Source organism: Nonomuraea marmarensis (assembly GCF_043197025.1).
GTDB classification, from domain to species: domain Bacteria; phylum Actinomycetota; class Actinomycetes; order Streptosporangiales; family Streptosporangiaceae; genus Nonomuraea; species Nonomuraea marmarensis.
The window spans coordinates 56,366-167,147 of sequence record NZ_JBICRM010000011.1; the positions used below are offsets into that span (position 1 = coordinate 56,366).

Annotated in this window: 114 protein-coding genes and 2 pseudogenes (2 of these 116 cut by a window edge); 72 read left to right on the plus strand and 44 right to left on the minus strand. The window is 69.2% G+C overall.

From position 1 onward, the window contains the following. Nucleotides 1-296, plus strand: the 3' portion of a protein-coding gene (locus ACFLIM_RS19820; protein ID WP_393167458.1) for a GatB/YqeY domain-containing protein. The gene continues 166 nt to the left of window position 1, outside the view; only the last 296 of its 462 coding nucleotides appear in the window; its start codon lies off the left edge, out of view; it ends in the stop codon at nucleotides 294-296. Between the two features lie 35 nt (nucleotides 297-331). Here ACFLIM_RS19820 and ACFLIM_RS19825 read toward each other — a convergent pair whose 3' ends face one another. After that, complete coding sequence (locus ACFLIM_RS19825) at nucleotides 332-2,590, minus strand: transglycosylase domain-containing protein (protein ID WP_393167460.1); 2,259 nt, start codon at nucleotides 2,588-2,590, stop codon at nucleotides 332-334. Nucleotides 2,591-2,833: 243 nt separating this feature from the next. Between ACFLIM_RS19825 and ACFLIM_RS19830 the strand changes: the two genes are divergently transcribed. Beyond that, the gene (locus tag ACFLIM_RS19830) at nucleotides 2,834-3,130 is read left to right on the plus strand and encodes a WhiB family transcriptional regulator (RefSeq protein ID WP_020542548.1); all 297 of its coding nucleotides are present in this window, start codon (nucleotides 2,834-2,836) and stop codon (nucleotides 3,128-3,130) included. Nucleotides 3,131-3,179: 49 nt separating this feature from the next. Here the strand turns inward: ACFLIM_RS19830 and ACFLIM_RS19835 are convergent, their stop codons facing one another. Together ACFLIM_RS19835 and ACFLIM_RS19840 are read right to left on the minus strand one after the other, a co-directional pair. Next, nucleotides 3,180-4,307, minus strand: a complete 1,128-nt coding sequence (locus ACFLIM_RS19835; RefSeq protein WP_393167462.1) for an ArsA family ATPase — start codon at nucleotides 4,305-4,307, stop codon at nucleotides 3,180-3,182. Further along, nucleotides 4,304-5,305, minus strand: a complete 1,002-nt coding sequence (locus ACFLIM_RS19840) for an ArsA-related P-loop ATPase (RefSeq protein ID WP_393167464.1) — start codon at nucleotides 5,303-5,305, stop codon at nucleotides 4,304-4,306. The genes ACFLIM_RS19835 and ACFLIM_RS19840 overlap by 4 nt, the downstream gene beginning before the upstream one ends. A 127-nt stretch (nucleotides 5,306-5,432) precedes the next feature. Between ACFLIM_RS19840 and ACFLIM_RS19845 the strand changes: the two genes are divergently transcribed. Genes ACFLIM_RS19845 through ACFLIM_RS19860 form a run of 4 tightly spaced genes read left to right on the plus strand, consistent with a single transcriptional unit; the run spans nucleotide 5,433 to nucleotide 7,676 of the window. Next, nucleotides 5,433-5,588: a hypothetical protein gene (locus ACFLIM_RS19845; protein WP_165959776.1), complete on the plus strand. Its 156-nt coding sequence runs from the start codon at nucleotides 5,433-5,435 to the stop codon at nucleotides 5,586-5,588. Next, a complete protein-coding gene (locus ACFLIM_RS19850; RefSeq protein WP_393167466.1) occupies nucleotides 5,585-6,043 on the plus strand; it encodes a RidA family protein in 459 nt (152 codons plus the stop codon). The genes ACFLIM_RS19845 and ACFLIM_RS19850 overlap by 4 nt, the downstream gene beginning before the upstream one ends. A gap of 26 nt (nucleotides 6,044-6,069) precedes the next feature. Beyond that, entirely contained in the window at nucleotides 6,070-6,891 is an 822-nt protein-coding gene (locus ACFLIM_RS19855) for an NUDIX hydrolase (protein WP_393167468.1), read from the plus strand. Then, nucleotides 6,888-7,676: an MBL fold metallo-hydrolase gene (locus ACFLIM_RS19860; protein WP_393167470.1), complete on the plus strand. Its 789-nt coding sequence runs from the start codon at nucleotides 6,888-6,890 to the stop codon at nucleotides 7,674-7,676. Before ACFLIM_RS19855 ends, ACFLIM_RS19860 begins: the two co-directional genes overlap by 4 nt. Here ACFLIM_RS19860 and ACFLIM_RS19865 read toward each other — a convergent pair. Together ACFLIM_RS19865 and ACFLIM_RS19870 are read right to left on the minus strand one after the other, a co-directional pair. Next, nucleotides 7,658-8,338, minus strand: a complete 681-nt coding sequence (locus ACFLIM_RS19865; protein ID WP_138690488.1) for a Crp/Fnr family transcriptional regulator — start codon at nucleotides 8,336-8,338, stop codon at nucleotides 7,658-7,660. The genes ACFLIM_RS19860 and ACFLIM_RS19865 overlap by 19 nt on opposite strands. 112 nt (nucleotides 8,339-8,450) lie before the next feature. Next, nucleotides 8,451-8,915: a hypothetical protein gene (locus tag ACFLIM_RS19870; protein ID WP_393167472.1), complete on the minus strand. Its 465-nt coding sequence runs from the start codon at nucleotides 8,913-8,915 to the stop codon at nucleotides 8,451-8,453. 85 nt (nucleotides 8,916-9,000) lie between these two features. Here ACFLIM_RS19870 and nth point away from each other — a divergent pair, with 85 nt between their 5' ends. Beyond that, the gene (gene nth, locus ACFLIM_RS19875; protein WP_393167474.1) at nucleotides 9,001-9,723 is read left to right on the plus strand and encodes an endonuclease III; all 723 of its coding nucleotides are present in this window, start codon (nucleotides 9,001-9,003) and stop codon (nucleotides 9,721-9,723) included. A 40-nt stretch (nucleotides 9,724-9,763) separates the two neighbouring features. After that, the gene (locus ACFLIM_RS19880) at nucleotides 9,764-10,411 is read left to right on the plus strand and encodes an NUDIX hydrolase (RefSeq protein ID WP_393167475.1); all 648 of its coding nucleotides are present in this window, start codon (nucleotides 9,764-9,766) and stop codon (nucleotides 10,409-10,411) included. Here the strand turns inward: ACFLIM_RS19880 and ACFLIM_RS19885 are convergent. Next, nucleotides 10,408-10,899 (minus strand): HEAT repeat domain-containing protein, encoded by a 492-nt coding sequence (locus tag ACFLIM_RS19885; RefSeq protein ID WP_393167477.1) that lies wholly within the window; start codon nucleotides 10,897-10,899, stop codon nucleotides 10,408-10,410. The two genes, ACFLIM_RS19880 and ACFLIM_RS19885, sit on opposite strands and share 4 nt — an antisense overlap. 102 nt (nucleotides 10,900-11,001) lie before the next feature. Here ACFLIM_RS19885 and ACFLIM_RS19890 point away from each other — a divergent pair, with 102 nt between their 5' ends. Next, nucleotides 11,002-12,192: a MarP family serine protease gene (locus tag ACFLIM_RS19890; RefSeq protein WP_393167479.1), complete on the plus strand. Its 1,191-nt coding sequence runs from the start codon at nucleotides 11,002-11,004 to the stop codon at nucleotides 12,190-12,192. A gap of 22 nt (nucleotides 12,193-12,214) precedes the next feature. On the opposite strand, the gene ACFLIM_RS19895 is transcribed toward ACFLIM_RS19890, so the two are convergent. The 4 genes from ACFLIM_RS19895 to acs form a co-directional block, all read right to left on the minus strand. Next, nucleotides 12,215-12,658 (minus strand): DUF309 domain-containing protein, encoded by a 444-nt coding sequence (locus ACFLIM_RS19895; RefSeq protein ID WP_393167481.1) that lies wholly within the window; start codon nucleotides 12,656-12,658, stop codon nucleotides 12,215-12,217. Continuing rightward, the gene (locus ACFLIM_RS19900; protein ID WP_393167483.1) at nucleotides 12,655-13,575 is read right to left on the minus strand and encodes an alpha/beta fold hydrolase; all 921 of its coding nucleotides are present in this window, start codon (nucleotides 13,573-13,575) and stop codon (nucleotides 12,655-12,657) included. Before ACFLIM_RS19900 ends, ACFLIM_RS19895 begins: the two co-directional genes overlap by 4 nt. Next, nucleotides 13,565-14,005, minus strand: coding sequence for a phage holin family protein (locus tag ACFLIM_RS19905; RefSeq protein WP_393167484.1), 441 nt, complete (start codon nucleotides 14,003-14,005; stop codon nucleotides 13,565-13,567). Before ACFLIM_RS19905 ends, ACFLIM_RS19900 begins: the two co-directional genes overlap by 11 nt. Nucleotides 14,006-14,244: 239 nt before the next feature. Further along, a complete protein-coding gene (acs, locus tag ACFLIM_RS19910) occupies nucleotides 14,245-16,221 on the minus strand; it encodes an acetate--CoA ligase (protein WP_393167486.1) in 1,977 nt (658 codons plus the stop codon). A gap of 331 nt (nucleotides 16,222-16,552) precedes the next feature. Between acs and ACFLIM_RS19915 the strand changes: the two genes are divergently transcribed. The 5 genes from ACFLIM_RS19915 (at nucleotide 16,553) to ACFLIM_RS19935 (ending at nucleotide 21,999) form a co-directional block, all read left to right on the plus strand. Then, nucleotides 16,553-17,335: an oxidoreductase gene (locus ACFLIM_RS19915; protein ID WP_393167488.1), complete on the plus strand. Its 783-nt coding sequence runs from the start codon at nucleotides 16,553-16,555 to the stop codon at nucleotides 17,333-17,335. Nucleotides 17,336-18,183: 848 nt separating this feature from the next. Further along, nucleotides 18,184-19,224, plus strand: coding sequence for a septum site-determining protein Ssd (gene ssd / locus ACFLIM_RS19920; protein WP_393167490.1), 1,041 nt, complete (start codon nucleotides 18,184-18,186; stop codon nucleotides 19,222-19,224). Beyond that, nucleotides 19,221-20,447, plus strand: a complete 1,227-nt coding sequence (locus tag ACFLIM_RS19925) for a TadA family conjugal transfer-associated ATPase (RefSeq protein WP_393167491.1) — start codon at nucleotides 19,221-19,223, stop codon at nucleotides 20,445-20,447. Before ssd ends, ACFLIM_RS19925 begins: the two co-directional genes overlap by 4 nt. Continuing rightward, nucleotides 20,444-21,151: a type II secretion system F family protein gene (locus ACFLIM_RS19930; RefSeq protein WP_393167493.1), complete on the plus strand. Its 708-nt coding sequence runs from the start codon at nucleotides 20,444-20,446 to the stop codon at nucleotides 21,149-21,151. Before ACFLIM_RS19925 ends, ACFLIM_RS19930 begins: the two co-directional genes overlap by 4 nt. Before the next feature lie 443 nt (nucleotides 21,152-21,594). Next, on the plus strand, nucleotides 21,595-21,999 hold the full coding sequence (locus tag ACFLIM_RS19935) for a type II secretion system F family protein (RefSeq protein ID WP_393167495.1): 405 nt from the start codon (nucleotides 21,595-21,597) through the stop codon (nucleotides 21,997-21,999). 130 nt (nucleotides 22,000-22,129) lie between these two features. On the opposite strand, the gene ACFLIM_RS19940 is transcribed toward ACFLIM_RS19935, so the two are convergent. Then, entirely contained in the window at nucleotides 22,130-22,915 is a 786-nt protein-coding gene (locus tag ACFLIM_RS19940) for a tyrosine-protein phosphatase (protein ID WP_393167497.1), read from the minus strand. 380 nt (nucleotides 22,916-23,295) lie between these two features. Between ACFLIM_RS19940 and ACFLIM_RS19945 the strand changes: the two genes are divergently transcribed. The 3 genes from ACFLIM_RS19945 to ACFLIM_RS19955 are packed head-to-tail and all read left to right on the plus strand — an operon-like array spanning nucleotide 23,296 to nucleotide 24,344. After that, complete coding sequence (locus ACFLIM_RS19945; protein ID WP_393167498.1) at nucleotides 23,296-23,529, plus strand: DUF4244 domain-containing protein; 234 nt, start codon at nucleotides 23,296-23,298, stop codon at nucleotides 23,527-23,529. Further along, nucleotides 23,526-23,939 (plus strand): TadE family type IV pilus minor pilin, encoded by a 414-nt coding sequence (locus tag ACFLIM_RS19950; RefSeq protein ID WP_393167500.1) that lies wholly within the window; start codon nucleotides 23,526-23,528, stop codon nucleotides 23,937-23,939. The genes ACFLIM_RS19945 and ACFLIM_RS19950 overlap by 4 nt, the downstream gene beginning before the upstream one ends. 33 nt (nucleotides 23,940-23,972) lie before the next feature. Then, complete coding sequence (locus ACFLIM_RS19955; RefSeq protein ID WP_393167829.1) at nucleotides 23,973-24,344, plus strand: Rv3654c family TadE-like protein; 372 nt, start codon at nucleotides 23,973-23,975, stop codon at nucleotides 24,342-24,344. An 81-nt stretch (nucleotides 24,345-24,425) separates the two neighbouring features. Here the strand turns inward: ACFLIM_RS19955 and ACFLIM_RS19960 are convergent. Next, nucleotides 24,426-24,530 (minus strand): annotated as a pseudogene (locus ACFLIM_RS19960) (hypothetical protein); the annotation flags it as partial. Nucleotides 24,531-25,026: 496 nt separating this feature from the next. Between ACFLIM_RS19960 and ACFLIM_RS19965 the strand changes: the two are divergent. After that, nucleotides 25,027-27,042 (plus strand): hypothetical protein, encoded by a 2,016-nt coding sequence (locus ACFLIM_RS19965; protein ID WP_393167501.1) that lies wholly within the window; start codon nucleotides 25,027-25,029, stop codon nucleotides 27,040-27,042. A 288-nt stretch (nucleotides 27,043-27,330) separates the two neighbouring features. On the opposite strand, the gene ACFLIM_RS19970 is transcribed toward ACFLIM_RS19965, so the two are convergent. Beyond that, the gene (locus ACFLIM_RS19970) at nucleotides 27,331-29,802 is read right to left on the minus strand and encodes a DEAD/DEAH box helicase (protein ID WP_393167503.1); all 2,472 of its coding nucleotides are present in this window, start codon (nucleotides 29,800-29,802) and stop codon (nucleotides 27,331-27,333) included. A gap of 409 nt (nucleotides 29,803-30,211) precedes the next feature. Between ACFLIM_RS19970 and ACFLIM_RS19975 the strand changes: the two genes are divergently transcribed. The 4 genes from ACFLIM_RS19975 (at nucleotide 30,212) to ACFLIM_RS19990 (ending at nucleotide 34,723) form a co-directional block, all read left to right on the plus strand. Beyond that, nucleotides 30,212-30,562: an STAS domain-containing protein gene (locus tag ACFLIM_RS19975; protein ID WP_020542579.1), complete on the plus strand. Its 351-nt coding sequence runs from the start codon at nucleotides 30,212-30,214 to the stop codon at nucleotides 30,560-30,562. Nucleotide 30,563: 1 nt separating this feature from the next. After that, nucleotides 30,564-30,983: an ATP-binding protein gene (locus tag ACFLIM_RS19980; RefSeq protein ID WP_393167504.1), complete on the plus strand. Its 420-nt coding sequence runs from the start codon at nucleotides 30,564-30,566 to the stop codon at nucleotides 30,981-30,983. Between the two features lie 706 nt (nucleotides 30,984-31,689). Then, on the plus strand, nucleotides 31,690-34,005 hold the full coding sequence (locus ACFLIM_RS19985) for a sodium-translocating pyrophosphatase (protein WP_393167505.1): 2,316 nt from the start codon (nucleotides 31,690-31,692) through the stop codon (nucleotides 34,003-34,005). Between the two features lie 250 nt (nucleotides 34,006-34,255). After that, on the plus strand, nucleotides 34,256-34,723 hold the full coding sequence (locus ACFLIM_RS19990) for a SixA phosphatase family protein (protein ID WP_393167507.1): 468 nt from the start codon (nucleotides 34,256-34,258) through the stop codon (nucleotides 34,721-34,723). 5 nt (nucleotides 34,724-34,728) lie between these two features. On the opposite strand, the gene serB is transcribed toward ACFLIM_RS19990, so the two are convergent. The 3 genes from serB to ACFLIM_RS20005 form a co-directional block, all read right to left on the minus strand. Continuing rightward, the gene (serB, locus tag ACFLIM_RS19995) at nucleotides 34,729-35,949 is read right to left on the minus strand and encodes a phosphoserine phosphatase SerB (protein ID WP_393167508.1); all 1,221 of its coding nucleotides are present in this window, start codon (nucleotides 35,947-35,949) and stop codon (nucleotides 34,729-34,731) included. A gap of 117 nt (nucleotides 35,950-36,066) precedes the next feature. Continuing rightward, nucleotides 36,067-37,077 (minus strand): S-adenosylmethionine:tRNA ribosyltransferase-isomerase, encoded by a 1,011-nt coding sequence (locus ACFLIM_RS20000; RefSeq protein ID WP_393167509.1) that lies wholly within the window; start codon nucleotides 37,075-37,077, stop codon nucleotides 36,067-36,069. Further along, entirely contained in the window at nucleotides 37,074-37,730 is a 657-nt protein-coding gene (locus ACFLIM_RS20005; protein ID WP_393167510.1) for an SDR family oxidoreductase, read from the minus strand. Before ACFLIM_RS20005 ends, ACFLIM_RS20000 begins: the two co-directional genes overlap by 4 nt. Nucleotides 37,731-37,855: 125 nt before the next feature. Here ACFLIM_RS20005 and ACFLIM_RS20010 point away from each other — a divergent pair, with 125 nt between their 5' ends. Continuing rightward, nucleotides 37,856-38,971 (plus strand): GAF domain-containing sensor histidine kinase, encoded by a 1,116-nt coding sequence (locus ACFLIM_RS20010; RefSeq protein ID WP_393167511.1) that lies wholly within the window; start codon nucleotides 37,856-37,858, stop codon nucleotides 38,969-38,971. Continuing rightward, nucleotides 38,968-39,582 (plus strand): response regulator, encoded by a 615-nt coding sequence (locus tag ACFLIM_RS20015; protein WP_393167512.1) that lies wholly within the window; start codon nucleotides 38,968-38,970, stop codon nucleotides 39,580-39,582. Before ACFLIM_RS20010 ends, ACFLIM_RS20015 begins: the two co-directional genes overlap by 4 nt. 4 nt (nucleotides 39,583-39,586) lie before the next feature. Here ACFLIM_RS20015 and ACFLIM_RS20020 read toward each other — a convergent pair whose 3' ends face one another. Continuing rightward, a complete protein-coding gene (locus tag ACFLIM_RS20020) occupies nucleotides 39,587-40,306 on the minus strand; it encodes a hypothetical protein (protein ID WP_393167513.1) in 720 nt (239 codons plus the stop codon). 68 nt (nucleotides 40,307-40,374) lie between these two features. On the opposite strand from ACFLIM_RS20020, the gene ACFLIM_RS20025 reads away from it, so the two are divergent. The 3 genes from ACFLIM_RS20025 to ACFLIM_RS20035 all read left to right on the plus strand — a co-directional run bounded on the left by ACFLIM_RS20025 (nucleotide 40,375) and on the right by ACFLIM_RS20035 (nucleotide 42,448). Further along, on the plus strand, nucleotides 40,375-41,163 hold the full coding sequence (locus tag ACFLIM_RS20025; RefSeq protein ID WP_393167514.1) for an ABC transporter ATP-binding protein: 789 nt from the start codon (nucleotides 40,375-40,377) through the stop codon (nucleotides 41,161-41,163). Nucleotides 41,164-41,249: 86 nt separating this feature from the next. Continuing rightward, complete coding sequence (locus ACFLIM_RS20030; RefSeq protein ID WP_393167516.1) at nucleotides 41,250-42,170, plus strand: SPFH domain-containing protein; 921 nt, start codon at nucleotides 41,250-41,252, stop codon at nucleotides 42,168-42,170. 56 nt (nucleotides 42,171-42,226) lie between these two features. Beyond that, the gene (locus ACFLIM_RS20035; RefSeq protein ID WP_393167517.1) at nucleotides 42,227-42,448 is read left to right on the plus strand and encodes a hypothetical protein; all 222 of its coding nucleotides are present in this window, start codon (nucleotides 42,227-42,229) and stop codon (nucleotides 42,446-42,448) included. On the opposite strand, the gene ACFLIM_RS20040 is transcribed toward ACFLIM_RS20035, so the two are convergent. The 6 genes from ACFLIM_RS20040 to ACFLIM_RS20065 all read right to left on the minus strand — a co-directional run bounded on the left by ACFLIM_RS20040 (nucleotide 42,441) and on the right by ACFLIM_RS20065 (nucleotide 47,993). Next, a complete protein-coding gene (locus tag ACFLIM_RS20040) occupies nucleotides 42,441-43,247 on the minus strand; it encodes an NAD(P)H-binding protein (protein ID WP_393167519.1) in 807 nt (268 codons plus the stop codon). The two genes, ACFLIM_RS20035 and ACFLIM_RS20040, sit on opposite strands and share 8 nt — an antisense overlap. 28 nt (nucleotides 43,248-43,275) lie before the next feature. Then, nucleotides 43,276-44,154, minus strand: a complete 879-nt coding sequence (locus ACFLIM_RS20045) for a Rieske 2Fe-2S domain-containing protein (RefSeq protein WP_393167521.1) — start codon at nucleotides 44,152-44,154, stop codon at nucleotides 43,276-43,278. A gap of 63 nt (nucleotides 44,155-44,217) precedes the next feature. Further along, nucleotides 44,218-44,829, minus strand: coding sequence for an HD domain-containing protein (locus ACFLIM_RS20050; protein WP_393167523.1), 612 nt, complete (start codon nucleotides 44,827-44,829; stop codon nucleotides 44,218-44,220). 1 nt (nucleotide 44,830) lies between these two features. Continuing rightward, nucleotides 44,831-47,089 (minus strand): molybdopterin-dependent oxidoreductase, encoded by a 2,259-nt coding sequence (locus ACFLIM_RS20055; RefSeq protein ID WP_393167525.1) that lies wholly within the window; start codon nucleotides 47,087-47,089, stop codon nucleotides 44,831-44,833. A gap of 123 nt (nucleotides 47,090-47,212) precedes the next feature. Continuing rightward, on the minus strand, nucleotides 47,213-47,860 hold the full coding sequence (locus ACFLIM_RS20060; RefSeq protein WP_393167527.1) for a hypothetical protein: 648 nt from the start codon (nucleotides 47,858-47,860) through the stop codon (nucleotides 47,213-47,215). 1 nt (nucleotide 47,861) lies between these two features. Next, a complete protein-coding gene (locus ACFLIM_RS20065) occupies nucleotides 47,862-47,993 on the minus strand; it encodes a hypothetical protein (protein ID WP_393167528.1) in 132 nt (43 codons plus the stop codon). Between the two features lie 755 nt (nucleotides 47,994-48,748). Here ACFLIM_RS20065 and ACFLIM_RS20070 point away from each other — a divergent pair. After that, nucleotides 48,749-49,612, plus strand: a complete 864-nt coding sequence (locus tag ACFLIM_RS20070; protein ID WP_393167529.1) for a helix-turn-helix domain-containing protein — start codon at nucleotides 48,749-48,751, stop codon at nucleotides 49,610-49,612. Between the two features lie 55 nt (nucleotides 49,613-49,667). After that, nucleotides 49,668-49,892, plus strand: coding sequence for a DUF397 domain-containing protein (locus ACFLIM_RS20075; RefSeq protein WP_393167530.1), 225 nt, complete (start codon nucleotides 49,668-49,670; stop codon nucleotides 49,890-49,892). A 317-nt stretch (nucleotides 49,893-50,209) separates the two neighbouring features. Here the strand turns inward: ACFLIM_RS20075 and ACFLIM_RS20080 are convergent, their stop codons facing one another. Genes ACFLIM_RS20080 through ACFLIM_RS20090 form a run of 3 tightly spaced genes read right to left on the minus strand, consistent with a single transcriptional unit; the run spans nucleotide 50,210 to nucleotide 53,551 of the window. Next, entirely contained in the window at nucleotides 50,210-51,658 is a 1,449-nt protein-coding gene (locus tag ACFLIM_RS20080; RefSeq protein ID WP_393167532.1) for a catalase, read from the minus strand. A gap of 17 nt (nucleotides 51,659-51,675) precedes the next feature. After that, on the minus strand, nucleotides 51,676-52,083 hold the full coding sequence (locus ACFLIM_RS20085) for a Fur family transcriptional regulator (RefSeq protein ID WP_393167534.1): 408 nt from the start codon (nucleotides 52,081-52,083) through the stop codon (nucleotides 51,676-51,678). Between the two features lie 55 nt (nucleotides 52,084-52,138). Beyond that, nucleotides 52,139-53,551, minus strand: a complete 1,413-nt coding sequence (locus ACFLIM_RS20090) for an MFS transporter (RefSeq protein WP_393167536.1) — start codon at nucleotides 53,549-53,551, stop codon at nucleotides 52,139-52,141. A gap of 105 nt (nucleotides 53,552-53,656) precedes the next feature. Between ACFLIM_RS20090 and ACFLIM_RS20095 the strand changes: the two genes are divergently transcribed. Genes ACFLIM_RS20095 through ACFLIM_RS20110 form a run of 4 tightly spaced genes read left to right on the plus strand, consistent with a single transcriptional unit; the run spans nucleotide 53,657 to nucleotide 58,058 of the window. Then, nucleotides 53,657-54,478, plus strand: coding sequence for a helix-turn-helix transcriptional regulator (locus ACFLIM_RS20095; protein ID WP_393167537.1), 822 nt, complete (start codon nucleotides 53,657-53,659; stop codon nucleotides 54,476-54,478). A gap of 59 nt (nucleotides 54,479-54,537) precedes the next feature. Next, on the plus strand, nucleotides 54,538-55,620 hold the full coding sequence (locus tag ACFLIM_RS20100) for a CapA family protein (RefSeq protein ID WP_393167539.1): 1,083 nt from the start codon (nucleotides 54,538-54,540) through the stop codon (nucleotides 55,618-55,620). Between the two features lie 42 nt (nucleotides 55,621-55,662). After that, nucleotides 55,663-57,366, plus strand: coding sequence for an SDR family oxidoreductase (locus ACFLIM_RS20105; protein ID WP_393167540.1), 1,704 nt, complete (start codon nucleotides 55,663-55,665; stop codon nucleotides 57,364-57,366). Between the two features lie 44 nt (nucleotides 57,367-57,410). Further along, nucleotides 57,411-58,058: a TetR family transcriptional regulator gene (locus ACFLIM_RS20110; RefSeq protein WP_393167831.1), complete on the plus strand. Its 648-nt coding sequence runs from the start codon at nucleotides 57,411-57,413 to the stop codon at nucleotides 58,056-58,058. On the opposite strand, the gene ACFLIM_RS20115 is transcribed toward ACFLIM_RS20110, so the two are convergent. Then, nucleotides 58,055-58,384 carry a hypothetical protein gene (locus ACFLIM_RS20115; protein WP_393167542.1) on the minus strand — a complete coding sequence of 110 codons (330 nt, stop codon included), beginning with the start codon at nucleotides 58,382-58,384 and terminating at the stop codon, nucleotides 58,055-58,057. The genes ACFLIM_RS20110 and ACFLIM_RS20115 overlap by 4 nt on opposite strands. A gap of 173 nt (nucleotides 58,385-58,557) precedes the next feature. Here ACFLIM_RS20115 and ACFLIM_RS20120 point away from each other — a divergent pair, with 173 nt between their 5' ends. After that, complete coding sequence (locus ACFLIM_RS20120; protein WP_393167543.1) at nucleotides 58,558-59,088, plus strand: tetratricopeptide repeat protein; 531 nt, start codon at nucleotides 58,558-58,560, stop codon at nucleotides 59,086-59,088. Nucleotides 59,089-59,202: 114 nt separating this feature from the next. On the opposite strand, the gene ACFLIM_RS20125 is transcribed toward ACFLIM_RS20120, so the two are convergent. From ACFLIM_RS20125 to ACFLIM_RS20160, 8 genes and pseudogenes are all read right to left on the minus strand, one after another. Continuing rightward, entirely contained in the window at nucleotides 59,203-59,874 is a 672-nt protein-coding gene (locus ACFLIM_RS20125) for a hypothetical protein (RefSeq protein ID WP_393167544.1), read from the minus strand. A gap of 180 nt (nucleotides 59,875-60,054) precedes the next feature. After that, on the minus strand, nucleotides 60,055-62,625 hold the full coding sequence (clpB, locus tag ACFLIM_RS20130; RefSeq protein ID WP_393167545.1) for an ATP-dependent chaperone ClpB: 2,571 nt from the start codon (nucleotides 62,623-62,625) through the stop codon (nucleotides 60,055-60,057). Nucleotides 62,626-62,658: 33 nt separating this feature from the next. Then, nucleotides 62,659-62,982: pseudogene (locus ACFLIM_RS20135) on the minus strand (heat shock protein transcriptional repressor HspR); the annotation flags it as partial. 4 nt (nucleotides 62,983-62,986) lie between these two features. Continuing rightward, nucleotides 62,987-64,165, minus strand: a complete 1,179-nt coding sequence (gene dnaJ / locus ACFLIM_RS20140) for a molecular chaperone DnaJ (RefSeq protein ID WP_393167546.1) — start codon at nucleotides 64,163-64,165, stop codon at nucleotides 62,987-62,989. A 21-nt stretch (nucleotides 64,166-64,186) separates the two neighbouring features. Continuing rightward, entirely contained in the window at nucleotides 64,187-64,798 is a 612-nt protein-coding gene (gene grpE, locus ACFLIM_RS20145; protein WP_393167547.1) for a nucleotide exchange factor GrpE, read from the minus strand. After that, a complete protein-coding gene (gene dnaK / locus ACFLIM_RS20150) occupies nucleotides 64,798-66,672 on the minus strand; it encodes a molecular chaperone DnaK (protein WP_393167548.1) in 1,875 nt (624 codons plus the stop codon). The genes grpE and dnaK overlap by 1 nt, the downstream gene beginning before the upstream one ends. 220 nt (nucleotides 66,673-66,892) lie before the next feature. Continuing rightward, nucleotides 66,893-70,663 carry a LamG-like jellyroll fold domain-containing protein gene (locus tag ACFLIM_RS20155; protein ID WP_393167550.1) on the minus strand — a complete coding sequence of 1,257 codons (3,771 nt, stop codon included), beginning with the start codon at nucleotides 70,661-70,663 and terminating at the stop codon, nucleotides 66,893-66,895. Between the two features lie 154 nt (nucleotides 70,664-70,817). Beyond that, nucleotides 70,818-71,291 (minus strand): hypothetical protein, encoded by a 474-nt coding sequence (locus ACFLIM_RS20160; RefSeq protein WP_393167551.1) that lies wholly within the window; start codon nucleotides 71,289-71,291, stop codon nucleotides 70,818-70,820. 70 nt (nucleotides 71,292-71,361) lie between these two features. Here ACFLIM_RS20160 and ACFLIM_RS20165 point away from each other — a divergent pair, with 70 nt between their 5' ends. The 5 genes from ACFLIM_RS20165 to ACFLIM_RS20185 are packed head-to-tail and all read left to right on the plus strand — an operon-like array spanning nucleotide 71,362 to nucleotide 76,316. Then, nucleotides 71,362-72,243 (plus strand): proline dehydrogenase family protein, encoded by an 882-nt coding sequence (locus ACFLIM_RS20165; protein WP_393167553.1) that lies wholly within the window; start codon nucleotides 71,362-71,364, stop codon nucleotides 72,241-72,243. Nucleotides 72,244-72,259: 16 nt separating this feature from the next. After that, nucleotides 72,260-73,054 carry a pyrroline-5-carboxylate reductase gene (proC, locus tag ACFLIM_RS20170; protein WP_393167555.1) on the plus strand — a complete coding sequence of 265 codons (795 nt, stop codon included), beginning with the start codon at nucleotides 72,260-72,262 and terminating at the stop codon, nucleotides 73,052-73,054. A gap of 54 nt (nucleotides 73,055-73,108) precedes the next feature. Next, nucleotides 73,109-74,455, plus strand: a complete 1,347-nt coding sequence (locus ACFLIM_RS20175; protein WP_393167557.1) for an efflux RND transporter periplasmic adaptor subunit — start codon at nucleotides 73,109-73,111, stop codon at nucleotides 74,453-74,455. Beyond that, complete coding sequence (locus ACFLIM_RS20180; protein ID WP_393167559.1) at nucleotides 74,452-75,135, plus strand: ABC transporter ATP-binding protein; 684 nt, start codon at nucleotides 74,452-74,454, stop codon at nucleotides 75,133-75,135. Before ACFLIM_RS20175 ends, ACFLIM_RS20180 begins: the two co-directional genes overlap by 4 nt. Continuing rightward, nucleotides 75,132-76,316 carry an ABC transporter permease gene (locus tag ACFLIM_RS20185; protein WP_393167561.1) on the plus strand — a complete coding sequence of 395 codons (1,185 nt, stop codon included), beginning with the start codon at nucleotides 75,132-75,134 and terminating at the stop codon, nucleotides 76,314-76,316. Before ACFLIM_RS20180 ends, ACFLIM_RS20185 begins: the two co-directional genes overlap by 4 nt. A gap of 1 nt (nucleotide 76,317) precedes the next feature. Here the strand turns inward: ACFLIM_RS20185 and ACFLIM_RS20190 are convergent, their stop codons facing one another. Continuing rightward, nucleotides 76,318-76,485 (minus strand): hypothetical protein, encoded by a 168-nt coding sequence (locus ACFLIM_RS20190; protein ID WP_393167563.1) that lies wholly within the window; start codon nucleotides 76,483-76,485, stop codon nucleotides 76,318-76,320. A 189-nt stretch (nucleotides 76,486-76,674) separates the two neighbouring features. Here ACFLIM_RS20190 and ACFLIM_RS20195 point away from each other — a divergent pair, with 189 nt between their 5' ends. From ACFLIM_RS20195 to ACFLIM_RS20235, 9 genes are all read left to right on the plus strand, one after another. After that, nucleotides 76,675-76,842, plus strand: coding sequence for a hypothetical protein (locus tag ACFLIM_RS20195; RefSeq protein WP_393167564.1), 168 nt, complete (start codon nucleotides 76,675-76,677; stop codon nucleotides 76,840-76,842). 139 nt (nucleotides 76,843-76,981) lie between these two features. Then, the gene (locus ACFLIM_RS20200; protein ID WP_393167566.1) at nucleotides 76,982-78,145 is read left to right on the plus strand and encodes an acetoin utilization protein AcuC; all 1,164 of its coding nucleotides are present in this window, start codon (nucleotides 76,982-76,984) and stop codon (nucleotides 78,143-78,145) included. Nucleotides 78,146-78,160: 15 nt separating this feature from the next. Further along, nucleotides 78,161-78,943, plus strand: coding sequence for a phosphatase (locus ACFLIM_RS20205; protein ID WP_393167568.1), 783 nt, complete (start codon nucleotides 78,161-78,163; stop codon nucleotides 78,941-78,943). Between the two features lie 312 nt (nucleotides 78,944-79,255). Beyond that, nucleotides 79,256-79,459, plus strand: coding sequence for a helix-turn-helix domain-containing protein (locus ACFLIM_RS20210; RefSeq protein ID WP_026214222.1), 204 nt, complete (start codon nucleotides 79,256-79,258; stop codon nucleotides 79,457-79,459). A 175-nt stretch (nucleotides 79,460-79,634) separates the two neighbouring features. Beyond that, on the plus strand, nucleotides 79,635-79,733 hold the full coding sequence (locus ACFLIM_RS20215) for a 30S ribosomal protein bS22 (RefSeq protein WP_018654693.1): 99 nt from the start codon (nucleotides 79,635-79,637) through the stop codon (nucleotides 79,731-79,733). A gap of 22 nt (nucleotides 79,734-79,755) precedes the next feature. Continuing rightward, on the plus strand, nucleotides 79,756-80,751 hold the full coding sequence (locus ACFLIM_RS20220; RefSeq protein ID WP_393167569.1) for an NAD-dependent epimerase/dehydratase family protein: 996 nt from the start codon (nucleotides 79,756-79,758) through the stop codon (nucleotides 80,749-80,751). Continuing rightward, nucleotides 80,748-81,644, plus strand: coding sequence for a lysophospholipid acyltransferase family protein (locus ACFLIM_RS20225; protein WP_393167571.1), 897 nt, complete (start codon nucleotides 80,748-80,750; stop codon nucleotides 81,642-81,644). The genes ACFLIM_RS20220 and ACFLIM_RS20225 overlap by 4 nt, the downstream gene beginning before the upstream one ends. A 64-nt stretch (nucleotides 81,645-81,708) precedes the next feature. Then, nucleotides 81,709-82,494, plus strand: coding sequence for an SDR family NAD(P)-dependent oxidoreductase (locus ACFLIM_RS20230; protein WP_393167573.1), 786 nt, complete (start codon nucleotides 81,709-81,711; stop codon nucleotides 82,492-82,494). Between the two features lie 5 nt (nucleotides 82,495-82,499). Continuing rightward, nucleotides 82,500-82,712 (plus strand): hypothetical protein, encoded by a 213-nt coding sequence (locus ACFLIM_RS20235; protein WP_393167575.1) that lies wholly within the window; start codon nucleotides 82,500-82,502, stop codon nucleotides 82,710-82,712. A gap of 11 nt (nucleotides 82,713-82,723) precedes the next feature. Here ACFLIM_RS20235 and ACFLIM_RS20240 read toward each other — a convergent pair whose 3' ends face one another. From ACFLIM_RS20240 to ACFLIM_RS20250, 3 genes are read right to left on the minus strand one after another with little or no spacing between them, the layout of a single operon-like run. Continuing rightward, nucleotides 82,724-83,587 (minus strand): HAD family hydrolase, encoded by an 864-nt coding sequence (locus ACFLIM_RS20240; RefSeq protein ID WP_393167577.1) that lies wholly within the window; start codon nucleotides 83,585-83,587, stop codon nucleotides 82,724-82,726. A gap of 30 nt (nucleotides 83,588-83,617) precedes the next feature. Next, nucleotides 83,618-84,253 (minus strand): DUF5667 domain-containing protein, encoded by a 636-nt coding sequence (locus ACFLIM_RS20245; protein ID WP_393167579.1) that lies wholly within the window; start codon nucleotides 84,251-84,253, stop codon nucleotides 83,618-83,620. Nucleotides 84,254-84,312: 59 nt separating this feature from the next. After that, nucleotides 84,313-84,951 (minus strand): sigma-70 family RNA polymerase sigma factor, encoded by a 639-nt coding sequence (locus ACFLIM_RS20250; RefSeq protein ID WP_393167581.1) that lies wholly within the window; start codon nucleotides 84,949-84,951, stop codon nucleotides 84,313-84,315. 179 nt (nucleotides 84,952-85,130) lie between these two features. Between ACFLIM_RS20250 and ACFLIM_RS20255 the strand changes: the two genes are divergently transcribed. Further along, nucleotides 85,131-86,585, plus strand: a complete 1,455-nt coding sequence (locus ACFLIM_RS20255) for a putative quinol monooxygenase (protein ID WP_393167583.1) — start codon at nucleotides 85,131-85,133, stop codon at nucleotides 86,583-86,585. Between the two features lie 12 nt (nucleotides 86,586-86,597). On the opposite strand, the gene ACFLIM_RS20260 is transcribed toward ACFLIM_RS20255, so the two are convergent. Continuing rightward, nucleotides 86,598-86,834, minus strand: coding sequence for a glutaredoxin family protein (locus tag ACFLIM_RS20260; protein ID WP_393167585.1), 237 nt, complete (start codon nucleotides 86,832-86,834; stop codon nucleotides 86,598-86,600). Nucleotides 86,835-86,949: 115 nt separating this feature from the next. Here ACFLIM_RS20260 and ACFLIM_RS20265 point away from each other — a divergent pair, with 115 nt between their 5' ends. From ACFLIM_RS20265 to ACFLIM_RS20300, 8 genes are all read left to right on the plus strand, one after another. Next, nucleotides 86,950-87,627 (plus strand): redox-sensing transcriptional repressor Rex, encoded by a 678-nt coding sequence (locus ACFLIM_RS20265; RefSeq protein WP_393167587.1) that lies wholly within the window; start codon nucleotides 86,950-86,952, stop codon nucleotides 87,625-87,627. Further along, nucleotides 87,624-88,880 carry a glutamyl-tRNA reductase gene (locus tag ACFLIM_RS20270; protein ID WP_393167589.1) on the plus strand — a complete coding sequence of 419 codons (1,257 nt, stop codon included), beginning with the start codon at nucleotides 87,624-87,626 and terminating at the stop codon, nucleotides 88,878-88,880. Before ACFLIM_RS20265 ends, ACFLIM_RS20270 begins: the two co-directional genes overlap by 4 nt. A 23-nt stretch (nucleotides 88,881-88,903) precedes the next feature. Then, nucleotides 88,904-89,776 (plus strand): hydroxymethylbilane synthase, encoded by an 873-nt coding sequence (hemC, locus tag ACFLIM_RS20275; protein WP_393167833.1) that lies wholly within the window; start codon nucleotides 88,904-88,906, stop codon nucleotides 89,774-89,776. Then, complete coding sequence (locus tag ACFLIM_RS20280; protein WP_393167591.1) at nucleotides 89,773-91,317, plus strand: bifunctional uroporphyrinogen-III C-methyltransferase/uroporphyrinogen-III synthase; 1,545 nt, start codon at nucleotides 89,773-89,775, stop codon at nucleotides 91,315-91,317. The genes hemC and ACFLIM_RS20280 overlap by 4 nt, the downstream gene beginning before the upstream one ends. Next, entirely contained in the window at nucleotides 91,314-92,297 is a 984-nt protein-coding gene (gene hemB / locus ACFLIM_RS20285; RefSeq protein ID WP_393167593.1) for a porphobilinogen synthase, read from the plus strand. The genes ACFLIM_RS20280 and hemB overlap by 4 nt, the downstream gene beginning before the upstream one ends. Nucleotides 92,298-92,419: 122 nt before the next feature. Continuing rightward, nucleotides 92,420-93,049, plus strand: a complete 630-nt coding sequence (locus ACFLIM_RS20290; RefSeq protein ID WP_393167595.1) for a bifunctional DNA primase/polymerase — start codon at nucleotides 92,420-92,422, stop codon at nucleotides 93,047-93,049. Nucleotides 93,050-93,098: 49 nt separating this feature from the next. Continuing rightward, nucleotides 93,099-94,388 (plus strand): glutamate-1-semialdehyde 2,1-aminomutase, encoded by a 1,290-nt coding sequence (hemL, locus tag ACFLIM_RS20295; RefSeq protein ID WP_393167597.1) that lies wholly within the window; start codon nucleotides 93,099-93,101, stop codon nucleotides 94,386-94,388. 218 nt (nucleotides 94,389-94,606) lie between these two features. Then, nucleotides 94,607-95,527, plus strand: a complete 921-nt coding sequence (locus ACFLIM_RS20300; RefSeq protein WP_393167599.1) for a LysR family transcriptional regulator — start codon at nucleotides 94,607-94,609, stop codon at nucleotides 95,525-95,527. Here ACFLIM_RS20300 and ACFLIM_RS20305 read toward each other — a convergent pair. After that, entirely contained in the window at nucleotides 95,520-96,368 is an 849-nt protein-coding gene (locus ACFLIM_RS20305) for an EamA family transporter (RefSeq protein WP_393167601.1), read from the minus strand. The genes ACFLIM_RS20300 and ACFLIM_RS20305 overlap by 8 nt on opposite strands. Before the next feature lie 104 nt (nucleotides 96,369-96,472). Between ACFLIM_RS20305 and ACFLIM_RS20310 the strand changes: the two genes are divergently transcribed. From ACFLIM_RS20310 to ccsB, 5 genes are all read left to right on the plus strand, one after another. Next, entirely contained in the window at nucleotides 96,473-97,111 is a 639-nt protein-coding gene (locus tag ACFLIM_RS20310; RefSeq protein WP_393167603.1) for a histidine phosphatase family protein, read from the plus strand. 83 nt (nucleotides 97,112-97,194) lie between these two features. Then, complete coding sequence (locus ACFLIM_RS20315; RefSeq protein ID WP_393167605.1) at nucleotides 97,195-97,761, plus strand: TlpA family protein disulfide reductase; 567 nt, start codon at nucleotides 97,195-97,197, stop codon at nucleotides 97,759-97,761. Then, on the plus strand, nucleotides 97,754-98,476 hold the full coding sequence (locus ACFLIM_RS20320) for a cytochrome c biogenesis CcdA family protein (RefSeq protein WP_393167607.1): 723 nt from the start codon (nucleotides 97,754-97,756) through the stop codon (nucleotides 98,474-98,476). The genes ACFLIM_RS20315 and ACFLIM_RS20320 overlap by 8 nt, the downstream gene beginning before the upstream one ends. Continuing rightward, nucleotides 98,476-100,038, plus strand: a complete 1,563-nt coding sequence (gene resB / locus ACFLIM_RS20325) for a cytochrome c biogenesis protein ResB (RefSeq protein WP_393167609.1) — start codon at nucleotides 98,476-98,478, stop codon at nucleotides 100,036-100,038. The genes ACFLIM_RS20320 and resB overlap by 1 nt, the downstream gene beginning before the upstream one ends. Further along, complete coding sequence (ccsB, locus tag ACFLIM_RS20330; RefSeq protein ID WP_393167611.1) at nucleotides 100,028-101,035, plus strand: c-type cytochrome biogenesis protein CcsB; 1,008 nt, start codon at nucleotides 100,028-100,030, stop codon at nucleotides 101,033-101,035. The genes resB and ccsB overlap by 11 nt, the downstream gene beginning before the upstream one ends. Here the strand turns inward: ccsB and ACFLIM_RS20335 are convergent. Next, entirely contained in the window at nucleotides 101,032-101,325 is a 294-nt protein-coding gene (locus tag ACFLIM_RS20335) for a PLD nuclease N-terminal domain-containing protein (protein ID WP_393167613.1), read from the minus strand. The two genes, ccsB and ACFLIM_RS20335, sit on opposite strands and share 4 nt — an antisense overlap. A gap of 409 nt (nucleotides 101,326-101,734) precedes the next feature. Here ACFLIM_RS20335 and ACFLIM_RS20340 point away from each other — a divergent pair, with 409 nt between their 5' ends. After that, nucleotides 101,735-102,553 carry a hypothetical protein gene (locus tag ACFLIM_RS20340; protein ID WP_393167615.1) on the plus strand — a complete coding sequence of 273 codons (819 nt, stop codon included), beginning with the start codon at nucleotides 101,735-101,737 and terminating at the stop codon, nucleotides 102,551-102,553. A 10-nt stretch (nucleotides 102,554-102,563) separates the two neighbouring features. After that, entirely contained in the window at nucleotides 102,564-102,806 is a 243-nt protein-coding gene (locus tag ACFLIM_RS20345; protein ID WP_393167617.1) for a hypothetical protein, read from the plus strand. A gap of 162 nt (nucleotides 102,807-102,968) precedes the next feature. Here the strand turns inward: ACFLIM_RS20345 and ACFLIM_RS20350 are convergent, their stop codons facing one another. Continuing rightward, nucleotides 102,969-103,190 carry a BldC family transcriptional regulator gene (locus ACFLIM_RS20350; RefSeq protein WP_026214226.1) on the minus strand — a complete coding sequence of 74 codons (222 nt, stop codon included), beginning with the start codon at nucleotides 103,188-103,190 and terminating at the stop codon, nucleotides 102,969-102,971. Between the two features lie 256 nt (nucleotides 103,191-103,446). Here ACFLIM_RS20350 and ACFLIM_RS20355 point away from each other — a divergent pair, with 256 nt between their 5' ends. Further along, the gene (locus ACFLIM_RS20355; RefSeq protein WP_393167619.1) at nucleotides 103,447-103,665 is read left to right on the plus strand and encodes a DUF4229 domain-containing protein; all 219 of its coding nucleotides are present in this window, start codon (nucleotides 103,447-103,449) and stop codon (nucleotides 103,663-103,665) included. On the opposite strand, the gene ACFLIM_RS20360 is transcribed toward ACFLIM_RS20355, so the two are convergent. Continuing rightward, on the minus strand, nucleotides 103,662-104,867 hold the full coding sequence (locus tag ACFLIM_RS20360; RefSeq protein ID WP_393167621.1) for a hypothetical protein: 1,206 nt from the start codon (nucleotides 104,865-104,867) through the stop codon (nucleotides 103,662-103,664). The two genes, ACFLIM_RS20355 and ACFLIM_RS20360, sit on opposite strands and share 4 nt — an antisense overlap. A gap of 109 nt (nucleotides 104,868-104,976) precedes the next feature. Here ACFLIM_RS20360 and ACFLIM_RS20365 point away from each other — a divergent pair, with 109 nt between their 5' ends. The 7 genes from ACFLIM_RS20365 to nuoE all read left to right on the plus strand — a co-directional run. Then, the gene (locus tag ACFLIM_RS20365) at nucleotides 104,977-105,693 is read left to right on the plus strand and encodes a demethylmenaquinone methyltransferase (RefSeq protein ID WP_393167623.1); all 717 of its coding nucleotides are present in this window, start codon (nucleotides 104,977-104,979) and stop codon (nucleotides 105,691-105,693) included. A 323-nt stretch (nucleotides 105,694-106,016) separates the two neighbouring features. Beyond that, a complete protein-coding gene (locus ACFLIM_RS20370) occupies nucleotides 106,017-107,270 on the plus strand; it encodes a geranylgeranyl reductase family protein (protein WP_393167625.1) in 1,254 nt (417 codons plus the stop codon). A gap of 64 nt (nucleotides 107,271-107,334) precedes the next feature. Next, complete coding sequence (locus ACFLIM_RS20375) at nucleotides 107,335-107,730, plus strand: NADH-quinone oxidoreductase subunit A (RefSeq protein ID WP_393167627.1); 396 nt, start codon at nucleotides 107,335-107,337, stop codon at nucleotides 107,728-107,730. 2 nt (nucleotides 107,731-107,732) lie between these two features. Continuing rightward, a complete protein-coding gene (locus ACFLIM_RS20380; protein WP_393167629.1) occupies nucleotides 107,733-108,284 on the plus strand; it encodes a NuoB/complex I 20 kDa subunit family protein in 552 nt (183 codons plus the stop codon). After that, on the plus strand, nucleotides 108,281-108,985 hold the full coding sequence (locus ACFLIM_RS20385; RefSeq protein ID WP_393167631.1) for an NADH-quinone oxidoreductase subunit C: 705 nt from the start codon (nucleotides 108,281-108,283) through the stop codon (nucleotides 108,983-108,985). Before ACFLIM_RS20380 ends, ACFLIM_RS20385 begins: the two co-directional genes overlap by 4 nt. Then, nucleotides 108,982-110,307: an NADH-quinone oxidoreductase subunit D gene (locus ACFLIM_RS20390; RefSeq protein WP_393167633.1), complete on the plus strand. Its 1,326-nt coding sequence runs from the start codon at nucleotides 108,982-108,984 to the stop codon at nucleotides 110,305-110,307. The genes ACFLIM_RS20385 and ACFLIM_RS20390 overlap by 4 nt, the downstream gene beginning before the upstream one ends. Beyond that, a protein-coding gene (nuoE, locus tag ACFLIM_RS20395) for an NADH-quinone oxidoreductase subunit NuoE (RefSeq protein ID WP_393167635.1) crosses the window boundary here: on the plus strand, nucleotides 110,304-110,782 show its 5' portion. The gene runs 178 nt beyond the window's last position; the window shows 479 of its 657 coding nt (coding positions 1-479); its start codon is at nucleotides 110,304-110,306; the stop codon falls past the right edge of the window. Before ACFLIM_RS20390 ends, nuoE begins: the two co-directional genes overlap by 4 nt.

A 110,782-nucleotide genomic window follows, 5' to 3' on the forward strand; every position in this document is an offset into this window, starting at 1 on the left:
TGACCAAGGAGGCCAAGAAGCGGCGCGAGGCGGCCGAGGCGTTCGGGAACGCGGGCCGGGCCGAGCAGGCGCAGGCTGAGCTGGACGAGCAGGCGGTGCTGGAGGAGTATCTGCCGGCGCAGCTCTCCGATGAGGAGCTGGCAAAGCTCGTCGACGCCGCCATCGCCGAGACCGGCGCCGCGGGCCCGCAGGCCATGGGCCAGGTCATGAAGGTCGTCAACCCGAAGGTGGCCGGTCGGGCCGAGGGCGGCCGGGTCGCCGCCGCCGTTCGCGCAAGGCTGACGAACCAGGCGTAGGCGACCCGCGGGGCCTCCTCCCGAACGAGGAGGCCTCAGCGGCCGGGAGTGATGGGTCCCACGGCGCCGTTGCCGCCGCGCCCGTTCCCAGGCCCGTCCCCGCCGGGCCCGCGCCCGTCAGGCCCGCCGCCCGGGTCGAAGATGCCGAACGGGTCCCCGTCCCCATGCGGCCTCTCCTCGTCCTTCTTCTTGGGCGGCTTGGGCGCGCAGTTTTCGGTGCACCCGCCGAACCGCGACCGGTCCACCGGCGTGAACTCGGTGGGCTCGATCCCCTTCAAGGCGTCGATCATGGAGTCTTTCCAGATCCGCCCGGAAATGGATGCCCCGTACACGTACGGGTAGTACTGCCCCCCGATCGTGATGCCGATCAGCTCGTGGTCCTTGGTGCCGCGCGGGTCGCCCAGGCTCACGGCGGAGGCCAGATTGGGCGTGTAACCGGCGAACCAGGCCGACATGTAGTTGTCCGTCGTGCCCGTCTTGCCGGCCGCGTCCCGGCCGATGCCGCCCACCTCGCGCATCGTGCCCTTGGTGAACACGCCGGACAGGATGCCGCTGACCGCGTCGGCGACCTCCTCCTCCAGCACCTGCGAGCACTTGGGTTTGTACTGCTTGGCCTTGCCGTTCCGGTCCGTGATCTCGGTGATCGCCAGCGGCCTGCACCATTGCCCGCGCGCGGCGAACGTGGCGTACGCGCTGGCGATCGTCACCGGATCGACCTCGTTGACCCCCAGCGTGAAGGTCTCGACCTCCGACAGCTTCTGCCCGTCGGCCCGCTTGACCCCGAGCTTCTTGGCCATCTTGACCACGCTGCAGAGCCCGACCTTCTCCTCCAGCCTGACGAAGAACGTGTTCACCGACCCCCACGTGCCGGTCTCCAGGGTCTTGAAACCGGCTCCACTCTCGCTGGAGTTACGCACGGTGTGCGACGGATCCCCGACGTTCTCGCCCTTGCAGTTCTTGAACGAGCTGTAGCCACTGGCGGTGTAGCCCGCCGGAGCGGGGAGGCCGTCGCCGTATTTGAGGCCCTCCTCCAGCGCCGTGGCCAGCGTGTAGACCTTGGCCGTCGAGCCCTGCTGGAACCCGCGCCCGCCACCGTGCGCCGCGTCGGCCACGATGTTGTAGCTCATCTCGTTCTTCTTCTTGCTCCCGCCGAACTTCCGGGAGGCGGCCATCGCCTTGATCTCGCCGGTGCCGGGAACGACGATGGCCTGCGAGGCCACGGGCTTGTCCTTGGTGCTGACGTAGTCCTTGATCGCCTTCTCGGCGGCCGCCTGCATCTTGCGGTCGATCGTGGTCTTGATCTTCAGACCGCCCCGCTGGAGCAACTTCCTGCGCTCGTCCGGGTTCTTGCCGAACTCCTCGTTGTTGAGGATCTCGTACTGGACATAGAGGCAGAAGTACGGATATTTGCTGGCCTCGCAGCCGCCGGGCACCTTCGTGTCCTTGTATCCGAGCTTCTTCGCCTTGGCCTCGGCCGCCTCCTGCACTGTGATCTTGCGGAGCTCGGCCATCCTGTCGAGCACGATGTTGCGCCGCTCCATCAGCCGCGCGCGGGACTCGGGGCCGACGTTGGGGTCGGTCCTGGCGGGGTTTTGCACGGCGCCGGCCAGCGTGGCCGCCTCGACGAGGGTGAGCTCGGAGGCGGACTTGCCGAAGAAGCGCTTGGCCGCGGCCTGGACGCCGTGGGCGCCCGCGCCGAAGTAGGCGATGTTCAGATATTTCTCGAGGATCTGCGCCTTGGAGTATTTCTTCTCGATCGCCATCGCATAGCGCAGCTCGGCCAGCTTGCGCGAGACCGTGGGGGCGATGGCCGCCTGCTGGTCCTCAGCCGTCTCGGCCTTGTTGACCAGAACCTGCTTCACGTACTGCTGCGTGATGGACGAGCCACCCTGCATCACGCCGCCGCTGGAGAAATTCTTCAGCAGAGCTCTGGCCGTTCCCTCCACGTCGATCGGCCCGTGCTGGTAGAAACGGAAGTCCTCGATCGAGATCAGCGCGGTCTGCATGATCGGGGCGACCTGGTCGAGGCGCACGGACTGGCGGTTCTCGAAGTAGAACTGCGCGATCTGCTTGCCGTCGGCGTCGACCAGTTCGGTCCGCTCTGGCAGAGGGGGTTCGTCGAGGTCCTCGGGCTTGAGGTTGAGGCCCTCCATAGCGCCCTTCGCCGACACTCCGGCCCCGCCGACCGCGGGCAAGGCCACAGCGGCCGCGAGCACCCCAGCCGCCGCTCCGGCGATGACCAGACGGAGGACGTTGAGGATGGGGTTGGAGCGATCTTTGCGCTGCGCTTGCACGAGACCAAGAGTACGTCGAAAGACTGACCGAATCGGTAGCACGACACCATTTCGCCTTGACTGGCGGGGGTGACTAGTCATTCCCGGTCAAGACCGCCGCGAGAATTTGGTCCTCTGGGGTCTGTCGGCCCGAACGTCTAGTTGCGTACGTTCTCCTCTGCGGCAACTGAATACGGAGGCTCGGCGCCCGCGCCCGTCGGCCCCAAATGACGACTGACCACCTAAGGGGAGTGGGGTCGAACAATGTGGATCACGGATTGGACCTCCCGTGCCGCCTGTAAGGGTGCGGATCCGGATGCCCTGTTCGTGCAGGGCGCCGCGCAGAACAGAGCGAAGCTCATCTGCCGGGGTTGCCCGGTCCGCACCGAATGCCTCGCCGATGCGCTGGACAATCGCATCGAGTTCGGGGTGTGGGGCGGCATGACCGAACGCGAACGACGTGCGCTGCTTCGACGGCGGCCTGACGTGGACTCGTGGCGCGAGCTGCTCGAGTCGGCCAAGGAAGAGTACGAACGAACGAACGAGCTGATCGCGGGCTGACCCTAGGCCCGCGAGTGAGTACGGCCGGCGCCGTCTGCCGGCCGTACTTTCATGCGCTCGCCAGCAAGTCCCCGATCTGCCGCAGACCCGTGAGATCGTGGACGTCCTCGGACATGGCGCGGACCCGCACCACGGGCACCGTGGGGTGGGCCGAGGAGAAGTGCTCCTGCTCGCGGCTCTCGCGGGCCTTGAGCTGCATTCGCCCGGCGTGCAGCCGCAGCACGGCGGCGGTCAGCTCGTGCTCGCCCCTGGACTCCAGGTCCTCCGCGGCGGCGGCGCTGCGGGCCGCTGAGAGCACCGAGGCGGGCGACATGTGCACCCGGTTGACCACGAGCCCGGCCAGCGGCATGCGCTCCTCTGCGAGCCGCTCGACGAAGTAGGACGCCTCGCGCATCGCGTCGCGCTCCGGCGCGGCCACCACGAGGAAGGCCGTGCCGGGGGCCTGCAACAGCTGGTACGTCATCTCCGCCCGCTGCCTGAACCCACCGAAGACGGCGTCGAGCGCGGACACGAACGTCTGCAGGTCCTTGATCACCTGCGCGCCGAGCAGCTTGGTCAGCGCCCCGGCCATCAGCCCGAACCCGGCGTTGAGCAGCCGGAACGCGCTGCGCCCCCCGGCCTTGGCCGGGGCGGTCAGCAGCCTGATGACCCGGCCGTCGAGGAAACGCCCGAGCCGCTCGGGGGCGTCGAGGAAGTCGAGCGCGGACCGCGAGGGCGGCGTGTCCACGATGATCAGGTCCCACTCGTCCGAGCGGCGGAGCTGGCCCAGCTTCTCCATGGCCATGTATTCCTGCGTGCCGGAGAAGCTGGACGAAAGCGACTGGTAGAAGGGGTTCGACAGGATCTGGCGGGCCCGCACGGGATCGGCGTGCGCCTCGATGATCTCGTCGAACGTGCGCTTCATGTCGAGCATCATCGCGAACAGCTGGCCGCCGCCCTCGGGCGAGCTGACCAGGCGCGGCGTGTTGTCCAGCTCGGTGAGGCCCATCGACTGGGCCAGGCGCTTGGCGGGGTCCACGGTGAGCACGACCGCGTGCCTGCCGCGCTCGGCGGCCCGCAGCCCGAGCGCCGCCGCGGTCGTGGTCTTGCCCACCCCGCCCGCGCCGCAGCAGACGATGATCCTGGTGCCGGCGTCGTCGAGGATGGCGTCGATGTCGAGTGCGGAGGGCTTTTTCACGCTGCTCCCTGGGTGCGGATGCTCTCTGCCAGCTCGTACAGGCCGGCCAGGTCCACGCCGTCGGCCAGCAGCGGCAGATCGTAGCTCTTGAGCCCCGCTCCGCTCAGCGACTCGCGCTCGTCGCGCTCCAGCTCGGTGCGGTGGGCGTGCTCGATGATCTCCTCCGCGAGCGCCTCGGCCATCGTCGTGGCCTCGGCGCCGTCGGCCACTCCCGCCGCCTTGAGCCCCAGCACGAGCTCCCCGACGTCGAACCGGCCCTTGACAGCCGTGTCAAGGGCGGCCGGTGGGAGCAGTGACTCGCGCACCATGTTGATGAAGATCCCGCCGGTAGGCAGCCCGGCGGAACGCAGTTCGGCGATTCCGTCGAGCGTCTCCTGGACCGGCATCTCCTCCAGCAGCGTGACCAGATGCACCGCCGTTTCAGGAGATTTCACGACTCCGTTGACCAGCTCGGAGTGGTTCTTGATCGGCCCGACCTTGGCCAGGCCCGCCACCTCCTGGGTGACGTTCAGGAAGCGCGCGATGCGGCCCGTGGGCGGCGCGTCGAGCACGACCGCGTCGTAGACCCTGCGGCCGTTCCTGGCCCGCCTGCGTACGGCCTCGGTGGTCTTGCCCGTGACCAGCACGTCGCGGAAGCCGGGGGCGACGGTGGTGGCGAAGTCGACGATGCCCATCTTGGTCAGCGCCCGGCCGGCCCGGCGCATCCCGTAGAACATCTCCATGTACTCGAGCATGGCCTCCTCGGGATCGATGGCCAGCGCGTAGACGTCGCCGCCGGACGGCGCCACGGCGATCCTGCGCTCTTCGTACGGCAGCGGCGGGAGATCGAAGATCTGCGCGATGCCCTGCCTGCCCTCCACCTCGACCAGCAGCACCTTGCGGCCGCCGGCGGCCAGGGCGAGAGCGAGAGCGGCGGCCACGGTCGTCTTGCCCGTGCCGCCCTTGCCGGTGATGACGTGCAGCCGTACGCCGGCCCAATCCGTGTCCGGAGAGTCCACGTTTCGAGGCTACCGAACCGTCACTTGCCGGAAACCGGCGAGCACCGTTTGAGATTGCTCACACTATGGTGAGCCGCGTTCAGCGGTGCATCACAGGCTGCGGGTCACAGCGCCTACGCTGATCCCCATGAAGAAATGGGAGTACCTCACGGCCCCGGTGCTGATCCACAACACCAAGATGATCCTCGACAACTTCGGCGCCGACGGCTGGGAGCTGGTCCAGATCCTGCAGGGCGCCACGCCCGAGCAGCTCGTCGCCTACTTCAAGAGGGAGAAGCAGTGACCCCCGAGCAGAAGATCGCGGACCTAGGCCTGACGCTGCCCGAGGTGCCGGCGCCCGCGGGGGCCTACGTGCCCGCCGTGCGCACGGGCGACCTCGTCTACACCTCGGGCCAGCTGCCGTTCGTCGACGGCAAGCTGCCGAAGACCGGCAAGCTGGGCGCCGACCTGACCACCGAGGAGGGCGCGGAGCTGGCCCGCATATGCGCGCTCAACGCGCTGGCAGCGGTCAAGTCGGAGGTCGGCGACCTGGGGAAGGTGGTGCGCATCGTCAAGGTCGTGGTGTTCGTGGCCAGCGACCCCGCGTTCACCGAGCAGCCGAAGGTCGGCAACGGCGCGAGCGAGTTGCTCGCCGAGGTGCTGGGCGAGCCGGGCAGGCACGCGCGCAGCGCCGTGGGCGTCGCCACGCTCCCGCTGGACGCCCCCGTGGAGGTGGAGCTGATTGCCGAAGTTTCCTGATTGCCGGGATATGTCACGATAACCGAGTGGTGTTCTATGTGACCGGGACCGGATTTCCGCTTCCAGCCGAACTCGCCGCGCGGGCGCGGGACATTCTCGCCGGACGGGTCGAGCCGGTGCCCCCGCGGGACGCCGCCACGGTGGTGATCGTGCGAGAGGGGCCCGAGGTTTACCTGCTCCGGCGAAAGTCCACGATGGCCTTCGCGGCGGGCGCGTACGTCTTCCCCGGCGGTTCCGTGGACGCCCGCGACACCGACCAGGCGGTGGCCTGGGCCGGGCCGTCCCCCGCGGAGTGGGGCGCGGTCTTCCACGCGAGCGAGGAGGTCGCCCGGGGCCTGGTGTGCGCGGCCGTACGCGAGACGTTCGAGGAGTCCGGCGTGCTGCTGGCGGGGCCCGACCCCGAGTCCGTGGTCGCCGACACGACGGGGGACGACTGGGAGTCCGACCGGCTGGCCCTGATCGACCGGAGCCTGTCCTTCGCCGACTTCCTCGCCGGGCGCGGCCTGGTGCTCCGCTCCGACCTGCTCAAACCCTGGGCGCACTGGATCACGCCGGAGATCGAGCACAGACGCTTCGACACGCGGTTCTTCGCCGCGGTGCTCCCGGACGGTCAGCGCACCCGCGACGTGGGCGGCGAGGCCGACCAGGTCGCGTGGAAACGCCCCGCCGAGGCGCTCGACCTGGCACACCAGGGGGAGATCTTCCTGATGCCGCCCACGTACCACACGCTGAGCGAGCTGGCGGCCCACGACGACGTCCAATCCATCCTGAGCGAGCGGCGGGAGATCGTGGCCATCATGCCCAGGGCCGTGGAGATCGAGGGCGAGATGCGGCTGGTGGCCCCATGAGCGGGCTGTACATCCCGATCGGCACGCCCGACGGATCCCGTACCGAACACGCCGAGAACCTGCTCGCCCCCAACCCCTCGGCCATGACGCTCGACGGCACCAACACCTGGGTCATCGGCGAGAGCGACGTCGTGGTGGTCGATCCGGGGCCCGACGACGAGTCGCATCTGCGCCGCGTACAGGAACACCTGGGAGAGCGCCGCGTCACCGAGATCCTGCTCACCCACGGCCATTTCGACCACAGCGGCGGTGCCAGGCGCTTCGCCGGGATGGTGAACGCGCCCGTGCGGGCGCTCGACCCGCGCCACCGGCTCGGCGACGAGGGACTCGCCGACGGCGACGTGGTGACCGTGAACGGCCTGGAGATCCACGTGTACGGCACGCCAGGGCACTCCTTCGACTCCCTGTGCTTCTGGCTGCCGCAGGACAGGGCGATGCTGACCGGCGACACGGTGCTCGGCAGGGGCACCACGATCATCGCCCGCGACGGCGGCCTGGCCGACTATCTCCGCAGCCTCGACCGGCTCAGGGCGGCGGCGGAGAGCCTGGAGGCGCGGGCGCTGCTGCCGGGCCACGGCCCGGTGCTGCCCGACCCGATCGGCGCGCTCGACGGCTACATCGCGCACAGACGCGAGCGGCTCGACCAGATCAGGGCGGCCCGCGAGCAGGGCGCGCGCACGCCGCGCGAGATCGTCAAGATCGTGTACGCCGACGTCGACCGATCCCTCTGGCCGGCCGCCGAGATGTCGGTCCTGGCGCAGCTCGACTATCTGGACCGGTTGTAGAGCCGGTCCATGTCGAGGATGACCACGGCCTTGGCCTCGATCCGCAACCAGCCGCGCTGGGCGAAGTCGGCCAGCGCCTTGTTGACCGTCTCGCGCGAGGCGCCGACCAGCTGGGCCAGCTCCTCCTGCGTCAGGTCGTGGTGCACCCGCAGCCCGTCGTCGGTCTTGGTGCCGAACCGCTCGGCCAGGTCGAGCAGCTGCTTGGCCACCCGCCCGGGCACGTCGGTGAAGACCAGGTCGGCCAGCACGTCGTTGGTGCGGCGCAGCCGCTGCGCGAGCGCGCGCAGCAGGTGCAGGGCCACCTCGGGCCGGCCGGTCAGCCAGGGCCGCAGGTCGTCGTGGCCGAGCCCGGCCAGCCGCACGTCGGTCAGCGCGGTCGCCGTGGCCGTGCGCGGCCGCGGATCGAACAGCGACAACTCCCCGAACATCTCGCTCGGCCCCAGCACGCTCAACAGGTTTTCCCGCCCGTCGGGCGAGGTGCGAGAGAGTTTGATCTTGCCTTCGAGCACGACGTAGAGCCGGTCGCCGGTCTCGTTCTCGTGGAAGAGCGTCTGCCCCTTGGACAGCTGGACCTCCGTGATGCTCGTACGCAGCGCCGCGGCGCTCTCGCGGTCCAGCGCGGCGAACAGGGGGGCCTTGCCCAGCACATCTTCGGTGTTCACTCTGCCTCCTCTGCTGCCAATTGTGACTCACCCCACTCCGGGCGGCACACACAGGTTATGGGAATGCCAGAGTGTTCTGGTCTCGCCTGATGAGTCGCATCTTGCTGGAAAGTTACCCGACGCGCCTATTGACCCCTGACAGCAGGCCGTCTACAGAGGCCATCGCCGCCGCCACGGACTGTCCGAGCAGGACGCGGAGCACGTCCACGGCTCGCGGGCGCGCGGCGGGGTCGGGACGCCGGCACTGCTCGACCGCCAACCTCAGCGCGGGCGGCAGGGCCGTCGCATCGCCGTCCTTCGCGCCGGTCGCCGCGAAGACCACCAGGTCGGCCCAGGCCCGTACGTCGTCCGCCGCCGCGCCCTCGTCCCGGATCTCGGAGGTCTGCCAGCCGATGAGCACCTGGCCCTGGGAGCCCAGCGCCACGCTCTCCTGGCTGAGCCCCACCCCGGCGGTGCCGCGCGCGTGCAGCTTGACCATGGCCGCCATGCAGCTCACGGCGAGGTGGTGCAGCGCCTGGCCGCGCAGCGGCCCTCCGTGACGGACGAAGTACGCCAGAGACGCTCCCTGATCACCCATGTCCGGCCCCCTTCCACGCGCCAGGTTGTACGCGATCCGGGCCGTCCAGGGTTCAACAGTTCCCGGGAGCTTCTACGCTTGCGGCATGGCCACGAACGCGGCGGGGCGCAAGCCGGAGACCCAGCTCGCACTGGTACGGCGGGCGCGCAAGATGAACCGCATCCTCGCGGAGACCTACCCTGACGCCCATTGCGAGCTCGACTTCGGCAACCCGTTGGAGCTGCTGGTCGCGACCATCCTCTCCGCGCAGTGCACGGACAAGAGGGTCAACATGGTGACCCCCACGCTGTTCGCGAAATATCCGACGGTGGCTGACTACGCCGCCGCGGACCGGTCCGAGATGGAGGAGATCATCCGCTCGACCGGCTTCTTCCGTGCGAAGACCAACAGCATCATCGGCATGGCGCAGGCGGTGTGCGATCGCTACCGCGGCGAGATTCCCGGCAAGCTGAAAGACCTGGTCACGCTGCCCGGCGTGGGCCGCAAGACGGCCAACGTGGTGCTCGGCAACGCGTTCGGCGTGCCGGGGCTCACCGTCGACACCCACTTCCAGCGGCTGGTGCGCCGCTTCGGCTGGACCGAGGAGACCGATCCCGTCAAGATCGAGCACCTCGTGGGTGAGCTGTTGCCCAGGCGCGAGTGGACGATCTTCTCGCACCGGGTGATCTGGCACGGCCGCCGGATGTGCCATGCCCGCCGTCCCGCGTGCGGCGTGTGCCCGCTGGCCGCGCTCTGCCCCTCGTACGGCACCGGCCCCACCGGCACGGCCGAGGCCGCCAAGCTCGTCAGGCCCGGCCCGTTCTCGTGACCTTGGGAAGTCATCGGCGCCCCGGCGTGTTGGAGGATGCGTGACCCAAGTGCCCGACTGGCTCGACACGTTGGCAGCGCAGGCCCAGCGCACGCAGGTGCCCCACTACCTGCGGCCACCCGCGCAGGGTGGGCGGGCCGCGGCGGTGCTGATGTTGTTCGGCGAGGGGCCGTACGGGCCTGACGTGCTGCTCATCCAGCGCAGCACCCGCGGGCGCAGGCACCCGGGACAACCCGCCTTCCCGGGCGGCGGCGTGGACCCCGACGACGGGGGGCCGGTCGAGGCGGCGCTGCGGGAGGCCGAAGAGGAGACCGGGGTCGATCCCGCCGGGGTGCACGTGTTGTGCACGATGGAGGAGCTCTATCTCGGCCACAGCGACAACCGCGTCACGCCCGTGGTCGCCTGGTGGCGCGAGCCGTCGGCGGTGCACGCGGCCTCGCCCGACGAGGTCGAGTCCGTGGAGCGGGTGCCGATCGCCGAGCTGGTCGATCCGGGCAACCGGGTGATGTTACGGCATCCCAGCGGGATGGCGGGGCCGGCGTTCAAGGTGCGGGGGATGCTGGTGTGGGGTTTCACCGCGATGGTGCTGGACTCCGTGCTGCGCGAGGCCGGGCTCGAACGGCCGTGGGATCCCGCGCGGGTGGAGGACCTGCCGCCCGAAGCGGTGAACCTGGCGGCCAGGGATTAGCCGGACGACCTCAGGGCGACGCCCAGCGAGGCCCAGCCGGCCACGTCCGCGTCGCTGTCGGCCGCCAGTTGCCGCAGCACGTCCAGGCCCGCCCGGTCCGGGGGGTCGCCGAGCACGTGCTGCAACGCGTACGCGGCTCCATACCTGACCCTGGCGTCGTCGTGGCCGGCCAGGTCGATCACCGACGGGAGCGAGCGCGGGTCCGCCAGATGCCCGAACGCGATCAGCACCGAGTAGAGCACCATGGCGTCGTCCTCGCTGGCGGCCAGGTAGCGCAGCACCGGCAGCGTACGGTCCACGAACGGCTGCAACATGCCCATGATGTCCACGCCCAGCAGGCGTTCGGTGACGCTGTCCGCGGCGCACAACCGCCGCGCCTCGATGAACGACTCCAGGTCGCCCCGCTGGCGCAGCAGGCAGATCACGTGCCAGCGCAGCGGGCCGTCAGGATCGGTGTCGCGCAGAGCTGCCTCGATGAGATCGCGCACTGTTCCCTCGGCCGGCGGCATACCGCTCAAGATGCCAGGGGGGTGACGCCGTCCTGGCGGAAGACGTGCACACTTGACCGTATCGCTGGTTACCTTTGAAGCGTGCGCGGTGATCTGCTTGACCTCATATTGATCGGCCTCGTGATCGCCTTCGGCATCTCGGGTTACCGGCAGGGCTTCATCATCGGGGCGATGAGCTTCGTGGGGTTCGTCGGCGGGGCCGTGCTCGGCGTCTTCATCGCGCCGCCCATCTCCAAGACCGTCGTCGACGGCGACACGCCGCAGGCGCTGCTCGCCATCGTGATCGTCTTCCTGGCCGCCACCATCGGCCAGTTCGCCTCCTCCACCATCGGCGCCGTCGTGCGCAGCCACGTCACGTGGGAGCCCGCGAAGGTGGCCGACGCGGTGGGCGGCACGTTCGCCAGCGCGCTGTCCGTGCTGGTCATCGCCTGGCTGATCGGGTCGCTGATCGTCTCCACGGCCTTCACCCCGCTCGTCGACCAGGTGAAGAACTCCGCGCTGCTGACCACGGTCGACGACGCGATCCCGCAGACGGCGCGCAACTGGCAACAGCCGTTCAAGAAGTTCATCGACCGCTCGGAGTTCCCGCCCGTCTTCGACGCCATCGGCGCGGGCCGGCTGGTCGACGTGCCACCGCCCGACCAGAGCGTGCTGCAGGGCGCCAAGCTGAGCCGGGCCCGGCGGGCCATCGTCAAGGTGCAGGGCAACGCGGACAGCTGCAACAAGCACATCGAGGGCACCGGCTTCGTCTACGCGCCGGACCGGATCATGACCAACGCCCACGTGGTCGCGGGCGTCACCCGTGACCTGCAGATCATCGACTCCACCAACACCCCCCGCGCGGCCACGGTCGTGCGCTACAACCCGCGGCGCGACATCGCCATCCTGTACGTGCCCGGGCTGGGCCTGCCGCAGCTCTCCTTCGACGGCGACGGCGAGCGGGGCGACAACGCGATCATCGCCGGGTTCCCCAAGGGCAAGGGGTTCACCGCCGAGCCGGCCAGGATCGGCGACGAGCTCGGCGCCGAGGGCCCCGACATCTACCGCGAGAACACCGTCACCCGCCAGGTCTACGCGATCCGCGGCCTGGTGCTGCCGGGCAACTCCGGCGGCCCCCTGCTCACGGTGGACGGCAGCGTCTACGGCGTGATCTTCGCCGCCGCGATCAACGAGGAGGAGACCGGCTACGTCCTGACGGCCGAGGAGGTCGCTCCCGACGCCGCCCAGGGCCGAAACGACACCACGCCGGCCAGCACGCAGGAGTGCGACTGAGCAAGTGCCCCAGGAAGCCGCGCTAGCTCGGGAGCTTCTCCATGATCAGGGCGATGGCCTGGTCGGGGTCGCTGTCCTGGCTCAGCCCGGAGGCCGCCTTGCCGACCGCGTCGTACGCACCGCCGTACCCCTGAGCCTTGGCGGCACCCCGGCCGAAGAGGGTCAGCGCGCCGCGCCCGTTGCCGCGCTGGAGGTGCGTCAGCCCGACGCAGATCTGCGCGAGCCCCTGCCACAACTCGCGCTCGTCCTCCGGCGCGCATTTCCAGCGGCCCTCGAACACCTCGTGCGCGTTGAACGGCATGCCCTCCGCCAGGAAACGGCGGCCGTCGGCCAGGGCCTGTTCCGTGGTGGGCGCGTAGTCGTCGGGGACCCTCGCCACGCCGGGCGAGCCGTAGGGGAGCGGCCTGCCGTACGCGTCACGCGGCCTGGCGTTGCGCGGCCGGCCCTCGGGATCGCGATCTCTCATCGGTCGGGCTCCGGATCGGCCAGCCAGCCGAGCAACTCGGTGTCGAACACGTCGGGAACCTCCTCGTGGGGGAAGTGGCCCGCTCCTTCGAGCAGCCGCCACCGGTAGGGGGCCGCCACGTATCGGCTCGAACCCTGCGCCGTGCGCGGCAGGACACCCGGGTCGAGCGCGCCGTGCAGGTGCAGCGTAGGGGCCTCGACCTCGGTACGCATGGCCCTGGCGTACCGCCGGCCGTCTGGGCGCAACTGCGAGCGGCCGAACCAGCGGTGGTATTCCAGCGCGGAATGCGCCACCGCCGGGATCCCGAACGCCTCCCGGTACGTCCGCGCTTCCTCGGCCTCCGGCCAGCCGGGCCGCGACCACTCGTCCAGCAGCCGCCCCACCAGCGACGCGTCGTGCCGCGTGAGCCTGCGCTCCGGCAGCAGCGGGAGCTGGAACCCCAGCGCCTGCCTACTGGCCTTGAGCTGCCCGAACGGGTCGGTCAGCAGCGCGTTGCGCAGCCGGAGCGGATGCGGCGCCGACACGGCCACCAGCCGGCGCACGCACTTGGGGTCGAGCACGGCCATCGTCCAGGCCAGCAGCCCGCCCCAGTCGTGCCCGACCACGATCGCCCCGGTCTCGCCCAGCGCCCGGATCAGCCCGGTCGCGTCGGCGGCCAGGGTGGGCAGGTCGTAGCCGCGCGGCGGCTTGTCGCTGCCGCCGTAGCCGCGCAGATCCGCCGCGACCGCCCGGTATCCGGCCTTCGACAGCGAGGTGAGCTGGTTGCGCCAGGTCCACCAGAACTGCGGGAACCCGTGCAGCAGCAGCACCAGCGGACCCTCACCCGCCTCGACGACGTGGAAGCGGGTGCCGCCCGCGTGCACCGCGCGGTGCGTCCAGGGCCCCGGGATCTGTACGACGGACTCGTCAGGTGCCATCGCGGGTCACCGGCTCGCGATCAGGCCGGACCGCTGGAAGCGCGGGCTCCTCGGGCGTGGCGATCTCCTTGAGCCCCTTGATCGACCTGGCCGTACGCTTCATCCCGGCCAGGCCCTTCAGCCGCCGGATCCCGATGAACACCAGCAGACCCGCGACCAGCAGGTAGAACACGGTCACGATGAGGAAGGCCAGCCACTGAGGCAGCCACTGGGCGAGCACGTACGCGATCGTGAACGAGGCGAGGATCAGACACAGGTGCGCCATGAAGGCGGCCGCGGCGAACAGCCCGCCGGCCATGCCGACCCGCTTGGCGTCGAACCTGAGCTCGGCCTTGGCCAGCTCGATCTCCGAGCGGACCAGGGACGAGATGTGACTGCTCGCCTGGGCGACCAACGAGCCCAGGGATTCTTCCTCGGGAGTCTGCGGCATGAACGTCTCCTATCGAGGCCTGGCGGCCGTGTCAAACATCATCCAGCGCAATGCGCCGAGCCGTACTGACAACCAGGCGCCGCCGAACACGCCGGGGAACTTACCGAGTCCCGCCGTCACTCCCAGAACTACCCGATCGGACAAGATAGCGCCCGCGCTCGACGCGTCCGACTACAGGCCCCCGTAGCCATATAGGCACATGCCCCAATTTATGGGGACATGTGCCTATATGGGTGGATTTATTCCTCGGACTTGGCCGACGGGAGCTTCTCCGAGATGAGGTTCATCACCGTGCTGTCGGCCAGCGTGGTGACGTCGCCGACGCTGCGGTTCTCCGCCACGTCGCGCAGGAGGCGGCGCATGATCTTGCCGGAGCGGGTCTTCGGCAGCTCGGGCACCACCAGGATCTGGCGCGGCTTGGCGATCGGGCCGAGCGTCTTGGCCACGTGGTTGCGCAGGTCGGCGGCGATGTCGTCGCTCTCCTCTGCCGTGCCGCGCAGGATCACGAACGACACGATGGCCTGGCCCGTCACCGGGTCGGTCGCGCCGACCACGGCCGCCTCGGCCACCTTGGGGTGGCTGACCAGCGCGCTCTCCACCTCTGTGGTGGAGATGTTGTGCCCGGAGATCAGCATGACGTCGTCCACGCGGCCGAGCAGCCACAGGTCGCCGTCGTCGTCCTTCTTGGCGCCGTCGCCGGGGAAGTAGAGCCCCTCGAACCTGCTCCAGTACGTGTCGATGTAGCGCTGGTCGTCCCCCCAGATCGTGCGCAACATCGACGGCCACGGCTCGCGCACCACCAGGAAGCCGCCGCCCCCGTCGGGGACGCTGTTGCCCTGATCGTCCACCACGTCGGCGACGATGCCGGGGAGCGGGCGCATCGCGGCGCCCGGCTTGCCCGCGGTCACGCCGGGCAGCGGGCTGATCAGGATGGCGCCGGTCTCCGTCTGCCACCAGGTGTCGACGACGGGGCAGCGGTCGTGGCCGATGTGCTCGCGGTACCAGACGTACGCCTCGGGGTTGATCGGCTCGCCGACGGAGCCCAGGATGCGCAGACTGGACATGTCGTACTTGGCGGGGATGTCGTCGCCCCACTTCATGAACGTCCTGATCGCCGTGGGCGCGGTGTAGAGGATCGTGATCTTGTACTTCTGCACGATCTCCCAGAACCGCCCGCGGTGCGGGGTGTCCGGGGTGCCCTCGTAGATGACGCTGGTGGCGCCGTTGGCGAGAGGGCCGTACACGATGTAGGAGTGTCCGGTCACCCAGCCGATGTCGGCCGTGCACCAGTAGATGTCGGTGTCCGGCTTGAGGTCGAAGACCGCGTGGTGCGTCCAGGCGGTCTGGGTCAGGTAGCCGCCGGTGGTGTGCAGGATGCCCTTGGGCCTACCGGTGGTGCCGCTGGTGTAGAGGATGTACAGCGGGTCCTCGGCGTCGTGGGGCTCGGGGGTGTGCTGGTCGCTCTGGCGGTCGACCACGTCGTGCCACCACAGGTCCTTGTCGCCGGTGGCGACGTCCTGGCCGGTACGGCGTACCACGAGGACGTGCTCGACCTGCGGGCACTGGGCGACGGCCTCGTCCACGGTCGGCTTGAGCGCTGACGGGTTGCCCCTGCGGTAGCCGCCGTCGGCGGTGATCACGAGCTTGGCGTCGGCGTCGTCGATCCGGCTCTTCAGCGCGCTCGCGGAGAACCCGCCGAACACCACCGAGTGGACCGCCCCGATGCGGGCGCAGGCCAGCATCGCGATCGGCAGCTCGGGGATCATCGGCATGTAGATCGCCACCCGGTCGCCCTTGCTGACGCCGAGCTCCTGGAGGGCGTTCGCGGCCTTGCTGACCTCGGTCTTCAGGTCGTTGTAGGTGAGGGTGCGGTTGTCGCCGTCGGGCTCGCCCTCCCAGTGGTAGGCCACCTTGTCGCCGCGTCCCTCTTCGACGTGGCGGTCGACGCAGTTGTAGGCGACGTTGAGCTCGCCGCCCACGAACCACTTGGCGAAGGGCGCGTTCCACTCGAGCGTCTCGTCCCACCGCTTGGCCCAGGTCAGTCGCTCAGCGGCCCGCTCCCAGAAGGCGAGACGGTCGGCGGCGGCCTCGTCATATGCGGCAGCGGTCACGTTAGCGGCCGCCGCCAGGTCAGCCGGAGGTGCGAACCGGCGGTTCTCCTGCAGCAGGTTGGACAGCGCCTGGGTCTCGTGGTTGCCAGGGGTCTCGGGGGCCACCTCGTGCTCCTTCTATGGCCAGATTGGATAGGTCGTGTCCCACTTCACCAGCTCACGGCCTCCACACACAAGAGGTCTAGACAGGTCTGTACCGTAGGGCCGCTCCCTGTCCTCAGGGGGACCTCAGGGGGGACCCATAAAGCCTCGACCACCTGCTGATCAGCCGGTCACACGTTTTCCTGATTTCAGGATGACAACATTTTAATAGCGTTTGTCATGCGGTCAGATAAGGCCGGTGGTGCCTCGCGGGACTTTCCGGGCGCGGCGGCACACCCCCGGCCACCAGTATCTTCGTCTGGTTGGGGGGTACCGGCGGGTAAGGTCATGTCGCGTGAGTGACCCATTGGCCGTCATCGCGCGGTTGCCCGGCGTCCCAGAGGCCGTGGACGAGGCCCGGCAGGCCGTCGACAAGCTGTACCGCCACCGTGTCCTGCGCCGGGCCAGTCCGGCGGTGTCCGCGGAGTCGTCCTTGCGCGGCGCCCGGGCGTCGGCCGCCATGGAGGGCGTGGACGTGCCCCTGGAGGCCCTGCGCCGGGACGAGATCCACGACCCGCTGGTCCAGGGGGCGCTGCGCGCGTCGGCGGAGATGGGCCGCCTGGGCTCGACCTGGCGAAAGGCCCCTCGGCAGGTGCTCGCCCGCCTGCACACCGTGGCGGCGGCGGGCCTCACGGATCAGACCGCCGCCCTGGGCCGCCCTCGCACGTCCGATGAGGCCCCGGACGCACTGGCCCTGGGCCCCGCGCCGGGTGCCGGCGAAACGGCGACCCGCATGGAGAGCCTGCTCGACCTGCTGGAACGGCCCACGAAGGCGCCGGCGCTCGTGCTGGCGGCCGTGGTGCATGCGGAGCTGGCCGTGCTGCGCCCGTTCGGTACGGCCGACGGGATCGTCGCCCGCGCGGCCGAGCGCCTGACCTTGGTCGAATACGGCCTGGACCCGAAGTCTCTGGTGGCCCTGGAGGTAGGGCACCTGGACCTGCCGTACGCCGACGGCCTGCGGGCGTACCTGAGCGGGACGCCGGAGGGCGTGGCCCGCTGGGTACAACAATGTGCCTCCGCGGTAACCCTCGGTGCACGCGAGACGACCGCCATCTGCGAGGCCATGCAAAGGGGCTGACATAGGTGCTGCTGACATAGCTGACGGCGTCTCGGTCAAGAGACGCCGTCCGCCGGTGCATCACACCGGGTTACCAAGCGTGCACCTCTATTCGTCGGAGCGGGTCAAGCCCGTCACGACGCGCCTCCCGCGGCTGGTCGCGCGTGGGTGCCCGGCTGATGCACCCGGACAAGTGGTCCGTAGCCCCTTTCTACGACGGATCCGCCCTGATGGGAACCCCTCGGACCAAGACCTTTACCCACCCGTGGACCAGGACCCCGGACCTTGGCGGCTCGACCCCCGCCAACCTGGTTACCAACCCGCGACGATCACTCTCTGTGATCGTCTTTATGTGATCGTTATGGTGTGGCGAAAAAACTTGGCGAAAATGCGAGATTGCTCCTCGACGAAACTCGAGTCGATCGGGCAGCATACGGTGGTATCGCCTGAAACTGGAGCGACTGCGCGGGGGATAGGTTTGCAAGTCCCTTGCCAGGCTCTGGTCAAGTGATGAAAGCTTTCTTCTGAAACGGGACCGGCTCTACCCCCCCGGAGCCGGACCGGTCAGGCGACCCCCGCTCTCCCCCCCGGCGGGGGTCGCCCCTTTTCCACAGCCTTGAAGCCCCGGCCCCCTGGGACTCCGGCCCTGGCGCCCAGCACCACTCCGGCCGCTTCGGCACCCCTGTCCCTGAGCATCGCCGCTCGCTCACACCCCACCGCGCCGCCGCACCCCGTGCGCTGCACTTCCGCGGTTATCCACAGCCCAGCCACACCCACCACCGCACAATCCCCAGAACCCCGTTCGCCTGCCCGGCATCCCCGCCACCTCGACCAGGGTGGACCTCCCAACCCCCGCAGGGAGGCCCGACATGCACCGTCCCCTGGTCATCACCGAGGACCACGCCCTACTGGACGACCTGGTCCGCATAGCAGCCGCAGCCGGCGCGCAACTCGACGTGGCCCACATGCCCACCCACGCCCGCCCGTTCTGGAACCTGGCGCCCCTGATAGCGGTGGGCGCCGACCAGGCGGACGCGGTGGCCGCGACATCACCCCCCGCCCGCGACCAGGTCCTCCTCGTGACCAGAGACCCGGAAGACCCGGACACCTGGCGAAAATGCGTGGCAGTGGGCGCCCAGGCCGTCGTGACCCTCCCCAATGACGAACGCCACCTGGTGGAGCGGTTGGCGGACGCGATGGAGCCCGACCCCCGCTCGGGTTCCGTGATCTGCGTGATCGGTGGCCGCGGAGGAGCAGGCGCGAGCGTGCTGTCAGCCTGCCTGGCCCTGTGCGCCTCAGGCGACCACCTCCGCACGCTGCTGGTGGACGCCGACCCGCTGGGCGGCGGCATAGACGCCCTGCTGGGCCATGAGGAGGCAGCCGGCGCCCGCTGGGGAGACCTGGTGGCCAGGGAGGGCAGGATCAGTTCCAGCGCGCTTCAAGCGGCACTGCCGTCGTTCGGGGACCTGGCGGTCCTCTCGTTCCACAGAGGTGAGGTGGCGCCGATCCCGTCCCAAGCCATGCGCTCGGTCCTGGAGGCGGGCCGGCGAGGCTTCGACCTGGTGGTCGTGGACCTCCCCCGCCACCTGGACCCAGCCGCGACAGAAGCCCTCACCAGAGCGAAGACCACGTTGGTGGTGGCCCCGGCGGACGTACGCGGCATTCTCTCCACCGTCCAGGTGCTGGGCGAGGCCCGCAAACACACCGCCGACATCCGCGCGGTCCTCCGCCCAGGGGTCGTGGACGACGAGATGGCCGCGTCCTCGCTGGGCATACCGTCCGCCGGCGCCCTCCCGGACCAGCCAAGGCTCACCGCCACCCTCAACCGCGGCGAGCTCCCCAAACTCGGCCCCCGCACCGTGCTCGGTTCCCTGTGCACATCCCTCCTAAGAGACCTCCTGCCAGCATGAGCGCAACCCACTCGGCCGTGTCCCCGGAGCTGGTGGAGGCCGTCCGCGTACGCCTGGCCAGAACCGGCGTCGAACCCAGCGCCGCCCAGGTAGCAGTCGCCCTAAGAGCCGAAAAATCCGTGTACGGCGACGCGGAGATCCTGGCCGTGGCCCGGGCCCTCTGTGCCGACCTGATAGGCGCGGGCCCACTGGAGCCGCTCCTGACCCGGCCGGACGTAACAGACGTCCTGGTCAACGGCCCACGCGAGGTGTGGATAGACGACGGCAGCGGCCTACGCCGAACCTCGGTCACCTTCGCGGACGACGGGGCCGTCCGCAGGCTGGCCCAGCGCCTCGCCGCCGCCGCGGGCAGACGACTGGACGACGCCTCCCCGTACGTGGACGCCAGGCTCGCAGGGGGAGTCCGCCTCCACGCCGTGCTCCCGCCGATCGCCTCCGGCGGCACCTGCGTCTCGCTACGCCTGCCGCCACGCCGTACGTTCACCCTGAAAGACCTGGTGACAGCAGGCACGATCACCCCAACCGCGATCCCGATACTGACCGCCATGGTGACCGCCAGGCTGGCCTTCCTGGTGACAGGCGGCACAGGCACCGGCAAGACCACCCTCCTGTCGGCCCTGCTGTCCCTGGCGGACCCAGGCGACCGCCTCCTCCTGGTAGAAGACTCAGCCGAGCTCCGCCCTCTCCATCCACACGTGATACGCCTGGAAACCCGCCCCGCAAACCTGGAGGGAGCGGGTGGCGTGGGCCTACGCGATCTCGTCCGCCAGGCATTGCGCATGCGTCCGGATCGCCTGGTGGTGGGAGAGGTGCGAGGTTCCGAGGTGGTCGACTTGCTGGCCGCCTTGAACACCGGCCATGAGGGCGGTTGCGGCACGCTGCACGCGAACACCGCGGCCGACGTACCACCTCGCCTGGAGGCGCTCGGCTGCGCGGCCGGTTTGAGCAGAGAGGCCGTACACAGCCAGCTCGCCGCGGCCCTGGACGCGGTCATTCACCTCACCCGCGGCCGCCCGGACGGCCGGCGGCGCATAGCCGAGATCTGCCTGCTCTCCAGGACATCGGCCGGCTTCGTCGAGTCGATCCCCGCCCTGACCTTCGACGCGAAGGGCCACACCCAAACCGGCCCCGGCTACGCCGCCCTGACACGAAGAACGGGAGACGAACCCGCAAGCGAAATCCGGCAACACATCGCCATGAACCCAACGGAGACAATGCGATGACCGGTGCCCTGATAGCCGCGTTGTCCACAGCATTCGCCGTGTGGTTGTGGACGGGCCCGGACACCGCCACAACCCGTCTGACCAAGCTGACCTCAGACCGGCGACGACCCCAGTGGAGATCCCTGAGCAGGCTACTCACCCGCCCCAGCCCCGCACGCCGCGCCGACGCCTGGCGGCGAGCGTCAATCGAGTTATGCCAGGCCCTGTCAGCAGAGCTATCCGCCGGCCGTACCCCCGGAGAGGCCTTGGTCAGGGCCATTTCAGCCGTGGACTTCCCCGACCCGGAAACCCTGCGCCCGCTAGTCGCGGCGGCAAGAGACGGTGGCGACGTCTCTGCGGCCCTGACCTCCTCGGCCCCACTCCAGGGAGGCGAGGGCCTGCGTCAGCTCGCCACGTGCTGGGAGGTCGGCGTCACCGTGGGCGCAGGCCTGGCAGCCCTGGTCGAACGAGTGGCGAGCACGTTACGCCTGGCCCAGGCCCACCGCCAGGACGTCGCGGCACAACTGGCAGGCCCTCGCACCACCGCCAGAATGCTCGCCGTACTCCCAGCCCTGGGCCTTCTCATGGCCGGAGCCCTGAACATGCACCCGCTGAACTTCCTGTTCGGCAGCCTCCCAGGCCTGATGTGCCTGACAGCGGGAATCGCCCTCGACGCCTGCGGCCTGTGGTGGACCAACCACATGGCAGCCCGCGCCCAAACCTGAGAACCCAGACCGATCGGATCCCATCGATGCTCGAACTGTTGTCCACCTTGTGCGCCGGCCTGGCCGCCTGGTTGTGGTTCTCACCCAGGACACCAAGGGAACGCCTGGCCCGACTACGCCCGACGGACAAGCCTCCGCCACTAGCCGGGACGGCACCCCAAGACCACCCAAAGCACGCCAAGCAAGTCCTGGACGGAGACCCACGCCAGCCACCTTGGCCAAACCCCACCCATGAGCAGCCACGACCACCGATCACCCGCAAAACCCTGATCACTGCCACATGCGCGGCCCTGACCGCTTTCCTGATCGGAGGGAGCCCGGGAATCGTCGCCGGCCTCCTGACCGCCCCGGCGGTAGTCATATTCCTGCACAGAAGGGAACCTCAGCAAACGCGACACGACCGCCTTCGAATCGCCGCCGACCTGCCGTTCGCCGCAGACCTGATGACCGCCTGCCTACTCGCCGGACGCCCGGTGAGCGCCGCCACCGAGATCGCCGCCACCGCCATCGGCGGCCCACTGGGGCAACGGCTGACCTGGGTGAGCAGCCAACTCCGCCTGGGCGCGGACCCGGAGCCCACTTGGGCCACCCTCGCCAAGGACCCCGCCATGGGCCAACTCTCCCGAGCCATGAGCCGAGCGGCTCAAAGCGGCGCCCCTGTGGCGGACGTCCTGACCCGCCTGGCCGACGACGCCCGCGAAACCGCCAGAGCCGCATCCGTCGCCTCAGCCAGGAGCGTCGGCGTAAAGGCGGTAGCGCCTTTGGGCCTGTGCTTCCTGCCGGCATTCGTCCTACTCGGCATCATCCCGGTGATAGCCGGCCTCGCCTCCACCATCGTCCTCCCATAGAGCCGCCCGCACCCCAGCCCGCCGAATCCACAACCCAGCACCGACTCCGCCCCCGAGCCTGGCAGCCATCGTCAGGTCGGCCTTGCACTTCACGGGCTCCTTCGGCGATGGCCTGTGGGGGCGCGCTGACTCAGCAGCCTTCAGTGCGGACCAACCGAGCGCGAAGAACCGACAAATCATCATCGCCCAGCCCCGCCGCTCGAAGATGAGCCTCGACATCGAACCCGTTCAACGCGCTGATCAGAGCACCGCGGACAGTGGTGTTCTTACGAGCCAGGATCTTCCGGATCACGTCGGTCTGATCATCCATCCCCAGCGCGGTGAACAACGGAGGCAGCCGATCCGTGCTCAGTTCGTAGTCCGAGGCGATGTCGTCGGACCTGACCCCGGCAAGGGCCAGGAGCAGCATGGCGATGAGACCGGTGCGGTCACGCCCGAGGCCGCAGTGAACCAGAACCCCTCCCTGCCGCGCACGGGCGATGGCGGCAAGGACAGCAGCGCAGCGCGACGCCTTGCGCTCAAGGAACACCCGGTAATAGAGCGGCGAACCATCCAGCTCGTTCTCCCACAGGTAGCTCCAGAACGCGGTGTCTCCCGAGTCGTCCAACGGCACGTGCACGGTGGTCAAGCTCACCGGCCTGGCCAGAAGATCACCTTGGCGCTCTTCGTCGTTACGCAGATCGACAATGGTCCGTACCCCGTACCGGACCAGCGCCGACCACCCCACCTCGGTGAGTCGCTCCGGACAGTCCGAACGCACAACGGCGCCAGGCCGGATCACACCTCCAGCCGCCACCGGGATGCCGCCGAGATCACGGACGTTGAAGCACCCCTCCCAGTCGAGGTGCCGCCCGACGGGCGCAAGACGGCCTGAACCGTCAGACGCGGACCGCCCAGGTTTGGAATCGCTGCTCATATCGCATGAGACGCATGCAGCACCGATCTTGTTCTCACCGGGTGTACAAGGACCATCCGCAGTCCAGCAGCGCCCAGACACCCTTATCCACAGGCGCCCCTCAAGGGCCTCCCCAAATCCACAGAACGCCACTCGGTCCGCCGACCCGCATCGCTTCTCAGCGAACCTTGGACTCCCGCCGGACAAGACCCCGGCTCCAACCACCTGGAGGCACGATGCATAGTCCCGCCACCAAGCCAGACGACAGCAAAGCCGCCCCAGAAACCACCCACACCAAGTCGAGCACCCGCGCAGCCCACAAGATCACCCAGTCCGGCCCCACCACGTCAAGCAACCACGAACCCCGCGCAGTCACAGAGTTCGCCCCCCGAACCGCGGAGATGTCCGCGTCACCGACCTCAACCTCCACGGGACCCGCCTGGTGTAGCGCCAGCAGATGGCTCCACTACGCGGCCGTCAACCGCGAGCGCGGCATGTCCACAGCCGAATACGCAGTGGGGACCATCGCGGCCTGCGCCTTCGCCGCGCTCCTGTTCAAGGTGGTGAGCAGCCCAGAGGTCCAGGAAATGCTGACATCCCTCATCGACCGAGCACTCAAGACGACCACCGAATGACCCTCCGCCACAAGCGGACTTCCAAGAGCAGCAAGGGGCCGGCATCGCGGGGCTCGGTGACGGCCGAGACCGCCGCGATGCTGCCCGCGCTCATGGTCGTCCTGGCAGCCGCGCTGTGGGCCATCCAAGCGGTCGGCGCCCAACTGGAGTGCGTGGACACGGCCCGAACGGCAGCACGCGCAGCAGCCAGAGGCGAGCCACTGGACCAGGTTCGCGACTTCGCGCGCGCAGCCACCCGGCCAGACGCACAAGTAGAGGTGACCCGTGACCCAGAAACCACAAAAGTACAGATCACCGTTGAAGTACGCCCAGCCTGGGGCCAGTCGTTACCCGCGGTCCACGTCTCCGCCGCAGCCACCGCGGCCACCGAACCAGCCACGCACTTCAGCTCCGAGGCCGTCCAGCCATGACGCCCGCCGGCGTCCACCAACGAGGAGGCAGCGATCAACCCCGGACAACGAGGCTCAGCCACGCTATGGGGCGTGGCCCTCATGGGGCTTCTGATGGCACTCGCCACGACGTTCGCCACCGTGGGTTCGGTGCGGGTGGCCCGCCACCGCGTCAACAACGCCGCCGACTTGAGCGCCCTGGCAGCAGCCAGGCTCGCGGTCGTCGACCCCGAAGGCGCCTGCGACAGAGCCGCGGCACTCGCCACCCAGAACGGCGTCCAGCTGACCCAATGCACCATCACCAACGAGATCGCCGACGTCTGGACCTCGTTACCGATCTCGCTCCCGATATCGGGCACCCGCACCCTGACGGGCAGGTCCCGCGCAGGCCCGGCAGACGCGGACCCAACCGAAAGCCACCACTAGAAGCCGAATTCATCAGCTCGCCCATCAGGCACAGTCCAGCACCGGGAGTCGGCGGCGGCGCTCAGGCCGGAAGCCGCATCGTCAGTCGTCAAGCGCGGGTGCCGCCAAGCAGCAGGCCGCCAACACCGGCTCGATGTCTTCGACATAGTGGAACGCGAGACGCGAAACGATCAGATCAAACGATGCCGGTGGAGCGGGCCGGCTCCATCACGTAGTTCGGGCTCGACACGCCACTGTGTCGATGACCGAGGTACTGCTCGACGACATGAGGCGCGTCGTAGAAAGAGCCACCACGATGGTTTCCAGTCACGGCCTGGAGTGTAGATCGACAAGCCTGAGGATCACCCGCTCTGTGCCGCTTACCAGGGTGATGAGGCTGGCCGGCGACACCCTCTGAGGCCCGGAGAGTCAGGTGGTCCTTGGGGCTTGTGGGGCAAGGTCGCAATCCCGTCACGACTTCTTAGACATGGGGTCCAAGAGTTGGATATCTCCCGTAAGGTTCCGGTTACCCTCAGTCCATACCGTCTGCGACAGGGAGTCTGGGAGAGCCGGGACGGAGTCGCTAAGGTGCGGGTCGGGGGGCGGTCGGTGACCGTATCGGCCGGGCGGACTGCACTTCCGGTCGTCGCGTGAACGCCCCAGGGCGGTCAGGCGGCGCGAGGCTCTCGATGGAGGAAGCGTCGTGACGGTAGTCGGCAGAGTGATGGCCGCAGGGGTGATCGTGGCGGGATCCATCCTGCTCGGCGGGTCCGCTCAGGCGGCCGCGCTGATGCGGCAGGCCGACTCCGCCGGGCAGATCACGTCGCCCTCCGACGGCCAGGTGGTTTCGGGGGCGTCTGTCACCATTTCCGCGCGTACGGAGCTGATGCAGCTGAACATGGGCCTCTACGTCGAAGGCCCCTCCACGCCCAGCCGGAAAGTCGCCGGCGGGGGAGCGAACCAGACGATCTCCGGAACGTTCGACGCCGGAAACGCCCCGAACGGCACCTTCACCGTGACTCTCAAGGGAGAGCTCACCGGGTCCAAGTACGCGAGCAGCACGTTCAAGCTGCGGCGACCGGCAGAGCCGCCGGGTGATGTGAACGTGAGCCTGCAGGGCACGAAGAAAGTGCTCGTGACCTGGAGCAAGGGCTCCGAGCCTGACCTGCAGTCGTATGAGGTCTCCAACAGTCAGTCCGGCATCGTGGGGAGGCTGGCCGCCGACAGCGCGTGCGCGGGTTCGTCGTGCAAGGCGGCGCTCGCCGTGCCTGCCAAGGCGGCGGGGCAGAAGGTGGGGTTCACGGTCCAGGCGTTCAGGGGTGACGGCGACGGCGGGTCGATCGGGTCGGGCAATTCGGCCGCCGCGTACCTCACCTTCCCCGCCAACCCCGCGGCCCAGCCGAAGAAAACCACCAACAGCCAGCAGACGCCGAAGACCAAGGACACCAAGAACGTCGATTCGCTGCCCACCCTGCCCGCCAAGAAGCAGACCCTGCCCACGAGCAAACCGACGACCCGGAAGCAGACGACCTCCAACCTGCCGGACATGCCCGACACCGATAAGAACGGCAACCTTCCGATCCCCACCGCCGACGACCAGGGCGGAACGGGCGGCCTGGCACCGGCCGGCACGAAGGACAGCACGGATTCCGCTCCTGTCCAAACCAGTGGTGTGAGGAGCGAGTCGCCGATCGGGGACATCGGTCAGTACGGCCTCTACGTCGCGGGCGGGCTCCTGTTGTTGCTGCTCGGGGCCCATGCGGGGGCCTGGGCCCGGCGGCGCGCGCTCGCCGCCGCCGGCGGCGGCGGCGCCCCCACGTCCGCGACCCCGGTCTCCACTGCAGCCACACCGCTGGCGGGTGGGGTGCAGGTCAAGCAGACGAACGACAGCGTTGCGCCCACTACGACAGCGCCTCGGCGGCCTGCGGTGATCCTGGCTGTGGCCAAGACACGTGTTCCTGAGAAGGATCGTGCGCAGCAGCAGCTGTCGTCATCCGACGAGCACCAGCCAGGTGCGGCATCCGGACGATCGCGGTCAGTTGTGCCCGACCAGACGCGCAAGGAAGTGCCCGCCGCGCTTCCGCGCTCCCTCGGCACGGGCGACGTTCCGGCCGTGGATGGCGCTCGGGGTGTGGACGGCGCGCAGGGGGTGAACGGCGTTCTCGGGGTGGATGGCGTTCGCGGCGTGGCTGCGAGTTCTGGTGTGGATGACGTTTGGGGCGTGGACGAGATCGGGGACGTCCAGGAGGCCGAAGTGGGGTCGACGCCGGAAACTCAGGTGCGCCGTCTTCGGGAGGTCGAGGTGCGCAGCGTTCGAGAGTCCCAGGTACGCAGCGTTCGGGAGGCCGAAGTGCGCACAGTCCGGGAGGTCGAGGTGTTTGGCGGTCCTGAGGGCAGGGAGGGTGGCTCTTCGGAGGGGCAGGCTGGTGATGATCGGGAGGGTGAGGGTGCCCGTCAAGGGCCGGTTCGTATCACCTTGCCCAGTTCTGCGGTGACCGATGTTCCTGCGTCCTCGACTTCCGTCAACCCACCCGCTGCCGTGGGGATCGAGGATCGCTGGGACGACTACCTCCCGCCGTCGCCTAGATCCATGGAAGACAGTGGCTTCTGGGAACGCCCACAGCCTGGGTCCGCTGATTTCTGGGCCGCCGACGATGATGATGACGCCGACAATGAACGCGCCTACGCCGGCCACCCCCACAGAAATGGCGACAGTTAGTCGAGAAAGTCGATATTGCTGCCGGATTGCCCTGGGTGAGTTGTGTCCGAAGGTTTCGGCCGTTTACGCCGACGGGTCTGGGTTCTGATTCAATGCTGTGACAACAGGGGCATGCGCTGATAGGTGAGGGTCAGGCGGGCGGGGTCGGCGTCTCCGGAAATCTTGCGATAGATGCACGTAGCAGGGGTTTGGTGGCCCGAGGCTGTGGTGCCTCATGTGTTGTGGCGTGCCCGTATGAAGTAGTTGGTGGGTTATCGGTTTGTCTGGGCGTACTGGCAGCGGCTTGTTTTATTGAGTGGTCAGTAGCGTGTTCAGGAGACGGATGGCGCCGCGTTTGTCCAAGGGTTCGTTGCCGTTGCCGCATTTCGGGGATTGGATGCAGGAGGGGCAGCCGCGTTCGCATTCGCAGGAGGCTATGGCTTCGCGTGTCGCCGTCAGCCAGTCCGTCGCGCGGGCGTAGCCGCGTTCGGCGAAGCCGGCGCCGCCCTCGTGGCCGTCGTACACGAAGACGGTGAGCAGGCCCGTGTCGGCGTGGAGTTCGGTGGAGACGCCGCCGATGTCCCAACGGTCGCAGGTGGCGAACAGGGGGAGGAGGCCGATGGAGGCGTGTTCGGCGGCGTGGGCGGCTCCGCCGAGGTCGATGCCTGCCTCGGCCAGGGGGGCCACGGCTGAGGCGGGCAGGGTCCACCAGACCGCGCGGGTGCGGAGGGTGCGGGGTGGGAGGTCCAGGGGTTCGTCGCCGAGCATTTCGCCTGATTGAAGGCGTCTCTTGAGGTACGAGACCACTTGCCGGGTCACCTCTACCTCGCCGAAGTGGAGTGTGCCGGGGCCGAGGGGGTGGGAGCGCTGGGTGGCGAGGATGGAAATGTCGGTTATGTCGCGGGCGAACGTGGTGTAGTCCGGATTGGCGCTGGATACCAGGGCCACTCCGGCCTCCAGGTCCAGGAGCTCCACGAGGAAGGTTTCGCCCTGGTGGAGGTAGACCGCGCCGGTGTGCACCGCGGTGTGGGCGGAGGGCTCGTCCACGCTGCCCAGGAGGCGGCCGGTGGACGACTCCACGACCTGGATGGGGGCGCCTCCGCCGCCTCTGATGTCGGCGAGGTCGGTGGCGCGCTCGCGTTTGGTCCAGAACCAGCCCGCCGGGCGCCTTCTGAGCAAGCCCTGCGTGACCAGGTCTTCCAGGACGGTTGAGGTGGTGGTGCCGAAAATGGGCAGGTCGTCCTCGGTCAGCGGGATCTCGGCGGCCGCGGCGCAGAGGTGGGGGCCCAGGACGTACGGGTTGTCGGGGTCGAGGACGATCGCCTCCACAGGCTGGCCGAACAGGGTCTGCGGGTGGTGTACGAGGTAGGTGTCCAAGGGGTCGTCCCTGGCGATCAGTACGGCGAGCGCGTCCCGGCCGTCGCGGCCCGCCCTGCCCGCCTGCTGCCAGAGGGAGGCCCGGGTACCGGGCCAGCCCGCGATCAGCACGGCGTCCAGGCCGGAGACGTCTACGCCGAGTTCGAGGGCGTTCGTGGTGGCCAGGCCCATGATGGTGCCTGCGCGGAGGGCTTTCTCCAGGAGTCTGCGGTCTTCCGCGAGGTAGCCGGCTCGGTAGGCGGCGATCTTGTTGGGGAGGTCGGTCCAGTCCGCGGGGGTGGGCCAGTCTGGAGGGTCCGGGATCGCCCAGGTGAGGGAGCTCTCCGGGGCAGGGCTCCCCGGGGGATGGGTGCTCGCCGTCCGGGTTGCGTCGGGTGCGTTCGTCGGGGTGCTCGCCGCCTGCGTTGTGCCGGGCTCGTCCGTCGGGGTGCTCGCCGTGTAGGGGTTCGGCTTTGGTGAGCGGGGAGGGACGACGGTGGTGTCATGCGTTGCCGGGATGGCTTCGGTGGTGTCGGGCGTTGCCGGCCGGGCGTCGGGGGTGCTTGGCGTGGCGCCGTCCGTGGCATCGGGGTTCGGCGTTGCGGAGGTGGTGTCGGTGGCGGTCGGCCATGGGGCGGTGGGGTGGTGGGTCGGTGCGGTGGGCGTACCGGTGAAAGGGGTTGAGAGGGAGAAGGCGACGTCGGCGAGTTTGGCGCGGGCGGACAGCGCGACCGTTTCGGCTCCGCGGCGGGAGCGGACGAAGGCGAGCGTACGGACGTCGGCCAGGACAAGGTCCGCCAGCAGATCCGCCGCCTCCGCCGTAGCCGTGCGCCGCACAGGAGCCCCTCCCTCGCCCCGTAGCTCCGTCAGAGGCGGCTCCCACAGCGCGATGGTGGTCGAACCCTTGGGCGACGCGTCCATGGTCACCTCGTCCATCTCAAGCCCCGTCAGCCTCATGGCGAACGCCCCCGGCTCGCTGGCCGTCGCCGACGCGAGCAGGAACGTGGGGCGCGAGCCGTACCGGGAGCAGACGCGGCGCAGCCGGCGCAGGATCTGGGCGACGTGGGAGCCGAAGACGCCGCGGTAGCCGTGGCACTCGTCCACGACGACCATGCGCAACCGGCGGAAGAACGACGACCACTGGGCGTGGCGGGGGAGGACGCCGCGGTGCAGCATGTCCGGATTTGTCAGGACGTAGTTGGCGTGTTGGCGTACCCAGGTGCGTTCCTCGAACGGCGTGTCGCCGTCGAAGGTGGCGGCGCGTACCTGTGTGATGCGCAGCTCCCGCAGGCCGCGCAGCTGGTCGGCGGCCAGGGCCTTGGTCGGCGTGAGGTACAGGATCGTGCCGCCGTCGAGGCAGGAGGCGACCGCGGGAGTGAGGTACGCCAGCGACTTCCCCGACGCCGTCCCTGTGGAAATGATCACGTTTCGGCCACGGAATGCCAGGTCGGCGGCCTCGTACTGGTGAGGCCAGAGTCCTGTCACCCCACGGTTCGCCAAGCGCGTAACAAGGAGTTCGGGGGTCCATTTGGGCCATCTGACTTGACCGGCCTGACGTGCTGGAACATGCTCCACATGGGTGACGCGCTCATGACGTGCAGGAACTCCAAGCAGGTGGTGGAGGAGTGGACCTGCCTGTTGTGGGGAGGATGCGGAGGAAGTCACTGTTTCCAGTCTGGCATCGGTGGGCAAAGTCGCCGGGAATCGTGATTTCGTATAGACACAAGCCAGACGCGTGGTTGAATGCCGCGCGTCAGGGTCGGACAGTCTGGGGCCAAGCTCCAGATTGCCAGGCCCAAAAGAGTACTTTCGCAGGCGAGGCGCTGGAGGATCTGTGGATCTGAAGTTGGATCACCACAACGAGGACCGACTCACCATCGTCGAGGTCGAGGGTGAGATCGATGTCTACACTGCGCCGAGATTGCGTGAGCTCCTCATCGACCTGGTGAACAAGGGTAATTTCCACCTTCTCGTCAACATGGAGAAGGTCGACTTCCTCGACTCCACGGGCCTGGGGGTCCTGGTCGGGGGGCTCAAGCGGGTTCGCGCGCATGACGGCTCGCTCGAGCTGGTCTGCACGCAGGAGCGCATCCTCAAGATCTTCCGGATCACCGGCCTGACCAAGGTCTTCGGGATCTACGCTTCGGTCGACGAGGCCAAGGAAGCTCACGGCAAAGACAAGTAGCATGGCTACCGTCGAGCTGACGTTCAGCGCCCTCCCCGCGCATGTGCGGACCGCCCGGCTGGTGGCGACCGCGATCGCGCGTCGCACTGGCGTGGAGGAGTCACTGCTGGACGAGGTCAGGCTCGCCGTGGGTGAGGCGTGTTCCCGGGCAGTGGAGGCGCACCGCGCACACTGTCCGGGCGAGCCCATCCGCATCGAGCTCCGTGACGACTCGGGGCGTTTCGAAGTCACGGTCAGCGACCAGGCCCCCAGCGATGAGATCAAACAAGAGCAGCCCCTCGATCTGGGCATGCTCTCTGACTCGTTCATGTCAGGCTTCGGTATCGCGGTCATCGAGGGCCTGGCCGACGACGTCGAGGTCTTCCCCAGCCCCAAGGGCACCAACATCCGCATGAGCTGGCCCGCCGCCAACGGCCGTTGAATCATCATCGTGCGGCCGGTTGTGGCTCAGGGCCCGCTCGCCGCTCCGCTGGGCGCCCTTCCGGCGCCCAGCCCCAAACCCCCATCCTGTACGGCAAGCCAACGAGGCACCACCCGCCGACCATGCCTGAGGACCTCCAGGAAGACGCCCTCTGACCCGCACAGGGCCGGCCGCCGTCACGGCGCACGGGCACCGTGGCTTCCGTTTCTCGTAGGCCCACGACGATTCCCGCCGGCCCAAGACGAGTCGTGAAGCATGTCCACAGGCTGGACGAGGCCACCTGCTCTGACATCGGCCGCCGCGGTCCATGGCGGTGTGACCCGTGCCGGCCCCCGGCGGAAGATGCTTCGGCCGCAGGCGCCCCCCGCGCCACGCCTTCCCTGTCGTCGCCCCCTGCCCAGGAAAACCAAGTTTCGGTCTGCCTGTTATGGGTCCTTGCCATGACCGTAAACGACGGGATATTTTGCTTGTCAGAACTCAAACCGGGTCGCTGTCAGGGGATTACTGGACGGCCGCACAAATAACCGCCTCGAGAGCCTTCATATCCGTTGAGTGCCTGCGTAGACTCCCGGCACCGGCCAAGGTGATCCGGCGGAACGCGGATTCAACCGGAAGCGGCACCCACAACCCGGATGGTGCCGCAACACCCGCCGCGGAAGAGTGCAGCACCGCCCGGGCGAGACGACCGGTCTTGCCGAGGAGAACGATGAGCAGGCACATGCTGGCAGCTGAGCCAGCGTCCAATCTGGCCCTGAGCGGAAACAATCTCACGATCGTGGTCGTGGTCGCCGCGGTCGCACTGATCGCGCTAGCCGTCGCCGGCGGCCTGGTGCGCGAAGTGCTGTCCGCCGGCCAGGGCACGGAGCGCATGCAGAACATCGCCCGTGCCGTACAAGAAGGCGCAGCAGCCTATCTCACCCGACAGTTTCGCACGTTGGCGATCTTCGTCATCGTGATCCCCTTTCTGTTGCTCCTGCTACCAGGGGAAACAGACGTACGCATAGGACGTTCGATCTTCTTCGTGGTCGGTGCGGTGTTCTCCGCGCTGACCGGGTTCATGGGCATGTGGCTGGCCGTGCGCGGGAACGTGCGCGTCGCCGCCGCGGCCAACGACTCGGGCGAGAAGCGCGCCATGCGCATCGCGTTCCGGACCGGCGGCGTGGCCGGGATGTTCACCGTGGGCCTCGGCCTGTTCGGGGCGGCCGTGGTCGTGTTCGCCTACCAGGGGAACGCGCCGGGCGTGCTCGAAGGGTTCGGGTTCGGGGCGGCGCTGCTGGCGATGTTCATGCGAGTCGGCGGCGGCATCTTCACCAAGGCCGCCGACGTCGGGGCCGACCTGGTCGGAAAGGTCGAGCAGGGCATCCCCGAGGACGACCCGCGCAACGCCGCCACCATCGCCGACAACGTGGGCGACAACGTCGGCGACTGCGCGGGCATGGCGGCCGACCTGTTCGAGTCGTACGCGGTCATGCTGGTCGCCAGCCTCATCCTGGGCAAGGTGGCCTTCGGCGAGCAGGGGCTGATCTTCCCCCTCATCGTCCCCATGATCGGCGTGCTCACCGCGATCATCGGCATCTTCGTCACCGGGATGCGCGACGGAGACCGCAGCGGCATGGCCGCCATCAACCGCAGCTTCTTCCTCTCCGCCGCGATCTCCGCGGTGCTGGTGGCGGCGGCCGCGTTCTGGTACCTGCCCGACAGCTTCGGCGGCCTGACCGGCTCCAGCGTGCAGTCCACCGCCGACCCGCGGCTCATCGCGATCGGCGCGGTGCTCATCGGCCTGGTGCTGGCCAGCGCCATCCAGCTGCTGACCGGCTACTTCACCGAGACCAACAGGCGTCCCGTACGCGAGATCGGCGAGAGCTCTGCCACCGGGCCCGCGACCGTCATCCTGGCCGGCATCAGCGTCGGCCTGGAGTCGGCCGTCTACTCCGCCCTGATCATCGGTGGCGCGGTCTACGGCGCGTTCCTGCTCGGGTTCGGGAACGTGACGATCGCGCTGTTCGCGGTGGCCCTGGCGGGCACCGGCCTGCTGACCACGGTCGGCGTCATCGTGTCCATGGACACCTTCGGCCCGGTCTCGGACAACGCCCAGGGCATCGCCGAGATGTCGGGCGACGTCGAGGGCGAGGGCGCCCGGGTGCTCACCAGCCTCGACGCCGTCGGCAACACCACGAAGGCCATCACCAAGGGCATCGCCATCGCCACGGCGGTGCTGGCGGCCACCGCGTTGTTCGGCGCCTTCCGTACCGCCGTGGAGACCGAGCTCGCCGCCGCGACGGCGTCGGTCAAGGACGCGCTCGGCGCGTTCTCCACCTTCAACCTCGGCATCGACCAGCCGAACGTCCTGGTCGGCCTGATCATCGGCGCCGCGGTCGTGTTCCTCTTCGCGGGGCTGGCGATCATGGCGGTCGGGCGGGCCGCGATGCGGGTGGTCTTCGAGGTACGCGACCAGTTCCGCCGCAGGCCCGGCATCATGGACGGCACGGAGATGCCCGAGTACGGGCGGGTCGTGGACATCTGCACCCGCGACTCGCTCCGCGAGCTGGCCACGCCCGGCCTGCTGGCGGTCATGACGCCGATCGCGGTCGGCTTCGCGCTGGGCTATGCGCCGCTGGGCGCGTTCCTGGCCGGGGCCATCGCCTGCGGCACCCTGATGGCCGTCTTCCTGGCCAACTCCGGCGGCGCGTGGGACAACGCCAAGAAGCTGGTCGAGGACGGCCACCACGGTGGCAAGGGTTCGCCGGCGCACGAGGCCACGATCATCGGCGACACGGTCGGCGACCCGTTCAAGGACACGGCCGGTCCGGCCATCAACCCGCTGATCAAGGTGATGAACCTGGTGGCGCTGCTGGTCGCGCCGGCCGTGGTGCTGTACGCGGGCAACCCGGCCGTTCGCATCGGCGTCACGGTGGTGGCGGTGGGCGTGGTGGTCGGGGCCATCGTCGTGTCCAAGCGCCGGTCGGTGGCGAACGAGCCGGCCAACAACGACAACCGCGAGCACGAGCCCGTGGCGTCGTAACCACCGCTTCACCCTCTGAGACGCCCGCTCCCCTGCGTAGGGGCGGGCGTCTCGCATTCCCGCCGGTCCTGCGGTGGCCACCCGGAAGGCGGGCGTGGGACCGCTGGCCCGCGATGGGAAACTGGGTGCGTGAACGAAAGCAAGCAGCCCGGCGGAGGCAAGACCCTGGGCCTGATCCTGCTGGCGATGGTCGTCATCCTGGCCGTGATCGTCGGGCTGGCCGTCTGGGCCTCGAGGACGGGATGATCCAGTGCGGACCTTGATCGTGCTGCGGCACGCGAAAGCCGCTCAGGTCCCGGGCCTGGCCGATCGGGAGCGACCGCTGACCGGTCGCGGCGAACGCGACGCCAAGCGGGCGGGCGACGAGATCAGGGCGGCCGGGCTCAGCCCCGACGTGGTGCTCTGCTCACCCGCGCTCAGGACCAAGCGCACCGCCGAGATCGCCTTCCCGGAGGTGGAGATCAGCTACGAGCGCGACATCTACCAGGCATATCCGGAGGAACTGCTGGAGCTGGTACGCCGGGCCGACCCCGAGCAGAGCACCGTGGTGTTGTGCGGGCACAATCCCGGCGTGCACGAGCTGGCCCTGGGGCTGGCCGGCGGCGACTACGTGTTCCGGCCCGGGGCCTTCGCGGTGATCGAGGTGGAGTCCGGCTGGGGAGACCTCTGGCCGGGCGAGGGCCGTCTGGTTACGCGCTGGGATCCGAAAGAGCACTGACCGGGTCAGCCCACACTCAGTACGCCGTCCTCCGCGTCCGCCGCCTCGACCTCGTCCCGGGAGATCCCCAGCAGGTAGAGGATCGAGTCCAGGTAAGGCGTGTTGATGCCGGTGTCCGCCGCCTGCCGTACCACCGGCTTGGCGTTGAACGCGATCCCCAGCCCGGCCGCCGCGATCATGTCCAGATCGTTGGCCCCGTCCCCGATGGCCACCGTCTGCGAGATCGGCAGGTGAGCCTCCTCGGCGAACCTTTTCAGCGCCCGAGCCTTCCCGGGCCGGTCGACGATCTCGCCCACGACCTTCCCGGTCAGCCGTCCGTCGATGACCTCCAGGACGTTCGCGGCCGAGTAGTCGATCCCCAGCTCCTCCACCAGCCCGTCGGTGATCTGCGTGAACCCCCCGCTGACGATGGCGAAGCGGTAGTCGAGCCGCTTGAGCGTGCGCACCAGCGTACGGGCGCCGGGGGTGAGCACGACCTGCTTGCGCACCTTCTCGAACACCTCGGCGGGCAGCCCCTCCAGCAGCGCCACCCGGCGCCGGAGCGACTCGGCGAAGTCCAGGTCGCCGCGCATGGCCTCCTCGGTGACCCTGGCCACCTCCTCCTCGCAGCCCGCGTGCGCCGCCAGCAGCTCGATGACCTCGCCCTGGATGAGCGTCGAGTCGACGTCCATGACGATCAGCCGCTTGGCCCGCCGCGACAGGCCCGTGCGCTGCACGGCCACGTCGACCTCCTGGGCCACGGCCTCGGCCGCCAGCTCCACGCGGAGGAAGGTCGGGTCGGCGCCGGAGACGGACATCTCGATGCAGGTCACCGGCGACTGGGCGAGGCGTTCGATGCGGTCGATGTTCGCGCCGGCGGCGGCGATGCGACCGGCGATGCCCGCGATGGCGGCGGGCTGCAACGTGGCGCCGAGCACGCTGACCGACAGGCGGCCGCGGCGGCGCTGCTCCTTGGTCTGGGATCCGGTGGAGAGCTCCACCTCCAGGCCGAGGTCCTCGGCCACACGCTCCACGGCGGTCCACATGGCGCCGAGGGTGGTGCCGGTGCCCGTCGGGGAGCCGCCCGCGTAGGCGACGAGCACGCCGAGCGTGAGCCTGCCTCGGATGACGACCTGCTCGACGTCCGCGACCGTCACCGGAAAGCCGGACAAAACGGAAAAGAGCCGCGAAGTTACGCCTGGACGGTCAGGGCCGGTCAGGGTGATCAGGAGGGTGCGCTGGTCCACATCCAGCCACGGTACTGCGCCCGGTCCGGTGCTCGCGAAGCAGGCTCGGCATTCGGACGGGGGTGCGGCCCTTGTTCTCGGCAGTAGCCGGGAACGGCGGTAAAGACCAGGAAAAGGTTATTTCATCAGAATCAGGTGCGTGTCGCCGAACTCGTGCCACAGATATCCCTCCCGTAGCGCCTCCTCGTACGCGCTGGCCAGCGCCTTTTTCCCCGCTATCGCGGTCAGCATCAGCAGGTGGCTGGATCGCGGCTCGTGCAGCCCGGTGATCAGCCCCGTGACCGCCCGCACACCATGCGAAGGGGTGACCACGTGCCCGGTCCAGCCCGCCGAGGCGACGACCCGCCCGTCCGCGCCCGCGGCCGTCTCCAGCGCCCGTACGACGGTCGTCCCCGCCGCCACCACCCGGTTCCCGCTCTCCTTGGCCGAATTGACCAGCCGGGCGGTGGAGGCGGGCACCTCGTACCGTTCCGCATAGGGCGGCTCGTTCTTCTCCGGCGAGGCCACGCCCGTGTGCAGGGTGATCGGCGCGATCCCGATCCCGCGCGCCACCAGCGCCGTCACCAGATCGGCGGTGAACGGCCTGGCCGCGCTCGGCATCTCGGCACTCCCCGGCACGGTCGCGAACACGGTCTGGTAGGCGTCGATCGGCCAGTCCCGGTCCACGTACGAGTAGCGGATCGGCATCCCGTACGCCTCCAGGTACGGCTCCACCTCCCGGTCGAGCACCGCCCGCCACAGCCGCGGCGTCTCCCGCTCGAGCAGCCGCAACGTGGCCCGGCCCGGCAGCGGCAGCCACTCGCCCGGCTCGCCCCCGCCGTAGGGCTCGGACGCCTTCGAGGTACGCCGGCGCAGCTCCACCAGCCACGTCCCGTCCTCCCTGGCGGTGGAGAAGTGCACGGCCAGCCGGTCCAGCCGGACGGCCGCGGGCAGGGTCGCCGAGTTGTTCACCACGATCAGGTCCCCGGGGTAGAGCAGCCCGGGGAGGTCGCTGAAGCGGTGGTGGGAGGGGGCGAGGTCGCCGCGCGAGACCATCAGGCGCACCGCGTCCCTGGACAGCCCCCTGGCCTCGGGCGGTTCGTGGGCCGACAGGTCCGGGGGCAGGGCGAAGTCCAGTGCCAGCGTCATTGCAGGCTCACTTTTCCGCTGGCCGGACGCGCGCTGACCAGGTCGTACAGCGCCGCGGCCACCTTGGCGGGGTCGGCGGCGGCCGCGGCCTCCTCGGCGCCGACGGCGTCGGCGAGCATGCGGGTGTTCATCTCGCCCGGATCGACCCACCAGACGCGCAGCTCGGGCTCCTCGGCCGACAACACGTTGGAGAGCTGCTCCAGGGCCGCCTTGGTGGCGCCGTAGCCGCCCCAGCCCTCGTACGGGCCGGTGGCGGCGTCCGAGGTGATGTTCACGACAGCGCCGCGGGCCGCACGCAGCGCGGGCAGCGTGGCCTGGATGAGGGCGAGGGGCGCGGTCACGTTCGTCTCCAGCAGCACCCGGAACGCCTCCAGCGGGTAGCCCGCCAGCGGCGGCAACGGGGTCACGCCCAGGTCGCTGGCGTTGTTGACCAGCAGGTCCAGTTCGGGCGCCGCGCGGGCCAGCCGCTCGACGTGGGCCGGGTCCGTCACGTCCCCCGGGATCGCGGTGGCGCCCAGTTCGGCCGCGACCCGCTCCAGGTCGGCCGCGCCGCGGGCGGTGAGTACGAGGTCCCAGCCCGCCCCGGCCAGCGACCGCGCCAGGGCGAGGCCGAGTCCGCGGGAGGCACCGGTGATAAGTGCGGTGTTCGTCATGCTCCGACGGTAAAAAACGCGACCCAGACCGCACATCGGGCGCAGGGCCCGCCCGGGCCTGGGCACATCGTCCTAGGACCATAGACGCCGACTCGCTGGACGCGGCCCCCCATAGAGTGGGTGCCGTGACCCCCGACCGAGACGAGATCCTGCAGGCGGTGAGCTCCGCGGTGCTCGCGGTCACCCGCCACCTGTCGGTCCGCGAGGTGCTGCAGGTCATCGTCCGCTCGGCGCAGCGGCTGCTCGACGCCCGCTACGCCGCGCTCGGCGTGCCCGACGACGACGGCTCGTTCGCCGAGTTCGTCGCCGAGGGCATCACGGACAAGCAGTGGGACGCGATCGGGCCGCTGCCCAGACAGCACGGCATGCTCGGCGCGATGCTCCGCGAGGGCACCCCCGCCAGGCTGCCCGACCTGCGCAAAGACCCCAGGTTCGAGTGGTGGCCGAAGGCGCATCCGGTGATGAAGGACTTCCTCGGCGTGCCGATCCGCGATGGCGAGCAGGTGCTGGGCATCATCTTCCTGGCCAACAAGCGCACGCCGGGCGGCTTCACGCAGGAGGACCAGGAGCTGCTCACGCTGTTCGCCGCGCACGCCGCCATCGCGCTGGCCAACGCCAGGCTCTACGAGCGCGGCCGCGAGCTGGCCATGCTGGAGGAGCGCAATCGCGTGGCCCGCGAGCTGCACGACGCCGTGACGCAGAAGTTGTTCTCGCTCAGGCTCACCGCCCAGGCCGCTTCCGCCATGCTCGACAAGGCGCCGGACAAGGCGGCCGCCGAGCTCGAACGCGTCCAGCGGCTGGCCGGAGAGGCCCTGGCCGAGCTGCGGGCGGTGATCGTCGAGCTGCGCCCGGCCGAGCTCGACCGGCACGGGCTGGCCGAGACGCTGCGCAAGCACGTACGGATGCTGGACCGGCTGCACCCGTCCGAGGTCACCTTCGAGTGTGACGAGCTGCCTGAGCTCGACTCGGCGGCCGAGGTGGCGGTGCTGAGAGTGGCCCAGGAGGCGCTGCACAACGCGCTGCGGCACTCGGGGGCCGCCCGCGTCTCCGTGCGCCTGGTCTTCGAGGACGGCAAGCTGGCGCTGACCGTCCACGACGACGGCGACGGTTTCGAGCAGGCGGAGTCGCGCGGCCTGGGCCTGGTGTCGATGCGCGACAGGGCCGAGTCCGTCGGCGGCGTCATGACCGTCGACTCGGCCCGCGGCAGGGGGACGACCGTCCGCGTGGAGGTGGGTGCTTGATCCGGGTCGTGATCGCCGACGATCATCCAGTGGTGCGGCAGGGGCTGCGTACGTTCCTCGACCTGCAGGACGACATCACGGTCGTCGGCGAGGCCGGCGACGGGGCGCAGGCCGTCGAGCTGGTCGGGGAGCTGGCTCCCGACGTGCTGCTGCTGGATCTGAAGATGCCGGTGCTCGACGGGCTCGGCGCGCTGGAGCGGCTGACCGGCTCGCCGACCAGGGTCGTCGTGCTGACGTCCGTGAGCGACCGGTCAGACGTCGGGCCCGCGATGCGGGCGGGGGCGTCGGGGTTCCTCTACAAGGACGTCGATCCGCCCGCGCTGGTCCAGGCCGTGCGGGCGGTGCACGGAGGGCAGGTGCTGCTCGCTCCCGAGGCGGCGGAGGCGATGCTGGCCGCGCCGAACGGCACGCCCGCTCCGGTGTCGCTGACCGAGCGCGAGCGTGAGGTGCTCGCGCTGATCGCGGCCGGCCGGTCCAACAGGGAGATCGCCAGGAGCCTGACCGTCGCGGAGAAGACGGTCAAGACCCACGTCTCCAACGTGCTGATGAAGCTGGGTGTGCAGGACCGGACCCAGGCCGCGCTCTATGCGGTACGCCATGGCCTGGCCTGATCGGCTATTCGTCCCTGAGCGGCTCGAAGATCGCGTGGTGGGCGGCCACGAGCGCACGGCGTACCGCGCGGTCGAGCTCGCGCAGGGCCACACTGCGTGCGGCGATCTGTCCCGAGGTGAGTCCGCGCTCGTCGGCCAGGCGCAACACGGTGGCCAGCCGCGTGGCGAGGGTGGAGACTCGGTGCGCCCGCGCCGGATAGCCGGGCGCCAGCTCGCCGCCCCGCTGCCCCAGCCGCTCAGGACGCTCCTGCGCGGGACCGTCGACGGAGGCCAGCGCCTCGGTGGCCGACCGGATGGCGTCGGACAACTCCCGTTCGGCCTCGGACAACGACGGCAGGTCAGGGCGTACGGGACCGGCGTCGTGCACCTCCAGGCGTACCCCGACATAGGAGGACCCGCGCAGGTCCGCCGCGGGCACCAGCCCGAGGTTGTGCTCGTCGAGCACGGCGATCGCGGCCTGGCCGACGTCGACCGCCGCCGAGTTGAACGACGCCGGCCCCGACAGCCCCAGCGGGTCGCCGGGCGCCGGGAGCGCGAGCCTGAGCTCGCGCAAACCGTCGGACCGCAGGTTTGCGAGGTATTTACGCAGCGGAAGGTCGCCCGCGACGGCGGGCCCGCCGGCGGCTTCCACGTGGTCAGCCGCCTCGTCGAGGCCCACGTGACCGGCGAGCCACGCGTTGCCCCAGGCGACCAGGGAGGGACAGACAGGCGATTCAGGGCGCACCGATCCACGATAAGCGTTCGCCCTGCAATAGGTTTGTCCCGAGGGTGACTCCTAAGGAGGTATCGGGGATGGGTGGTCAGGTGCTGCGGCTCCAGGATGTCGCCGTCAGGCGCGACGGAGCGGCCCTGCTACGCGGCATCGACTGGACGGTCAACGAGGACGAGCGGTGGGTCGTCATCGGTCCCAACGGCGCGGGCAAGACCACGTTGTTGCAGGTCGCCGCCACGTTGCTCTATCCGAGTGAGGGCCTGGTCGAGGTGCTCGGGGAGCGGTTGGGGCAGGCGGACGTGTTCGATCTGAGGCCGCGGATCGGGCTGGCGAGCGCCGCGCTGGCCGAGCGCATCCCGGCGGAGGAGAAGGTCATCGACCTCGTGCTGACCGCCGCCTACGCGATCATGGGCCGCTGGACGGAGGAATACGACTCCAACGACGTGACCAGGGCCGTCGAGCTGATCGACATGATGGGGGCGGCCCACCTGATCAGGCGGCGGTTCGGGACGTTGTCGGAGGGGGAGCGCAAGCGGGTGCAGATCGCCCGCGCGCTCATGCCCGACCCCGAGATGCTGCTGCTCGACGAGCCCGCGGCCGGGCTCGACCTGGGCGGGCGCGAGGACCTGGTGCGGCGGTTGTCGTTGCTGGCGGGCGACTACCGTTCGCCGACGCTGGTGCTGGTGACGCATCACGTGGAGGAGGTGCCGAGCGGGTTCACGCACGGGCTGCTGCTGCGGCACGGCGCCGTGGTGGCCCAGGGGCCGCTGGAGCACGTGATGACGTCGGACAACCTGTCGCAGACGTTCGGGGTGCCGCTCTCGCTGGACCGCGGGAACGAGGGCCGTTGGTACGCCCGAGCTCACTAGATCACCATTTATGCGGATAAAGGCCGCTGATAGCTGAAACCCAATAGCATCGACGAAGTCGGTCCCCTCGACTTCGGAGCGTCGCCATGTCCACCCAGCAGCTCATCGTCGCCATCGTCGTGGTCGCGGCCGTGGGCTTCGGGGTGGCCCGCACGATCCGCATCATCCCGCAGGCCACGGCCGCCATCATCGAGCGCCTGGGCCGCTACCACCGGACGCTGACCCCGGGGCTGAACCTGGTGGTGCCGTTCATCGACCGCATCAAGGACATGATCGACCTGCGGGAACAGGTGGTGTCCTTCCCTCCGCAGCCGGTCATTACCTCCGACAACCTGGTGGTGTCCATCGACACCGTCATCTACTTCCAGGTCACCAATCCGAAGGCGGCCACGTACGAGATCGCGAACTTCCTCATCGGCGTCGAGCAGCTCACGGTCACGACGCTGCGCAACGTGGTCGGCGGCATGGACCTGGAACGCACGCTGACCTCGCGCGAGGACATCAACACCGCGCTGCGCGGCGTGCTCGACGAGGCGACCGGCAAGTGGGGCATCCGGGTCAACCGGGTCGAGCTCAAGGCCATCGACCCGCCCGCCTCCATCCAGGACTCGATGGAGAAGCAGATGCGCGCCGACCGCGACAAGCGGGCCGCCGTGCTGACCGCCGAGGGGCAGCGCCAGGCGGCGATCCTGCAGGCCGAGGGCGAGAAGCAGGCGTCGGTGCTGCGGGCGCGCGGCGAGGCGGAGGCGGCCGTGCTGCGGGCCCAGGCGGAGGCCGAGGCGCAGGCCATGCGCGCCAAGGGGCAGGCGGACGCGATCGGCATGGTCTTCAAGGCCATCCACGAGGGCAACCCCGACCAGCACCTGCTGGCCTACCAGTACCTGCAGACGCTGCCCGAGATCGCCAAGGGCGACGCCAACAAGATCTGGATCGTACCGTCGGAGATGGGCAAGGTCCTGGAGAACCTGGGCGGCCTCTTCACACCCCCCAAGAACCCGGACGCCTGACGATTGTCGTACTGGTGTACGGATAAATATCGGGCATTGCGGGTATAAATCCGTACATGAAGGGTGATCGGGTGGAGATCGTCATCGATGCCGGCGGCTCGCCGCGTACTTACGAGATCAGGGCCACCCGCGCCGGCCGGCGGGTCGAGGTGGCCACGCGGCGGGGGCTGGTGGAGGTGACCGAGGTCACCCGCAGCGGTACGGCGGTGCGCACGGCCAGGTTCATGTCCAGCCGCATCCTCGCCCTCGTGGAGCACCCCGCGGACGAGGTCAGCTGAAGTCGGCCGCGTGCTCCTCCGCCCACTGGCGGAACGTCAGCGGGCTTCTCCCGAGCAGCCGCTCCACGGTGTCGGTGAGCTGCTCAGGAGTCGTCACGAAGCTCTCCCAGGTCTTCAGCGCGCTGTCCACGAACCAGGCGGCCGTGAACTGGTCGCGGGCCTCCTCCGGCGGTTGCTCCTCCCAGCGCACCTCGCGTCCGGTGACCTCGCCGATCACCCGGACCTGTTCGGCCTGGGTCAACTGCTCGGGGCCGCTGAGCACGTAGGTGGCCCCGTTGTGGCCCGCCGAGGTGAGCACGTGCACGGCCACGGCCGCGACGTCCTTCTCGTGGATCAGCGATCGGGCGGCCTGCCCGTACGGCCAGCGCACGACGCCCTGCCTGATCTGCCCGGCCCAGCCGAGCGTGTTGGCCGCGAAACCCCCGGGCCGCAGGAACGTCCAGCCGAGCCCCGAATGCCGGATCAGCCGCTCGATCTCGTGGTAATGCTTCACCGGCTGCTCCGGCACGTTGGCCGACAGGTACACGACGCGTCGCGCATGCTCGGCGATCGTGGTGACCACCTCTGCGGCGTGGTCCGTGGTGAAGCCCGGCCAGAGCAGGAACACGCTCTCGACGTCCTTCAGCGCGGGCTCCAGCGTCTCGGGCACGGTCAGGTCGCCGCGTACCGTCTCCGCGGGCAGCCACGCCCGTCCGGGGTCCCTGACGAGTGCCCGTACCTCGAGCCCAGCCTCGGCGAGCTGGGAAACCACGTGCTTGCCGACATTGCCGGTCGCGCCGGTCACCAGGATTTTGCCCATGGTTCGACGGTAGGACCTCAACCAAACTTCAGGTCAACCCCGGCCGTACCTGGATCGTGCCGTCACGCCGTACCCTCGTCTCGAACATGGGCGCGGGAGCGGTCGCGGGTCCGTGCTTCACCGAGCCGTCGGCCAGCCTGAACGTGCTGCTGTGCCACGGGCAGACCACGCACTCCTCCCCGTTCTCGATGACGAGCCTGCCCTGGTGCAGCGGGCCCGCCAGGTGCGGGCAGCGGTCGCCGAGCACGGTCACGGCGTCGCCCCGGCGCAACACGAAGAGCTGGATGTAGCCGAGCCGCCGCGCCACCGGGCGGCCGTCCGGCAGGTCCCTGAGCGGGCACAGGTCGTGCCAGCCCAGCGGCACCAGGTGCGTGACCTGCGGCGCGTGGTTGGCTCCCGCGGCCTGCCGGTAGGCCAGGTGGCCGCCGAGGTAGCCGCCGAGGCCGGCCACGCCGAGCCCGGCGAAGGACAACAGCCGGCCTGAGCGTTCCTGCCCGCGCACCCGGGCCAGCAGGGAGGCGGAGAACAGCCCGATCGCGGTCAGGTTCGACAACATGTGGACGAATCCCACCCGCTGTTGCTCGCGGTGGAGCGAGGACCAGTCGGTCAGCCCGGCCGCGGCCGTCGGCACCGCGTTGGCGATGCCCGTGGCCAGCAGCAACCGGGTGGCCCGGGGGTCGGCGTCGGCCAGGTCCAGCACGGCCGCCGAGAGCCAGCAGCCCAGGCTGACCGTGGCCAGCGGCGGGTGCAGCGGCTTGCCCGTGGGCACGCCGTGCAGCAGGTCGCGTAGCCGGCCCTGGCGAAGGCGCCGGCGTACGGTCGTGGCAAGCACCCTGATCGGCCGGTCCATGGCCTTCGACTTCTCCAGCCGATCGGCGAGCGCAACCGGCCCGGCCAAACCCCGCAAATGCCGACGTTTCGCTCGTACTTCCTCTGTCACGACAAGTCCCCTACCCCCGGCTTGAGGGGATCACTCTGACAGGTGACCCCTTGCCACGGAGAGTTCTACCAGCTCCAGGGCGTACGCGCCCAACGAGGGGGACCCGTCCTGGATGATCCGCACCTTCTCTCTGACCTGCGCGGCCTTCACCTTGAACAGCGGCCACGTGCCGCCCTCGGTGTGGTGGTTGGCCAGGATCGGGGCGAAGCGGTCAAGAGCTTTGGCGAACCTCGCCTCCGGTGTCTTCCTGGCCTCGAACTCGTCCCACAACTCCCGCAGCTCCCCCGCCTGCTCGCCGGGCAGCAGGCCGAAGATGCGGTCGGCGGCGGCGGTCTCGGCTTCGGCCTGGGCCGCGACCGCCACGTGGTCGTAGACGAAGGTGTCACCGGCGTCGATCTCGACCAGGTCGTGCACCAGGAGCATGGCCACCACCCGCTGGAGGTCGGTCCCGGGCGGGGCATGCTCGCCGAGGATCATCGCCAACGTGCCCACGTACCAGGAGTGCTCTGCGGTGTTCTCCCGCCGCGAACCGTCGATGAGATGGTTGCGGCGGATGATCCGCTTCAACTTGTCGATTTCGATGGCGAAGGCGATCTGGGCGTTCAGGCGGTCCTCTTCTGGCGCGATAGTCACGCGCGACACCCTAATGTGCGATGATCACCCCGGTTGGTGAAATCGTGACCGGCACTCCGTTGAACACTGCGTTACCACTTGGAACGTCAATGGTGGATTCGTCGGTCAGCGTGTTGACGCTCACTCCCGGATGCTCGGCCGCCACGCTCTGTGCACTTCCCGCGTGCCCCCAGCCGTGCGGCAGGCTGACCACGCCCGGCATGATCGTGTCGGTGGGTTCGAGCGGCACGGTGAGTTGCCCCTTCGCCGAGCGGACCACGGCCTCCCCGCCGAGTCCGAGCCTGGCCACGTCGGCCGGATTGATCTGCAGCGTGCAGGTGTTGCTGCCGCCGACCAGCGGGCCCACGTTGTGCAGCCAGCTGTTGTTGGAGCGCAGGTGGCGCCGCCCGATCAGGACGATCTCCGGCGGCTCCTCCGCCAGCTTGCCGCGCAGCCGTTCCACGTCCTCGATGAGCTGCGGCGGCGCCAGCTCGACCAGCCCGGAGGCGGTCTTCAGCACCTCGTCCAGCCTGGGCTCCAAGGCGCCCAGGTCCAGGCCGTGCGGATTGTCGAGCAGCTTGCGCAGCGACAGGTCGCCCTTGCCCGCCCACTCGCCGTAGGGACCGAGCCTGAGCATGAGGTCGAGCCGGCGCTCGCCGCCCGTCTCACCCTCCAGCGCGTCGCGCAGCTCCGCCACGTCCCGCCCCTCGATCCCGGAGCCGGGCGTCTCGGCGGCCTTGCGCAACATCTCGTCGATGACGAACGCGTCCAGGTCCCCGTCCAAGCCCAATGCGATCCCAGAAGCGATCGCAGCCAGCCTGGCGAGGATCTGGGCCTCCGAGGGTTGCCCGTCGAGCGGCAGCAGCGGTGGCGAGTACCGCGTGTAGTTGCGCACGGCGAACCCGAGCAGCGCGAAGTCGTAGTGCCCCGACTGCAGCACGCGGGGCGGGGGCAGGATGACGTTGGCGTGCTTGGTGGTCTCGTTCAGATACGGATCCACGCTCACCATGAAGTCCAGCCGCCCGAACGCCGCGTCCAGCCTGGCCCCGTGTGGCGCGGACAACACGGGGTTGCCCGCCACCGTGAGCAGGAACGTGACCTGTCCCTCGCCCGGGGTCTCGATCTCGTCGGCGAGCGTGGCCACCGGCAACTCGCCGTTCGCCTCGGGCAGCCCCCTGACCCGGCTCTTCCACCGCCCCACCTGGTACGGCCTGCGCCGCATGCCGAATTCGGTGGCTGGCTTGGGGAACATGGCGCCGCCAGGCCGGTCGAGGTTGCCGGTGAGCACGTTCAGCACGTCCACCAGCCACTGGGCCAGCGTGCCGAACTCGGCCGTGCAGGTGCCGATCCTGGCGTACACGGCGGCCGTGGGGGCCGCCGCCAGCTCCCTGGCCAGCCGCACGATCACCTCGGCAGGCACTCCGGTACGCCGGGACACCGCCTCCGGCGGGAAGTGCTTGGCCGCCTTGCGCACCTGGTCCAGCCCGTTGACTCTGTTCGCTGGCCGACCTCCGCTCGGCGTGCTGTGATGGATGTCCTCGCTTCGCTGCGGATCCATCACAGCTGAAGGCGTGACGAGATCCTCGGCGAACAACGTGTGGACGATCCCGAACAGCAGGTAGGCATCGGTTCCAGGACGCACGAAGACGTGCTCGTCGGCCAGCGCAGCGGTCCTGGTCCGGCGCGGATCGACCACGACGAGCCGCCCGCCGCGCCCGCGCAGGGCCTTCAGCCTGCCGGGGAAGTCGGGCGCGGTGCACAGCGACCCGTTGGACTCCAGCGGGTTGGCCCCCAGCATCAGCAGGTAGTCGGTCCGGTCCAGGTCGGGGACGGGGATGGCCAGCGGATGCCCGAACATGAGCCCGCTCGCCACGTGCTTGGGCATCTGGTCGGCGGTGCTGGCGGAGTAGACGTTGCGGGTGCCGAGCGCCTTGATCAGCGGCGCGCCGTACAGGGCTCCCGCCATGCTGTGCGCGTTCGGGTTGCCCAGGTAGACCGCGACGGACCGGCGGTCGGCGACTCGGTCGAGCCCCGCCTTGACGGCGGCGAACGCCTCCTCCCAGCCGACCTCCCGCCACAGGTCGCCCTCCCTGATCAGCGGCTTGCGGAGGCGGTCGGGGTCCTCGTCGAGCCGGCCGAGGCTGGCGCCCTTCGGGCAGATGAACCCCTTGCTGAACGGATCCTCCTTGTCGCCGCGGACGCTTGTCACGTGCCCGCCCTCGTCGAGGGTGAGCGTCAGGCCGCAGACGGCCTCGCAGAGGGGACAAGTCCGGTGGACGGTCGACGTCATCACGACTCCTGAGTTCGCCAGCTGAACTCATCTTGGCTCGTACCGTACGCATGGGGAAGCCCCGGAGCCCCCGCGGTCTCCGGGGCTTGCACCCCTAGGGAATTTCCCGGATTCCCTAGGTCCTCAGCCGACCTGCGGCAGCACCATCTCCCTGCGCAGATCAGGCGGCTCCTCGAGGTCGGGTCTCAGCGAGATCCACGCTCGGCGGCCGTACAGCCGGTCCAGGCCGGGAGAGCAGGCCCCGGGCACCTCGTCGCGCCGGACGATCTCCACGATCACCAGCTGCGCCCGCGTGCGGTGCCGGTAGACGTTCGCGCTCCTGGCCCAGCAGGCCGCCGCGATCTCCTCGCTGTACGCCTCGAACTCCTCGGCGGAGGTCCCGGCCCTGGTCATGATCAGTGCCTTCTCGCCCGTCGTCGTCGGCGTGATCCAGAGCACCAGCGGGATCCGCCCGGCCCTGGTGTGCATCGTGGTCTCCAGGCAGACCCGATGCAGGCGGTGCCTGGACACCACGCACCAGAAGTGCGCGGCGATCCAGTTGCGGCCGACCCTGGTGGCGGCCGGCACCGAGACCGCGCTCGTCAGCACGATGAAGGGCACCCACCGGCCCGCCTGGGTGGCGCCGAGCAGTGTCAGCGTGAACAGCGCCAGCGCGGCGACCAGCAACAACTCGGTGCGGATCCGCCAGAGCCTGACCAGCAACCCGCTGCCGCCGGCGGCGGGGAGGTCCTCGTTGGCGGGGTAGATCTGGTTGCGTGGGTTCCTCGGCACGTCAGGACACCTCCTCTGGCACCCTGCGCGGCAGGCTGAGCTGGTCGAAGCGCGGGTCGCGGTAGCGACGGGCGCCGAATCCCGTCCTGCTCACCGTCCAGCCGATTCGGTGCGCGAATTCGTCGGGCTCCATGCAGATTTCGCGATCGGCCCATGCGATGAGTTCCCGGATCCGGGTCTTGATTCGGCCGAGTCCCTTGGTACCTTGTGAGTACATAGAAGACCCCTTTCGCGGCATTCTAGAGGTGGCTTCTTGGCCGGTCCGACGGCTGATGACCGGTCTCGTCGCAGGGTGGCAGCCCATTTGCGGCGAACTGGTGGTCAGCCTCGGCCCGGCTTTTTTCAGGCTCGAATGAGCGGTCTGTCGCTGAGTTCTTCAGGCGATTACGAGATCCTTCCGGCAAACGGCCTCCCTGGGGCAGATTTTCATTTCCGGGACGGCTCCGTTGCCGGCAAGGCGGCCCTCGTGCGGGCGCGCGATCGTAGGTGGAAGGCCCGATGCGTCCGGCCGTGTCGTCATGTCCGGCCTCCTCATCACTCGAGATCCCTCCTGATCCCGATCGTCCCCCGAGGTCTGCGATGCTGCAATACGTTGAGCAAGGGAAGATTTAAATTTCTTCGCAGCTTGCTGCTCGGCTTGCCCTGCAACTTGCACGAGAAGTGTCGGATGGTGGCAAGGGTAGGGAACCAACCTGGAAAACCTGCCCCGGCCCCGACGCCCTCGCGGAGCTGTCTTGCTCCTACGCTCTCCCCATGGGAGCCTGCTGGCAAGGCCAAGCGGCACTACACATGCAACTTGCAGTGTAAGATTGGCCGAACGGCCCAGAAAGCCGGGCCCCAAACGATCCCTACCGGCTACACCTTCATTCCCGACAAGGAGAGTGGACGGTGCCATCGCAGCAGGGCAGTCCCACAGTACGCAGGCTCCGGCTCGGCCAGGAACTGCGCCTCCTCCGGGAGCGGAGCAAGTTCACCGGCGCCAAGGCGGCCAGGGAGCTCGGTTGGTCCCCGAGCAAGGTCAGCCGCATCGAAGCGGCCAAGACGATGCCGAGCACCGACGACATCAAGGCCATGGCGAAGCTCTACCGCGTGGACGGGGAGAAAATAGATGAGCTCTTTGGTCTGTTGCGGGATGCGGAGCAGCGGGGGTGGTGGGAGGATTACGAGGACACTCTGCCCGGGGAATACACAAGATTCCTCGGGTTGGAAGCCGAGGCGACCTTTCAGCGCGCATGGGAACCCCAGATCGTGCCTGGTCTCCTGCAAACCGAGGACTACGCGCGGGAAGTCATCCTGGCCTCTCGGGGCATCGCTCGCATCACGCACAGCGGTGTCCGCAGCCGAGTCGAGGCCCGTCTCGACAGGCAGCAACGCGTCCTGCACCGATCAAATCCCTGCGCGCTCACGGTCGTGCTGGATGAGTCGGCGCTGACCCGTCGTTTCGGGGAGCCCTCGGTGATGCGCGAGCAGATGGAGCATCTCCTGGAGATCTCCCTGCTGCCTCACGTCAGTCTCCATGTGCTCACCCTCGACTCGCTTCATCCGGTGAACACGGGTGCGTTCATTCACCTGAAGTTCGGGGACTTCGACGATGTGGTGTACCTCGAACATCTGTACACTGCTCACTTCGTCGATGATCTCGAACGGGTGGCGGGATACGAGACCGCTTTCAGCCACATCAGGTCCGAGGCGCTGGACGAGGACGAATCGCGCGTGCTCATACAGCGCAAGGCTATGCTGTGGCGGCGTTAGGCCAACCAACCTCAACAAGGGGCAATGGAGCCCCTTTGTTCTATTTGGGGAGAAAATGCACAACCATCCTACGAAGGCGGCTTGGCGGAAGAGCTCCTTCTGCAATGGCGCAGACGCCTGTGTCGAAGTGGCCCCCTTGGCTGATGGAAATGTCGCTCTGCGTGACAGCAAGGTCCAGGACGGTCCCGTCCTGGTCTTCACTCCGGCGGAGTGGGCGGCTTTCACCGCGGGCGTTCGTGACGGTGAGTTCGATTTGGCCACGATAGGGGCCGGCGCATAAAGAAACGGCCCTGGCAAGTTGCTGGCACAACCTTCAGGGCCGTTCGAGACGCGGCAAGGCACGCCTCGGTCCGGCTCACTTGCTGACTTGAGCTCAGAAGACGTGAACATCATGGCACAGCCACTACCAAGCTGATCAACCTCCCCCACCGTTTCTTTTGCCCCTTGAGGAGCCACGCGCCCCGGCCGCTGAGGATTTTCGATCAGAGGCCGTCTGAACCACAAATGACGAGTGCGTTCGGCGTTTTCCGAGAAAATCGTATTGGCCCGCCGAACGGCCCGCGCCCAGGAAGGGACGCGGGCCGTGTCGTGCCGCGACTAGGAAATTCCCAGGCCCTGGGCGACGCCCTCGCCGAGGTCCTTGTGAATGTTGCTCCAATACTCCACGACGCGCTTCTTCATGTCCGCCGTGACCTCGGGAGCCGAGGCGTGGCCGACAATGTTGCTCACCAGGTGGGCGCGGTCCGTGTCGGACAACACGTTCTCCCAGAGGGCGCGCGGCTGGACGTAGTCGTCGTCCTCGGCGTGTTTGGTGTACGCCGAGCGGATGATCTCGCCCGCGACCTGGTAGTTCTCGCCCTCGTACAGCGACGCGTCCGCGGCGGGGCCGTTGGCCGAGTTGGGGGCGTACACCGGGTCCTGCGAGTTCCTGAAGGTCATCGGGCCGTCGAAGTTGTAGCTGTTGACGGCGTTGCGCGGCTGGTTGATCGGCAACTGCAGGTAGTTGGGGCCGATCCGGTACCTGTGGGTGTCCGGGTAGGAGAACAGGCGGCCCTGGAGCATCTTGTCGGGCGAGGCGCCGATGCCGGGCACCAGGTTCGACGGCTCGAAGCCGGACTGCTCCACCTCGGCGAAGTAGTTGTCAGGGTTCTTGTTGAGGGTGAACTTGCCGATCGTGATCTCGGGGTAGTCGGCGTGCGGCCACACCTTGGTCAGGTCGAACGGGTTGAACCGGTAGTCGGCCGCCGCCTCGAACGGCATGATCTGCACCTTGACCGTCCACGACGGGTGGTCGCCCGCCTTGATGGCGTCGTACAGGTCGCGGATGTGGTGGTCCGGGTCGGTCGACTGCAGGGCGGCGGCCTCAGCGGCCGTGAGGTTCTTGATGCCCTGGTCGGTCTTGAAGTGGTATTTCACCCAGTACTTCTCGCCCGCGGCGTTGTACCAGAGGAACGTGTGTGAGCCGAAGCCGTGCATGTTCCGCCAGGAGGCGGGCGTGCCTCGGTCGGACATCAGGAACGTGACCTGGTGCGCCGACTCCGGTGACAGCGTCCAGAAGTCCCACTGCATGTTGTTGTCACGCAGGTGGTTGTCGGCGCGGCGCTTCTGGCTGTGGATGAAGTCGGAGAACTTCTGCGGGTCGCGGATGAAGAAGATCGGCGTGTTGTTGCCGACGAGGTCGTAGTTGCCGTCCTCGGTGTAGAACTTGATCGCGAACCCGCGCGGGTCACGGGCGGTGTCGGCGCTGCCCAGCTCTCCGGCGACGGTGGAGAAGCGCAGGAAGAGCGGCGTCTCCTTGCCCTGCTGGAACAGGCCGGCCTTCGTGTACTGGCTGATGTCCTCCGTGATCTGCAGGATGCCGTGGGCGCCGCCGCCCTTGGCGTGCACGACTCGCTCGGGGACTCGCTCCCGGTTGAAGTGAGCCATCTTCTGGATCAGGTAGTGATCCTGCAGGAGCAGGGGGCCATTCGGGCCGACGGAGAGCGAATGCTCGTCGCTCGGGGCTGGGATGCCCGAGTCGTCGGTGGTGATAGGCCTGGTCGTCATAGCGCGGTCCTCCGAAATCATCTTTGACAGCTCGGGCAGACGCCCCAGAACGTGACGTCGGCTTCGTCCACGACATATCCGGCCGCGTCGGCCGGCTCGAGGCAGGGCGCGACCCCCACCACGCAGTCGACGTCGGTCACGGTGCCGCACCGCCGGCAGACGAGGTGGTGGTGGTTGTCGCCCACCCGCGCCTCGTAGCGGGCCGGGCTGCCCATGGGCTCGATCTTGCGTACGAGACCGGCCTTGTGCAGCGCGTGCAGCGAGTCGTAGACGGCCTGGAGCGAGACCTGTCCCACGCGATCATGAACGCGGCGGTAGACGGCGTCCACGTCGAGGTGGTCGCCGTCGCGCACGGTCCGCATGATCGCCAGCCGGGCCGCGGTCACTCGCAGTCCCGCCTGGCGGAGAAGGTCGTCGTCCCCCATGTCTGCCAACCTATGGCCTAAACCTGAATCATTCAAGTAAAGGAATCGTCCAAGTTTAGGCTCGGACTGGTACGCGGCGCCGTACCAGGAAGATGGAGCTCAGCCCGGCGAGCACGGCCAGGCACGCCATGGCGATGGAGGCGACGAGGGACGCGGACACCGTGCCGTGGCCCTGGCTGAGCGTGATGAACAGGGTTCCCACCGTGGAGACGCCGATGACCTGGCCGAGCTGCATCACCGTGAGCAGCGCGCCGCTCGCGTCCGCCGCGAAGGCGCCGTCCACCTGTTCGGTCGCCATGTTCGTCACCGCGACCTGCACGCCGAGCCCGGCGCCGATGAGGGCGCTCATGACCGCGTAGAGCAGGCCGCCGTCGGCGGCGAGCCCGAGCCCGAGGTAGGCGGGCGCGGCCACCACATAGCCGAACGGCACCAGCGGGCGCTGCAGCCGGACCGGCAGGCGCGGCCAGGCGAGCCCCACGAGGCCGAAGGCCAGCGCGCACGGCACCAGCATCATGCCCGACCCCAGCGGCGACAGGTGCAACTCGCCCTGCAGGTGCAGAGCGGAGGTGAACAGGAACGCGCCCCAGGTCGCCGGGCCGAACAACAGGATCGCCAGCCCCGGCCGCATGCCGGGCGCGCGCAGCACCCGCGCGTCCACCAGGGGACGCCCACCGCGGGCGGTCACCCACCGCTCGATGCGGACGAAGGCCGCGAACGTCACCACGCTCAGCCCCATCGAGATCCAGCCCCACAGCGGCCAGCCGAGGTCGCGGCCGAGGACCATGGGCACCACCAGCAGCAGCACGGCCGCCGACAGGCTCACCAGACCCCACGGGTCGAGTCCCGTCCTGCCGCCGCCCTCGTCGGCGGGCAACACCCGGAATCCGGCTATCAGCAGCAACACGCCGATCGGGACCAGCACCAGGAACACGATGCGCCAGCCCGCGCCGAACCCCAGCAGGATCCCGCCGAGCGCCTGGCCGACCACGATGCCGCCGCTGATCACCAGCGACCACAAGCCGATCGCCCGGCCTCTGGCCGCGCCCCGGTAGTTGCGCTGGATCAGGGTCAGCACCTGCGGCATCATCATCGCCGCGCCGGCTCCCTGCAGCAGGCGGGAGGCCACCAGCCAGCCCGTCGTGGGCGCCAGGCCCGCGCCGAGCGTGGTGAGGGTGAACACCGCCAGGCCGCCCAGAAACGCGGTGCGATAGCCGAACAGCTCGCCGACCCTGGCTCCAGTGATCAACAGGACGGCATAGACAATGGTGTATCCAGCGACGATCATCTGCAGCCCGGCGCCCGAGGAGTGCAGGTCGGACTCGATGGTCGGGGTGGCCACGTTGACGATGTTGACGTTCAGGATGGCCAGGAACTGCCCCACGAGGATGATCGCCAGGAGCAGGCCGCTGGCCTTGCTCTCTTGTGGCTTTGTGTCCACAGGAGAGGAGAAGGCGGCAGTTTGCGTCATGCCGAGGATCCAGTACCAGTAACGAGAGCCCCTTTATACTGGTATTGGCCGCACCTGGATAACGGTCCCTGATGTCGACATAGTGGGAGAGTGACGGTGACTGAGGTGAGACGTTCGGATCTGGCGGCATTCCTGCGCAGCCGCCGCGAACGTATCACGCCCGAGATGGTGGACCTGGCGCCGGGGCCGCGCAGGCGCACGCCCGGGCTGCGCCGCGAGGAGGTCGCGCAGCTCGCGGGGGTCGGCGTCACCTGGTACACGTGGCTGGAGCAGGGCCGGCCGATCAACGCCAGCCCACAGGTGCTCGACGCGATCGCCCGCACGCTCCGGCTCGACAGCGCCGAGCGCCACCACCTCTACCGGCTGTCCGGGCAGGCGGAGGTGCCGATCGCCGCGGGCTCGGGCCAGGTGACGCCCGAGATGCAGCAGATACTCGACCGGCTCGGCGACCTGCCCGCCTGTCTCTCCAACAGCCGATACGACGCCCTGGCCTGGAACGCCGCCTATGCCGCGCTGTTCCCCGAGACCGTCAGCGCGCCCGAAGGTGAGCGGAACTCGCTCTGGCAGGTCTGCGTCAACCCCGCTCCCGCCACCGCGCTGCTCAACCGCGACCAGGAGCTGGGGCGGGCCGTCGCCGTCTTCAGGGGTGCCTACAGCCGCCACACGGACGACCCGTGCTGGCAGGACTTCGTACGCAGGCTGAGCGCGGAGAGCGCCGAGTTCGCCCGGCTCTGGGCCCGGCAGGACGTGGCCGATCCGGGACCGAGGGTGAAGGAGTACAAGCACGTGCTGCTGGGCGAGCTGCGCTTCGGCACGACGAGCTTCACGGCCGTGCCGGAGGTCCGGCTGGTCGTCTACACGCCGATGGACGACGAGACGCGATCCGCTGTGTCCTGGTTGATGGGGAAAGGTGATACCGCGTCATAATCTGCCGCACATAGAATGCTCGATCCGTAAATGTCCGGATCGAGCGGAAGTGACGGCAGATGAAACTCACCCGTGCCCTCCCGGTGTTGGCTGTCGCCGCTTCGCTGGCAGCGTGTTCGTCGGCGCCTGAGAGGCAACCGCTGAGCAAGCAGGTGGCCCAGCCGCCGTCCGACTCCCCGACGGCGAAGAAGGTGAAGCCCACTCCGGAGCGGCGGCCGTACACGATCTCCTTTGGTGGGGACGTGCACTTCGAGGGGATGTTGCGGGGGCGGCTCGGCAATCCGGGCACGGCGCTCGGGCCGATCGCGGGCGTGTTGCGCGAGTCGGACTTATCCATGGTCAACCTGGAGACGGCCATCACCACCGGGGGGACGCCGGCGCCGGGGAAGCAGTTCACGTTCAGGGCGCCGCCGACCGCGTTCGGCGCGTTGAAGGCCGCCGGGGTGGACGTCGTGTCCATGGCGAACAACCACGGCATGGACTACATGGAGAGCGGGCTGGGGGACTCGCTGGCGGCGATCAAGCGCAGCAAGTTCCCTGTGGTGGGGATCGGGAAGGACGCGGCGCAGGCGTACAAGCCGTTCCGGAAGACCGTGAACGGCAACCGGGTGGCGATCATCGGGGCCACGCAGGTGCTGGACGCGGAGTTCATCCAGGCGTGGACCGCCACGCCGGACAAGGGCGGGCTGGCCTCGGCCAAGGAGGAGGCGAGCCTGCTCAGAGCCGTGCGGCAGGCGCGTAAGGGCTCCGACACCGTGATCGTCCATCTGCACTGGGGGACCGAGATGCAGAAGTGCCCGAACGCGGCGCAGCTCTCGCTGGCGCCCAAGCTGGTCGATGCGGGGGCCGACGTGGTGGTCGGCGGGCACGCGCACATCCTGCTCGGGTCCGGATATCTCGACAACGCGTACGTCAACTACGGGATGGGGAACTTCGTCTTCTACAACTCCAGCCCCGGGACGACGGGCAGGACCGGGGTGCTGACGTTGACGATCAACGGGCGGAAGGTGCTGAAGGATCGCTGGACTCCGGCGACCATCCAGGGGGGTGTGCCCGTTCCGATGACGGGGACGGCCAGGACCCGGGCGGTCACGGACTGGAAGGCGCTGCGCTCCTGTACGGGGCTGGCCGCGCGGCCCTGATCGATCTATTCTACTGGACAATACGTCCAATAGGAGGTCGCCATGCGGTGGGTCGAGTCCGGTGACGTACGGCTGGCGGTCTTCGAGGAGGGCGACCCGGCGGATCCGACGGTCCTGCTGCTGCACGGGTATCCGGACACGCAGCGCGTCTGGGACGAGGTGGCCGCGCTGCTGCGCGATCGTTTCCATGTGGTGCGGTACGACGTGCGGGGGGCGGGGGAGTCCACGGCTCCGCGCGACCGGCGGGGCTACGGGTTCGATGAGCTGATCGCCGATCTGGCCGCGGTGATCGATGCCCTCGGTAAGCAGCGAGTGCATCTCGTCGGGCATGACTGGGGGTCGTTGCAGGGGTGGGAGGCCGTGGCCCGGGTGCGGGATCGGGTGGCCTCGTTCACCAGTCTCGGCGGGCCCGGGTTGCGGCAGCTGGCGCACTTCACCCGGCACGGCAGGCGGCGCGACGTCGCCGGGCAGCTGGTCAGGTCCTGGTATATCGGAGGATTTCTGGTTCCGGTGGTGCCCGAGCTGATTTGGGGGCCGCTCGTCACCCGCCTGCTCGATCGCCGGCTGCGCCGCGAAGGCATCACGCCCCGGCCGGGACATCCGGCGCAGACGCTGGTCGAGGACGGGCGCAACGGGCTCTGGCTCTACCGGCGGAACATGCTCAGGGACCTCGGGGACCCTCATGTCGGCGTGCCCGTGCAGGTCATCGAGCCCTCCCGGGACGGCTTCGTGTCTCCCGCGGTGCTGGCCTCGTTCGGGCAGTGGACGCCCAGGCTCTGGCATCGGAAAGTGGAGGCCGGGCACTGGGCTCATCGGAGCCATCCCGGGGAGATCGCCGGGATGATCGACGAGTTCGTCACCCATGTCGAGGGTGGCCCCGCGTCCAGGGGGTTGCGGCGGGCGCGGGTGCGGGAAGGGGGCAAGGTGTTCGAGGATCGGCTGGTGGTGGTCACGGGGGCGGGGTCCGGGATCGGGCTGGCGACGGCTCGGGCGTTCGCGGCGCATGGGGCTGAGGTGGTCTGTGCGGATATCGAGCCGGAGGCCGCCAAGCGGGCCGCCGTCGCCATTGCCGAGGATCTTGGGGGTACGGCGCACGCCGTGCAGGTCGATGTCGCGAATATCGATCAGATGGAGGATTTTTCGCGAAATATCATCATGCGATATGGCGTGCCGGACATTGTGGTGAACAATGCTGGGATCGCCGTCGCGGGGTCGTTCTTCGATCACACGGTTGACGACTGGCGAAGGACCCTCGACGTCAATCTGTGGGGCGTCATCCACGGGTGCCGCCTGTTCGGCGCCACCATGGTCGAGCGTGGCGAAGGCGGTCACATCGTCAACGTCGCCTCCCTGGCCGCGTTCGCGCCGTCTCGGCTACTGCCCGCGTACTCGACCTCGAAGGCTGCGGTGAAGATGCTCAGCGACTGCCTCAGGGCCGAGCTGGCCGGGCACGGCATCGGGGTCAGCGTCATCTGCCCGGGCTTCGTCTCCACGCCCATCGCGCGCAACGCCACGTACGTGGGGGCGGACCTGAGAGAGGATGCCATGCGGGGGCTGGCGCGGCGCGGGTATCCGGCTGAGCGGGTGGCCGCGCACATTCTGCGGGCCGTGCACCGGAATCAAGCCGTCGTTCCGGTCAACCTGGAAGGCAAAATAGGTTATATCCTGTCCAGGATTTCGCCTCGGGCGATGCGGAGGCTGGCGCGATGGAGCGGGGCCATGAGAAATCCACAAATTTTGCGGTAACGAGCGCTCGTACAGGAGAAGATGTTTCCGTGTCTTCGCCGCAAATGCAGGACGACTGCGTCCAGCCCAAAGCTCTCAGGCGGCAGCCAGCACAGCGCCGCAGCGCCCGGCGCGTCGAGCGCATGCTCGACGCGTGTGCCGACCTGCTCGACGAGACCGGATACGAGGCCCTGTCCACCACGCGCATAGCCGAACGGGCAGGCGTCGCCATCGGGTCGATCTACCAGTTCTTTCCCGACAAACGTGCCATCACCCAGGAGCTCACCCGGCGCAACGTCGAGGAGTTCGTCCGCCGGGTCGACCGCAGGTTCCTGGAGGAGGACGACCGCGGTTGGTGGGAGGCGGTCGATGCGATCATCGACGAATACGTCGACATGCACAGGACCGTCGCCGGCTTCAAGAGCCTCCACTTCGGCGACGCCGTGGACCTCAACCTGCTCGACTCCGACTCCGACAACAACACGGTGATCGCGGGGCGGCTGCGCGGGTTGCTGCTGAAGGAGTTCGGGCTGGCGGACAGCCCCGAGCTGGACCTGGCCGTGTTAGTGGCGGTCGAGGCCGGTGACGCCGTGCTCAAGCTGGCCTTCCGCCGCGATCCCGACGGCTCACCCGAGATCATCGAGGCGGCCAGAAACCTGGTCCGCGGCTTCCTGTCCCGCCAGCTGAAATCCTGGTCCCCGCAGCACCCTTAGCGCTCTTCGACCAGCCCCTTCAGGAGGCCGGGCAGCCAGGCGGGCACGCCCAGCGTCCAGCGCTTCTTGTGCTCGCGGTCGCCGAGCGCGGTCGTGGGCACCTGCTGGTAACGCGGCGTGGCCGGCGTGCGCAGGCACGGAGCGGGCAGTGAGACCGGGCGCGCGTCTCTGGCCTCGCGTACGTGCAGCCTGGTCTCCAGGGCGTGCAGGTTGCGTTCTGCGGATTCGATGGCCTCCAAACGGGCCGAAAGATAGCCGGCCACTCCGGGAACGAGGGCCGACAACACCACGGCACAAGCCAGCGTGAAGGTCATCTGCTTGGACATGCCCATTACAGCCCCTTCGCTCGCGTGGACGCAAAGTGGCTGATATATGCCCTGTCGCCTGCACATACACGCGTACTGTAACCAGGCTTTAACAGAGCGTTGCCGAATTTGTGAGTGAGCGGCGATGTGCATTGACCGGGCAAAGGCATGGGTGGCTCGGTAGTCTCGGCGGTGTGGCGCATGTGACCCGTGAGCACCTTGATCATCTGCTTGAGCAGGCCCTGCTGGCCGACGACCACAGTTCCTTGGCCGGCCGGCTCTACGACGCCGCGCTCGGCTACTCGTCCGGCGACGTCTCCAGGGCATCCATCCTGGTCCTCGCCGCTGAGGAGTGGCGAGCGGCGGGGCAGCCCGCGCGCGCGATGGAGTGTTTCCAGCGCGCGGTCGAGGACGGTGGCGAGGCGGGTTTCGATCCGCGTGCCGGCATCGCCGACACGCTCTTCGAGCTCGACAGGCCCGATGAGGCTAGGGAGGTCATCGAGACCATACGCGCGGAGGGCGGCGTCTCCACGGCGACCGCTCACACGATCGCCGAGACGCTGGTCGCCTACGGGGATCTGCAAGGGGGGCTCGAATGGGCCACCCAGGCGGTTCTGGGGTGCGACGAGAACGACCCTGAGCAAGGAGCGGTGCTACGCACGCGCTACCGCATCAGGGTCGATCTGGGGCTCCCCGAGGACGAACTGGACGAACTCGTCTCCTGAGCCGGAAAGGCCGAAGGGACCGCGGCCGGTGTGGTCGCGGCCCCTCCGGTCATCGGATGCCGGGCGCGGCAGGCACGACCCGCGCCCGGACGAGGTGGCTGGTACGCCGTTCGCTCACCGCAGCCCGAGGCCCTGGGTCAGGCCGGTGAAGCCATCCGCGACCGGCTGCCCGCCGGGCAGCATCGAGGTGCCCTCCACACTCTCCACCGCCTTCGGCAGCAGGGTGCCGATGACCTCGGCCCCGACCTCGCTCACCGGACGCTCGAGATCCAGCGGGGACTCGATGCCGGAGCCCGCGATGCGGTTGTGGTAGGGCGCCTGGCCGAGCGACATCTCTGCGGGCAGCTTCGCCTGCAGCGGCGTGCTCGGCAGTTCGGGCAGGGCGGGCAGCGCGGGGATGCCGGCCATGGTCGACAGGTCCCGCATGCCGGCCGGACCCGGCATCGTGGGGAACAACGCGGGCGACGCCGAGGCCAGCGAGGGCATGCCCCAGTTCGCCGCCACCCCGCCGAGGTCGGCCACGCCCAGCACGGACTTGCCGGTCGCCAGGCCGGTCAGGCCGAGCCGCCTGGCCAGCTCCCCGGCGGCCATGGCCAGCTTGTTGCTCTCCGAGGTGACCATCCGGCTGCTGCCGAGGCCACCGTCGTTCACGCGGAGCGTGGTGTGCTCGTCACAGTACGTCGCGGCGGCGGTGGACGACAGCAGCGACGGCTCCGCGTCCGCGCAGGTGTCCGCCGTCGCGGGAGCCACGGCCAGCCAGGAGACACCCGCGGTCAGAGTGGCCACGGCCATGATGCTGCGGATCTTCCGAGATGACACGTCACGTCCCCCTGATCGATTTCGGTGATCTGACGAACGCCGAACGTAGTCACCCACTCGGGCGAGGGAGTGCGGCTTGTCCGAAGAGTGGGCCGAACCTTACCAAGCACGCGGCGCGATTGACCGTGCCATGACACGCCGAAGCCGTCAGGCCCGCTGGATCACGAGCTCGTCGTCGCCCAGCTCCACCAGGACCTTGTCGCCGTCCACGACCTCGCCCGACAACACCGCCTTGGCCAGCTTGTCGCCGATGGCCGACTGGACCAGGCGGCGCAGCGGGCGGGCGCCGTACATCGGGTCGTAGCCCGTCAGCGCCAGCCACTCGCGGCCCGCCGGCGTGACCTCCAGCCTCAGCCTGCGGTCGGCCAGGCGTCGCGCCAGGCGTTCGACCTGCAGGTCGACGATGCGCGTCAGCTCCTCGGAGCCGAGCGCGTCGAAGAGGATCACATCGTCGAGCCGGTTGAGGAACTCCGGCTTGAACGAGCTGCGCACCGCCCCCATGACGGCCTCCCGCTTGGCGCCGTTCTCCAGCTTGGGGTCCACCAGGAACTGCGAGCCGATGTTGGAGGTGAGGATCAGGATCGTGTTGCGGAAGTCGACGGTGCGGCCCTGGCCGTCGGTCAGCCGCCCGTCGTCGAGCACCTGCAGCAGGATGTCGAACACCTCGGGATGGGCCTTCTCCACCTCGTCGAGCAGCACCACGGTGTACGGGCGCCGCCTGACGGCCTCGGTGAGCTGGCCGCCCTCCTCGTAGCCGACATAGCCGGGAGGCGCGCCCACGAGCCTGGCCACGCTGTGCTTCTCGGAGTATTCGCTCATGTCGATGCGGGTCATCGCCCGCTCGTCGTCGAACAGGAACTCCGCCAGCGCCTTGGCCAGCTCCGTCTTGCCCACGCCCGTGGGGCCGAGGAAGAGGAACGAGCCCGTCGGCCGGTCGGGGTCGGAGATGCCGGCCCGGCTCCGGCGTACGGCATCGGAAACGGCCTGTACGGCCCGCTGCTGCCCGATGAGCCGCTTGCCCAGCTCCCCCTCCATGCGCAGCAGCTTGGCCGTCTCAGCCTCCAGCAACCGCCCGGCGGGGATGCCGGTCCACGACGAGATCACCTCGGCGATGTCGTCGGCCCCGACCTCCTCCTTGACCATGGCATTGTCCGGCGGCGCGGCGTCGGAGGCGGCCTTCAGCGCCTGCTCCAGCCGGGGCACCTCGGCGTACATGAGCCTGGAGGCGGCCTCGAAGTCGCCGTCGCGCTGGGCCCGCTCGGCGGCGCCGCGCGCCTCGTCGAGCTGCTTCTTCAGCTCGCCGACCTTGTTGAGCCCGGCCTTTTCGTGCTCCCAGCGGCCGACGAGGGCGTTGAGCTCCTCCTGGCGGTCGGCCAGCTCCTGGCGGAGCCGTTCGAGCCGCTGGACGGAGGCCTCGTCGGTCTCCTTCGACAGGGCCAGCTCCTCCATCTTCATCCGGTCGACGTTGCGCTGGAGCTGGTCGATCTCCACGGGACGGGAGTCGATCTCCATGCGCAGCCGCGAGGCGGCCTCGTCGACCAGGTCGATGGCCTTGTCGGGGAGGAAGCGGTTGGTGATGTAGCGGTCGGACAGGGCGGCGGCGGCCACCAGCGCGCTGTCGGCGATCTGCACCTGGTGGTGGGCCTCGTAGCGGCCCTTGAGCCCGCGCAGGATCGCGATGGTGTCCTCGACCGTGGGCTCGCCCACGTAGACCTGCTGGAAGCGGCGCTCCAGCGCCGGGTCCTTCTCGATGCGCTCGCGGTATTCGTCGAGCGTGGTCGCGCCGATCATGCGCAGCTCGCCGCGGGCCAGCATCGGCTTGAGCATGTTGCCGGCGTCCATCGCGCCCTCGGCGGCCCCGGCGCCGACGACGGTGTGCAGCTCGTCGATGAACGTCACGATCTGCCCGTCGCTCTCCTTGATCTCGGAGAGCACGGCCTTGAGCCGCTCCTCGAACTCGCCGCGGTACTTCGCGCCCGCCACCATCGCGCTCAGGTCGAGCGAGATGAGCCGCTTGTTGCGCAGCGACTCGGGCACGTCGCCGGCCACGATGCGCTGCGCCAGGCCCTCCACGACCGCGGTCTTGCCGACGCCGGGCTCGCCGATCAGCACCGGGTTGTTCTTGGTGCGGCGGCTGAGGACCTGGATCACCCGGCGGATCTCGGAGTCACGGCCGATGACCGGGTCGAGCTTGCCGCCGCGGGCCCGCTCGGTCAGGTCGACGCCGTACTTCTCCAGCGCCTGGTAGGTGTCCTCCGGGGTCTCGCTGGTGACGCGGGCGTGGCCGCGTACTTTCTCGAACGCGTCGAGCAGCGCCTGCGGCGTCGCGCCCTGGGACTTGAGCAGCTCCGCCATCTGGCCGCCGTCGGCGGCCAGGCCCACCAGCAGGTGCTCGGTGGAGACGTAGAGGTCTTCGAGGCGGTTGGCGTGCTGGGCGGCGGTGTTCATGACGGTGAGGAGCTGGCGCGAACTCGACGGCGCGCCCACGGTCGCGCCCTGCGCCTTCGGCAGCGCCGCGAGCTGCTCCTCCACCCGCGCCCGCAGCGTGCGCCAGTCGGCGCCGACGGCCTCGAGCAGAGGTACGGCGGTGCCGCCCGTCTGGGAGAGCAGCGTGGTCAGCAGGTGAGCAGGGGCGATCTCCGGGTTGCCCTCGGCGGCGGCACGCCGCATGGCCCCCGAGAGCGCTTCCTGGCTCTTCTGGGTGAGCTTGTAGTCCATGTTGTTCTAGGCCCCCGGTGGCAGCTCGTAGCGGATCAGCGCTCGGACCATCCGCATCTCGGCGCGCAGGCGGTGAACCTCCTCACGCAGCCGCAGAGCTTCGTTCTCGAGCTCGAGAATCCGCTTGATGCCCGCGAGGTTGATGCCCTCCTCCTGGGAGAGCCGCTGCACCTCGCGGAGCTGGATGATGTCGCGTGTCGAGTAGAGGCGGCCGCGCCCGGCCGTGCGCCCGGGGCTGACCAGGCCGAGCCGGTCGTACTGCCGCAGCGTCTGCGGGTGGAGCCCCGACAGTTGCGCCGCCACCGAGATCACGTAGACGGGCGTGTCGTCTGACAGGTCGAAGTAGTTGGCGTCCATCGGCTTACTCGCTTCTGGCTCGCTGAATGAGCTCGGCGCGGGGGTCGTCGCCCGCGGTCGCGGTGTTGAACTCCGAGAGGAGCTCACGTGACTTGTCGTCGAGCGTCTTCGGGACGACGACCTCGACGCTGGCGAGCAGGTCACCCTTGGTGCCGTCCTTGCGGGCGACGCCCCTGCCGCGCACGCGGAACGTGCGGCCGTTGGGCGTGCCCGGCGGAATGCGCAGCGTGACCGGCATGCCCTTGAGGATCGGCACCTTGATCTCGGCGCCCAGCGCGGCCTCAGTGAACGTCACCGGCACGGTGATCGTCAGGTTTTCAGCCGACCTGCCGAACACGGCGTGCGGCTTGACGTGCGTCTGGATGTAGAGGTCGCCGGCGGGCCCGCCGTTCTCGCCCGGCGCGCCCTTGGCCTTGAGCTTGACCCGCTGGCCGTCGGCCACCCCCGCGGGGATGCGGGCCTGGATGGTGCGGGTGCTCCTGGCCCGGCCGCTGCCCTCGCACACGGGGCAGGGGTCGTCCACGATCAGCCCGCGCCCCTTGCAGTCGCGGCAGGGCTCGGAGAAGGCGAAGTTGCCCAGGTTGCGGCTGGCCGCGCCGGTGCCCTCGCAGGTCGGGCAGACCCGGGGGGTCGTGCCCGCCTTGGCGCCGGTGCCGCTGCACGCGGTGCAGGCGGCCGAGCTGGTCAGCCTGAGCGACACCGTGGTGCCCTCGACCGCTTCGGTGAACGTCAGCGTCACCTCGGACTCGATGTCCTGGCCACGCCGCGGCCTGGTCGTGGTGGTGGTGCGGCTGGATGCGCCGCCCCGGTTGAACAGCCCGCCGAACAGGTCGCCGAGCCGCTCACCCGCACCCCCGTGCTGGCCCGGCTGGCCGGTGCCGCCGAACAGGTCGCCGAAGTCGAACGGGAAACCGCCGCCGCCGGGGCGCTGGGCCCCCACCCCGGACCCGAACAGCGTGCGCGCCTCGTCGTACTCCTTGCGGCGCTTGCTGTCGGACAGGACGTCGTAAGCCTCGGAGACCTCCTTGAACTTGGTCTCCTTGGCCGCGTCACCCTGGTTGGTGTCGGGGTGGTATTGCCTGGCCAGCTTCCGGTAGGCCTTCTTGATCTCGTCGGCGGTGGCGGTCTTGGGCACACCAAGGACGGCGTAGTAGTCCTTCTCCAGGTAGTCCTTGGTGCTCATCTGCGGCCCTTCGTCCTCGTGTCAGTTTTCGTCGTCGTCATTGGACGCGGGAGCGGCGTCCGCGGGGACCGCCTCCGTGGGCTCGGCGACGGCCACCCGCGCCGGGCGCAACACCCTGTCACCCATCCGGTATCCAGGCTGCAGCACCTCGATCGCGGTCGGCTCGGTCACCTCCGGCGAATAGCTGTGCATCAGCGCCTCGTGGACCATCGGGTCGAACGGGTCGCCCTTCTGGCCGAAGGAGCTGAGGCCCAGCTTCGTGACCGCCGCTTCGAGGGACTCCGCCACCTTCGCGAAGCCGCCGGTCAGCTCGCCGTGGTCACGGGCCCGGCCGATGTCGTCGAGCACGGGCAGCAACTCGGCCAAGGCTCCCGCGACGGCCTGCTCGCGAACCGCGACCCGGTCGCGCTCGACCCTCCTGCGGTAGTTGGTGTATTCCGCCTGGAGGCGCTGCAGGTCGGAGGTCCGCTCGGCGAGCTGGGCCGCCAGCTCGCCGTCCGGCGGCTCCGGCGGCGCCTCGGCGGGCGCCACCTGTTGCGTTGCCGAGGTGTCGCGCACCTGCCCGGTCTCCGGATCGATCTTGCGCTTGTCGCGGATCACTGGCTCCTCGTGCCTGTTTTCACGCGCCGGCATCACTGGTCCTTCTTCGGCTGGTCTTCGTCGACGATCTCGGCATCGACCACGTCGTCATCGGCCTTCTGCTGGCCCTGACCGGCCGTGGCGTCCTGCGGGGCACCCTCGCCGGGCTGCTGCTGGCCCTGGCTCTGAGCGTAGATCGCCGAGCCCATCTTCTGGCTGACGGTGGCGAGCTTCTCCGCGGAGGTGCGGATGAGGTCGGTGTCGGTGCCCTCCAGAGCCTTCTTCAGCTCGGCCAGGGCGTCGTTGACCTCGGTCTTGATGTCGCCAGGGACCTTGTCGTCGTTCTCGCGGAGGAACTTCTCCGTCTGGTAGGCCAGCCCGTCGGCGTTGTTGCGGACCTCGGCCTCCTCGCGGCGCTTCTTGTCCTCCTCGGCGTACGACTCGGCCTCGCGCATCATCCGCTCGATGTCGTCCTTCGGCAGCGCCGAGCCGCCGGTGATCGTCATCGTCTGCTCCTTGCCCGTTCCCAGGTCCTTGGCGGAGACGTTGACGATGCCGTTGGCGTCGATGTCGAAGGTGACCTCGATCTGCGGGATGCCGCGCGGCGCCGGCGCGATGCCGGTCAGCTCGAAGGTCGCCAGCTTCTTGTTGTACGAGGCGATCTCGCGCTCGCCCTGGTAGACCTGGATCTGCACCGACGGCTGGTTGTCCTCGGCCGTGGTGAAGACCTCGGAGCGCTTGGTCGGGATCGTCGTGTTGCGCTCGATGATCTTGGTGAAGATGCCGCCCTTGGTCTCGATGCCGAGCGACAGGGGGGTCACGTCGAGCAGCAGGACGTCCTTGACCTCGCCCTTGAGCACGCCGGCCTGCAGCGCGGCGCCGATGGCCACGACCTCGTCGGGGTTGACGCCCTTGTTGGGCTCCTTGCCGCCGGTCAGTTCCTTGACGAGCTCGGAGACGGCGGGCATGCGGGTCGAGCCGCCGACGAGCACCACGTGCGCGATGTCCGCGACCTTGATCCCGGCGTCCTTGATGACCTGGTGGAACGGGCCCTTGGTGCGCTCGAGCAGGTCGGCCGTCAGCCGCTGGAACTCGCTGCGGGTGAGCTTCTCGTCGAGGTGCAGCGGGCCTTCGGACGACGCCGTGATGTAGGGCAGGTTGATGTTGGTCTCGGACTGGCTGGACAGCTCGATCTTGGCCTTCTCCGCGGCCTCACGCAGGCGCTGGAGGGCCATCTTGTCCTTGGCCAGGTCGACGCCGTGCGCGTTCTGGAAGCGCTTGACGAGCTCGTCCACGACGCGCTGGTCCCAGTCGTCACCGCCCAGGTGGTTGTCGCCGGAGGTGGCCTTGACCTCGACGAAGCCGTGGCCGTCCTCCTGGCCGACGTCGAGCAGCGACACGTCGAAGGTGCCGCCACCGAGGTCGAAGACCAGGATGGTCTGGTCCTGCTCCTTGTCGAGCCCGTAGGCGAGGGCCGCCGCGGTCGGCTCGTTGATGATGCGGAGCACGTTGAGGCCCGCGACCGTGCCGGCCTCCTTGGTGGCCTGGCGCTGGGCGTCGTTGAAGTAGGCCGGGACCGTGACCACCGCGTCGGTGATCTTCTCGCCCAGGTACGCCTCCGCGTCCTGCTTCAGCTTCTGCAGTACGAACGCGCTGATCTGCTGCGGCGAGAACTTCTTGCCGTCGATCTCCTTGGACCAGTTGGTGCCCATCTCCCGCTTGACGGAGCGGATCGTCCGGTCCACATTGGTGACGGCCTGCCGCTTGGCGACCTCACCGACCAGGACTTCGCCGTTCTTCGCGAAGGCGACCACGGACGGCGTGGTCCGCGAGCCCTGCGCGTTGGCGATGACGGTGGGCTCACCGCCCTCGAGGATCGAGACGACGGAGTTGGTCGTCCCAAGGTCGATACCTACCGCACGTGCCATGAGTACGTCCTTGTAGTCAAAGTTGAGTCGGTTGGACTCAAGCTACGGATGCGTGTCGTCTTTGTCAAACGACTTGAGCCTACTCGACTCAACCCTGATGAGGGCAAAAGCATTCCCCACACAACAGGGGTAACGGGGATGCGATCCAGGAAGGTTCCTGCCGCAAGGGCAGACCCCCGGAACGGTGGGCGCGCGCCGGGGGTCTGCGTGGGGGGATGGCTCAGTTGACAGGTGCGTTCATGTCGTTCTGGATCTCCGTGGCGGTGAGTGCGCGGTTGTAGACGCGGACGTCGTCGATGAGGCCGTTGAAGTATTCGCCCCAGAGGCTGCTGCCGCCGATGCGGAGGGCTTGGGTGTCGCTGCGGATGGTGCCGGTGACGGTTTTCTGGGCTGTTTGGGTGCCGTTGGTGTAGAGGCGCAGGGTGGTGCCGTCGTAGGTGGCGGTGAGGTGGGTCCAGGTGTTGAGTGGGAGGCCGGCCGTGCCGGGGAGGCCTTGGTCGGTGGTGGTGACGATTTCGGTGTAGGGGCGGTTGTTGTCGGCGTTGGCCCACAGGGCGTAGGCGACGCCGCTGGAGTGTTGTTTGATCAGGGCGGTGCGGTAGCCGGTGGCTGTTGCCGGGTTGAGCCAGGCTTCCAGGGTCATGCCGGTGGTGAGGCGGAGGGTGGTGGAGTCGGGGATGTTGACGTAGGCGTTCGAGCCGTTGAAGGACAGCGCCTTGCCGTACTTGCCGGAGTTGCTCCAGGCGGCGTTGGTCAGGGTGCCGGTGTTCGACTTGCCCGAGGAGTCGGTGACGGTGGTGCCGGTGCCCTCGTTCATGCCGTACGCCGCGACGAGGCCCGTGTTCGCCGGGGGTGCGGTGACGTTGGCGGTGGCCTCGTTCGAGGCGGGGCTCGGCAGGTTGACCGCGTCGAAGGCGATCACCTTGTAGTAGTACGTGCCCGCCGGCACGCCCGAGTCCGTGAACGAGGTGCTCGTCGCCGAGCCGACCTGGTTGCCGCCCGACGGGGTGAACCCCGCCGTGGCCGAGCGGTGGACGTTGTAGCCGACCACGCCCACGTTGTCGGTCGAGGCGGCCCAGGCGAGCTGGGCGCTGCCCTGGCCGCCGGTCGCGGTGAGCGAGCCCGGCGCCGTCGGCGGCTGCGTGTCGGGCGGGCCGACGGGGCCGATGGGAGTGTTCAGGTCGTTCTGGATCTCCGTGGCGGTGAGTGCGCGGTTGTAGACGCGGACGTCGTCGATGAGGCCGTTGAAGTATTCGCCCCAGAGGCTGCTGCCGCCGATGCGGAGGGCTTGGGTGTCGCTGCGGATGGTGCCGGTGACGGTTTTCTGGGCTGTTTGGGTGCCGTTGGTGTAGAGGCGCAGGGTGGTGCCGTCGTAGGTGGCGGTGAGGTGGGTCCAGGTGTTGAGTGGGAGGCCGGCCGTGCCGGGGAGGCCTTGGTCGGTGGTGGTGACGATTTCGGTGTAGGGGCGGTTGTTGTCGGCGTTGGCCCACAGGGCGTAGGCGACGCCGCTGGAGTGTTGTTTGATCAGGGCGGTGCGGTAGCCGGTGGCTGTTGCCGGGTTGAGCCAGGCTTCGAGGGTCATGCCGGTGGTGAGGCGGAGGGTGGTGGAGTCGGGGATGTTGACGTAGGCGTTCGAGCCGTTGAAGGACAGCGCCTTGCCGTATTTGCCGGAGTTCGACCACGTGGTGTTCGACGTGGTGCCGGTGTTCGACTTGCCCGAGGCGTCCCCGACCGTGGCGCCGGTGCCCTCGTTCATGCCGTAGGCGGCCACCAGGCCCGTGTTCACCGGCGTCGGCGCGTACGTCGCCGTGTACGCCGTCGCCGTCGCGGGCGCCATGACGTTGTGGCCGGCGGCGCCCCCGTCCGACCAGGAGCCGAACGAGTAGCTCGCGCCCGAAGACGTCTGCGGCGACGGCGCGGAGATCGAGTTGCCCGAGCCGACGATCACCGTACGGGTGAACGGCGTCGTCGTCTGCTCGCTGTTGAAGCCCAGTTGCATGCCCGCGGGCGACGACTGGAACGTCAGGTTCACCGTGCGCGGCTGCAGCAGCACGCTCTTGGTGTCCGTCAGGCCCTGGGCGTCCGTCACCGTCAGGCGCAGCTCCAGATGCGACGGGTAGTCGTGGTCAGGGGCCTGGAAGGAGCCGCTCGCGCCCGTGAACGTGGTGATCTCGTGCTCGTGGCACGTGCTCGGGCAGTGGTGCAGGACGAGGGTCCACTTCATGCGCGTGCCGGGGATGGTGCCGTCCTGGGCGTCGGCGCCCGTACCCGCGAACGTGATCGTCTGGCCCACCGCCCAGGTGGTCGTGGCGGTGGGGGAGTTGAGCGTGGCCGTGGGCGGGGTGTTGTTCACGTTGACCGTGACCGAGGCGTCGCCCTGGCCGCCCCTGCCGTCGCTTACGCGCAGCCGTACGACGTAGGAGCCCGGCTGGGCGTAGGTGAACGACGGGGTGGCCGAGGTGGAGTCGTCGAGCTCGCCGTCGCCGTCCAGATCCCACGCGTACGTGAGGGGGTCGCCGTCGGCGTCCGTGGAGCCCGCGCCGGAGAGGCCGACCGCCAGCGGGGCGGTGCCCGAGGTCGTGTTCGCGCTGATGACCGCCGTCGGCGGGGTGTTGTCGTAGATATAGCGGACGATCGTGCCGTGGTCGTAGTCCACCGCGAACAGGTCGCCGCCGGGGCCGATCTCCAGCTCGACCGTGGGCATGCCGGAGTCGAAGGTCTGGATGGTCGCCGGGTCGGGCAGGCCGTTCGCGCCCTTGGTCATCACCCACACGCACTGGCGGCTGTAGTCGGAGAAGAACAGCGCGTCGTCGTACCCGGCCGGGTACGCGCCGCCCTCGTAGAACGCCACGCCGCTGGCCGACGAGCCGCCCGACGGGCAGGGGTCGTTCGGGGCTGGGCGGGCGTTGTGGTTCCACGAGAAGTACGGCTGCGCGTGCGCGGCGGCCCCGGCCGCGTAGAAGTTCTCGCACAGGGTCAGGTTGAGGTTGTCGTAGCCGCCCTGCCTGCCGTCGCCCTCGTAGCAGGGCCAGCCGAAGTTCGAGACGCCTGAGGTCGGGGTGGCGACGCGGTTGATCTCCTCGAACGTGTTCCAGCCGACCTCGCCGAGCCAGATCTCGGGCGTGCCCGGCCTGTTGGTGATGCGGAACGGGTTGCGCAGGCCGTGGGCGACGACCCTGGCGACGTTGGGGTCGGAGCTGCCGGCGTTCGGGTTGCCGGCGGCGGCCGCCCCCGTGTCCGGATTTATCCGGATCAGGGTGCCGTCGAGACCGGCCGGGTCGCCGCTGGTGCGCACATCCTGCGAGCGCAGCGCGCCGCCTTCCGCGCTGGGCGGCGCGAGCGCGGTGCCGACCGGCGAGGGCGGGTCGCCGCACGGGTTGTCGGGGGTGGTGTCCGAGGCGGTCAGGTTGTCCTGGCCGTAGTCGGCGAAGTTGAAGCTGGCGCCGTCGCCGCCGGTGGCGTACAGCATGCCGTCGGGGCCGAACTGGAGATCGCCGGTGGAGTGGCTGGGGTGCTGCTGGCACCAGTCGGTGATCAGCGGGGTCTCCGCACCGGTCGGCGAGATGACGGACAGGCGGCCGGTGATGAGGCAGCCGTCGCCGGTCGCGCCCGGCGGGGTGGGGCAGGGGTCGTCGGTGGCGCCCGCCGTGCCCCAGCGCGGGGCCGTGCCGCCCGGGACGGCGTCGTACGCGTACAGGACGAAGATGCGCGGGTCGGCGGGGAAGTTCGGATGCAGGGCCATGCCCAGCAGGCCGCGGTCCCAGAAGTTGTGCACCTGCGTGCGTAAGTCCGCGTACGTCGTCGGCGTCGTGTCGGTGAGCGAGTCGAAGACCTTGATCAGGCCGTTCTTCTCCGCCACGAACACGCGCCCGTCAGAGGCGAACTCGATGTTCGAGGGATGGTTCAGCCCGCTGAACACGGTCTGCTTCTGGAACGCCGCCGGCAGCGCCTGGGCGGCCGGGCTCGCCAAGGCGATCAGGCTGACGGACATGAGTAAGAACGAGGACAGGGCATGGCCAAGCTGTCTCACAGGACCCCCCAGTGATGAGCAGCGTCACCTTCGACGCCCCCACGCCTCCGGTGCCTGATCGATGTATCGCAACAAATCGATCATTTGTCACCAGGGGTGTCCGTTCTTGGACACGCTATTTGGAACCGTCCACAATCTTTCGCTTGCCGAGAGCCTTCTTGAGCTTGACCGTCGTGGTCTTCTCGATCGCGATCATGATGCACGAGACGTTCCTGGCCTTGGGCGAGGTGCCCTCGTACAGGGTGATCGTGACCTTCTTGGAGGTTTCCTTCACCTTGACCCGGTCCAGGACCGTGCAGGGGGCGACGCCCGACCACCAGGTGAGCTGGATCTTCCTGCCCTTGGACACCGGCTTGGCCTTGGTCCAGCGGACCTTGTGGACGTTGATCGCGTTGCCCGTCGGCTTGACCGGCTCGGGGCCCTTCGTGGGAGTGGTGGTGACGGGGTTCGCCACGGCCGGCGGCTTGGCCGGGGTCGTGGTGGCGGCTCGCTCGGCGGGCTGGGCAGCGCCGCAACTCGTTGCCAGCACCAGGCATCCGGCCAGGAGAGCCCCGGCGAAAGGAGTCCCGGCGAAAGGAGTCGCTGTCATTGTCCGCATACCTCTTGGACGGATGGCGCAGGTCGCCGGTTCAGCGATGTGCGGGGTTAGTGTGGTTCACGTGCTCCGTCAGGCCCTGCTCCTCATCTCCAGGAGCGAACGCGCCGAGCGCGTCATCTCCACCTCGCCGCTGACCAGAGACGTGGTCAGGCGCTACGTCGCCGACGACATCGGCGCCGCGATCGACGAGCTGACCCGCAGGGGCCTGCTCGTCACCGTCGACCATCTCGGCGAGGAGGTGACGGACCGGGCGCAGGCCGAGCGGGCCGTCGTCGAATACCTCTCGCTGCTCGACCTGCTGCCCGCGGGCGCCGACGTGTCGGTCAAGCTCACGGCGCTCGGGTTGCGGTTGTCGGAGCAGCTCGCCCTCGACCACGCCGCCGCCATCTGCCGGGCCGCCGAACGCAGGGACGTCACGGTGACGCTCGACGCCGAGGAGCACGACACGATCGCCGGGCTGCACTCCGTGCACGCCGCCCTGCGCCGGGAGCATCCCGACGTGGGCGTGGTGGTGCAGGCCTACCTGCCGGACTCGCTGGAGCGCTGCGAGAAGCTCGACGGGGCCCGCGTCCGCCTGTGCAAGGGGGCCTACACCGCTCCCGGCGCCTACACCTCGCGCACCGACATCGACCGCTCGTTCGTACGGTGCCTGAGAGTCCTCATGGAGGGCACCGGCTACCCCATGGTCGCCACGCACGACCCCAGGCTGGTGCGCATCGCCTCCACGCTGGCCGTGCTCGACGGCCGCGACGTGACGAACTTCGAATACCAGATGCTGTACGGCGTGCGCCCCGCCGAGCAGGCCCGCCTGGCCGGTCTGGGCTCCAGGATGCGCGTCTACGTCCCCTACGGCTCCGACTGGTACGCCTACCTCATGCGCCGCCTGGCCGAGCGCCCCCGCAACCTGGCCTTCTTCCTCAGGTCCCTGGTGTCGAGGGGCTAGCCGATAGGCTGCTGAGATGATTGCGATTCTGGGCACGGGCAAGATGGGCGAGGCCCTGCTGTCCGGACTGCTGCGCGCCGGGTTCAAGCCGGGCGACATCATGGCGACCACCCGCAGGGCCGAGCGGGCGCAGGCGCTGCGCGAGACCTACGGCGTGCGCACCGTCGCCAACTCCGAGGCGGCCAAGTCGGCCGACACGCTGATCCTGGCCGTCAAGCCGCAGGACATGGCCACGCTGCTGGCCGAGATCTCCCCCTACGTGCCTGCCGACCACCTGGTGATCACCGCCGCGGCCGGCATCACGACGGCGTTCGTGGAGCAGCGGCTCGGGGTCGAGGTGCCCGTGGTCAGGGTGATGTCCAACACGCCGATCAGGTTCGACGAGGCGATGAGCGTGATCTCGGCGGGCGCGCACGCGGGCGAGGAGCACCTCAAGCTCGCCGAGGGCCTGCTCAGCCCGGTCGGCAAGGTGCTGCGCATCCCCGAGTCCCAGCAGGACGCCGCCACGGCGTTGTCCGGGAGCGGTCCCGCCTACTTCTTCTACCTGGTCGAGGCCATGGTCGACGCGGGCATCCTGCTCGGCATGCCGCGCGCCGCCGCGCTCGACATGGTCACCCAGTCCATCGTCGGGGCCGCCGTGATGTTGCGCGACTCGGGCGAGCACCCGGTGATCCTGCGCGAGGCCGTGACCTCGCCCGGGGGCACCACGATCGCGGCGATCGCGGAGCTGGAGCGGCACAGCGTACGGGCCGCGTTCCTGGCCGCCATCGAGGCCGCCCGCGACCGGGGGCGCGAGCTCGCCTCCGGCTGAGCCCCGAGGCGGCTGCTTGAGAGGCCGGGTGGTCTTGCTCCTACGATGGGTCGGGTGACGTTACGTCGCGGGTTTGCCCCGCTGCTCGTCCTGTTAGCACTGACCGGCTGCACGTCGGAAGAGCCGGCGAACGTCCAGGTCGGCGAGGTCAGGCGGGCCCCGGTCAGCGAGGTCGTCGAGGCCCCCGCCACGATCGGCGCGCGCGCCTCGGCCACGCTGCGCTCGCCCGCCCAGGGCACGATCGCCAAGCTGTACGTCCGCGACGGCGACCGCGTGCGCAAGGGCGACCTGCTCGCCAAGATCAGCTCTCCCCAGGCCGAGGACCAGCTCAAACAGGCCCGTCAGGCCTCCAAGATGGCCGCGCCCGCGAGCTTCACGCCCAATGTGCGGCTGCCGTCGTTCGACACCACGGCGTTCGACCGCAAGGCCGCCGCGAACTTCGCGCAGGCTCGCAAGGAGGCCAAGAAGGTCGAGGACGCCGGGGCGCGCAAGCAGCTGCTGAACGCCATCGACCTGGCCCAGACCCAGCACCGGGCGCAGACCAAGGCGCTGGCCTCGATCACCGCCCAGCTCAACCGCTCGATCAGCGGCATCCTGTCCGGCGTGACCAGCGGGTTGTCCAGCTCCATGGCCTCGCTGCAGGCCGTCTCGAAGTCGCAGGCCAAGGCCGCGGTCAAAGCCGCCGAGAGCACGGTGAAGTCGCTGACGATCAAGGCCCCGTTCGGCGGCGTCGTCACGCTGGGCCGCGCCTCCGGCGGCGGCGGCCCCAGCGGGGTGGAGGGGCTGCTCAGCCAGCTTCCCGGCGGCGGCCAGCAGCTTCCCTCGGTGCCCTCGACGGGGTCCTCGTCGGGCACCCCGGTCGCGACGGGCGTGCCGGTCTCGGCCGGCGACTCGATCGTCACCGTCACCGACGTCTCGAAGCTCACCCTGGACGCCGACGTGGACGAGACGGACGTGCTGCTGGTCAAGAAGGGCCACAAGGCGGCGGTCGAGCTAGACGCGGTGCCGGGGGCCACGTACACGGCCGTGGTGACCGGCGTCGGCGTCACCCCCATGGAGGGCACCACGGGCGGCGTCAGCTACCCGGTGCGGCTCACGCTCGGCCCCGGCGCCTTCGACGACGGCTCCGAGGCGCCGACCCCCAAGCCGGGCATGAGCGCCGTGACGCGGCTGACCGTGCGCGAGTCGCCCTCCGCCGTCTCCGCGCCCGCCTCGGCGATCGTGTCCAGCGGGCGCGAGAGCGTGGTCTGGGCGCTCAGGAACGGCGCGGCTGAGCGGCGCGTGGTCAAGCTCGGGGCCCAGGGGGACGCCGTGGTCGAGGTGCTGAGCGGGCTGTCCGTGGGCGACCGGATCGTGGTCAAGGGCGCGGACTCCGTACGGCAGGGGCAGCGCCTCCCATGATCCCTGCCATCGAGGCCATCGACCTCACCAGGCGGTACCAGCTCGACGGCGTGGCCGTGGAGGCGTTGCGCGGCGTGTCGCTGCGGATCGACCAGGGCGAGTTCGCCGCCGTCATCGGCCCGTCGGGCTCTGGCAAGTCCACGCTCATGCATCTGCTCGGCTGCCTGGACCGGCCGAGTTCCGGGGTACTCAAGGTCAACGGTGTTGAAATATCTGGTTTGTCGGACACCGACCTGGCCGAGCTGCGGAACAAGACGATCGGCTTCGTCTTCCAGTCCTTCCACCTGCTGGCCAGGACCACGGCGCTGGACAACGTGGCGCTGCCGCTGGTCTACCGGGGGCTCGCCCGGGCCGAGCGACGGTCCAGGGCCAGGGCGGCGCTGGAGGCCGTGGGACTCGGGCACCGCCTGGAACACCGGCCGTCCCAGATGTCGGGCGGCGAGCAGCAGCGGGTGGCCATCGCCAGGGCGCTGGTCGGCGAGCCCAAGGTGCTGCTGGCCGACGAGCCCACGGGCAACCTCGACACCGCGAACGGGGCCGAGGTCATGGCCATACTCGACCGGCTCAACGGCGAAGGCGGCGTGGCCGTGGTGCTCGTCACGCACGAGCAGGAGATCGCGGCCCACGCACGGCGCCAGATCCACGTACGGGATGGGCTGATTGAGCTGGACACCGCATGAGAGGCGCAGAAGCGCTGGTCATGGCGCTGGAGGCGTTGCGCGTCAACCGGCTGCGCAGCGTGCTGACCATGCTCGGCGTCATCATCGGCGTGCTGGCCGTGGTGATCCTGGTGGCCATCGGCACGGGCGCGAAGGACGAGATCGAGAAGCAGATCTCCGGCCTCGGCACGAACATCATCCTCGTCGTCCCCGGCCGCATCAGCCTGGGCGCGGCCCCGACGCAGAGCAAGCTCGGCCTGGCCGACGTGGCGTACCTGCGGCGCGTGGTCGGCGACCCGTCGAAGGTCACGGTGTCGCTGCAGTCGGGCGAGACCGTACGCGTGGGCAGGGCCGAGGCGTTCGTCACGGTGATCGGCACCGACCAGAACCTGGTCAACATCTTCGAGCGGCCCGTCGGCAAGGGCCGCCCGCTGAGCGAGACCGACGTGGACACCCGGCGCAGGGTGGCGGTGCTGGGTTCCGAGGTGGCCGACCGGCTGTTCGGCGACCTGGACCCGATCGGGCGGCAGGTGACGCTGTCCGGGGCTCGGTTCCGGGTGGTGGGAGTGTACGCCACGGTCGGCCAGACGTTCGGGCTCTCCCGCGACCAGGAGGTCCACATCCCGGTGACGACGGCGCAGCGGCTGTTCGGGATCGAGCGGATCAACGGGCTCGCGGTCGGCGCCTCGGGGCCCGACGAGATCGACCCGCTGTCGGACAAGGTGACGGCCGCGCTGCGGGCGAGGTATCCGGGCGAGCAGTTCTCGGCGGTCACGCAGACCGCGCTGCTCGGCACGATCGGCAGCGTGCTCGGCATGCTCACCGGCGTGCTGGCCGCCATCGCGGGCATCTCGCTGCTGGTCGGCGGCGTGGGCGTGTCGAACATCATGCTGGTCAGCGTGCGCGAGCGCACCCGCGAGATCGGGCTGCGCAAGGCGCTGGGGGCCCGGCAGCGCGACATCCTGGCCCAGTTCCTCATCGAGGCGGTGCTGCTGACCACGATCGGCGGGCTCATCGGGATCGTGCTCGGGGTCGGCGGCGCGCTGACCATCGCGGCGCTCACCGAGGTGCCCGCGTCGATCACCTGGTGGTCGATCGCGCTGGCTTTCGGGGTGTCGGCGGCGGTCGGGGTGTTCTTCGGCGTGGCGCCGGCGCGGAGGGCGGGCAGGCTGGACCCCGTGATCGCCCTCCGCGCCGAGTGACTCAGGCGTCGCGCCGCTTCATCAGCACGGCCGCCGCCACCATGGTCACCGCCACCCAGACGAGGTAGACGCCGAACCCGCTCCCCGGGCCCAGGGAGCTGTCGCGCAGGGGCACCGCCACCAGCATCCCGGCGTTTGTGGTGAAGTAGTCGCCCACGATCTTGCCCACTCATCGGGCAACTGTCGATCACCTCGACCTCCACGGTTTTGGCCTCGTAGGCCAGGCGCACGCTGGCCCTGGCGCTGACCGCGTGCTTGCGCGTGTTGGTCAGCGCCTCCTGCACGATTCGGTAGACCGCGTGGTCCACGACGGCGGGTAACTCGACGGGCTCTCCTGTCACGGCGCCGGCCGCGCTCGTTGAGCTCGGCCCTGAGCCGTACGAGTTGCCCGGCGCCCACCGGTACGGCGACGAAGAAGAGCGCCGCCACCCAGCCGCCCGTTCCCGGCAGGCTCAGCTCCATCACGGTCGCGTGGACGGCGAACCCCACCGCCGCGCTGATCGCGGTCGTGCGGCCCGTGGTGTAGCGGCCCAGGCTGTAGAAGGCGATGGTCACGAAATTTCTCCCTTGAGGGAGGTTTCCCGGCCGTGAAACCCGCGCTACAACGAGATGTTCGCGCTGCGGTAACGTCGGCGCAAGATAAGAGTGCGCGTGGAGGAGTTGGCATGAGCCGGTCGGCACGGGTGATCTGGGACGACGCTCTCACCTCCTACAATTTCGGCCCGAGCCATCCACTCGCTCCCGTGCGCGTGGAGCTGACCATGGCGCTCGCCCGCGACCTCGGCGTGCTCGACAAGGTCGAGCTGGCCGGCTGCGAGCCCGCGACCGACGACGAGCTGGCCATGGTCCACGAGCGTCACTACATCGAGGCCGTCAAGCGCGTGTCCGCCTCCGGACTGCCCGACCTCGACGCCGGGCTCGGCACGCCCGACAATCCCGCGTTCAAGGGCGTGCACGAGGCCTCCGCGTTGATCGCCGGCGCCTCGCTGGCCGCCGCCCGCTCGGTCTGGGAGGGCACGGCAGAGCACGCGCTCAACGTCGCCGGCGGGCTGCACCACGCCATGCCCGCCCTGGCCAGCGGCTTCTGCGTGTACAACGATCCCGCGCTGGCCATCGCGTGGTTGCTGGCCCAGGGCGTGAGCCGCATCGCGTACGTGGACGTGGACGTGCACCACGGCGACGGCGTGCAGACCGTGTTCTACGACGACCCCCGCGTGCTGACGATCAGCCTGCACGAGAGCCCGCGCACGCTGTTCCCCGGCACCGGGTTCCCCGAGGAGACCGGCGCCGAGGGCACGTCCGTCAACGTGGCGCTCCCGGCGGGCACCGGCGACTCCGGCTGGCTGCGGGCCTTCCACGCGGTCGTGCCGCCGCTGCTGCACGAGTTCAGGGCGGAGATCCTGGTGACCCAGCACGGGTGCGACAGCCACGCGCTCGACCCGCTGGCCAACCTGATGCTCAGCATCGACGGCCAGCGCGCCGCGTACGCCGCCCTGCACCGCCTGGCCCACGAGACGGCGGGCGGGCGGTGGGTCGTGACCGGAGGCGGCGGCTACGAGCTGGTCCAGGTGGTGCCGCGGGCCTGGACGCACCTCATCGCCGAGGTGGCGGGCCATCCCATCGATCCGGCCACTCCTACGGGCCAAGACTGGCGCCGGTTCGTCAGGGAACGTACAGGGGAAACCCCACCGCTCACCATGACCGATGGCCGAAATCCGGAATTTCGTCACCTATCTGGTGGTTATGACCCTGCGGACCCCATAGACCGTGCGGTCATGGCGACCCGGCACGCGGTGTTCCCTCTGCACGGCCTCGACCCGATGCCCTAGCGAGAAAGAGAGCCCGTGCTGAGCCGCGACGAACTCCGCGAGCACCTCGTGTACAGCCGCATTGCCGGCGATGTCGCGACCTCCCGCGAGAACAATCTCGACCACTACAGCTCCCTAGCCAACGGCGACCCGTACTACATGCTGGGGCTGACGTTCGACCAGCCGTGGTCCTACCGCGACATCCTGGCGCTGATGGCCAAGTCCGCGGGTGTGGTCTCCGATCCCGATCACCGCTGGGGCCAGGACACGATCGACCCCGACCTGACGATCGACGCGATCGACGCCATGGCCGAGCGCGTCGCCGCCGTGCTGGCGCGGCAGAGTCCGCGCATCATGTTCGCCACCGGGCACCCGACCGGCCTGCTCGCCATCCACATGCCGCTGGCCAGGCTCTGCGCCGAGCGCGGCGCGCTGCTGATGACGCCGGCCGAGGGCTGGACGTACGCGGGGTCGAATTTCGGTCGGCCGAGAAGGATCCGCTACCTCGAAGACATCGCGATGCTCGACGACCGGGGCGGGTTCGTGCATACCCATGACGCGGCCCCGATGCGGCACATGCTCGCCGAGTGCGACGGGGACGCGCCGGACCTGGTGATCGCCGACCACGGCTGGGCGGGAGCGGCTGGAGAGGCCGGCGTGCCGACTGTGTCGTTCGCCGACAGCAACGACCCCGGTTTGTTCGTCGGCGAGGCGGAAGGCAAGATTGACGTAGTCGTGCCACTCGACGACAATGTGCTACCAAGATATTACGCTCCGTTGACGGCGCGACTTGTCACTCAGGTCTCACAAGCCCTTTGAGTCGAATTCGGTCATCCCCATACCGTCTTTTCGCGCCTGCATTCCAAGAGGCTCGCTGTCCCTTTGCCAACTTTTGATGGGCCTCCGGCGACTCTTATGTGTGGCAACTTGGACAGTTCCAACGTCCAAGTGAGGTGCTCGGCCCGGCTGCTGGCCAGCGATTTCGCTGGTTCGGCTGACAGGTGGCTCCGTCAACTGAGAAAATAGGGGGTTTGCGCACTCGGAGTCCCGACTTACGCTGACGGCAGTACACGTGCGTGAGCAATGGCACCAGTGGGGATAACCCGGAAACACGTGCGGAAGAGGCGTCCGATGGGTGCAGGCGAAAGACCTCTCAGTGAGGTGAAGTTCCTGACCGTAGCGGAAGTGGCGACGGTCATGAGGGTGTCCAAGATGACGGTGTACCGGCTCGTCCACTCTGGCGAGTTGCCGGCCATCCGAGTTGGCCGGTCGTTCAGGGTGCCTGAGCAGGCGGTACACGACTATCTGCGGGAGGCCTACATCGAGGCAGGTTGAAGTAGCGACGTGGCAGGACATGTCGTGAATGCTGTCGCGGGAGAGGCCCGGTCGCCGCGACGCGACCGGGCTCTCACCCCCCGGTGGGGCGATCTACCGTCGATCGCCGGTAGTCTGTGAGCCGGTGTGCGCTCGCACTCCGATTCAGACTTGGTACCAAGCACCTGGGGGTCCCGTGGGCTCTGTGATCAAAAAGCGCCGCAAGCGGATGGCTAAGAAGAAGCACCGCAAGCTGCTCAAGAAGACGCGCATCCAGCGGCGTAACAAGAAGTAACCGACGCAGCTGCGAGGCGCTGATGACCCACACCGTGCTTGTCACCGGGGTCTCGCGCCACATAGGCGCCCGGGTGGCGACGGTTCTCGCGGCGGACCCGGACATCAGCCGCGTCATTGGAGTGGACACCGTGCCGCCGCCCTCGCTGATGCGAGAAGGCGGCATCTCTCTCGGCCGGACGGAGTTCGTCCGGGTGGATCTGCGCAGCCCCGACATCGCTCAGGTGATCGCGGCCGCGGACATCCGCACCGTTGTGCACATGAGCCTGGTCAGCGCTCCGTCGAGGAGCGGGGGCCGGGTCGCCATGAAGGAGCACAACGTCATCGGCACCATGCAGCTGCTCGGTGCCTGCCAGCGGTCGGCGACCGTGCGGCGCGTGGTGGTGCGCTCCACCACCGCCGTCTACGGCTCGTCGCCGCGGGATCCAGCGGTGTTCACCGAGGACCTGGAGCCGCACGACGGCCCCAGCCACGGCTATGCCAAAGACGCGGTCGAGGTCGAGGGCTACGTGCGCGGTTTCGCACGGCGGCGTCCCGACGTGACCGTGTCGTTGTTGCGTTTTGCCAACTTCATGGGTCCCGGCGTCGACTCGCCGCTGACGCGTTACTTCACCCAGCCGGTGCTGCCGACCGTGTTCGGCTTCGACCCGCGGCTGCAGTTCGTCCACGAGGACGACGCGGTCGAGGTGCTGCGCCGGATGGCGACAGAAGACCACTCCGGCACGTTCAACGTGGCCGGGTCAGGCGTGCTGCTGCTCTCGCAGTGCGCCAGGAGGGCGGGACGGCCGTCGCTGCCGCTGTTCTCGCCCGCCTTCAAGGTGCTGGGCAGCGCCGCACGCAGGCTCGGGCTGGTCGAATACTCGCCTGAGCAGGTCAGGCTGATGAGCCACGGCCGCGCGGTCGACACGGGCCGGCTCGAGGCCGCGCTCGGGTGGAAGCCCAAGTTCACGACCGGGGCCGCCTTCGACGACTTCCTGCGTTCACGCGGCCTGCACCCGTTCGGAGGTGTGCGGAGTTGAGCGTTCCCTACGAAGAGGCCCGCGTGATCCCGATCAGCGCGGCGCCCTCTTTCGAGCAGCCCGATCCGACGGCCAGGATGCTGGCCTTCATCCGCAGGCGGATCACCGGCGACTATGAGGTCGACGAGTTCGGCTACGACGCCGAGCTGACCGACAAGGTGCTCCTGGAGCTGATCAGGCCGCTCTACACCCACTGGTTCCGGGTGGAGACGGTCGAGCTGAAGAACATCCCCGAGGAGGGCGGCGCACTCGTCGTCGCCAACCACTCGGGCACGCTGCCGGTCGACGCGCTGATGATGCAGCTGGCGCTGCACGACGAGGCCGGCCGGCCGCTGCGGCTGCTCGGCGCCGACCTGGTCTACCAGCTCCCGATGCTCAGCCACCTGTCGCGCAAGACAGGCCACACACTGGCCTGCCGCGAGGACGCCGACCGGCTGCTGCGCAAGGGCGAGCTGGTCGGGGTGTTCCCCGAGGGCTTCAAGGGCGTCGGCAAGCCGTACTCCGAGCGCTACAAGCTGCAGCGGTTCGGCCGTGGCGGCTTCGTGGCCTCGGCCATCCGCGCGGGGGTGCCGATCGTGCCGACCGCGATCGTGGGCGCGGAGGAGATCTATCCCAAGATCGGCGATCTGAAGTTCCTGGCCAGGATGCTCGGCCTGCCCTACCTGCCGATCACGCCGTTCTTCCCGCTGCTCGGGCCCCTGGGCCTGGTGCCGCTGCCGTCCAAGTGGATGATCGAGTTCGGCGAGCCCATCCGTACCGACGAATACGAGCCGTCGGCGGCCGACGATCCCATGCTGGTGTTCAACCTCACCGACCACGTGCGCGAGGTCATCCAGCAGCTGCTCAACGAGCTGCGGCTGCGTCGGGGGCATGCTTTCCCGCCGTTCCTGTGAAACCTGTGGGAGGCCGGCGGTGTTCATAGGGCGATTCGCTCGCTGAACACCGGAAGGAATCCCCATGGATCTTCAGCTCTCCGGCCGCGTCGCCGTCGTCACCGGCGCGTCCAAGGGCATCGGCCTGGCCGTCGCCCGCACCCTGGCCGAGGAGGGCGTCCACGTGGTCGCGGCCTCACGCACGCCGGCCGACGCCAAGGTGACGCACATCCCTGTCGATCTGATGGACCCGCAGGCGCCGGCTCAGGTCGTCGCCCGCGCGGTGGAGGAGTTCGGCGGGGTGGACATCCTGGTCAACAACGCCGGCGGGCCGCCGCCCGGGGTGACGCTGCCGCGGGTCGGGTTCATGGCACCCGGCGACGCGGACTGGCAGGCGATGTTCGAGTTCAACCTGTTCTCGGCGGTACGCATGATCCGCGCCACCGTGCCCGTCATGCTGGAGCGGGGCGGCGGCTCGATCGTCAACATCTCCTCCGGCTCGGCCCGGCAGCCCGGCGCCATGAACGTCGACTACGGCGCCGCCAAGGCCGCACTGAACCACGTCGGCAAGGCCGTCTCCGAGGAGTACGGCCCGCAGGGCATCCGCGTCAACACGATCTCGCCCGGCCCGGTGCTCACCGACTGGTGGACCAAGGACGGGGGAGCCGCCGAGGTCATCGCGGGCATGGCCGGGGCCTCCAAGGAGGACGTCGTCGCTCAGGTCGCCCCTGGCATGATGAGGCTGGTCACCGGGCGCCTGGTGCACCCACAGGAGATCGCCGACGCCGTCGCCCTGCTGGTCTCCCCGCGCTCGGGCAGCACGACCGGCGCCGACTTCGCCATCGACGGGGGCTTCCTCAAGGAGCTGTAGGTGCCGTGAACCCAGGCGGGCTCAAGGCGTTCCTCGGCGAGGTGCGCAAGTCGGTCAAGACGGACCTGAGCCTGGAGTCGATGTACGGGCTGGCCACCAGCCTGTCGAAGACCGACCTGAGATTCGTGACGGTCCCATGGAAGCCCCACCCCGACGATCCCAACAGGATCGCCTGGAAGCAGCCGGAGGCGGCCAAGCTCTTCAAGTCGCTCGGATAGAGCCGCGGGCGCTACCGCTGCGCGCGGTAGTGCCTGCGCAGGGCGATGCCAGCGGCCACGCCGCCCGCCACGGCGCCCACGCCCGCGGCGATGGGCAGGGCCGTCAACGTGGCCTTGCGCCCCGTGCGGAAGTCCTTGATCGGCCACTCGTGCTTCCTGGCGTGCTCGCGCAGCTCGCTGTCCGGGTTGATGGCCACGGCCTGCCCGACCAGCGACAACATCGGCAGGTCGTTGGCCGAGTCGCTGTAGGCGGTGCACCGGGTCAGGTCGAGCCCCTCCCTGCGCGCCAGGGCTCGCACGGCCTCGGCCTTGGCGGGCCCGTGGAGCAGGTCGCCGACCAGCCGCCCGGTGTAGATGCCGTCGCTGGTCTCGGCGACCGTGCCGAGCGCGCCCGTCAGTCCGAGCCGCTGCGCGATGACCCTGGCCAGCTCGACGGGCGTGGCGGTGACCAGCCAGACCCGCTGGCCGGCGTCGAGGTGGGCCTGCGCGAGCGCCCTGGTGCCGCCCCAGATGCGGTCGGCCATGACCTCGTCGTAGATCTCCTCGCCGAGGCGTACGACGTCGTCGACCTTGGCCCCCGCGACGAACGCCAGCGCGGTCTCCCTGGCCACCGCGATGTGCTCGGGGTTCTCGTTGCCGCGCAGCCTGAACACGGCCTGTCCCACGGCGAACTTCAGCAGGTCGGACGTCGTGAACAAGCCGCGCGTGGCCAGCCCCCTGGCGAAGTGGTAGATCGAGGCGCCGCGCATCATCGTGTTGTCGACGTCGAAGAAGGCCGCGGCCTGGAGATCCGGCTCGACCGGGGCGACGGTGACCGCCGCCTGCGCCGCGGCCTCGCCGGCGGCCTCGGGCTCAGCTTCCTGTCGTCGTCGCATTAGCCGCCACATGGGCTTCAGCTTACTGACCTACTTCGGCGCGACCAGACCTTCGATGTAGTCGAGGTAGCCCTCCGCCTGGGCCAGCTGGGCCTCGTTGAGCTGCTCGAGCATCGGCTCCACCATGTCCTTCTGGTCCCGCGCGAAGGTCTTGATCTTCGGTGAGCGCGGCTCGGCCCGCTCCAGCCTGCTGATGCCCGCCCGCGTCGACTCCTCCATGTCCTTCAGCGTCTTGCTGACCAGCGGCCCGTCGATGGACGAGCCCAGCAGGCTGGCGACCTCCTTGGCGCGGGTCTTGGCCGAGTCGAGCTCGCGTTCGCCGCGTTCGGTGTCGTCGGTGCTCAGGCGTACCAGTGTGGTCTCCGCGGCGCGCTTGAGCGGGTAGAGCGAGTCTCCTGGCACGGCCCGGTAGGTGGCGAAGGACGAGACCATCATGGCTCCCGCCAGCCCGAACGTGGCCAGCTGCGACAGCAGCGGCCGCCTGCGGGCGGGCTTGCGGTGGGTGTGCCTGGCGGGGCGCGCCGGCTCGTCGGTGAGCTCGCCGGAGACGAGCTGCGCCCGCAGCCGGGTGCGGAAGGCGGGCGCGGGGGCGCCGCCGAGTGGCAGTCGCCCCAGCTCCGTGAGGTGTTCGAGCACGCGCTCCCGCCGCCTGCGCGCCCTACCCATGGACAGCTCCCTGACGGTCCTGACTTGACAACTGCCTAACGAGGAGCGGATGGGGGAGGTTACGCCAGGTCGTTCTTGAGCGCCCTGGCCAGCGCGCGAACTGCCCGGAACTGCAGCGCTTTGATCGCTCCACTCTTCTTCCCCATGATCAGCGCGGTTTCCGCGAGCGAGAGGCCGTGCAGGAAGCGCAGGACCACGCATTCCTGTTGTTCGGGATTGAGATCTCGTACGGCCCGCAGCACCCGGTCGTTGATGATGGCCGTGACCACGGCGTTCTCCGGGATGTGCGAGCCGTCCAGCGGTACGTCGATCACCTCTCCCGTCGGGATCTCCAACCGGTAGCGCCCGGATTTGAAGTGGTCGGTCACCAGGTTTCTCGCGATGGTCACGAGCCAGGCGCCGAAGTCCCTGCCCTGCCAGGTGAAGTCGCTGATCCTGCGCAGCGCGCGCAGGAAGGTCTCGCTGGTCAGATCCTCGGCGAGCTGGTGGGAGCCGACCCTGAAGTAGATGTAGCGGTAGACGAGGTCCACATAGCGGTCGTAGAGCGTGCCAAAGGAGTCCGTGCATCCGTTCTTGGCATGCAGCACCAGCGTGCGGATGTCGTCGGGCGCTTCTTCGCGCACGGCAAGCTCGCCCGTCCGGGCAGGTCCAGCGACCGCTGGCGCAAGCAGCCCGGCGAACGGTGACGAGTCAGGCATCCGGTATCCCTAGGGGTAAGGGGTGCGGCGTGCTCGAACACTCTAGAAATCAACCGGAAATTCCACAATCCACAGCGTCCTGGCATGACTAGGCGTAATCGGCAGATACCGTATGGGACCGACCCGTTCCCTCTTCGGCTACCGGCTTGGAGGCATCGTCCGGCAGCATTGGAGTCACCATGGAGATCCTCGTTGCTGTCATAGCTTTTGCCGGTGCGCTCCTCGCCGCGATCGCGGCCGGCGCCCTGATTCAACGACTGCGCGACGAGCCTGAGGGCTGGTTGATCGCCTGGACCGTTGCAGTGGCGGCGTTGTGCCTTTCACTGGGTGTGATCGGCATCGGCGGCCTCATGGGGTTCGGCGCCGTCACGTTCCGGCTCTACCAGGTGACGGGATCGTTGCTGGCGCCGCTCTGGCTGGCCATCGGCCTGGTGCAGTTGCTGGCGGAGAAGGCGCCGCCGAGGTTCCTGGCGTGGTTGTTCGGCATCGCGCTGACCGTCGTCTCCGTCGCGATCCTCGTCTTCGACCCGCTCAAGAGCGAGGAGATGGGCAAGACGCTGCCGGCGGGCTCGAACTTCTGGGGGCTGATCCCCGGCTACCTGCTGATCGGCGTGCACGCCGTCGCCGTGCTGGTCATGCTGGCGATGCTGGCGGTCGCCGGGATCAAGTGGCGCAACGGCGACGAGTACGACACGGACAACCTGCACGCGGCCCTCGTCATCGTCCCGTCGGGGATCGCCCTCGTGGGCGCGATGCGGTTCACGGTGCCGCCGCTGTTCACCACTGCGCTGCTCGCCGTGGCCGGGGCCGCCGTCTGGTATACCGTGCTGCGGCCGCTGGCGCCGTACGAGGACGACGACGAGGACGACCTCGCACCGGACCGCGACGAGCGCGTTCCGCGCCGTGACGATCGCTCTCAGCGCCGCGACGAGCGTGCCCAGCACCGCGAGGAGCGGCCCATGCCCCAGATGCCACCCGACGAGCGGCCGATGTACCGCGACGAGCGGCCCCAGCCGGGGCACCGGGCCATGCCCGAGCCTGTGCCGGCAGCGGACATTCCCGCCGCGCCGCCGCGCAGGTCGTCGGGGCTGGGCGATCTGGTGGCCGAATACCGCGCGGGTGACCAGGAGATCGACTACGCCGCCCGCATGGCGCCGCCACCCGACGCGGGCCCCGCGACCGGCTACATCATGAACGGCGGCCCACCTCAGCGTCCCGACTACGGCATGCCGGCGACGGGCGTGGTCTATCCAGGCGCCGAGCTGTTCTCGCCCGCGCAGCAGCAGCCGGGCTCCAGCAAGCCCTCACCGACCATCTACGGTCTCCTGACCGTCTTCACGCTCATGGACGGCGCGGGCGAGGCGTTCGACCGGCTGGCCGAGGCTACCGTGGAGTCCGTACGCCGCGGCGAGCCCGACACACTCGTGTACGCCTGCCACGCGGTCAAGTCGGCGCCCCTGCAGCGCATCGTCTACGAGCTCTACCGCGACGAGGTGGCCTACCGCGACCACCAGCGCCAGCCGCACGTCGAGAGGTTCGTCAACGAGCGGCAGTCCATGGTGCTCGCGACCAACGTCATCGAGCTCAACGTCAACGCCGCGAAGGTGGTGCCCCTCCCGACGGCGATGTACTGAAAGCTGACGGCGCTAATCGCTCAGCGCGGCCCGCAGCCTGCTCTCGTCGACGCGCCAGAAGTCGTGCTGCACCCCGTCGATCAGCGTCACCGGGATCATCTCCCAGTACTTTTCCGTGAGCTCCGCCGAGGAGTCGATGCTGACCTCCTCCCACGGCACGCCGAGCTCGCCCGCCACCCTGGCGACGACCTCGCGCGCGTCCGCACACAAGTGGCAGCCGGGCTTCCCGAGCAACGTGATGCGATGCATAACGCAACCGTACCGCCGTGACTTTGTGCATCGGTTCACAAAGGGATTAATCTGAAAGACGGTTCTATCCCGTTCACGCGGTCCCCAAGCCGCCCGTCCCCTGGAGCTCCGGCACGTGAAGAGCCCGTCCCAACCCCGTGACCGCGGCATTCCCGAGGCGACGGTCGCCAGGCTGCCGCTGTACCTGCGGGCGCTGCACGGGATGGCCGAGCGGGGCATCGCGACCGTCAGTTCCGAGGACCTGGCCGGGGCCGCCGGGGTCAACTCGGCCAAACTCCGCAAGGATCTGTCACACCTCGGCTCGTACGGCACCCGCGGCGTAGGCTATGACGTGGAGTACCTCGTCTACCAGATCTCCCGCGAGCTCGGCCTGACCCAAGACTGGGCGGTCGCGATCGTGGGGGTCGGCAACCTCGGCCGGGCGCTGGCCAACTACGGCGGTTTCGTCTCCAGGGGCTTCCGGGTGGCGGCACTCATCGACGCCGACCCCGAAGTCGTGGGCGACAGCATCGCGGGGTTGAATGTGGAGCACATCGACGAACTGGAAGCCGTGATCAAACGGCGTGGAGTCTCGATCGTGGTTCTGGCGACACCGGCGGCAGCGGCGCAGGTAGTGTGCGATCGCGTCATAGCCGTGGGTGTGACCAGTATCCTGAACTTCGCCCCTGTTGTGCTCTCCGTGCCAGAAAGTGTCGATGTCCGTAAAGTCGACCTGTCAATCGAACTGCAGATTCTCGCGTTCCACGAGCAACGCAAGGCTGGGGGGCCACTCATGGCGGTGGACAGTCAATGAGTGTTCTGGCTATAGGACTCAGCCACCGGACCGCTCCGGTGGCTCTGCTCGAGCGCGTCTCGGTGACGGGTGACGCGCTCGTCAAGCTGCTGCGCGACGTCCAGCAGGACGTCGGCGTCGCGGAGGCCATGGTGGTCTCGACCTGCAACAGGGTCGAGATCTACGTCACGGTCGACCGCTTCCACGCCGCCGTCACCGCCGTCAGCGACCTGCTGGGCGTGCACTCGGGCGTCCTGGCCGAGGAGCTGACGCCGCATCTCTACGTGCACTACGAGGAGCGGGCCGTCGAGCACCTGTTCTCCGTGGTGTGCGGCCTCGACTCCATGGTCGTCGGCGAGGGCCAGATCCTCGGCCAGGTCCGCCAGGCGCTCAAGCTGGCGCAGCGCCACGGCACCGTCGGCGCCACCCTCAACGAGCTGGTCCAGCAGGCGCTGCGGGTCGGCAAGCGGGCGCACCACGACACCGGCATCGACAAGGCCGGCGCCTCCCTCGTCTCCGCGGGCCTCGCCCTGGCGGGCGACCTGGCGGGCCGACGGGCCCTGGTGGTCGGCGCGGGCTCCATGAGTTCGCTGGCCGCCGTCACGCTGGCGCGCGCGGGGGTCACCGACATCGTTGTGGCCAACCGCACGTACGAGCGGGGCGTCCGGCTGGCCGATTCCGTGGGCGGCCGGGCGGTGGAGTTCGCTGCCGTGGCCCGCGAGCTGGCCACTGCCGACATCGTCATCACCTGCACGGGCGCGGGCCGGCACGTCATCACGCCCGGTATGCTGAGCCGAGGCGCGTTTCTGCTGGACCTGGCGCTGCCGCACGACATCGACCCCGAGGTGCGCTCGGTTCCCGGCGTCACACTGGTCGACCTGGAGACGATCAAGGAGTCCGGGATCGGGTCGCGGGAGGGCGACGCGGTCGAGTCCGTACGCGCTCTGGTCACCGAGGAGCTGCGGGCCTACCTCGATGCTGAGCGGGCGGCCAGGGTGACCCCGACGGTGGTGGCGTTGCGCGGCAAGGCGGCCAGTGTGGTCGAGTCCGAGCTCGGCCGCCTCCTGATGCGGATGCCCGACCTCGACGAGCGGGCGCGGGACGAGGTCGCCATGACCGTCCAGCGGGTCGTCGACAAGCTGCTCCACGAGCCCACTGTGCGTGTCAAGCAGCTCGCCGCCTGCCCAGGAGGCGATCATTATGCGGAAGCGCTGCGCGAGTTGTTCAATCTGGATCCGAAGCTGCCCGAGGCCGTGAGGGAGGTCGAACTGTGAGGCTGGGAACTCGCCGGAGCCTGATGGCGACCACGCAGTCCCAGATGGTGGCCGACGCCTACACCGAGCGCACCGGGCGCGAGATCGAGCTGGTGGGCGTCACGACGTTCGGCGACGTGACCAAGGCCCATCTCGCGCAGCTCGGCGGCACGGGCGTGTTCGTCACCGCGTTGCGCGACAAGCTGCTCGAGGACGAGATCGACTTCGCCGTTCACTCGCTGAAGGATCTGCCGACCAAGCAGGACCCGCGCTTCACGCTGGCCGCGATCCCCGCCCGGCACGACCACCGCGACGCGCTGGTCGGCCCGCACAAGCTCGCCGACCTGGCGCCCGGCGCCAGGGTCGGCACCGGCTCGCCGCGCCGGGTCGCCATGCTCAGCGCGCTGCGCCCCGACCTCGAATACGTCCCGATCCGCGGCAACGCCGACACGCGGATCGGCAAGGTCACCTCGGGCGAGCTCGACGCGGTCGTGCTCGCCTCGGCCGGCCTGACCAGGATCGGCCGCGACGCCGAGGTCGCGCAGATCTTCGAGGTCGAGGAGCTGCTGCCCGCGCCCGGCCAGGGCGCGCTGGCCGTGGAGTGCCGCTCCGACCGCCCCGACCTGATCTCCTTCCTCAGCGTGCTCGACGACCCCCGCACCCGCTCCGCCGTGACCGCCGAGCGCGCCGTGCTGGCCGGGCTCGAGGCCGGCTGCGCGGCACCGGTGGGTGCTTTCGCGGCCGATGATGGGCACACTCTGAACCTGACCGCTGTGGTCGTCGCACTCGACGGCCGCGACGCGGTCCGCAAGTCCGCCGCCGGCTCTCCTTCGGAGGCAGCTAACCTGGGCCGCCTCCTAGCGGCCGAGATGATCGCCGAAGGAGCCGACAGATTGATGGGGGAGCATTCCCATTGAGCTCCGATAGTCCGACCTCCGGTTTCGTCGCGTTCGTTGGCGCGGGTCCCGGCGATCCCAACCTGCTCACACTCCGCGCCGCCGAGCTGCTCGCCAAGGCCGACGCGGTGGTGCTCGACGAGGAGACGCAGGCCCCGCTGCTGCGCCACTGCCGCGAAGGCGTCGAGGTCGTCGAAGGCGACTTCGTGAAGCTCGCCAAGGGCGGCAGACTCGTGGTGCGCCTGTGCGAGGGTGACCCGATGTTGTTCTCCTCGATCACCGAGGAGGTCGCGGCCTGCGCCGCGGCGGAGGTGGACTTCGAGATCGTGCCCGGCGTGCCGCCCGCGACCGCCGTGCTCACCTACGCGGGCATCCCGGCGGCGACGTCCGTGCCCGAGTTCAGGATCGTGGACGCCGCGCAGGAGCAGGACTGGGCCGCCCACGCCGCCTGCCGCGGCACGCTGGTGGTCTACAACGGCATCGACGAGGCCGTGGCCATCGGCAAGGCCCTCATCGCCGGCGGCAAGCCCGACACCACGCCCGTCGCGGTCAGCAGCGGCGGCACCACCATCGAGCAGTACACCGTGGTGTCCTCGCTCGGCAGGCTCCAGGCCGACCTCAAGCACGCCGGGTTCACCGAGCCGGCGCTGATCGTGGTCGGCGAGGCCGTGGGGCTGCGGGACAAGTTGTCGTGGTTCGAGACCAAGCCGCTGTTCGGGTGGCGGGTGCTGGTGCCCCGTACCAAGGAGCAGTCGCGCAGCCTGTCCGAGCAGCTCGTCGCCTACGGCGCGGTGCCGGAGGAGGTGCCGACCATCTCGGTCGAGCCGCCCCGCACGCCGCAGCAGATGGACCGCGCGATCAAGGGCCTCGTCACGGGGCGCTACGAGTGGGTGGCCTTCACCAGCGCGAACGCCGTCAGGGCGGTACGCGAGAAGTTCGAGGAGTACGGCCTGGACGCGCGGGCGTTCGCCGGGCTCAAGGTGGCCGCCGTGGGCGACGCGACGGCGCGGTCCCTGGTCGAGTTCGGGGTCAAGCCCGACCTGCTGCCGTCGGGGGAGCAGTCCTCCGAGGGGCTGGTGGCCGAGTGGCCGCCCTACGACTCGATGCTCGACCCGATCAACCGGGTGCTGCTGCCGCGGGCCGACATCTCCACCGACACGCTCGTGGCCGGGCTCACCGACCTGGGCTGGGAGTGCGACGACGTCACCGCGTACCGCACCGTGCGGGCCGCGCCGCCGCCCGCGCCCATCCGCGAGGCGATCAAGGGCGGCGGCTTCGACGCCGTGCTCTTCACATCCTCGTCCACCGTGCGCAACCTGGTGGGCATCGCGGGCAAGCCGCACAACGTCACCGTGATCGCGGTCATCGGGCCGCAGACGGCCAAGACGGCCGAGGAGTTCGGGCTCCGGGTCGACGTCATGGCCGACAAGCCATCCGCATCCGCACTGGCTGCCGCGGTGGCCGAGTACGGTGCCAAGCAGCGCCAGGCGGCCGTGGCCGCGGGTGACACCCCGCGCAGGCCCTCGCAGAACCGCCGGGGCGCCAGGAGGAGAGGCAAATGAGCGCGGAATACCCCATCGCCCGCCCCCGGCGGCTGCGCCGCAGCCCCGCACTGCGGCGTATGGTGGCGGGCACCCGGCTGCACCCGGCCGAGCTGATCCTGCCCATGTTCGTCAAGGAAGGCATCGCCGAGCCGCATCCCGTGGGCTCGATGCCGGGCGTGGTGCAGCACACCCGCGACTCGCTGCGCAAGGCCGCGCACGAGGCGGCCGAGGCCGGTGTGGGCGGGCTGATCTTGTTCGGGATCCCCGCCGCGAAGGACGCCCGCGGCTCCGCCGCCGACGATCCCGACGGGATCCTGCAGGTCGCGCTGCGTGACGTGAGCGCCGAGGTCGGCGACTCCATCGTGGTGATGGCCGACACCTGTCTCGACGAGTTCACCGACAACGGGCACTGCGGCATCCTCACCCCGTCCGGCGACGTGGACAACGACGCCACGCTGGAGCGGTACGCCTCGATCGCGGTGGCCCAGGCCGCCGCCGGGTCGCAGATGGTGGCGCCGAGCGGGATGATGGACGGTCAGGTGGGGGCGATCCGTTCGGCCCTGGACGGGGCTGGTTACGGAAATATCCCGATTTTGGCGTATTCGGCGAAGTATGCGTCCGCCTTCTACGGGCCCTTCCGCGACGCCGCCGAGTGCGCGCCGCAGTTCGGCGACCGCAGCACCCACCAGCAGGACCCCGCCGGCCCTCTGGAGGAGGCGCTGCGCGAGGTCCGCCTGGACCTGGCGGAGGGCGCCGACGCGGTCATGGTCAAGCCTGCCCTGGCCTATCTGGACGTCATCACCCGCTTCCGCGACGAGGTCGACGTGCCGGTGGCGGCCTACCAGGTGAGCGGCGAGTACGCCATGATCGAAGCCGCCGCGGCCAACGGCTGGGTGGATCGCGAACGGATGATCATGGAGTCGCTGGTCGCGATCAAGCGGGCCGGGGCCGACCTGATCCTCACGTACTGGGCCACCGAAGTGGCGCGCCGCCTCTAACGAGGGGGTTTCCCGTCAACTCCTGAGACCTGTGCGTTAGAGTGCGATGACAAGTGCTGGTGTGTCCTGCGTGGCGTAGCGCCCGGGACCTCTTCAGGCACTTGGAGTCGACGGGAGACACCATGGTGGGGGTACCACTGGTTCGGCGTACCAGAAAGCGGTCGCGGCCGACGCGAATCGGCTCCGTGCTCGAATACGCCGCCCTGGGGTGGCCAGTCGTGCCCGGGGCGTACCCGCTGTCCCAGGGGTCGCGCGCCTGCTCCTGTGACCGGCTCGGCTGTCCCGACCCGGGTGCGCATCCGCTGTCCCCCGCCTGGCACCTGCAGGCCACGACGGACCCGGCACTGCTCACCCGGTGGTGGCAGGCCGAGCCGGAGGCCAACGTGATCCTGCCCACGGGGCGGGTGTTCGACGTCTTCGACGTACCCCTCGCCGCCGGTCTGTCGGCCCTCACCCGGATCGACGCCGCGGAAGCCCACTCAGGCCCGGTCGCCGCCCATGGCGACCGGGTCTTGTTCTACGTGGCCACCCGGGGCAATCCCGAGGACGAGGACGAGTGGTGGTCGTGCCACCTGGACTGCGATCCGGCGACGATCGACGACACGCCCGGGTTGCGCTGGCACTGCCGCGACAGCTACGTCCTCGCGCCGCCCTCGACCCTGCCGACGGGGCAGCCGGTCGCCTGGCTCCGGCCCCCGGACGGGCGGCCGTTGCCCGACCCGCTCCGCCTCCTGGAGTGGCTCGCCGACTGATCGGTGGGTGTTGGAGGGACCGGGGCGGGCCACGGCTAACCTGGGTCGGGTGAGCCGTACACAGAACTCCGAGGACCTGTTCGCCCGCGCCCGCCAGATCGTGCCGGGAGGCGTCAACTCCCCGGTGCGCGCGTTCGGCGCGGTGGGCGGCACGCCGCGCTTCATGGTCTCCGGCCAGGGCCCCTACATCACCGACGCCGACGGCAACCGGTACGTCGACCTGGTCTGCTCCTGGGGCCCGATGATCCTCGGGCACCGCCACCCCGCGGTCGTCGAGGCCGTGTCCGGGGCGGTCGCCAGCGGGTTCTCCTACGGCACCGCCACCCCGGGTGAGGTCGAGCTGGCCGAGGAGATCGTCTCCCGGGTGGCGCCCGTCGAGAAGGTGCGCCTGGTCAGCTCCGGCACCGAGGCGACGATGAGCGCGGTGCGGCTGGCCCGCGGCTTCACCGGGCGGTCCAAGGTGATCAAGTTCGCCGGGTGCTACCACGGCCACGTGGATGCGCTGCTGGCCGCGGCCGGGTCCGGGGTGGCGACGTTCGGGCTGCCGGACACGCCGGGCGTGACGGGGGCGTCGGCGGCGGACACGATCGTGTTGCCGTACAACTCCGTCGAGGCCGTCGAGGAGGCCTTCGCGGCGGCCGACATCGCGTGCGTGATCACTGAGGCGTGCCCCGCGAACATGGGCGTCGTCCCGCCGCGCGACGGCTTCAACGCGCGCCTGCGCGAGTTGTGCACGGCCAACGGGGCGCTGCTCATCGTGGACGAGGTGCTGACGGGGTTCCGGGTCTCCCCCTCCGGCTGGTACGGCCTGGACCCGGTGGACGCGGACCTGATGACGTTCGGCAAGGTCATGGGCGGCGGGCTGCCGGCGGCGGCGTTCGGCGGCAGGGCCGGCATCATGGCCTATCTGGCGCCGGAGGGGCCGGTCTACCAGGCGGGCACGCTGTCGGGTAACCCGATCGCGTGCGCGGCCGGCCTGGCAACGTTGCGGGCTCTGGACGCCGAGGCGTACGAGAAGGTGGACGCCGCGGCCTTGACCGTGGGCGAGGCCGCCTCCGAGGCGCTCGCCGCGGCGGGGGTGCCGCATCGGCTGCAACGGGCGGGCAGCCTGTTCTCGATCTTCTTCACGGAGGCCGAGGTGACGAACTTCGCCGAGGCCAAGACGCAGAACACGGCCGCGTTCACCGCGTTCTTCCACGCGATGCTCGACCAGGGCGTCTACCTGCCGCCGTCGGCGTACGAGGCCTGGTTCCTGTCGGCCGCGCACGGCGACGAGGCGGTCAACCGCGTCGCCGATGCCCTTCCGGCCGCCGCGAAGGCGGCCGCCGCGGTCCTGTAGCCAGCCTGTCGCGGTCAGCTCGGCGGGGGCTCACTCAGCGAGTGGGCTTCTGGTAACGGACGCGCTGGTCGCGGGCCTGCTCCGCCAGCACCCTGAGGTAGGAGGAGGAGCTCCGCTGCTGCTTCTTTGCCTTGAGGATTCTCATGCAACTATTTTCATCCGCTACACATTGGAGGACAAGCGAGACTTTCTACGCTAAACCATTTAGGCTGGCTTACATGTTGGACTTGAACCGGCTCAAGGCCCTTCACGCAGTTCACGTCTACGGGTCGGTAGGAGCGGCGGCCGACGCGCTCATGGTGACCCCGTCCGCGGTCTCCCAGCAGATCGCCAAGCTGGAGCGGGAGACCGGGGCCAGGCTCATGGAGCGCAACGGCCGCGGCGTGCGGCTGACGGACGCGGCCGGGCTGCTGGCCGAGCACGCCGAGCGGATCCTCGCCCTGGTCGAGACCGCGGAGGCGGACTTCGAGGCGCTGCGCGGCGAGGTCGTCGGCCGCCTGAACATCTCCGCCTTCCCCACCGCCGCCCGCGGCCTCATGCCCGCCGCGATCGCCTCGCTCAGGACCCGCCACCCCGACCTGTGGGTGCAGCTCAACGAGCGCGAGCCCGAACGGGTGGTGCGCGAGGTGGCCAGGGGCGAGCTGGACCTGGGTGTGATCCAGGACTGGCTCAACAGGCCCGTGGCGCTGCCCGACGGCCTGTCCAAGGCCACGCTGCTCGACGACATCGCCGACGTGGCGGTGCCCGCGGACCACCCGCTGGCAGGCAGCAGGGAGCTGGAGCTGGCCGACCTGCACGGCGACCGGTGGATCAGCTCCTCACCGGGCGCCGTCTGCCACGACTGGCTGGTCTACACGCTGCGCAACGCCTCGCTGGAGCCGGTGATCGCCTGCATGGCCGACGAGTACCCGACCCAGCTGGCCCTGGTGGCGGCCGGGCTGGGCTGCGCGATCGTGCCCAGGCTGGGCCGGGACTGCGTGCCCGACGGCGTGCGCCTGATCCCGATCAGGCCGCGCCAGTCGCGCCGCATCTACGCGGTGTGGCGGACGGACGCGGCCCGCCGTCCCGCGATCAGGGCGATGGTGGAGGCGCTGATGGAGGCGAGCAGGAAGCAGGAGAACGCCTGGGCGGTCAACTGAGTGCGATGGCCACGACGCCGCCGAGGATCACGCTCGCCGCCAGCAGCCTGCGCGGCAGGTCGCCCTCGGCCAGCAGGCGGCCGCCGAGCACGACCGCGATCAGCACGCTGATCTCGCGCGCCGGCGCCACCACGCTCACCGGCGCCATCGTGAACGCGACCAGCACCAGCAGGTACGACACGAAGATCAGCACGGCGGCGCCCACGACCCGGTATCGATGCTCGCGCCAGACCCCCATGACCAGCTTCCGCCGCGTACCGAGCACGAAGGGCGTGAGCACGAGAGCGCGCCCGACCTCCCCGAGGTAGTTGAGCATCAAGGGCGCCACCGCGAACGCACTCACCACCTGCGAGTCCCACACCGTGTAACCCGCGATGAACACCCCCACGACCAGCCCGGGCGCCAGCCCCTTGAGGTCCACGCCGCCGCCCAGCATGAACACGCCGACCCCGACCAGCACGATCCCCGCCACACCCGCCGGCGACGGATGCTCGCCAAGGAACAACACCGCGACCAGACTGGCCAGCATCGGGCCCGTGCCGCGCGCGACGGGGTAGACGACCGACAGGTCGCCGGTGCCGTACCCGCGCTGGAGCAACACGAAGTAGCCGAGGTGGAGGGCCGTGCTGCCGCTGATCACGGCGATCTCGCTCCAGGTCGGACCCGAGCCCGTGACCAGCAGGAACCCGGCGAACAGCGGGCTCCAGACGACCGCGGCCGTGACGGCGACGAGCCAGAGGAAGACCAGGCCGTCGGCCTGGGAGGCCTTCTTGCTCAGCAGGTTCCAGGAGGCGTGGGCGACGGCGGCGACCAGGATGAGGACGAGTGCCCATGGACTCACTCGGCGGCTCCTTCCGGAGCCCGACTTTACCCCGAACGTGATCAGCCGCCCCGGCCCGGGCCCCCGCCACGTGACGCATCGGAGCGGCTAGGCTGTGCCACACCATGGCTGAAACCACCGTCGTCCACCTGCTGCGCCACGGTGAGGTGCACAACCCCGGAGGCATCCTCTACGGCCGGCTGCCCGGCTACCACCTGTCCGAGACAGGTCAGCTCATGGCCGAGACGGTCGCCAAGGCCGTCGGCGGCCGTGACATCGTCGCCCTTTACAGCTCGCCGCTCGAACGCGCCCTGGAGACCGCGGCCCCGCTCGCCGAGAAGCTCGGCCTCGACGTCGTACGCGACTCCCGCCTGATCGAGGCGGGCAACCTGCTCGAAGGCCGTCCAGTGGGCCAGGGCCTGGCGGTGCTGCGCAACCCGCGCAACTACCGCTATTTCTGGAACCCGCTGCGCCCGTCCTGGGGCGAGCCCTACCCGGCCATCGTGTTGCGCATGAAGTCGGTCATCGACGACGCCAGGGCGATGGCGCGCGGGCACGAGGCGGTGCTCGTCAGCCACCAGCTGCCGATCTGGGCGATCAGGAGCGCCGCGGAGGGCCGCAGGCTCTGGCACGACCCGCGGCGCAGGCAGTGCGCGCTGGCCAGCCTCACCACGCTCACCTTCGACGGTGATCGCCTGATCAGCATCGGCTACAGCGAGCCCGCCGGTTCGCTGCGGACGGGGCCCTCCGTCCCCGGGGCCTGATCCGCTCCCCGGTGTCCGGGGCGCCCGGTCCCGCCGGTAGAGTTGCAAGCTCTACCGGTTGTAGTACAAGGAGATCTTCCTCCGTGCGCGCCAAGTCCATCTCCCTCGTTCTCCTGGCTGTGCTGGTCGCGGGTTGCGCGGGCAACCAGAGCGGCCAGCCGCAGCCCGGCGACACCCGGTTCGTCGCGGGCGACGGGAAGATGCAGGTGTTCGACGCGGGCGAGCGCAAGCCCGCGCCCGCGATCGAGGGGCCGACCCTCGACGGGGCCACCGCCTCGCTGGCCGCGCACAAGGGCAAGGTCGTGGTGCTCAACTTCTGGGCGTCGTGGTGCGGCCCGTGCCGGGCGGAGGCGCCGGTGCTCAAGGAGGTCGCGGCCAAGACCAGGGGCAGCGGCGTGGAGTTCCTCGGCATTGACTTCAAGGACCGCCAGGCCGACGCGCTGGCCTTCGAACGCACCGAGCAGACCGGCTACCCCCACCTCTTCGACCAGCCCGGCAAGGTGGCGCTGGCCTTCCAGGGCACGGTGCCGCCCGCGGCCATCCCGTCCACGCTGATCATCGACGAGCAGGGCAGGATCGCGGCCAGGGCGCTGGGCGCGGTCAAATACACCGATCTGATGAACACGGTGACCAAGGTGCGCGATGAGTGACGTCGTCGCCTCGGGCTCGTTGCTGCTCGCGGTGCCGATCGCGGTGCTCGCCGGGGTGGTGTCGTTCCTGTCGCCGTGCGTGTTGCCGCTGGTGCCCGGCTACCTGTCCTACGTGACCGGCATGAGCGCCGACCCCAAGCGGGGGCGGCTGGTGCTCGGGACCGCGCTGTTCGTGGCCGGGTTCGGGCTGGTGTTCGTGCTCAGCGGGGCGCTGTTCGGCGGGCTCGGCTCCGTCATGCTGGGCAACGCCGAGATCATCACGCGGGTGCTCGGCGTGCTGACCATCCTGCTGGGGCTTGCGTTCCTGGGCGTCGTGCCCGGGCTGATGCGTGACGTGCGCATCCACAAGCTGCCGTCCGCGGGCCTGGCGGGGGCCCCGCTGCTCGGGGTGGTGTTCGGGCTGGGGTGGACGCCGTGCATCGGGCCCACGCTGGCCGTCGTGCTGGCGCTCGGGCTCAACGAGGGCAGCGCCGCCCGTGGTGCTCTCCTGGCCGTCGCGTACGCGCTGGGTCTCGGGTTGCCCTTCGTGGGCGCGGCGCTCGCGTACAGCAAGGCCCTGCGTACGTTCCGGGCCATCCGCCGGCACTCGCGGCTGATCACCAGGATCGGCGGCGGCATGATGGTGGCCGTCGGCGTGCTGCTCGTGACCGGGCTGTGGGGAGAGATGATCGCTGCCATGCAGGGTCTGATCGGCGCCTTCGAGCCGGTGATCTGATGAGCGTGCGGGAGCTGGCGAAGGAGCAGACGCCCAAGCAGGTCAGGCTCGGGCCGGTGGGTTGGCTGCGGTGGGGGTGGCGCACGCTCACCTCGATGAAGACGGCGCTGATCCTGCTGTTCCTGCTCGCGCTCGGCTCGGTGCCCGGCTCGCTGGTGCCGCAGCGCGGCGTCGACCCCGACAAGGTCGCGCGACTCTACGAGCAGAGCCCGGCCCTGGCCGCGTGGTACGACAGGTTCCAGCTCTTCGAGGTGTTCACCTCGACCTGGTTCGCGGCGGTCTACCTGCTGCTGTTCACCTCGCTGATCGGCTGCGTCATCCCGCGCGCCGCCACCTACGCGCGCGAGCTGCGCCGCAAGCCGCCCGCCGCGCCGAAGAACCTGTCCCGCCTGCCGCACTTCGCCTCGTTCGAGTCCGACCTGGGGGTTGAGAGGGCCGCGGCGCGGCTGCGCGGGCAGCGCTTCCGCGTCGTGACCGGCGACGGCTGGGTGTCGGCGGAGAAGGGCTACCTGCGCGAGACCGGCAACCTGTTCTTCCACGTCGCCCTGCTCGGCATCCTGCTCGCGGTCGGCTTCGGCTCCCTCTACGGCTACCGCGGCAACGTGCTGGTCGTGGAGGGCGACGGATTCGCCAACACGGTGGCCGCCTACGATCGGTTCATCCCCGGCAGCCAGGTCTCGGCCGAGTCGCTGGAGCCGTTCTCGTTCCAGCTGACCGACTTCAAGGTCTCCTACCAGGTCACAGGCGATAAGAAGGGGCAGGCGCTCGACTACTCGGCCTACCTGAAGGTCAACGACTCGCCCGGTGCCCCGGCCCGCGACTACGAGCTCAAGGTCAACTCGCCGCTCGAGGTCGACGGCACGCAGCTCTACCTGATCGGCAACGGCTACGCGCCCGTCTTCAAGGTCACCGACGGCAAGGGGCAGGTGGCCTACGAAGGGCCCGTGCCGTGCCTGATCGTGCAGAAGTCCACGCAGACCGCTGAATGCGCGGTCAAGGCACCGGACGCGCAGCCGTCCCAGCTGGGGTTCCTGCTGCGGTTCCTGCCCACCAGCGTGCCTCTCACCGACGGCACGTACACCTCGGCCTTCCCCGGTGCGCTCCAGCCCGAGGTGCAGCTTTTCGGCGCGTACGCGGGCGACCTGGGGATGCGGTCGGGCAAGCCGCAGTCGGTCTACGAGGTCGTGCCGTCCGAGCTGAAGGACAAGATCAAACCGGTGCTCATGGGCACGGCGGCGACCAAGCCGCTGGCGGTCGGGCAGTCGCTGGAGTTGCCCAACGGCGCGGGGAAGCTGGAGTTCACCGGGGTCAAGGAGTGGATCACGCTCCAGACGGCCTACGATCCGGGGCGCATGCCCGCCCTGGTATCCGCCGCCACGGCCGTCGTCGCCATCGCGCTCTCGCTCATGATCCGGCGCCGCCGGGTCTTCGTGCGGGTCAAGGGGGATGGCACGGTCGACGTGGGCGGCCTGACCCGCACAGAAGGCTCCGCGGCGGGCTTCGCCGAGGAGTTCGCCGATATCGTCAAGTTTCTATCAGCAGGAGAAAAGGATGTCCGCTGAGCAACTCGCAGGGCTGAGCGACCTTTTCGTGGTCGCGGCCGTCCTGCTCTACGTCTTCGCCATGGTCGCCTTCGCGATCGAGCTGGCCTTCGGCCGCGCTCGCCCGGACAGGTCCCAGGCCGGACAGGCCGTGGTGAAGGAGCCGGTCACCGTAGGAGCCGCCGTCGACGGCACCAGCGCGTCCGTGACGCTGCCCGGTGGCGACGGGGGTGCGGGCGAGAGGTCGCTCGCCGGAGCCGGCGGCGGTGACGCGGCGGCCGGGAAGCCTTCGGCGGGGGCCGCCAGGGCCGGGATGGTGGCCCTGGGGCTGGCCTGGCTGGGCTGGGCGGCCCACCTGGGCGCCATCGCCACCCGCGGCCTGGCCGTGGACCGGTGGCCGTGGGGCAACATGTACGAGTTCGTCGTCGCCATCTGCTTCGCCGCCGTGACCGCGTTCCTCGGCACCCAGCTCCGCCACAACGTGCGCTTCCTGGGCGCCTTCGTCATGGTCACCGCCGCGCTCGGCCTCGGGGTCGCCGTCAAGATCTTCTACACCGCCGCGGGACCCGTCGTGCCCGCCCTGAACTCGTACTGGATCGCCATCCACGTCACCGCCGCCATCATCGCCAGCGGACTGCTGACGCTGGCGGGCGTGACTGGAATCCTCTATCTGGTGCGCGGCGACGGCGTGTCACGCCTGCCCGCCCGCGCCGATCTCGAGCGGGTGGCCCACAGGGCGATCGTGTTCGCCTTCCCGCTGTGGACGTTCGCGGTCATCGCGGGTGCGCTCTGGGCGGACCGGGCGTGGGGCCGCTACTGGGGCTGGGACCCCAAGGAGGTCTGGTCCTTCATCACCTGGGTTGCCTACGCCGCCTACCTGCACGCCAGGGTGACGGCCGGTTGGCGGGGCCGGGCGGCGACGATCGTGCAGCTCGTGGCGTTCGGGTGCCTGATGTTCAACCTGGTCGGCGTCAACATCTTCATCAGTGGGCTGCACAGCTACGCCGACGTGAACTAGTTCATGTCGTCGCCGCGCATGCGGCGGTCGAGGTCGCGGAGGAAGTCGGCGTCGTCGTCCGGCCCTTTCGGCGTGCCCGGACCAGGGGGCACGGGCCACGCCGCGCGCGGCGCCCGCGGGCGCCCGCGCGCCATCCACACCAGGCCGCCGAGCAACGGGATGAGCACGACGATCAGGATCCACAGTGCTTTTGGTACGTTCCTAACCTCGTCTTCCGGCGTGGTGACGACGTCGAACAGTGAGAAGAGCCAGAAGGCCAGCAGCGCCAGGCCGATCAGAACACCTGCCATGCCCGAACTTTAAGCCATCCGCGACGTGATCGTGCTTCCCGATGTCCCATTTCGGGTGACTAGGGGAAGATCGGCGTCGTACGGTGGAACCCGATGCGACGGTGTCCACGGGGCTCCACGGGCGTTGAGAGGTGCAATGGCCTTTTCTTATGACAAGGGTCATAACGACAAAGGACGACATCGGCGCGGTCGCTGGTGGCGGCGCGGATCTTACCTCTTCTCGCGCCGCGGCGAGGCCCCTCCGGAGGCGGAGCGTTCCTTCTGGTCAAACGCTCGTGAGAGGCACCGGGAGGCCCGCGCAGGTGACAAGCCACACAATGGCGCGGAGCGCCGCCGCCGGCCCGGCACGGACCAGCTCGGCGGTCGGTCGGAGCGACATCCCTGGCCGGGCGCCGAGCAGCCCGAGCGGATGGCCTGGCCGGGCGGCGGGGAGCAGGCGCTGTTCGGCCCCGGCCGCCGTTCCCAGGACGCCTCCCGTGACGTCACGTGGGACGGCTTCGCGCTGCGCGGGCGGCCCGAGCGGCTGCCCGCCGCCGTGGTGGAGCGCCCCCGCTACACCTGGTACGACTTCGAGCTCGACGACAAGCCCCCCAGAGCCCAGCCCAACCGGCCCGACGTGCCGTCGATGGGCGACGGCCTGCGCCACTGCGGGAAGCTGGAGACGATCCTGCACCGCCAGTGGGACGCCAGGCAGGGCCCGCCGTCCGCGGACGTCGTACGCGCCGTGGAGAGCCTGGCCAGGCTGCCAGAGCGGCTAAGAGAGAAGCTCGCGGCCGGCCTCGAAGGCATCTACGTCGGCGGCGGCGGGGTGCCCGATCTGGACGACATGGGCTACTTACGCGGCGCCCCGCTTCCATCGGGCCGCGCGACCTGGGACATCTGCGCGGGAGCGTACGGGGACCGCAAGATCGTCGTGGGCGACCGCCCCTCGCCCACCCCGGACGTGATGATGCACGAGGTCGGCCACGCCATCGACGACATCGACTCGGCGTACGGCGACTGGGTGTCGGACTCGCCGGAGTTCATGAGCCTCTACGACAGGGCCAGGCCACTGCTGGCCTCGACCTTCCACCGCCAGGGAGGCGGCCTCGGCCGCAAGGAGTTCTTCGCCGACGCCTTCGCCGCCATCGCCGCCCGCCAGCGACCGGCCCTCGTGGACATGCTCGGGGGCGACACGCGGATGGCGCTCAACGTCATGCTGTTCTTCAACCGGCGCTACGGAATCTAGGTGATCCACCATGTACGTCATCCGGCTCGCTGACGGGACCCTGCGCGTGCCGCAGAGCCTGACCAGCGAAGACGGGCGTCTGATCGGCAACGCGTACGTGGAAGTGCAGCCTGGTGACCCCGACTACGAACAGTGGCTGCCGGAGTCGCTGACGGAGGAGGAGGCGGCCGAGCGCCGCCGGCGCTGGGAAGAGGAGAACGACGATCTGGAACGCGAGTTCCTGGCCTTCAAGGCGGAGCAGGAAGACGCCTGACACTCAGAAACGAGGTCCTGGGCAAACGGACAGGCGCCAGCCACGGTCGGCGGTTGGCGCCCTCCCATGCTTGCCGTACGAAAGTGTGGCCGGGAAGCACGCGAACAGTGGGTTCCGCCGGCGGTGATCCTGGCGTCGCAGGATCACCGTCTGCGCGGAACGTCAGACGCGCGGGGACTCACCTGCAGGCCTGTCGGCCGTCAGAACGTCCTCGCCTCGGAGAAGGGCGTGCACTTCCGATTCACGGAAACGCCGGTGCCCTCCGGGGGTGCGGATACTGCTGATGCGGCCTGCCGCAGCCCAGCGCGTAACCGTCTTTGGGTCTACCCGGAAGAGGGCGGCAACCTCTCCTGGGGTCAGCAGACGCTCGCTGCTACTCTCCACCAATCTCTCCCCCTCGCATCCCGCTTCCTGCCAGCGGGCGGACAGGTAACCAGTGTGTCGAGCGAAGCCTGATTTATCCGTGGTTTTCTACAAAGATCACGGGTTGTTATCAGCTGACTGCCCGATTGTTATATGATAGAGCCTCTTTGGGGCTCTCGTGGGTGTTTCTTTACGAAACTCCCTGACTGGGAACAGTAGCAGTGCTCGCGCCCGATGCGAAGAGCGCCCGCTACCCAGGCCCGAGTAACCTCGACCTGTGCGTCCAGTTCTCGTTTACACCGCGTCGCGGATCGGCCTGTTCCTCGTGGCCCTCGGTGTCCTGTGGCTGCTTGGCCTGCAAAACCCGCTGTGGCTGATCTTGGCTTCATTCTTGATCAGCGGCATAGCGAGCTACGTCCTGCTGTCCAGGCAGCGCGACGCGGTGAGCGAACGTCTCAGCGACAAGATCGACCGGCCGAAGCCGCAAGACGACTAGGGCAGAGGGAACATGCCAATCCGGGCATGGTACTCCCGTCCGAGTCTCGTCGTGTCACTACCGACAAGTAGTCCACTGCTGTTGGCCGAAAACGCCTTGACGCCGATGCCGCGCTCCCGCCCGGGATTCCAACTCAGGGCCTTTCCCGTACGCGGATGAATGGCGCCGATGCCGGGACGTGACACGGCTCCCGGACCAGGCGAGTCGCGGCCCTGCGGATTGTCCAGCCAGCGCTGGTGGCCGCCGACGTAGACCGCCGCCCCCGTCACCGAGACCGCGTAGAGCGAGTCGCCGCCGGTGCTGTTGACCCAGGTGGGCCTGATGCGGGAGCCCTTGGCGTACGTCTCGAACCTGGCGGCAGTGTCACACATCCCGCCCCTCGGGCCTCCCGTGGTGACGACCGCGAAATAGCGGCCGTCGGGGGAGAAGTCCAGGCCGCGCACGTACGAGGGGAAGGCGTCCATGCACCTGCGCGCGTACGCCTCCGTGCGCCAGGGGGCGACCCTGGCGGTGCGGCCGCTGACGTCGATCAGCCCGAGCTGGGGCCGGGAATGGCCGTCGAGCGTGGTGAACGTGCCGTCCACGGCGAGCCGGCCGCCGGAGAGGGCAAGCGCGTAGACCTTCACCGTGGACGTCAGCGGCGAGCCGGGCGTGATCGTGAAAGCCGGGTCGGGCGCGCCCGTGGCCGCGTCGAGCCTGGCCAGCGAGGTGCGCGGGCTGATGAAGTCGCCGCCGGCATAGAGCTGTGGGCCGTGCCTGGCCAGCGTGGTCACCATGCCGCCGCCGATGCGCGGCGCGAAGCCCGGCACGAGGGAGCCGTCGGCGAGGTTGAGCCTGGCCAGCGATCTGGAGCGCTGGTGGTTGATTCCGGCGAACTCGCCGCCGACGTAGACGGTGCCGCGGTCGCCCGCGGCCAGGCCATAGACGGGCCCGGCGACGCTCGGCGCGAAATCGGGCAGGACGCGGCCGGTGGCCAGGTCGTAGGCGAACAGGTTGGCCCGGCGATGGACGGTGGTGCGGGCGGCGTCGCTCACTTCGCTGAACGAACCGCCCACCACCACGGTGCCGCCGACGACGGCGATGGCGTTGACGATGCCGTCGAGGACATGCGGGGTGTCGTCGACCGGGTCGGCCGACACCACGCGTGGATGCGCGGCAGGGGCCGAGGCGATGATCGCCGCAAGGGCGACACGGGCAAGCATTCGCCAATTTCTAGCAGACGTTGGGTAGTCCTGTGGCTACTTTCCGTTGATTGTCCTGATAGCCATGGGTGCACACCCCGCTGGACGCGGCCCACCATAGGCTGTCGGCATGACGCGCGCTCAGTTGGACAAACAGCCGGACGAGGTCGCCGCGATGTTCGATCGCACCGCCCGGCGCTACGACCTGGTCAACGACGTGATCTCCCTCGGGCAGGTCAGGCTCTGGCGCAAGGCGGTGGCCGCCGCGGTGGACGCGGGACCTGGGGAGATCGTGCTTGACCTGGGCGCCGGCACCGGCACGTCCACCGACGCGTTCACCACGCTGGGCGCGCGGGCGATCGCGTCCGACTTCTCGCTGGGCATGCTGCGCACCGGGGTGCTGCGGCACGGCGGCAACGCGCTGACAGGCGACGGGGTGCCGTTCGTCGCGGGTGACGCGTTGCGGCTGCCGTTCGCCGACGGGGTGTTCGACGCGGTGACGATCTCGGTGGCGCTGCGCAACGTGCACGACACCGCGCAGGCGCTGCGGGAGATGTCGCGCGTGACGAGGCCGGGCGGCCGGCTGGTGATCCTGGAGTTCTCGCACGTCACGTTCGGCGCGTTCGATCTGATCTATCGCGAATATCTGATGAGGCTGCTGCCGAAGGTGGCCAAGGTGTTCGGGTCCAACGACGACTCCTACGAATACCTGGCCGAGTCGATCAGGGAGTGGCCCGACCAGCCGACGCTCGCCCGTGTCATTCAGAACGCCGGCTGGGAACGCGTCGCCTGGCGCAATCTCACGATGGGTATCGTCGCCATGCACAGAGGGTTCAAGCCCGCTTGACGCGATGTCAGGACGCTTGAAACCTCATTTCGGTTGGCCCATTTCCGCGGCAATTCCGGCCGTGTCGAGGCGAGGTCTCTTTCCGAAATCTATTGGGGCCGCCCAGCCGCCTCTCCCGGAGCGCTCGCTTGGGCGGCTGCTAGCGTGACGATCATGAGTGCGCGGCCACAGGCGACACGCCGTCCCCTTGGATCACAGAACAGCCCCCCGACTGCCACTATGTACTGCAAAAGCAGTAGACTGCGGGCCGACAAGTTTGTGAAGGGGTTCACAAAGGAACGAAGGCGCCACACCCCGAGGCCTTCGAAGGACAGGACAGTCCAGTGACGGTGCCAACAGGCAAGCAGGCAGACGCCGACGTCATCGTCGTCGGCGCCGGTCCCGCCGGTTCCGCAACCGCCTTTTACCTCGCTCAGGCCGGGCTCGACGTGCTGCTCCTGGAGAAGACCAGGTTCCCCCGCGAGAAGGTCTGCGGCGACGGCCTGACCCCGCGTGCGGTCAAGCAGTTGCTCAACATGGGCGTCGACGTCGACGCTCCCGGCTGGGTCAGGAACAAGGGTCTGCGCGTCGTGGGCGGCGGCCTCCGGTTCGAGCTGGACTGGCCGCAGCTCCAGCGCTTCCCCGACTTCGGGCTCGTACGCACCCGTCAGGACTTCGACCAGATCGTCGCGGCCAACGCGGTCAAGAACGGCGTACACCTCAAGGAGGGCGTCACCGTCACCGGGCCGGTGATCGACGACCGCAGCGGCCACATCGTCGGCGTGACCACCAAGGACGGCCGCGAGTACCGGAGCCGGGTGGTGGTGGCCGCCGACGGCAACAGCACCCGGCTGGCCCTGGGCATGGGCCTGCACAAGCGGGAAGACCGGCCGATGGGCGTGGCCGTGCGGACCTACTTCGAGAGTCCCCGCCACGACGACGACTACCTGGAGACGTGGCTGGAGCTGTGGGACGGCGACACGTTGCTGCCCGGTTACGGCTGGGTGTTCGGCGTCGGCGACGGCACCGCCAACGTGGGGCTCGGGCTGCTCAACACCAGCGCCCAGTTCAAGAACATCGACTACCGCGACCTGCTGCGCCGCTGGTGCAAGTCGATGCCGGCCGACTGGGGCTTCACCGAGGAGAACATGACGGCCCCCATCCGCGGCGCCGCGCTCCCGATGGCCTTCAACAGGCAGCCGCACTACACGCGCGGCCTGATGCTCGTGGGCGACTCCGGCGGGTCGATCAACCCGTTCAACGGCGAGGGCATCGCGTACGCCATGGAGACCGGCGAGATCGCCGCCGAGATCATCGCGAAGGGACTCAAGGACACCACTCCCGCGCAGCGCGAGCGGATCCTGCGGACCTATCCCCAGGTGCTGAAGGACGCCTACGGCGGTTATTTCACGCTCGGTAGGTTGTTCGTCGAGGCAATCGGGAAGCCGGGTGTGATGCGCTTCGGCACCAGGCACGGGCTCCCTCACCCGAGGCTGATGCGCTTCGCGCTCAAACTCCTTGGTAATCTCACCGACCGGCGAGGCGATGCGTCGGACATGATCATTAACGCACTCTCAAAGGTCGCGCCACCAGCATGAATCTCAGAACTATCAGATCCGGCTGCGCGCCCGCGCGCGTGGCGACTCCAGAGGAGGCGTAGCGATGGACCTTTACGTGCCCATCCTGGTGCTCGCCGTTCTCGCGGGGGGCTTCGCGATCTTCTCGGTCGCCATCGCTCCCTTCACCGGTCCCAAGCGCTGGAACCGCGCCAAGCTTGACGCCTACGAATGCGGCATCGAGCCGACGCCCCAGCCTGTCGGTGGTGGACGGTTCCCGCTCAAATACATGATCACCGCGATGCTCTTCATCGTGTTCGACATCGAGATCATCTTCCTTTACCCGTGGGCGGTCTCGTTCGCGCAGCAGACGAACGACGCGGGCCAGGCGATCTCCCCCGGCCTGGGGCTGTTCGGGCTCGTGGAGATGCTGCTGTTCATCGTCACCGTGCTCGTCGCGTACGCGTACGTGTGGCGCCGCAAGGGTCTGGACTGGGACTGAAAATGGGACTTGAAGAGAAACTCCCCAGCGGGTTCATCCTCAGCACGGTCGAGCAGGCCGCCGGATGGGCACGCAAGAACTCCGTGTGGCCGGCCACGTTCGGCCTCGCATGTTGCGCCATCGAGCTGATGGCCACCGGCGGCCCCCACTACGACCTGGCGCGCTTCGGTATGGAGCGCGCTTCGGCGTCTCCCCGCCAGGCCGACCTGATGATCGTCGCGGGCCGCGTCTCCCAGAAGATGGCCCCCGTGCTCCGGCAGATCTACGACCAGATGGCCGAGCCGAAGTGGGTCATCTCCATGGGCGTGTGCGCCTCCAGCGGGGGCATGTTCAACAACTACGCGATCGTGCAGGGCGTCGACCACGTCGTGCCCGTCGACATCTACCTGCCCGGCTGCCCGCCGCGGCCCGAGATGCTGATCGACTCGATCGTGAAGCTGCACGACAAGATCCAGAACATGAAGTTCGGCGCGCACCGCGCCAAGCAGATCGAGGACCTCGAGCTGCAGGCGCTGCGCACGCTGCCACTGATCGACCAGGGGGTTGCGAAGTGACTTCGCCCGACAACCTCCCCGGGAGCCCGGACAGCGGGCAAACCCCAGAGGTCCCGCTTCCCGCGGTGCCCGAGCCGCCGGTCGCCAGGCGCGGCATGTTCGGGACGCAGGACTCCGGCGACACCTCCGGCTACGGCGGCCTCGTCGTACGCCGGGCGCCGCAGCTCTCGACGCCCCGCCCGTACGGCGGCTACTTCGACGAGGTCGTCGACTCGCTCGGGCTCGACGAGGCCATCGACCGGGTGGTGGTGGAGCGCGGCGAGCTCACCCTGCACGTCAAGCGCGAGCGCCTGGTCGAGGTGTGCCAGAAGCTGCGCGACGACCCGGCCCTGAGGTTCGAGCTCTCGCTCGGCGTGTCCGGCGTCCACTACCCGCACCTGGCGGGCGAGGAGCTGCACGCGGTCATCCACCTGTGCTCGATGACCTACAACCGGCGCGTACGCGTCGAGGCCAGCGCGCCGGACTCCGATCCGCACATACCATCGACAGTCGGCGTTTACCCTGGTCACGACTGGCACGAGCGGGAGACGTACGACTTCTTCGGGATCGTCTTCGACGGCCACCCCGCGCTCACCCGGATCATGATGCCGGACGACTGGGACGGCCACCCGCAGCGCAAGGACTACCCGCTCGGCGGCATCCCCGTCGAATACCGGGGAGCCACCATCCCCGCGCCTGACCAGAGGAGGTCTTACTCGTGAGCACCGCTTATGACGAGGCGACCGAGGGCAAGGTCTACTCGGTCACCGGCGCCGACTGGGACGAGGTCGTCACCGGCGTGCGCGACTCGGAAGAGGAGCGCCTGGTCATCAACATGGGCCCGCAGCACCCGTCCACGCACGGCGTGCTCCGCCTGGTCCTGACGCTCGACGGCGAGACGGTCACCGAGGCGCGCACCGTCATCGGCTACCTGCACACCGGCATCGAGAAGAACATCGAATACCGGACGTGGACCCAGGGCACCACGTTCGTGACCCGGATGGACTACCTCTCGCCGATCTTCAACGAGACCGCCTACTGCATGGGCGTGGAGAAGCTGCTCGGCATCGAGGACCGCGTGCCCGACCGGGCGCAGGCCATCCGCGTGATGATGATGGAGCTCAACCGCATCGCCTCGCACCTGGTGGCGATGGGCACGTTCGGCATGGAGCTGGGCGCGACCACGCCGTTCCTGTTCGGCTACCGCGACCGCGAGCTGGTCATGGACCTGTTCGAGTACATCACCGGCCTGCGCATGAACCACGCTTACATCCGTCCTGGCGGCGTGAGCGTCGACCTGCCGGCGGGCGCGGTCGACAAGGTCGGCGAGTTCCTCAAGGAGATGCCCAAGCGGATCAAGGACATTCGCAAGCTCCTCGACGAGAACCCGGTCTACGTGCGCCGCACCAGGGACGTGGCCTACCTCGACCTGACCGGCTGCATGGCGCTAGGCGTCACCGGCCCGATCCTGCGCGCCGCCGGGCTGCCGTGGGACCTGCGCAAGACGCAGCCGTACTGCGGTTACGAGACCTACGAGTTCGAGGTGCCGACCGAGCGGGGCTGCGACGTCTACTCCCGCTACCTCGTGCGTATGCGCGAGATGGAGGAGTCTCTCAAGATCATCGAGCAGGCTCTGGACCGCATCGCGGGTCCGCTCAAGGGCGACCCGGTGATGATCGAGGACAAGAAGATCGGCTGGCCCGCGCAGCTCGCGCTCGGCCCCGACGGGTTCGGCAACTCGCCCGACCACATCGCCCACATCATGGGCACCTCGATGGAGGCGCTCATCCACCACTTCAAGCTGGTGACCGAGGGCTTCAGGGTGCCGGCCGGGCAGGCGTACGCCAGCATCGAGTCGCCCAAGGGCGAGCTCGGCGCGCACGTGGTCAGCGACGGCGGCACCCGCCCCTACCGCGTGCACTTCCGCGAGCCGTCCTTCTGCAACCTGCAGGGTTTCCCCGCGATGGCGGAGGGCGGCCAGGTCGCCGACGTGATCGCCGCGGTGGCTTCTATCGACCCCGTCATGGGAGGTGTGGACCGGTGACGTATTCGCCGGAAATCCGCGAGCGTCTTGAACGGGACGCCAAGGAGATCATCGGCCGCTATCCGAAGACGCGGTCCGCCCTGCTGCCGCTGCTGCACCTGGTGCAGTCGGAGGAGGGGTACGTCTCCGACGACGGCCAGGAGTTCTGCGCCGAGATGCTGGGCGTGAGCAAGGCCGAGGTCACGGGCGTGGTGACCTTCTACACGATGTACAAGCGCAAGCCCGTCGGCGACTACCACGTGGGCGTGTGCATCAACGCGTTGTGCGCGGTCATGGGCGGCGACCAGATCTGGGAGGAGTTGTCGGAGCACGCCGGCGTCGGCCACGACGAGGCGACTCCGGACGGCAAGGTCTCGCTGGAGCGCATCGAGTGCAACGCGGCCTGCGACTTCGCCCCCGTGATGATGGTCAACTGGGAGTTCTTCGACAACCAGACGCCCGAGTCGGCCAGGCAACTGGTCGACGACCTGCGTGA

Coding starts and splice junctions, on each gene's coding strand:
- ACFLIM_RS19830 (WP_020542548.1), top strand. CDS start 2,834: ATGTGGATCACGGATTGGACCTCCCGTGCCGCCTGTAAGGGTGCGGAT.
- ACFLIM_RS19845 (WP_165959776.1), top strand. CDS start 5,433: ATGAAGAAATGGGAGTACCTCACGGCCCCGGTGCTGATCCACAACACC.
- ACFLIM_RS19860 (WP_393167470.1), top strand. CDS start 6,888: ATGAGCGGGCTGTACATCCCGATCGGCACGCCCGACGGATCCCGTACC.
- ACFLIM_RS19870 (WP_393167472.1), bottom strand. CDS start 8,915: ATGGGTGATCAGGGAGCGTCTCTGGCGTACTTCGTCCGTCACGGAGGG.
- nth (WP_393167474.1), top strand. CDS start 9,001: ATGGCCACGAACGCGGCGGGGCGCAAGCCGGAGACCCAGCTCGCACTG.
- ACFLIM_RS19895 (WP_393167481.1), bottom strand. CDS start 12,658: ATGAGAGATCGCGATCCCGAGGGCCGGCCGCGCAACGCCAGGCCGCGT.
- ACFLIM_RS19900 (WP_393167483.1), bottom strand. CDS start 13,575: ATGGCACCTGACGAGTCCGTCGTACAGATCCCGGGGCCCTGGACGCAC.
- ACFLIM_RS19905 (WP_393167484.1), bottom strand. CDS start 14,005: ATGCCGCAGACTCCCGAGGAAGAATCCCTGGGCTCGTTGGTCGCCCAG.
- ssd (WP_393167490.1), top strand. CDS start 18,184: ATGCACCGTCCCCTGGTCATCACCGAGGACCACGCCCTACTGGACGAC.
- ACFLIM_RS19925 (WP_393167491.1), top strand. CDS start 19,221: ATGAGCGCAACCCACTCGGCCGTGTCCCCGGAGCTGGTGGAGGCCGTC.
- ACFLIM_RS19930 (WP_393167493.1), top strand. CDS start 20,444: ATGACCGGTGCCCTGATAGCCGCGTTGTCCACAGCATTCGCCGTGTGG.
- ACFLIM_RS19935 (WP_393167495.1), top strand. CDS start 21,595: ATGACCGCCTGCCTACTCGCCGGACGCCCGGTGAGCGCCGCCACCGAG.
- ACFLIM_RS19940 (WP_393167497.1), bottom strand. CDS start 22,915: ATGAGCAGCGATTCCAAACCTGGGCGGTCCGCGTCTGACGGTTCAGGC.
- ACFLIM_RS19945 (WP_393167498.1), top strand. CDS start 23,296: ATGTCCGCGTCACCGACCTCAACCTCCACGGGACCCGCCTGGTGTAGC.
- ACFLIM_RS19950 (WP_393167500.1), top strand. CDS start 23,526: ATGACCCTCCGCCACAAGCGGACTTCCAAGAGCAGCAAGGGGCCGGCA.
- ACFLIM_RS19980 (WP_393167504.1), top strand. CDS start 30,564: ATGGCTACCGTCGAGCTGACGTTCAGCGCCCTCCCCGCGCATGTGCGG.
- ACFLIM_RS19985 (WP_393167505.1), top strand. CDS start 31,690: ATGAGCAGGCACATGCTGGCAGCTGAGCCAGCGTCCAATCTGGCCCTG.
- ACFLIM_RS20000 (WP_393167509.1), bottom strand. CDS start 37,077: ATGACGCTGGCACTGGACTTCGCCCTGCCCCCGGACCTGTCGGCCCAC.
- ACFLIM_RS20005 (WP_393167510.1), bottom strand. CDS start 37,730: ATGACGAACACCGCACTTATCACCGGTGCCTCCCGCGGACTCGGCCTC.
- ACFLIM_RS20025 (WP_393167514.1), top strand. CDS start 40,375: ATGGGTGGTCAGGTGCTGCGGCTCCAGGATGTCGCCGTCAGGCGCGAC.
- ACFLIM_RS20030 (WP_393167516.1), top strand. CDS start 41,250: ATGTCCACCCAGCAGCTCATCGTCGCCATCGTCGTGGTCGCGGCCGTG.
- ACFLIM_RS20035 (WP_393167517.1), top strand. CDS start 42,227: ATGAAGGGTGATCGGGTGGAGATCGTCATCGATGCCGGCGGCTCGCCG.
- ACFLIM_RS20040 (WP_393167519.1), bottom strand. CDS start 43,247: ATGGGCAAAATCCTGGTGACCGGCGCGACCGGCAATGTCGGCAAGCAC.
- ACFLIM_RS20055 (WP_393167525.1), bottom strand. CDS start 47,089: ATGACGTCGACCGTCCACCGGACTTGTCCCCTCTGCGAGGCCGTCTGC.
- ACFLIM_RS20065 (WP_393167528.1), bottom strand. CDS start 47,993: ATGGAGCCCGACGAATTCGCGCACCGAATCGGCTGGACGGTGAGCAGG.
- ACFLIM_RS20075 (WP_393167530.1), top strand. CDS start 49,668: ATGCACAACCATCCTACGAAGGCGGCTTGGCGGAAGAGCTCCTTCTGC.
- ACFLIM_RS20080 (WP_393167532.1), bottom strand. CDS start 51,658: ATGACGACCAGGCCTATCACCACCGACGACTCGGGCATCCCAGCCCCG.
- ACFLIM_RS20085 (WP_393167534.1), bottom strand. CDS start 52,083: ATGGGGGACGACGACCTTCTCCGCCAGGCGGGACTGCGAGTGACCGCG.
- ACFLIM_RS20090 (WP_393167536.1), bottom strand. CDS start 53,551: ATGACGCAAACTGCCGCCTTCTCCTCTCCTGTGGACACAAAGCCACAA.
- ACFLIM_RS20100 (WP_393167539.1), top strand. CDS start 54,538: ATGAAACTCACCCGTGCCCTCCCGGTGTTGGCTGTCGCCGCTTCGCTG.
- ACFLIM_RS20105 (WP_393167540.1), top strand. CDS start 55,663: ATGCGGTGGGTCGAGTCCGGTGACGTACGGCTGGCGGTCTTCGAGGAG.
- ACFLIM_RS20110 (WP_393167831.1), top strand. CDS start 57,411: ATGCAGGACGACTGCGTCCAGCCCAAAGCTCTCAGGCGGCAGCCAGCA.
- ACFLIM_RS20115 (WP_393167542.1), bottom strand. CDS start 58,384: ATGTCCAAGCAGATGACCTTCACGCTGGCTTGTGCCGTGGTGTTGTCG.
- clpB (WP_393167545.1), bottom strand. CDS start 62,625: ATGGACTACAAGCTCACCCAGAAGAGCCAGGAAGCGCTCTCGGGGGCC.
- dnaJ (WP_393167546.1), bottom strand. CDS start 64,165: ATGAGCACCAAGGACTACCTGGAGAAGGACTACTACGCCGTCCTTGGT.
- grpE (WP_393167547.1), bottom strand. CDS start 64,798: ATGCCGGCGCGTGAAAACAGGCACGAGGAGCCAGTGATCCGCGACAAG.
- dnaK (WP_393167548.1), bottom strand. CDS start 66,672: ATGGCACGTGCGGTAGGTATCGACCTTGGGACGACCAACTCCGTCGTC.
- ACFLIM_RS20155 (WP_393167550.1), bottom strand. CDS start 70,663: ATGTCCGTCAGCCTGATCGCCTTGGCGAGCCCGGCCGCCCAGGCGCTG.
- ACFLIM_RS20160 (WP_393167551.1), bottom strand. CDS start 71,291: ATGACAGCGACTCCTTTCGCCGGGACTCCTTTCGCCGGGGCTCTCCTG.
- proC (WP_393167555.1), top strand. CDS start 72,260: ATGATTGCGATTCTGGGCACGGGCAAGATGGGCGAGGCCCTGCTGTCC.
- ACFLIM_RS20180 (WP_393167559.1), top strand. CDS start 74,452: ATGATCCCTGCCATCGAGGCCATCGACCTCACCAGGCGGTACCAGCTC.
- ACFLIM_RS20185 (WP_393167561.1), top strand. CDS start 75,132: ATGAGAGGCGCAGAAGCGCTGGTCATGGCGCTGGAGGCGTTGCGCGTC.
- ACFLIM_RS20200 (WP_393167566.1), top strand. CDS start 76,982: ATGAGCCGGTCGGCACGGGTGATCTGGGACGACGCTCTCACCTCCTAC.
- ACFLIM_RS20210 (WP_026214222.1), top strand. CDS start 79,256: ATGGGTGCAGGCGAAAGACCTCTCAGTGAGGTGAAGTTCCTGACCGTA.
- ACFLIM_RS20220 (WP_393167569.1), top strand. CDS start 79,756: ATGACCCACACCGTGCTTGTCACCGGGGTCTCGCGCCACATAGGCGCC.
- ACFLIM_RS20230 (WP_393167573.1), top strand. CDS start 81,709: ATGGATCTTCAGCTCTCCGGCCGCGTCGCCGTCGTCACCGGCGCGTCC.
- ACFLIM_RS20240 (WP_393167577.1), bottom strand. CDS start 83,587: ATGCGACGACGACAGGAAGCTGAGCCCGAGGCCGCCGGCGAGGCCGCG.
- ACFLIM_RS20245 (WP_393167579.1), bottom strand. CDS start 84,253: ATGGGTAGGGCGCGCAGGCGGCGGGAGCGCGTGCTCGAACACCTCACG.
- ACFLIM_RS20250 (WP_393167581.1), bottom strand. CDS start 84,951: ATGCCTGACTCGTCACCGTTCGCCGGGCTGCTTGCGCCAGCGGTCGCT.
- ACFLIM_RS20255 (WP_393167583.1), top strand. CDS start 85,131: ATGGAGATCCTCGTTGCTGTCATAGCTTTTGCCGGTGCGCTCCTCGCC.
- ACFLIM_RS20260 (WP_393167585.1), bottom strand. CDS start 86,834: ATGCATCGCATCACGTTGCTCGGGAAGCCCGGCTGCCACTTGTGTGCG.
- ACFLIM_RS20270 (WP_393167589.1), top strand. CDS start 87,624: ATGAGTGTTCTGGCTATAGGACTCAGCCACCGGACCGCTCCGGTGGCT.
- hemC (WP_393167833.1), top strand. CDS start 88,904: ATGGCGACCACGCAGTCCCAGATGGTGGCCGACGCCTACACCGAGCGC.
- hemB (WP_393167593.1), top strand. CDS start 91,314: ATGAGCGCGGAATACCCCATCGCCCGCCCCCGGCGGCTGCGCCGCAGC.
- ACFLIM_RS20290 (WP_393167595.1), top strand. CDS start 92,420: ATGGTGGGGGTACCACTGGTTCGGCGTACCAGAAAGCGGTCGCGGCCG.
- ACFLIM_RS20300 (WP_393167599.1), top strand. CDS start 94,607: ATGTTGGACTTGAACCGGCTCAAGGCCCTTCACGCAGTTCACGTCTAC.
- ACFLIM_RS20310 (WP_393167603.1), top strand. CDS start 96,473: ATGGCTGAAACCACCGTCGTCCACCTGCTGCGCCACGGTGAGGTGCAC.
- ACFLIM_RS20320 (WP_393167607.1), top strand. CDS start 97,754: ATGAGTGACGTCGTCGCCTCGGGCTCGTTGCTGCTCGCGGTGCCGATC.
- resB (WP_393167609.1), top strand. CDS start 98,476: ATGAGCGTGCGGGAGCTGGCGAAGGAGCAGACGCCCAAGCAGGTCAGG.
- ccsB (WP_393167611.1), top strand. CDS start 100,028: ATGTCCGCTGAGCAACTCGCAGGGCTGAGCGACCTTTTCGTGGTCGCG.
- ACFLIM_RS20335 (WP_393167613.1), bottom strand. CDS start 101,325: ATGGCAGGTGTTCTGATCGGCCTGGCGCTGCTGGCCTTCTGGCTCTTC.
- ACFLIM_RS20340 (WP_393167615.1), top strand. CDS start 101,735: ATGGCCTGGCCGGGCGGCGGGGAGCAGGCGCTGTTCGGCCCCGGCCGC.
- ACFLIM_RS20345 (WP_393167617.1), top strand. CDS start 102,564: ATGTACGTCATCCGGCTCGCTGACGGGACCCTGCGCGTGCCGCAGAGC.
- ACFLIM_RS20360 (WP_393167621.1), bottom strand. CDS start 104,867: ATGCTTGCCCGTGTCGCCCTTGCGGCGATCATCGCCTCGGCCCCTGCC.
- ACFLIM_RS20365 (WP_393167623.1), top strand. CDS start 104,977: ATGACGCGCGCTCAGTTGGACAAACAGCCGGACGAGGTCGCCGCGATG.
- ACFLIM_RS20375 (WP_393167627.1), top strand. CDS start 107,335: ATGGACCTTTACGTGCCCATCCTGGTGCTCGCCGTTCTCGCGGGGGGC.
- ACFLIM_RS20380 (WP_393167629.1), top strand. CDS start 107,733: ATGGGACTTGAAGAGAAACTCCCCAGCGGGTTCATCCTCAGCACGGTC.